This is a genomic window from Jeotgalicoccus meleagridis (genome assembly GCF_903994045.1).
GTDB classification, from domain to species: domain Bacteria; phylum Bacillota; class Bacilli; order Staphylococcales; family Salinicoccaceae; genus Jeotgalicoccus; species Jeotgalicoccus meleagridis.
Window position 1 is genome coordinate 57084 of record NZ_CAJEWD010000006.1, and the last position, 115343, is coordinate 172426.

Genomic DNA, 115343 nt, shown 5'->3' on the forward strand with positions numbered 1-115343 from the left:
TTGAGAAATTTGATAAGCTTTAGGGTTATCTGGATAGTAATAGTTTTTTCTATCAAATTTAGTGTCTGTTGCAATGTCCATGTTTAAAGCCATAGCAGCTTTCATACCATGTTCGACTGCCTGTTTGTTTAAGACAGGAAGTGTTCCTGGATAACCTAACTCAACTACTGATAAGTTAGTGTTGGGTTCATGTCCATAATGCAGCGGAGCATTAGAGAAAATTTTAGAATTCGTTTTAAGTTCAATGTGAACTTCTAGTCCAATTACTGTTTCAAAGTGCATCTTACTCCGCTCCCATCGTTAATTTTTTTAATTCGTCATGTAAGTTGTAAGTTTTTTCAAATTGATAAGCAACATTATAAATCTTCTTTTCTTCAAAGTGATTACCAATTAATTGTAAACCGATTGGAAGATTATCTCCTGTTAGACCACATGGAATACTTAAAGAAGGTACACCTGTTAAGTTAGCTGGAATAGTTAAAATATCATTTTTATATTCCTTAGTGCCTTCAATTTTTACTTCATCATACTTGTGAGCAGGTGTTGTTGATGTTGGCCCAATAATTAAATCGTAGTCTGATAAAATTCTTTGAACATCTTCAGCTACTAAACGACGAAGTTTTTGAGCTTTTAAGTAAAATGCATCGTAATGACCTGAACTTAAAACGTAAGTTCCAAGTAAGATACGTCTTTTAACTTCGTCACCAAAACCTTCTCCACGAGATTTTTTGTAAAGTTCATCTAAGTTATTAGCATTCTCTGAACGATAACCGAAACGGATACCATCAAAACGAGCTAAGTTTGCACTTGCTTCACTTGATGCGATTAAGTAATAAGAGCTAACTACGTATTTAAGGTTTGGCATGTCAACTTCGTCAACTTTTGCCCCAAGAGACTCTAAACGTTCTTTAGCTTTTAATACAGCATCTGTTACACTTTGATCAACGTCATCACCTAAAAACTCTTTAGGTAAAGCAAATTTCATGCCACTAATATCTTTATCGATACCAGATAGGAAATCAGTATTTTGATCTTTAGCACTTGTCATATCATGTTCTGAATCCTCACCAGAAATTAACTCAAGTACCTTAGCATTATCACGGACAGTACGTGTAATTGGACCTACTTGATCAAGTGATGATGCAAAAGCAATTAAGCCGTAACGTGACACTCTACCATAAGTTGGTTTCATACCAACGACACCACAAAATGAAGCTGGTTGTCTAACAGAACCACCAGTATCTGTTCCAAGAGCAAATGGCACAAATCCTGCTGCTACTGCTGCAGCTGAACCGCCTGAAGAACCACCTGGTGAGCATGCTAAGTTCCAAGGGTTTCTACTCGTTTGATAGTAAGACGTTTCAGATGTTGAACCCATAGCGAACTCATCCATGTTCACTTTACCAAGCATGACAGAATTTTCTTCTTTTAATTTAGTCATAACGGTCGCATCATAGACTGGTTTGAAATTGTGAAGCATTTTACTCGCACAAGTTGTAAGAACATCTTTGGTCACAATATTATCTTTAATTCCTACTGGAATACCAAAAAGTTCGCCATCCATTTTATCTTCAGCTTGTAATTGATCAAGCTCTTTTGCTCTTTCAATTGCCTCATCTTTAGTCAAGGTAATGAAAGCTTTAATATCTCCATCATACTTTTCAATTCTTTCAAACAAAGCCTCTGTAACTTCAGAAGGTTTGATTTCTTTAGCGTGAATTTTTGAGTATAATTCTTCAACAGTTAGTTCATTTATATTCACTATATTTACCCTCCGTTTAGATCATTCTAGGAACTTTGAATTGTCCCGCTTCTTTACTTACAGTATTCTTTAACGCTTCGTCTTGACTTAACGGTTGTCCCGCTACATCTTCACGTAATTTATTTTCTACATCGATTACATGGGTCATTGGTTCAACACCATCTAAATCAAGTTCTTCCAATTGAGCCGCATGCTTAACGATACTCTGTATTTTAGTTGATAAATTTTTTAATTCTTCATCATCTTTAATTTCAATTTTAGATAGATTCGCCACATGTCTAAGTCTATCAAAGTCTAATTCTTCCATTGATGACCCTCCTTATTTTAAATACAACATTTAAAGTTTACCAAAATTAACACTAATTTTCCATGTAGCCTTACTATTCAAAGATATATAAGTTCGCTTTTTCATCACCTTGTCTTGTTATGACACTGTAGACTTGTGATTTATCTTTGATTTCCACTTCAATATTCGTACCGATAAAGTGCTCGTCTACTAAGTCTCTTACAAATTGACTCATACCAATCATTTCGCCTCGACTGTTATACTCCAGTGGAATTTCTATGGTCAATGTCTCTAAGTTATTGTCAACAAACTTACCGCGACCGACAGAAGTTGTAAAGCTATCGAAGTAAGAAGACAACTCCCTGTTAAAGGTTTCATATTCATTATTCACTTCATCGGAAATTTCTGCAGCTTCATTTGAAGGTAAGAGCAGATTTTGTACATTGATATCCGAGAACTCAGTTATAGTATTCTCCCCAGGTTCAACAGTGGTTTGTGAGACAAAGTTACCCGGCACAATATCAGTGTCTGATGACTGGATAAAAATCGCAAAGACAATCTTTTTATCGACATAGTCATCGTTGGCACGAATTCTCGTTAAAATCTCCGCTGCCATTTCCTCACCTTTTTCCTGAACGACTTCAGGATCTAGTTCTTTTTCTTTAGTCTGTCCATATTCCTCAGTTTGATAGTAATGCACACTGTTCATAGCAAGACCAATCGTGATGCCATCAAAGTTCAAAGAGCCATCTTCACTTTCAGACAGGTAATTTTGCTCTAAGATATGAGATAGATATAAGGGCGCTTCTTCTGCAATTTTCTCAGGATCTGTCTCCCCATTAGTAGATGGATTCAAACCAAGATTACTAAAGGCATTGGAAGATAACAGTTCCTCTTCATCCATCTCTTCTAGTTCTTCACTTGTGTATTGTCTAGATAAGTAGCCTCTAATCATTTCTTCAGAGATAATTTGACCTTCTCTAAAAACATACTCATCTGTACTGAAGATATCCTTACTAATATCAGACAATCCTTTTTCAAATTCTTCTACATTATAAGATGACACCATATTAGCACTTGACAATCCTCTAGCAGGAGACAATACATAAGGTACTACAGACCGATAAAATTCACTACCACTAGAGGTGAGTTTGTCTTCTTGTTCTTCAACTGGAACATTTGACACTTCATTTTCTAAGCCTGCATTCTCAGCTTGTTCACTAATTTCTGCTTCATTAGCTCCACAAGCACTCAATAATAAGGCAGTAGTTGCTCCGAGTATTAGAGTTTTAAACTTCATTATCATTGCCCCAATTTCTCAATAAATTCTTCTTCGTTCCACACTTCAATTCCAAGTGATTTTGCTTTTTCAAGCTTAGATCCTGCATCAGCTCCAGCCAACACTACATCTGTATTTTTAGATACACTACCTGTCACTTTACCGCCTTCAGCTTCTATTTTATCTTTTGCCTCAGTACGTGTTAACTCTTCGAGCTTACCTGTTAGCACAAAGGTCATGTCAGAAAACAAACTACCTGCTGCTTCATGCACTTCTTCTGTAAAGTTGACTCCGACCTCCTGTAATTCTTTAATTAAGTCTAGGAAGTCTTGATTCGAAGTATAAGTAACGATTGAGTCCGCAATTTTTTCACCAATCTCTGGAATACTCATAAAATCTTCTTTGTCAGCTGCAATAATTTTTTCTATAGTTAAGAAGTGTTCGGCAAGTGTTCGAGATGCTTTAGCACCTAAAAACCGTATTCCTAAACCAAACAGCACCTTGCTCAAGTCCTTACTTTTAGAATCTTCAATTGCTTGTAGAAGGTTTGTTACTTTTTTATCACCCATACGTTCAAGTCCGATTAGCTGATCATATTCTAAGTGATAAAGATCCGCAACATTTTTAATTAGCTCTGCTTCGAATAACTGTCTAACGACTTTCTCACCCAGTCCATCAATATTCATTGCACCACGAGATACAAAATGGATAATACCTTCTTGTAATTGAGCTGGACAACTCGGATTGATACAACGAATGGCAACTTCTTCTTCTAAATGAACAGTATCATGTCCACAAGATGGGCAAGTTGTTGGTGCTTGATACACTACCTGGTTTGTTCTTTCTTCTTTAAGTGACTTAACTACTTCAGGTATTATATCTCCTGCTTTTCTGATGACTACCTTGTCTCCAATGCGAATGTCTCTTTCTTCTATAAGATCGTGGTTATGTAATGACGCACGAGCGACTGTTGTACCCGCAACCTTAACAGGTTCAAGTATGGCTGTTGGAGTGATGACACCTGTTCGACCGACGGTTAATTCAATGTCTAATATTTCTGTAATGACCTCTTCAGCGGGAAACTTATAAGCGATTGCCCAGCGTGGTGATCTGACAGTATAGCCTAATTCCTCTTGTTCATTTAAATCATTAACCTTAATGACTATGCCATCAATTTCATAAGATAGTTCTGAGCGGTGTGTAGTCCAGTAATCAATATAGTCAATCACTTCTTCTATATTATTCATCAGCCGTCTTTCATGATTGGTTTTAAAACCAAGTTCATCCAAGATATCCAAGGCACCATTTTGTGTACTCGCATTCAGTGCTTCTGGTGAAGTCACACTATATATAAACACAGATAGATTACGTTTAGCAGCAAGTTTAGGGTCTAATTGACGGAGTGAACCTGCTGCAGCATTTCTTGGATTTTGAAATTCTGCATCTCCATTTTCTAGTCTTTGTGCATTCAATTTTTGAAATGAAGGTTTTGGCATATAAGCCTCTCCTCTTACTTCAAAAGATAAATTTGAATTTACAGTTAAAGGAATCGCGTGGATTGTTTTTAAATTCTCGGTAATGTTCTCACCCACACTACCATCTCCACGAGTTGCGCCTTGGACAAAGACACCTTCTTCATAAGTTAATGACACCGCTAGTCCATCAATTTTTAATTCACACATATAAGTAGGTTGATCAACCACTTGTTGGACGCGTTTATCGAAGGCTCTTAGTTCCTCAGCATTAAAAGCGTTGGATAAACTGAGCATCGGTGTGCCATGAGTTACTTTTTCAAAACCACTTAAAATGTCTCCGCCTACTCTAACAGTTGGAGACGTACTCGTCTTGTACTCAGGAAACTCATTTTCTAAGTCAATTAATTCTCTTAACATATGATCGTAGTCCACATCAGCAATTGATGGTTTATCAAGTACATGATATTCATAGTTATAACGATTTAATTTATCTTGTAAGTCCTTAATTTTTTCTTTCATCTAACTCAGTCCTTTTTTCAAGAGGTGCATAATTGGCTAAGAGACGTTTGGGTCCAGCTGTCTTAAAGACGATATCCAGTTCTGTATTGTCTCCTTCACCTTTAATTTGAGACACAATACCATCTCCAAATACTTTATGTGACACCTTATCTCCAATGCTAAAGTCAACATCATTATTGGTCTGTATGATACGCGCTTTTTTCTTTGGTCCTGTTTTAAAACTTGGCGATGAATTGTTGTTACTAAAGATGGACTGATTGGCTGGTTTTTCTAATAATTCTTCAGGAATTTCTGATAAAAAGCGGCTCATCATATTGTTTTCTAATCGCCCGTAAAGCATTCTAGACTCTGCTCTAGATAACATCAAATAATCCATAGCACGCGTCAGTGCTACATACATTAAGCGTCTTTCTTCTTCTAGTTCTTTATCATCAAACATTACTCTTTTAGAAGGGAAGATACCTTCTTCTAGGCCTACAATAAAGATGACTTTGAATTCTAAGCCTTTAGAAGCATGCATAGTCATCATAGTCACACCAGATGAATCATCTACTCCATCTTGATCAGATACTAGGGCCATCTCACTTAAGAATTCAAATAAGTTATCATCTGCTATCGGACGTTCCTGGTCAAATTCCTTCGTGACTGTTTTAAATTCTTCTAAGTTTTCTAAGCGACTTCTTGCTTCAAGTGTTTTATCACTCTGAAGCATATCAAGGTAACCGGTATCGGCTAGCACTTCATCCACCAAGTCTGTCATGGACATATATTTAGATTTTTCTTTTAGATTATCTAACACGTCTAAGAGTGACATAAGCTTAACAACAGTTTTTTGTGGAATTCCTAAAAAGTCAGCGTCTCTAATCGCATCGTAGATACTGGAATTGAGTTGTTCTGCGTGAGCTTGTAATTTCTCAACGGTTTTTGTACCAATTCCTCTTTTAGGTGTATTGATGATCCGTTCGAAACTAATATCATCAAAAGGATTTTGAATCACTTTCAAGTAGCTCATCAAGTCCTTGATTTCCATACGACTGTAGAACTTTGTACCTCCGACCATTTTATAGGGAATGCTCGACTTAACAAAGGCATCCTCAATCGCACGGGACTGTGCGTTTGCTCTATATAAGATTGCCATATCACCGTATTTATAGTCTTCACTGAGCGCTTTAACCTTAGCAACAATCGCGTGTCCTTCTTCCCTTTCGGATTGTGAGACATTGACTTCGATTTTGGCACCTTCACCTTTGTTACTGCGGAGGTTTTTAGGTTTTCTTTCGGTATTGTTATCTATGACCGCATTCGCTGCATCCAAAATCATTTTAGTCGAACGGTAGTTCTCTTCTAATTTAATGATAGTCGCTTCTGGATAATCTCTTTCAAAGTTTAAGATATTTTGAATATCTGCCCCTCTAAACTTATAAATAGACTGGTCTGAATCACCAACTACACAAATATTTCTATATTTCTCAGCTAGCATTTTTACTAGTCGATACTGAGCATGGTTGGTATCTTGATATTCATCAACATGAATATATTGAAAACGCGTCTGATAGTAACTTAATACCGCTTCTTCTTTCTCAAAGAGCTCAATCGTTAACATAATTAAGTCATCGAAATCTAAAGCGCTGTTCCGATATAATATTTCTTGATAATCCTTATAGATTTCACTGTAAAGTTCATCTAAAAAACCAGCCGCTTCAGCTATCGCTTGGTCTGGTTTAATCAACTGGTTTTTGTAAGAGGAGATGACAGATAAGATACTTCTTGGATTATGTTGTTTAGTATCTAAATTTCTCTTCTTTAAAATATCCTTCACTACAGATTGTTGATCGAGCGGGTCTAGAATAGAAAAACTTGTGTCATAGCCTAAGTAAGCAATGTCACGTCTTAGAATACGAACGCACATGGAGTGGAAGGTTGAAATCCACATTTTTCTGGCGTCCTCGTTAATAAGCTTATCGACTCTTTCTTGCATTTCACGTGCTGCTTTATTAGTGAATGTTATGGCTAAAATATTATAACTTGGCACTTGTTTTTCATCTAGTAAATACGCTACTCGGTGTGTCAAGACCCGCGTCTTCCCACTCCCCGCACCTGCCATGACTAAGAGCGGTCCTTCGGTTGTTTTTACTGCCTGTAGTTGTTCTTTGTTCATTCCACTTAAATCCATTTTAAAAACTCCATTTATTAAATGATTGTCGTGAGTGCACTTTCTACATCATCATAAATGATGTTACCTACCACAATGGTATCACTGGCAGATGACATCAATTTTGCCTGATCATAATTCTGTATACCCCCACCGTAAATGACATGGGCGTGTTCACATGCATCATATGCTTCTTTAACTAAACTTCGATCACCTAACATGCCACTGTATTCTATGTAGATATAATCCATCTTGTATAATTTATCGAGCATATGCACCATAGCAAGCAATTCTTCATCATTGATTTGTTTACACTCTGCACGAGTAAAGGCTTTGCAATTCTCATTTAAGATAATATAAGGTAAGAGACTGATATTATCGTATTCAATAAAATCATGATATTCCATTAAAGCTTCCACCAACATACCATGTGAATACTTCACATTTACAGTGTTGATAACAGTTGGAATGTAGTAATGGTCAAAACCAGGCACAACTGCATCAGGATGAGATATTTCAAGTGCGATAGTGATGCCACGGTCCCTAATTTTTTCTAGAACTGTCGTGATATTTTCACTTGTCACACCATCTGTACCTGAGACCATTATTAAATCCGTCTTTGAATTGATAATTTTGTCTAGGTCTTGATCCTTAATAATCTTTGCTGGATCTAGTTTAAATATATGCTTTGTGTCATCATTCATAAGAACATATCCTTTATAAAAATCATACGATAATTATAGCATTATTGAGTCTTAAAAAACATAAAAGCCCGTGAGTGAAACACTCAACGAGCCTTATAATAAATCGAAGTATTCTTCTAATGTAAGTCCACTTTCTTTTATATCAGTTGCCTTGTCTCCAACATATCTCAAATGCCACGGTTCATACATATAGCCGGTAATATCTTCCTTACCTTTGAGGTAACGAATGATAAAACCATACTCATGGGCATGCTCAGATAACCACTCAAATTCCGGTGTATATTCAAATGATGTTTGTAAGAGTACAGCACTATCATAAGAACCAACGTCGATTGCTAGTCCTGTTTGGTGTTCAGAATGACCTGGCTCTGCACTGTATTTATCAGCAGCTTCTTTACCATCACGTGCTACATAATTATTGTATAGCTCAGCTTGATAATTGTAAGATCTAAAACCACTGACGAGTTCAAAAGATAAACCCTCGGCCGCTGCATCTTCAAACATTTGTAAATATGCTTCTTCTGTCTCAGCTTGTAAACCAGGATTGTAATCATTAGGTAGAGGTATCTCTTTATTCACAATTAACACACCATCTGCATAAGTGATACCATCAATCTCTTCAACGTGAACAGGAATATCTAAATTAGAAAATGATAACGACTCATATTGTTTATTATATTCAATTGCTTCAAGGGCAGTTGCATCTTCACTACCACAGGCACCCAATGTTACAAGTAACATGAGTGCCATAACCACTTTGATAAACTTCATTATTCTAGACCTGCACGCTTAAAGATTGTATCCACTCGGCGTAAGTGATGAGATTCATCGAAACATGCTTCTAATTCTTCTTCGTTTAACACTTCAGTAATCGCCTTATCTTCACTCGCTAAAGTTTGAAGTGGCACCTTAGTCTCCCAAGATTCCATAGCTTTAGGTTGAACGATATCATATGCTTTTTCACGTGACATCCCTTTATCGATTAGAGCTAACATGATTTGCTGAGAATAGACAAGACCGAAGGTCTTATCAATATTTGCCTTCATATTGTCTTCAAAGACAGTTAAGTTCTTCATAATGTTTCCAAAGCGATTCAACATGTAATCTAAAGCAATCGTCACATCTGGTAACATGATACGTTCAGCTGAAGAGTGAGAAATATCTCTCTCATGCCAAAGCGGCACATTTTCATATGCAGTCGTAACGTAACCACGGATCACACGGGCAAGCCCTGAGACATTTTCACTACCGATCGGATTTCTCTTATGTGGCATAGCACTTGAACCTTTTTGTCCTTTTCTAAAGGCTTCTTCAACTTCTCTTGTTTCTGTTTTTTGAAGGTGTCTAACTTCAACTGCAAATTTTTCAATAGATGTTGCAATCAGGGCAAGGACAGCAATATAGTGTGCGTGTCTATCTCTTTGCAAAGTTTGAGTAGACACTTCTGCCACATTTAAACCAAGATGCTGACAGACATAAGCTTCTACTTCAGGTGGAATGTTGGCAAAAGTTCCTACAGCGCCACTCATCTTACCAACTTCGATCTCTTCTCTCACATCTTCAAAACGCTTCAGATTACGTTTCATCTCCTGATGCCAGAGCGCCATCTTGATACCGAATGACGTCGGTTCTGCATGGACACCGTGAGTACGACCCATCATGATTGTATGTTTATGAGCGCGTGCTTTATCAGCTAATATGTCGATAAAATTCTCAAGGTCTTTTTGAATGATTTCATTCGCTTGTTTTAAAACAAAACTTTGTGCTGTATCAACGACGTCTGTCGAAGTTAAACCATAGTGAACCCATTTTTTCTCTTCACCTAAAGTTTCAGATACTTGTCTTGTAAAAGCGACGACATCATGACGGGTTTCCTGTTCAATTTCTTGTATTCTTTTGGCATCAACACGTGCATTTGGACGAATATTTTTCACTTCATCTTTTGGAATAATTCCAAGTTCTGCCCATGCCTCACTTGCAAGTATTTCTACTTCTAACCAAGCCTGGTATTTATTATCTTCTGTCCATACTTTAGCCATTTCCGGTCTGGTATACCTACTGATCATATATATTCATCCTTACTCTTTAATTAATTTTCCTTCAAAGATAATCTCTTGATGAGAGACGACAATTTGTCCATCTTCTTCTTTAAAGACCGGCGCTTCAAGTCTTCTTGTCACCTGATAACCTTCGTCTTTCATCTGTTTTAATACTTCTGTTATGTCTTGTCCAGGTTCAACTTTAAATTTCTTTTTTCGTTTTTGTGACATTATTATCTTCCTGTTCTTGAGCATCATAAAATTCTTCTAACACTTCTTCTACATTTTCAGGTTGATAGTTCTTCATACGACGTTTGCTGAGTCCTTTAGTCCAGAAACCACCATGAATGTTTTTAGGTTCATAAGAAATAATAAAGGCTTTATCATCAAGCTCTCTGATGGTCTCCATTAATTTTCTTTCATATTTTCTTGGTGTTAGAATTTGCATAACTGTTCGCTGTCCATCGCGTCCATATTGATGTCCGTGCGTTACACCATAGCCTAAATTTCTCAAGTCATTTGGTAAATCTATATCTTTTTTACCGGTTGTCACATTAACAACTGTATAACCTAGGGCAAGTTGTTCCTCAATCTTAGTTCCTACTAAAATCCCAACCCCAAAACCAAGCGCATAAGCGACAATATTTTGTGGTCTGTCTAAATTATCAAGTACTAAACCTAGTCCGATTACATAGACAAAAGTTTCCATGATACTAAAAGCTGCGGCGACAAAACGGTAACCCTTTAAAGTCATTATTGTCCGCATTGTTAAAAATGTCACGTATATAATATTAATAATAAAGATGATTAATATCATTAACATCGGACTTTCATTTATGATGTCTAACATTATTCTCCCCGATTCTCTATATTTTTAGGCAAATGATAGCGATGATATGGTAAGACTCTTTTGTGCTCTGAGCGTTTATACAAACGAATGATTGTCTCATAGTCAGAGTCACTAACAGGCTGACCTTCTAGAAAATCATCGATGACAGCATAAGTTACACCAAGCGCTTCTTCATCACTTAAGAGGGGCTTATCACTTTCAAGATCTGCAGTTGGCACTTTTTCATAAAGGTGAGCTGGGCAGTCCAAATATTTCAACAGCTCACGGCCCTGTCTTTTATTTAATCCAGTGAGTGGAGTTAGGTCACAAGCACCATCTCCAAATTTCGTATAAAAGCCTGTCAAGGCCTCAGCCGCGTGATCAGTCCCTAAGACAACACCCGACGTATGTGCAGCAATTGCATACTGTACCTTCATCCGTTCACGTGCTTTTTCGTTACCTTTATGAAAATCACTTAAGTTAAAACCACTATCAGCTAAGGCACTCACACTTGCATCAACTGCTGGTGCAATATTAACTACTTCATTGTGGTCTGGATCGATAAACTTCACCGCATCTATTGCATCTTGTTCGTCTGCTTGTCTACCATATGGTAATCTCACGCTGTAAAAATAAACATCCAGACCTTCACTTCTTAATTCTTCAGCTGCCATCTGTGATAGTTTTCCAAGTAAAGTAGAGTCCTGACCACCAGAAATACCAAGCACCAAACTTTTAAGAAAATTATTTGCCTTGACGTAATCTTTGATGAAATCAATAATTCCCCTTACTTCTGTCGCCGGATCAATTGTTTTTTTAACATGGAGTTTTTTAATTATCTCTTCTTGTAAATCCGTCATTCAAATCACTCCAATACTTGATTTGATAAAGTTTCAACCAAATCATTTTTAATATTCCATAATTTACTTGAGAGATCGACTGGATACTCTTGTGGATTTAAGAAGCGCTTCGTTTCTTCCCACATATGATTCAGATTTTCCTCACAATTTTTTTGCATTTCTAAGACAGATGGTGACTCATAGACCAATTCACCATCTACAAAAATATCATGTAAGAGTTCAACTGCCTCAAAATTTTTAACTAGTTTTTTCTTCATAGTATGAACAGGGTGGAACATTAAAAGTGGTTCACTAGTATCGATTTTCTCATCGTAAACCGTAATGTAATCCCCCTCTGACATTCCTGTATCTTTATTGATAATACGGTAGAGGTTTTTCTTACCAGGCGTAGTTACCTTTTCAATATTTCCTGAAATTTTAATGCGGTTTAACCATTCACCATTGTCACCTTCAATGGCAGCTAACTTATATACTGCACCTAGTGCTGGATGATCGAAGGCTGTGATTAATTTAGTGCCAATCCCCCAGCCGTCTACCTTAGCCCCTTGTGACAGTAGTGATAGTATCGTCACTTCATCTAGATCATTAGAAACGATAATCTGTGCGTCATGAAAACCAGCTTCATCTAACATTTTACGTGCTTGTTTTGTTAAGTAAGCAATGTCACCAGAGTCAATTCTAATACCAACGAAGTTAATCTTATCCTTATATTCTTTAGCCACTTTAATAGCTGTTGGAATACCAGATTTTATAGTGTCAAAAGTATCTACTAAAAAGACACAATCTGAGTGCGTATCAGCGTATGCTTTAAAGGCATCATAATCATTTCCGAAAGCTTGGATCATAGCGTGTGCATGTGTGCCACTCGGCTTGATGCCAAAAAGCTTGGCCGCGCGCACATTACTCGTACCATTAAAACCACCTATTATCGATGCGCGCGCCCCCCATAAGGCTGCATCAAACTCATGTGCTCGTCTTGTACCGAATTCCATAAGATTATCATTTGGTACTAATTGTCTAATGCGACTTGCTTTAGTTGCGATTAAAGTTTGGAAGTTAACGATATTTAAAAGTGCTGTCTCAATTAACTGCGCTTCTGCTAGGCCTGCTTCAATTTGTACAAGAGGTTCATTGTTGAAGACAGTATCTCCTTCTAGAACTGAACGCATGGTGCCTGTAAAGCGAATTGTTTTTAAATAAGCTAAGAATTCTTCTTCATAACCTAAGGTCTCTAAATATGCGATATCACTATTTGAAAAATGTAAGTTCTGTAAGTAATCAATCATCCGCTCTAAACCAGCAAAAACTGCGTAGCCATTATCAAATGGCATCTGTCTAAAATATAGATCAAAGATTGTCTTTTTATTATGTATACCTTTCTCAAAGTAGGTTTTTGTCATATTAATCTGATATAAATCCGTGTGCAACATGAAACTGTCATCTTCAAATTTATACATTAATCTCTCTCCTGTACTATTGTCATATTTATTTTAATTTTATCACATAAAAATATCCTATTATACTCTAACCTTAATGGTTTGAACGTAACTTATAGAATGACAAGTAGAGAAATGTTAAAATATAAGAGAAATGAAATTTACAGGATTAAAAAGGAGAATCATTTATAATGACACTTAAAATATTTGGTCACCAAAATCCGGACACGGATACAATATCATCTGCACTTGTTGCGAGTGACATCGAAAGACAACTTGGTCATGATGCAACTGCTTACCGCTTAGGTGAAATTAACGCTGAAACGCGCTATGCATTAGACCACTTCAAAGTTACAGAACCAGAATTACTAACATCACTTAACAGTGGTGATCAAGTCATTTTAGTCGATCATAATGAGAAACAACAATCAGCTGAAGATATTGATCAAGCAGTTGTGACAAAAGTTTATGATCATCACAGAATTGCTAACTTTGAAACAGAAGGTCCACTATATTACCGTGCAGAGCCAGTGGGATGTACTGCAACAATTTTAAATAAAGTATACAAAGAAAACAACTTAACGATATCAAAAGAAATGGCAGGTTTGATGCTGTCTGCAATCATTTCTGATACTCTACTCTTTAAATCACCAACGACGACAGAAGAAGATATCGATGCAGCAAGTGACTTAAAAACAATCGCTGAAGTTGACTTAGAACAGTATGGCCTAGAAATGCTCAAAGCTGGAGCTTCAACAAGAGATAAAACTGCTGAACAATTAATTTCAGGAGATGCTAAGACATTTGATATGGGCGAGAAGAGTGTCCGTATCGCTCAAATTAATGTGGTTGATGTTGACGAAGTATTTAATCGTAGAGAAGAATTAGAAGCTGCAATCAATGCGGAAATTGAAGCAGAAGACTACGATCTATTTACACTTATCGTGACGGATATCTTGAACTCTAACTCTAAAGTCCTTGCACTTGGCCGTGAATTCTCATCAGTAGAACGTGCCTTTGGAGTTGCTTTAGATCAAAATACAGCGATTTTAGAAGGCGTTGTATCTCGTAAAAAACAAGTCGTTCCAAATATTACAAAAGCATTATCTTAAAATATTAAAGGGCTTAGAAATCTTAAGATTTCTAAGCCTTTTTTTGATCTATTTAGACGAGACGATATATTTCATCATTCAATTATTCTGGTGAAAATATTAGTCTTACCAGTTTCTAATAATTTTTGTGTGCAACTATCTCTCACTTCAAATTCTAAATCGTTCACTGCTCTTCCAAATGACACCTCATCAATCCAATTTGTCAGAGATGCTTGGTCATAACAGTTTGGGTGAACAATTTCTTTGTTTGTATAATCAACAATCACCCTAGTGGTCGTAGGTGTTTTATCGACTAAAGGTAAAAATAACACTCCTAAGACTATGACAATCAGTATACCCCACACGATATTTTTTCTCATAATGCGTCCTCACTTAATGTATTCTTCTATAAATTTAACATAAATCCTAAGCTTGAAAAATCGAACATACGTTCGTATAATGAGTTTAAGCTTAGGAAAGAAGGAAATAGTATGGATTATTGTAATCTTTCGTCTCAACAAGCAAATTTAAATATTCCTTTGAGTAAGCGTAAAGGAAAAATAGAGCGACCAATCCTTTCTGACAATCGTTTAAAATTAATAGAAACGATCTTAGAAGAAGCGATGCAGCTCAACAAAGCTATTCGCATCGACTATCTTTATGATGGTAGCTGCTTTTATATTGAACTTGACGCCATAAAAATAGACCAATGGAGCATGCTGCTCATTGGTCAAAAGTACAAAAGTGAAGATTTTGTTTTTGTGCCTTTTTTAGACATTTTAAATATTGAATATATATAATTAGTCTTCTTGTTTCTCCAAAAATAATACTGGCTCTTTTTGATACTCTGTCGCTTTAACTAGATGGTAAGCAAGTACTGTTGTTGTAATTGCACCAATACCGCCTGGTACCGGGGTAATATATGAAGCTTTGTCTTTAACCGCTTCATAATTCACATCTCCGACCATCTTGCCTGCTTCATTAAAATTAATACCAACATCAATAACGACAGCACCTTCTTTAACATGAGGTTCATCGATTAAATTAATTGCACCTGCTGCTGAAACAATCACATCAGCATCTTTACATTTATCAACTAAATCATCTGTATATAAGTTACAAGTTGTCACAGTCGCCTCTCTGTTCATCATCAAGAGAGATAATGGTTTACCAACTACTGCACTCGCACCAACTACTGTAACGTTTTTACCTTTAAGATCGATGTCATAAAAATCAAGCATATTCATGACTGCTGCAGGTGTACAAGGTTCAAGTCTATCACTATCGTTCGTTAAGACTTTTCCTAGGTTTGATGCTTTCATGCCATCAATATCTTTGAAAGAGTTCATGACCTCAGCCACTCTCTTCATTGGTATATGTTTTGGTAAAGGTTGTAGCAGTAAAATTCCGTGTATAGAATAATCTTCATTAATTTCTCGGAATTTAGTTAGAAATACTTTGGTAGATACATCATCTGGGAAATGGTATTGTACAGTGTCCATACCTAATTTTTCAAAGCGTTTAACAGCAGCATTTTCATAAGAAATTGAGTCTGATAAATCGCCTACTCTAACAAAAGCAACTTTAGGTTTAATACCATGTGATTCTGAAACCTCTAGGGCTTTTCGAATCTCATCAGATAGATGTGCGGCAACTTTCTTGCCATCCATAACGATTGTCATAAAGACACTCCCCCTATTTACTAGTCATTGACCCAAAGTCATTATAGCATAAACAAGTTGGTATATTAAAAAAAGCTATCATCAAATGATGATAGCTATAAGTTATTATTTAGTTTCACGGTGTAACGTGTACTTGTTCAATCTAGGGCAGAATTTCATCATCTCGATACGCTCTGGATTGTTTCTTTTGTTTTTCTTAGTGCTGTAGTTGCGGTCTCCGCATTCTGTGCAAGCTAATGTAACGATTACTCTCATTTCTGTCGCCTCCTTTAACTAAGTATAATCAAACTTTAATGATAATATACTCGAATCAACTGGCCAGTTGATCATCCATCACAGATGATTGGTATATGCCTATTAAATCACCTTTACTATTTTACTAGGATTTACGATAAATTTCAAGTCTTTATTAAGTAACTTTGTATTGCAATATGAAGATTAGTCCTATATAATTTTAAATCGTAACCATTACGATATTAGGAGTGCTTTCTATGAAACTAAAATTTGCTGTTTTTATATCTTTCGTTTTATTTTTAGCTGCCTGTGGCAATAATACGAGTGTTAAAGAGGATCAACCTTTAAAAATTTATACCACTGTCTTTCCATTAACTAGCTTTGTTGAAGAAATTGGTGGAGAGACGGTAGATGTTGAATCAGTTTACCCTGCAGGTGCTGACATGCACTCTTACGAACCGACACAAAAAGACATGATAGACTACTCAGATGGTGACTTGTTCATGACAACAACAGATGAACTTGATCCAATTGCAGCGACAATCACTAAGACGATCGAAGACGATACAACAGTGATTTCTACAGCGAGTGGAATTACTGAAGATGATCTAATATCTTCTAGTCATGAAGGTCATGACCACGAACATGATGAAGATAGCGATCATGATCATGAACACGGTGAAAACGATCCACATATTTGGTTAGATCCTAACTTAGCACTCAAGATGGCGGAATCAATTAGAGATTCACTCATTGAAGCCAGACCAGAACATAAGGATTTATATGATAGTAATTTCAATAGTTTAAAAGAGGATTTAACAAATATCGATCAAAAACTAACAGAAATTACTGAACAACCAGTATATGATCACGTTTATATCTCACATGAATCTATCGGCTATCTTGCCAATCGATACGGCTTTCATCAAGTGGCAATCAATGGACTTAGTAATCAAGAACCCTCACAAAAAGAATTGACTGAGATCATCGATAATATCAAACAAGAAAATATTCCTTATATCTTGTATGAACCCAATGTAACTTCAACAGTTACTGATGTGATTAAAGATGAAACTAAGACTGAGCCAATTTACTTCAATAATTTAGAAACTCTCAGTCCAAAAGACCCTCGTGATGCGACTTACCAATCAATGATGGATAAAAATATTGAAACCTTAGATCAAGCTTTAAACGACAAATAAAAACACAAAAATAGCCGTGAACATCTTAAAATTAAGATGTTCACGGCTATTTTTTTCTTTAGGATGTATTTCCTATTCAATTGATATTATGCTTTTTCTGGATAAAGGTCATCTTTAATACTTTGTGTAAATTCACGGATTTCATCTACATCTTTTTTCAATAAGAAAGCAAGCACAACTACGGCAACCGCAGTAATCGCGAATAAAACTACAAATGTTTTAAAGATAAAACCAAGTAAACCTTTAATTAAGTCCATTTTTGTCTCTCCTCCTTGATAGCTTCTATTTCTTATTCCCTTTTTTCTCTTTTATAATCTTAATTGCAGGAATATCTGCCGGAGCCCAGTCTAATTGGTCAATATCATCAGCTTTCATCCATTTCATTTCTTCATGTTCTAAAAGTTGGATATTGCCAGCCTTAATTTTTGAGAAATAAGTTGTTAATTCCACAATACCAAAGTCATATTCATAAGTCGTTGTAGTAATTTCATCTAGAATCTCAATATCTAAGGCCATTTCTTCCTGTAACTCTCTTTTTAAGGCAGCAGTCGGACTTTCTCCTACTTCAATTTTGCCTCCAGGGAATTCCCATTTTAAAGCTAAATTTTTACCTTCTGGTCTTTGGGCACAGAGGATTTCTCCTTCTTCATTTTCAATCACTGCGCCAACTACTTTAATTTCTTTCTTAGTCACAAGCTCACCTACTTATTTTCTCTCTAACATTTCAATAATTTCATCCTCACTCAACTGAGCAAGATTATTTTGATAGTTACCCGCAGCCATGGTCTGGCGAGCAATTTCTGGAATATGTTTTTTATCAATACCGAGTTCTTCAAATGTCGAACGTAAACCTAATCTCTTTTTGAGTTCATTGATTTCATCTGACATTGCTCTAGTGTTTTTAAAGCCGAGTTGAGCACTAATATCATCCATGCGATTATCTACTTCTGCATTATATAAAATCCACTGATCGAGACTAAATGCACAAGCTTCAGCATGCGGTATGCCAAACTCAGATGTTAAATAATAACTCATTGCATGTGACCCACTTGTTGCAGTCTGTGAAAATCCAAGTCCAGCAATAGTACTAGCTAAAGCCATATTACTTCTAGCTGTCACATCTTTACCATCGTTATAAGCCGTTTCTAGGTTGGCAAATGCTAATTTCAAAGCTTTCAGATGTAAAGCATCAGAAATTGGGTTATTGTTTACAGAACCGATTGAATCTAAGGCGTGGCAAATAACATCGATGCCTGAGATTGCTGTTACTGATGGTGGACATGAATAGGTCATTTCAGGATCAACTAGTGCATACTTTGGATATAGCAATTTAGAATTCAAGGACACCTTTAAACCTCTTTCCTTATCACTGATTACCGCAAAAGGTGTGACTTCTGAAGCTGACCCACTAGTAGATGGAATAGCTACTAAAGGAAGTGCAGATGTGACAAGCTTATCATCGATTAACTGACGTGCCTCAACCCCTCTAGCGTAAGCTGCCGAAGCTGCTTTTGCTGCATCCATAGCTGAACCTCCACCTGCTGCAATAATTAAATCTGCCTGGTGAGTATCACAAGATAAAACGATATGATCTACGTTATCTACAGTAGGGTTGGCCTCGATATTAGACACGACTGCCTTAACTCTATTACCTAAAAGAGATTCTAGTAAATCGGTGACGCCATTCTCTACTTGAGAGTTTGAAGCGACAACAACAATTGATTGATAATTAGTATCCTTTAATACTTCATCAATAGTTTGAAGCACACCTGCTCCAAAATGCACCTCTGTGTGGTTAGCAAATAAAAACATGTAAATCCCCTTCCTATCCTAGTCTTTTTTTATCTTATAGTCATAGATTTTAAAACGCACAGTGAGTGGTTGGAAAAGAAAAACATATAATAAGAATAAGATAAAACTAATCACTAAAGATGGCCACATCGGCCAGTCCATAATCGGAATCAATATAAATATAAATAATGCAACTAAAAAAATAGCCAAATAATCATAAACAATCGACAATGTAGAAGGTTCTAAATACATCTTACAATTCGGACATTTAATCCTTGTCCTAGGTTTTAAAGCATAACCTTTAATTTTCTCCCCATAAGTCCATTCATGATGACAGTGTGGACATTCCCCCATAAAATCACCTTACTTCATAGTTTAGACACTTTTATTATAACAAAAAGAAGAGCGTGAAAGCTCTTCTATTCATCATCTTCAAATTCGTAATAATCTGCTAAAATATCTTTAATTCTATTTTCTTCTTTAGATTGAACCAGCTTGATATTACTAGTTACATGTTCACAGCCTTGTTCAGCTAAATATAAATTAAGTTTTTTAACGAGACTAAACAGTTCATCTAGGTTACCTTCTACTGTCGTTTCTTGTGGTCCTACAAAATGTGTAAGTCCACTGTTTTCAATTAAATCAATCGCACCACTTGTATGAGAGTATAGCTCCTTATCTCCAGGATGGTAGGGTAAAACTTGTATACTCATTAAATAGTTCATGTCTGTTCCTCTCCTCAATTCAATTCTTCTTATATTATGATACTATTGCTAGTAGAAAACAAACATTTAAGGATGAATAAATATGATACAAATCAGCAAAGGATTAAACATTCTCTTGATTCTAATCGCACTTGTTATGATCTACTTTTTCTCTCAAGATTTCTTACCAGCTTCCTTGAATATGCCTTTGATTATCACTCTAATCATTCTTGGGGTCTTTTCTATTATTTCCATAATTAAAAAGGAGCACCCTGAGGACTAGTTGAGATAGTCCACTATCTCGACTTTGTCACTATAAGAAGTCATTTTTTCAGAAACATCCTGATAGACATCATCCATGTTCATATCAGCTAGAGGATGTAAATAAAAATCTTCATACTCATTGCTATCTACGTAAGTAGGCATAAATCTCACTTTGCTGACATCTATGTCCTCCCCCTTTTCTTCAACTGTAACTTCTAAAATACCTCCAAGACGTGTATTTAAAGTTTGTTGAGCACTTAAAAAGTTAGACATAGAATAGGCAATTACCGCTTCACTACCATCCTCTCTTTCATAATGTTCAATTGGTTGTAAGGTATGTGGATGTGAACCAACAATGATATCTGCTCCAGCTTCAGCAATCGTCTGATATTCTGGTATGTGTTCCTCTCTCGGATAATCATCGTATTCAATACCCTGGTGATAGCTGACAATCAAGACATCTACTTTGTCTCTTAAGTCTTCTATATCCGATAAAATTCTCGGCATATCAATGATATTAACTAAATACTCTTCCCCCTCCGGTACTGGAATGCCATTTGTACCGTATGTATATGCTAGAAACCCAACATCTATACCATTGACCGTAAAGATTCGATCTCTGTTCATGTCTTCTTCACTCACATTTGCTCCAACATAATCAATGTCACGGTCTTTTAAGTTTTCAGTCGTACGTTCAATACCTTCAGCACCTCTATCAAGTGTGTGGTTGTTAGCTAAATTTACGATATCTGCATCAAAATAAGCTAGTAAATCTGCGACTTCAACTGGGGCGTTAAAAGTTGGATAACCTGATAAAGTCAGTTCCTCTCCACCAATTGGTGTTTCTTGATTTAAAAAGACTAAATCTTGCTGCTGTAAATACGGCGCGACTGTTTCAACTCTTGACGTAAAGTCATAACCATCTTCTGTCATAACATCTTCATACAGATAATCGTGTACTAAGATGTCCCCTGTTGCTGCAAAAGTAAAGGAACTATCAAGATACTGACTTATATTTTGATACAAGGCTCCTTCATCAATCATCTGAAAATCTCTTTCCAATGATGCTACTTCATCTGTCGTATTCGAAGTAAAGAAACTAAAAAACATAATGACAATTGGTAAAAACTTCATTTTAATCCCCCTTACTATCGTTAAGTTGATCTACTATGAATTCTGATTGTTGCCGGATAGAAATTAAATCATTTGTTATAAAATCGTCTTTATTCACTAATATGACATGTGATTCAGGGATGTCTAGAGCTTTGGAAAACTCAAGTTTAATACTATCGTCTGATGTATTATCTGTATTAACAAATATATAATCTGTTTCAAAATCAGAGAATTCAGCTGGGGTCTTCACTTCAAAGAGATTATCTTCTACATCCTTTTTAGCTTCTTCATCCATCTGAAAGCCGAGTACGTCGTAAACCGCTTCAGTACCGTAACCCATATATTCATTGTATAGCATAAACCCGTCATCATGAGAACTTACAACTAAAGCATGTTGATCATCCACTTGCTCCTTGAGTTCTCTTTTAATTACCGTTGTCTCTGCTTCCCACTCATCACCTATTCTATTCGCTTCATCTTCTTTATTTAAGATGACGCCTAAATAATAAAGCTGGGTTAGATAAGTTCTCGGACTAAAGGGACTAAGTATACCGGCTGAATAAGTCAGGCGAATTGTTGGTGCAATTTCACTATAGTCGTCAAAATGTTCATCAGGTGAATATGTAACGATTAAATCAGGTTGAATCTCTTTTAGACTCTCAATATCTCCTGCTTGTAAATAAATAACTTCTTGACCAAGTTCATTTTCAATTGTGTTATTGTTTTCTAATTCACTATTCACAGCAGCTGCTTCATAACCAAGCAATTTTGCATTACCTGGATCTATAGACCGAAACAGGACAATCCTTTTTGGTTCAGCAGGAATATCAATTTCACTTGTATCTTCTGTCGTGATTCTTCTTAATTCACCATCTTCGCTCACGTCGATTTCACGGAAACTAGAACAACCAGCCAATATCAAAATTGTCATCATAAATACAATCACTTTATATTTTTTCATTTTTTTCAACCTCTATTATTAATAGTGCCATTATACACATAATAGTGTTATCAAAGAAGAGCGAGAGAAAATAAAAACCCCGAACCTAATGGTCCGGGGTTGTTCTTAAATTTAAGTTAATGCTTCTTTTTCAACAGTGTAGCGTCCTTTATACTTATAGACAAATTCTAAGAACTTATCTAGCTTACCTTCAGAAATATTTTTAATACTTACTATTAATTGGTCATCATGCCATAAGTGAACAATGTGGCCGACCATAAGTAAATCTTCGACAGTGATACGCGTGATTCTATCATAATCAAAATCTTCGATACAAATCACACCACGGTCTTCTAAGTTTAAAAATAATCGTTTTGTTGTTGCAACTAAAGAGCCATGATAAATACTTTTTTCACCCTCAAAATACTCAATTGAACCAACAAGTGCAGGTCCAACAACTTCTTTAGATTGTAGAGGGACACCCTCAATATTTTTCAATTTGTTGTACATAGACAACATCCCCTTTTTTACTGTTATTTATTCACTTACCACGAAACATAAGGTAATAAACATTTTTGCTTTTTAAAATTAAGTAACCAAAAAAGACTCCAATAATACCCCCAATTGAATTCAACATGACATCATCAACGCTTGTCACTCTTCCTATTGGCAACAAATACTGGGTTGTCTCAATAAAAATTGATAAGACTAAGCACAGTAATACTGTTAAAATACCTCTTTTGATAAGGCAATATAGGAAGAAGGAAATGGGTATAAATAGTACAATGTTCATGACAATACTGTTGAAGATTGCTTCGGTTGTCGCATAGTACCACATATCCTTTATGCTCTCTAAAGGTGTTAATACGACAATATCACTTTCATTAGATGTCGGCATCAGTGTTACGAGAAAAATACCCACTAAACTCATAATCAAACCCATTATTGAAAAGTACCTTAATTTTTTAGATACCGTATCCAGTTGATAACCACTTTTTATATTAATAAAGAGTGTAACCACTACAATAATCATAAAAATAATGATAAATATCGGAATCACTGGACTGAATGCTTCGACTAAAATACCCATTTATTATGCCTCTAATCTTCTCCAAATTGCTGCTTAGTAAATTCTCTATACCTATCATGAGTCTCCATTAAACTTTCATGGTTGCCTTGTCCGGTCAATTTACCACTATCAATGAAGTATATCTTATCTGAATTGACAATTGTTGATAAACGGTGCGCAATAACTAAGACTGTACGTCCTGACATCAGTTCGTTTAAAGCTTCACCGATATATTTTTCTGATTCTGAATCAAGACTTGCTGTAGCTTCATCTAACATCAATATTTTAGGATTTCTTAAAAACGCTCTGGCAATACCGATTCTCTGACGCTGACCACCAGATAGTTTAACACCACGTTCACCGACTTCGGTATCGAGTCCTTCTTCTAGATCATCAATGAACTCTTTTGTATAAGATTGTCTAACAGCTCGCTCTATATCTTCTTCACTATAAGCCGATTCATCTAAGCCATAAGTAATATTTTCTCTAATTGTCCCTGAGACAATAGCACTTTCTTGTGCGACGTAACCAATACCAGAACGATAATGTTTTAAATCTAATTTTTCTATATTAATACCGTCGACCCTAATTTGTCCAGTCCAAACATTGTAGTATCGTTCAATTAAAGAAAAAATCGTGGATTTACCACTACCACTTGGTCCAACGAAAGCAACTTTTTGATTATTATTTGCTTGGAAGGATATGTTTTCTAAAACTGCTGTATCTCCGTAACCAAAAGAGACATTATCAAATTCCAAAGTATTATAAGCGAGCTCTAGACGTTCTTCTCCAGACTTCTCATCCGTCATATCTAAAATGCCCATGATTCGACCTGTTGCTCCAAGTGCTTTGTTATATTCTGTAAAGAACATCGCAAACATCGTCATTGGCATCATTATTTGGAATAAATAAAGTAAAAATGCAACTAGTGTTCCAATTGACATGGAACCGTCAGCTACTCTAATACCACCATAACCAATGACTAAAATAATCACGAACATCATCACCGTGTACATAATCGGTGATAATAAAGCATTGATAATTGCTTCTTTCATCCCGTATTTATATAGCTCTTTAATTCCACGGCGTCCTTTTTCTTGTTCATATCGTTCAGCATTGAATGACTTCATCAGTCTGATTTCACTCAAAGTCTCTTGTATCGACCCTGTGAAAGTGGCAGTTTCATCCTGTAATTTCTTAGAGACCTTTTGCATACGTCTACCAAGTGGTAAAATTACAACGATTGATATCGGTAGTGCGATAAACATAATGAGTGTTAATTTCCAGTCCATTAAGAAGAGGATAATCACTGCTCCGACTATACTGACTAAGCCACTGATTAACTGTGGGAAATGACTTGTAATTAAATTTTGAATGATACTTGTATCGTTGACAACTCTAGAGACTGACTCTCCACTTTTCGTTTTATCGAAATAAGAAACAGGTAAATTGAGAAATTTATCCCATACCATTTCTCTTAATCGCTGAACAACAGTCTGACCAATTTTTGCCAACATATAATATGACACACCATCGATTACTGCACTGAATAAGAAAACACCTATAATGAGAACCACTAAGGGTGTGCTTATTAATGATGTATCAAATCCATCTATAAACATTTGTGTTAAGAGCGGTACCATTAAAGAACCTAAGGTACCTATCAAAGTTAAAAATATCCCTCCAAAAAACAAGGGTTTCTTAATCTTTGTCTGTTTGATTAATCCCATAAATTTTTTAAATGAAGCTTTTTCTTCAACACTTTCCAACTTGTCACCTCTTCGTATTTTATGATTTACATTTTACATTGTAACTGTTTTTTTGAACAATATCAGTATGGTATGATAATACTATCAAAACATGGGAGGACGGGACTATGGCTCTTGAAATTAGTGATGTTACGAAAGTGTTTGGTAACAACAAAGCGGTAGACTCTATCAACATTAATGTACCATCCGGTAGCATGTATGGATTTCTCGGTGGTAATGGTGCAGGTAAGACAACGACTTTTAGAATGATTTTACAACTTCTCACGCCGACTTCAGGTTCCATACTTTATAAGGGGAAAAAGATTGGCTATGACATGACCAACAGCATTGGATATCTACCAGAAGAAAGAGGACTCCACCCAAAACTCACTGTTAAAGAACAAGTCTTATATTTAGCAGAGCTTAAAGGTATGTCACGAAAAGAAGCTGACCAAGCTTTAGATTACTGGTTAGAAAGATTCAAAGTGACAGAAAATAAAACTAAAAAAATTGAAAAATTATCAAAAGGAAATCAACAAAAAATCCAATTAATTGCTTCGATTATTCACAATCCTGAACTCATCATCTTAGATGAGCCATTCAGTGGTCTAGATCCCATTAACGTTGAATTACTAAAAGATGCTGTAAAAGATTTGAATAAGAATGGTTCTACTATAATCTTCTCTACCCATCGCATGGAACACGTTGAAGAACTGTGTGAAGAATTATGTATTTTGGATAGAGGTAAGCAGATTATTAGTGGTAATATTGACCAAATTAAAAGTGACTTTGGTCAGAAAGAAATCATTATTGAAGGGGATCACGATATATCTTTCTTAAAAGATCAAGAAGGTGTGCTTGATATCAAACAGATTCGCAAACAAACGACCTTAAAAATTGCTGATGAAAAGTATGCAGAAGATATTTACTCAGCCATTACTAAACTTGGTTACTTCAAGAGATTCCAAGTCAATGAACCTTCCTTAAACGATATCTTTATAGCGAAAGTAGGTCGTGATTATGAATAAATTTTTAGCTACCTTTAAACTTACCTTCTTCTCTAAAGTTAAAGCAAAATCATTTATATTTACAACACTCCTTATTATTGCCGGTATGTTCTTAGCCTTTAATTTCGATAAAATTATCGATCTCTTCGACTCTGAAGAAAATAAAGAAGTTGAAATTATTGCTGATGAAGAGTTCAAGGCAACTTTTACATCGATTCTACAAACTTATGATGAAGAACTTGAAGTTGTAGATGCTGATGGTGGAACGACAATAGAAATTACGAATACTGATCCTATTGAAGCGGAAGTAAAAAGTGAAGATGAACTATCAAGTACAGATGAGCAAAATATACAGCTCGCATTAAACGATACGCATCAGTCATACGTGCTTCAAAACTTAAATTTATCAGAAGAAGAAGTGAATGAAATATATCAAGAAGTCCCTGTACAATTCCTAGTCTCTAAAGAAGATAGCTCTGGCTATGAGGAAGGGGCTGATGACGAGTTCAACATTCTCAACATGGTCATTTTCTACTTCTCAGTCATCTTGATGTTTATCATTATCTTAAGCTATGCTAACCAGATTGCTATGGAAATCGCCAATGAGAAATCTTCAAGAGTTATTGAAATGATTGTCTCAAGTATACGTCCTGTCCAACACTTAATGGCAAAAATTTCAGCTATTATTTGTGTCAGTGTGATTCAAGTACTACTTATTTCACTTGGCGGACTACTCGCCTTTTATTTATCAGACTCACAAGCTTTACTCGACCAGTTTGGTCTAGAAACAAATGAGCAAACAGTTAAGCTAATCGTTTACTGTATCATATTTGTTATCTTAGGCTTGGCACTTTACCTTTCCATCGCTGCTATGCTCGGTTCATTTATTAGCCGTATGGAAGATATTCAACAAGGTATGATGCCCCTCACTTTTATCTCTATGATCGGTTATATGGTGGCTTTAATGGGGATAAATTTTGCAGACCACATACTTGTCACTGTATCAAGCTATGTTCCATTCTTCACACCATTTGTCATGCCGCTCAGACTACTTGTATCAAGTACAGGTCATGGTCCTATGCTAATCGGTATTGCCATAATGGTTGTCTCAATTATCTTAGTACTACTACTCGCCGCTTATGTTTACAAACGCAGCGTACTTTCAACTGAATCAGGCATCATGAAAAATATTAAGAGAATAAGAAAATAAAATTCTTATGGGGCTGGGATATAAATCCTAAACCTATCAGTAATGACCTGGAATACTAAAATATAGTTTTCAAGGTTTTTTCATTCAAGATTATTTTTGATAAACTTAATGGAATTTTTTGCTCATATTTTCCATTCGACATCTCTTTTAACAGACCTAATGGAATTTTTTGCTCGTATTTTCCTTTCGACATCTCTTTTAACAGACCTTATGGAATTTTTTGCTCATATTTTCCATTCGACATCTCTTTTAACAAACCTAATGGAACTTTTTGCTCATATTTTCCATTCGTCATCTCTTTTGATAGACCTAATGGAATTTTCATCGATTTTAGACCTAGAGACTGAGCTTTTTCCCTAGTCCCACCCTTATAAATATATACATATAAATGTATGGATTATACAGATTATCAGCGACTTCAATGCATTTTATAGAGCATGACTGATTGAAAATTCATTACTATAAATTTCTAAAAATTCTTAAGTCAAAGTTTTAAAATTTATCTTGTGTAGACTTGTTGACATTGCTTTTAAATGGTGTATTATGATGGAGAATAAATCAAAGGAGTCCTGAATTATGCAAGTAGAGTTAACGAGATTTAGGGTGAAAAAAGGTAAGGAAGAGCTAGTCGATGAATGGATGGCATTTTTAAATGATCATTTAAATGATGCCCTGCTTACTTTAGACGGTGAGAAGATGTTTGTTGAGACAATTATGCGTGATACAATGGGCGATTTCGATTATCTTTACTGGTATTCTATTCAGGCAGATGATGGAGATTCTAGCAGTGAAAGTGAACAATGTATAGATAAGAAACACCTTGAATATTTTAATAAATGTATCGATATTACCTATCGTCCTAAAAATTTAAAAACAGAAGTTGTTATGATACCAAAACGTATTAAAGAAAAAATTGAAGTTGCTGCAGAAGAACAGTTTTCTAAAATCTAATATTATTAGACTAATCCATGGCATAATTGTCATGGATTTTTTTATAAAAAAAGAGAAATCTTTAGATTTCTCTATCTTTCTCTTCTTTTTTAATTTCTCTATAAGCCATAAGCACATAGTATCCCGCAAAGATTATAGCAAATACTTGCAGTGACCAGTTTACTTCAATCATTGTATTAGCCAAGACTAAAAAGATCAAAAGCATGGCAAGTGTATAGATAATTTTTTGTTTGTTTTCGCTCATAAAAATACTCCTAACACCGAGGTATTAGAAGTATTATCTCATATCTTTCTACTATTCACCAATTGCAGCACTATCCGCAATAATAGTCACATCAGGGTGATTGTTTAAGATAGATGCAGGATTTTCTTCTGTCACTACCCCATTTAACAATTCACTTAGTGCTTCTTTTTTATTCTCACCATTGATTAAGATAAGAATTTTTTTTGCTTTCATAATAGATTTAAGTCCCATTGATAAGGCTCTACTTGGTACGCTTTCTTTATCATCAAAGAATCTTGAGTTATCTTCAATTGTTTCTTCTGTCAATTCTACTGCATGAGTTAAAGAATCAAATGAAGTACCTGGCTCATTAAAGGCAATATGTCCATTACGACCAATACCTAGGAGTTGGATATCTAAACCTTGTTCATCAATTTTTTCTTCATAACTTTTTACTTCTTCTTCCTCATCAGCTGCTTTACCATTTAATAAGTTAATGTTTTCTTCTGGAATAGAAACATGATTGAAGAAGTTTTCATTCATATAATAAGCATAGCTTTGATTGTGATTACGATCTAAACCAACATATTCATCTAAATTAAATGTTGTAATTTTAGATTGATCGACAGTACTTGAATTTAATTTATCACTAAGGGCCTTGTAAGTACCTTCTGGTGTAGATCCTGTTGCTAAACCGATCACTGGTCTTTCTTTACTTGTGATTACATCAAATAAAATATCAGCTGCTTTGTCGCTCATTTCTTGGTATGAATTTACTTTAATTAAGTACATTATATCCTCCTAGTTTTCCTGCAAGTTCTCGATCAAGATGTGTATTGCTTTTGTAATTTCTTCTTGTGGCCAGCTCGCTACTTTTTCTTTAATACCAATTTCATGATTGGCTGGTACGTGAATAAATCCTGCAGGAATATCTAATTGTTTTTTGTTTAAGATGTATAGCTCACTATACATTAAGTTATTACACAGATAAGTGCCTGCAGAGTTTGATATAGCCACAGGAATTCCTTCATCTAAAAGAGCCTGTTCTAAGTGCTTCAAAGGCAATTTAGAAAATAGTCCATCTGCACCATCTTCATAAATTTTTTCTCCATTAGGTTTAAATCCTGTGTTATCTTCACGTCCATCAATTGTATTTATAGCGATACGTTCAAGATGAATGCTTTTAATGCCATTTGCTAAGCCTAAAGACAAGATTGCATCTGGTTCAATTTTGTCAATATCCGCTTCAATGATGCTATTAATTTCTCCAAATTCAACAGGGTATACTTTACCAATAATTTCGTAGCCACCAATGGATTTCCCATCTAGGCTCTCTACTACAGATGCAGTAGGATTGGTTTTAAATCTCAAAAATGGTTCGTAACCTGTTAATAGTAATTTTTTCATTAATATCATTCCTTTAAACTACTATTTTGTATAAGTAGTAAGTAAATAATATCACAAATAGCCTAAAAAGTGTCAAACTTCTATCCTGAGACGTCCTAGCTAGACTTCACCCATTTTTTCTTACTTATGCGTAAATAAGTAATGATACGTAGTAGATACTCTAATGGACCATAAGAGAAATGCTTCAAATACCAAATGGCTAAGTACATTTGTAAAATGTAGAAGGCGATAAAAACAAATACTGACACCATAAATATATCTTTACCAAATAAACCAAGACCATATCCGTAAAACACTAATGTTCCAAAGATACTTTGTAAAATATACATAGATAAGGATAGTTTTCCAATGCTCTTCATACCAGTTAAGAAGAGACTATTTTCATATTTTTGATATAAATATTTAATTAGACACATAAATGAAAATGCTAGTAAGAGACCAAAGGTCAAATTAAGATTTGATGCTAAATCACTATCATTTAACCAGTAAATAGAAGACTTGATAATGATACAAACTGGTATTAAATAGATAAAAATTTTATTGGACCAAAACTTAAAAGCATCTTTTTGAAACCAATTCACCCTAGATAAATATATACCAAACATAAAACCTAAAGCTGGGAAAAATACAGCAACCAGAAGGACAAACGGTCCGATTTCATCCATCTCTTTAAATTCCTCTTCCATAATTGGATCTTCTAAGTCCTGTCTTAAATCAAAAATTTCACTATAAGTACCATTTTGATAACTATCAACCATTTCAGTCATGTATGATTTAATCTCTTCCTCATTACCACTAGCTACACTTTCTTCACTCGGCACAAAAAAGCTCGCTGTAGTCAATAGAAGTAAGGTACCGATGATTAGATAGGAAATGATTCTGTAAAACCAAGTCGGTAGACTAATAAAAGGAATTACAATTATCATTGCAACACCGTAGGCTAAGAGAATATCCCCTTCCCAAATAAAATAGGAATGTAAGAGACCGAGTATAATCAAACCTATTGCTCTAAATAGTAGTTTTAGTCGCTTCCACTTCATTTCCTTTTTCTTCATAGATTGAAATAGTTTATCCATTGAAAAGCCAAATAAAATTGCAAAAATTGGCATAAAGCTGCCTTCAAACACAACTTTTACAAACTGATAAAAACCATAATTAACTGGAGACATTTGATAATATTCTATGTGCTCCTTACCTGATAGACCAAATTGAAAGATTAATAAATTAGCCATCAAAATACCAAAGAGGCTAAAACCTCTAATAGCATCTGCGCTCTTTATTCTCATATATATTCACCTCAGAATTTAGTTTAATCTTCGCTTCTTAATTTAATTTTAAAGCTACCTTAAATCCACCTTAATTATTTATGTCTTTGTGGCTAAGAATTTTTTCACCCTCTACAATAAGAGTTGAGGTGCATATAATGAACAAAATATTAATTGTCGAAGATGATAAGGATATTAGAGAGTTGATTCATTTAAGCTTATCTTCACAAAATATTTCAAATATATACTCAGCTCGTAATTTGCCTGAGGCTAAATCGTTATTATTAAGTGACAACTTTCAAATACTACTCTTAGATTTAAATCTCGAAAATGAAAATGGCTACCAACTGCTAAAATACATCGATCATAATGAGATAAATCCTGACATCCACATTGAACTTAATGATGTACACGATGGAATCAGTTTAAGTTATGAAGATAATGGTGTAGGGATTGATAGAAATGAATTAGACTATCTGATGACTAGTGGTGGAACAACAAAAGAAAGGGACGAGCATCACGGTATTGGCTTTTCTGTTATTCAAGACGCAATAATTTTTCATAGTGGAAACTTGACTATCCTACCGACAAATCAAGGCGTTAAATTTTTAATTACTTTAAGATAAAAAAAGTAGATCTGACTTTATTAGTCAGACCTACTTTTTTAATTTTGATACTTTATTTACTTAGGTTCAAGATCTTTTAGGTAAGGGAAACTACTTGGATATTGGTAGTAACCATCTAAATTCGAATTGATACCGGTGAGTAATTTCGTATGGAAGATTGGAATTAATGGTTCTTCATCTATAATGATTTGTTGTGCATCTTCATACATTTGAAGTCTGGTCTCCTCATCAAGCTCTACTCGAGCTTTGTCTAATAGTTCATCAACTTCTGGATTAGAATATCTAGTTCTATTACCTGGTGCTCCGATATTGTCTGAATGGAACATTGGGTAAAGTCCGTAGTCTGCATCTAGAGTCACAGTACCCCATCCACCGATGAACATTTCATGATCACCATTAGCAGTATACTCTTGGTAAGCACCTGCTTCCATTAAGGATATTTCAAGGTCTATGTTTAACTCTTTAAGCACTTCTTGAATATAAGTCGCAACATCTTGGTGTGTTCTAGAGTTTAATACAACTTCAGCAGTGAAACCATCTGGGTAATCACTTTCTGCTAAGTAATTTTTTGCTTCTTCTAAATCGTATTCTATAGGCTCAAGATCATCGCTATGACCGAAAACAGTCGGGTTTAATGGTGTTTCTGCAACTTCGTGTATACCGACCAATATATTTTCTATGATTGCATTTTTATCGATTGCAGAAGCAATAGCTAACCTAACATTTTCATCATTAAATGGCTCTTTTTCTGTATTAAATCCTAAGTATGTCATGTTGGCACTTGGACGTTGCTGAACTTCTGCTTCTTGGCTAGAATCAACTTGTTCTACATCATTCGGATCCATCGGATAGATAATGTCTGCGGTTCCTGCGGTTAATTCAGCGATACGGGACTGATCTTCTGGTACTGCTCTAAATGTAATCGATTCAGGTTTTGCAGGATCTCCCCAATAGTCCTCATTACGAACTAAAGTAATTTGTTCTCCTTCAGTAATATCTTCAAATTTAAAGAAACCTGTACCCACCGGTGTTTTATTTACTTCAGTTAAAGGATTGCCGCCTTCTTCCATCTCAGCATAGTCCTTATCGATGACTTCCTTACTAATCATATGCCCACCTGGATGTGCTAAATGAGCTGGTAAGGCAGCGAATGGTTGTTTTGTATGTATATTAACCGTATAGTCATCTACAATTTCAACCTCTGATATTTCAGTAAATAAAAATGCAAGTGGAGATGCAACTTCTTCATCACGTACACGGTCTAAGTTAGCTTTAACAACCTCTGCATTGAAGTCACTACCATCATGGAATTTAATTCCTTCTCTCAATTTAAATTCCCAAGTCGTGTCTGAAGTTTGTTCATAACTTTCAGCCAAACCTGGCTCTAACTCCAAGTCCTGATTTAGTTTGACTAAAGTTTCATATATGTTAGTCATCACATATAAAGAATAACCATCGTTTGCTGCATGTGGATCTAGTGAATTTGGTAAGGACATGATACTGAAATCAATTGCCTCACCAGAGGATGACCCACCTTCCTCTGACTCAGATACCTCTTCTTCAACCTCACTGTCAGATGTACAAGCAGCGAGGACAAGAACGATCAAAGTCAGTAATGGTAACAAGTACTTTTTCATTCATGACGCCTCCTAATCTTAATCCCTATTATTGTACTATGATTTGCAATTTTACGCTAGTGTAATTTAATGGTAAAAAACCTTTCACTTCTTTTTTAGAAATGAAAGGTTGTATTTAGAGTCCTTTGGCACCAATATCTGTTCGATAAAACAGATCGCCATCATGAAACTCGACTTGTTTAAGATTGTTATAAGCTGCAAGTTTTGCTGCTTCTAGATTTTCTCCTCTAGCAGTCACTAAAAGAGTTCGGCCACCAACAGTTTCGAAGTTTTCACCATCTACTTGTTTTAAGCCACTATTAAATACTTGATCATTGAGTATGGTTGGAATTTTTACTCCTAGACCTTTAGTTGCTGTCTCCGGATAACCTTTGGAAGCTAAAATAATGCCAAGCATAGAGTCAGCAGAGAATTGTAATTGATAGTCTTTTTTATCATTTACCGCTTCTAAAACTTCAATTAAATCAGATTCTAAAAGTGACAAGAGAATTTGAGCTTCAGGATCACCAAATCTCGCATTAAATTCAATCACTTTAATGCCGTCTTTAGTAATAATCGCTCCAAGGTACATGACACCGAAGTAATTCAATCCTTCTTCAACCATTGCATCTGCCATAGGCTGAACGATTTTTTCTATTGCCTCTTCAATGACTTTATCACCTAGATGAGTCACTGGCGCATATGCACCCATACCTCCTGTGTTTGGTCCTTGATCATGATCATAGGCTCTCTTATGGTCTTGGGCAATAATATCAAATGGTAATATATAAGACCCATTTACTAAGACCATCAAGCTGAATTCCTCTCCTTCGAGAAATTCTTCAATGACTAGTCCTTCTTCTGTTGATTCATCTAACATATCATCCAGTGCTTTAAGTGCATCTTCTATAGTCATAGCAACAGCAACACCTTTACCTGCAGCTAAGCCATCTTTTTTTAGAACAATCGGTGCACCCTTTTCTTCAATATATTTTCGTGCTTCAACTTTACTATAAAATACTCGGTAATCAGCAGTTGGAATATCATATTGCTGCATTATCTTTTTAGCAAATTCCTTAGACGATTCTAATTGAGCTTCCAATTTCCTCGGTCCAAATACTTTTACACCAATCTCTTCCAAAGAATCGGTTAAGCCAATATTTAAAGGTGCCTCTGGACCAATAATCGCCCAAGTAATTTTAAGACTTTCACACTTTCCTTTGATTTTTTCAATATCAACATCGGAAATTTCTGGGTAGGTATTCGCATATTGCTTCATACTATCATTGCCGGGTATCGCATGAATTTCACTCACATAATTTGATTCACTTAGCTTTTTCACAAGTGCATGTTCTCTTCCACCACTACCTACTACTAAGACCTTCATATTATATCCCCTTAATGTTTGAAATGACGCATGCCTGTAAATACCATTGCCATGCCATGTTCATTACAGAAATCTATAGATTCCTGATCACGTTTAGAGCCACCAGGTTGAATAATTGCTTTAATACCATTGTCATGAGCAAGTTGAACTGTGTCTGGCATTGGGAAGAAGCCATCGCTTGCTAAAACAACTTCTCCTTTTGTCTTACTTGAGCGTTCAGCTGCGATTTTAAGTGCCCCTACTCTGTTCATTTGTCCAGCACCAATACCTGTTGTATGCTTAGAATTTCCTAAGACAATCGCGTTGGATTTTACATGTTTTGCTACTTCCCAAGTGAGTGCAAGTGCTTTTAATTCATCATCACTTGGTTTTTTATCTGTGACAAACTCTAAGTGATTCATATCAAGCTTTCCAAGGTCTTTAGACTGAACTAAATAACCCCCGGATACACTAACCATTTCTTCACTTTTAGCTTCATCAGAAAAATCCATTTTTAATAAGCGAATATTCTTTTTAATTGTCAGTATTTCTAGAGCTTCCTCAGTATAATTAGGGGCAATAATGACTTCTAAAAAGATTTTGCTGAGCTTTTCAGCGGTTTCTTGGTCAACTGTTTTGTTGAGGGCAACAATGCCACCAAAGATAGATTGACTGTCAGCCTCATAAGCATTTTGAAAAGCTTCTGATAAACTGTCACCAGTTCCTACACCACAAGGGTTCATATGTTTTACAGCAACTGCTACAGGTGCATCAAACTTTCTCGCAAGAGCTAAGGCACTATCTGCATCTCTTAAATTGTTGTAACTCAAAGCTTTACCATGTAGTATTTCAGCATTTAATAGTGTATTTTTATCATCACTTGTTTTGACAGAACGTGCAGTTTGATGTGGGTTTTCGCCGTATCTTAAAATCTCTTCGCTTTGTGAAAAGTGATTAACGATGGCTTGGTCGTAATCGTTAGTATGACGAAAGACTTTAATCATTAGTGATTTTCTAAACTTTTCATCTAAAGTATTGGACTTGATGCGTGTAATGACCTCATCATAATCAAATGGATCGACAACAGTAGTCACATGCTTAAAGTTTTTAGCGGCCGCTCTAAGCATAGTCGGTCCACCAATATCAATATTTTCAATTGCTTCACTTTCAGTCACGTTTGCTTTTCTCACTGTTTCTTTAAACGGATAAAGGTTAACGACAACAAGGTCAATTGTCTCTATATTATTTTTCTTAAGCTCTTCTAAGTGTTTAGGATTATCACGGTCTGCCAAGATCCCACCGTGGATTGCAGGGTGTAAAGTTTTTACTCGACCGTCCATTATTTCACTAAAATTTGTCAACTCACTTACCGATTTAACGGTAATATTAGCATCGACCAATGCTTTATAAGTTCCACCTGTAGAATAAAGCTCATACCCCTCTTCAACAAGTGCTGCTGCAAAACTTTCTATGCCTGTCTTATTTGAAACACTAAGTAAAGCCTTCATTCTCTGACGTCTCCTTTAAATAATTTTTTTAAAGTAGCCGGATATAAGTCATATTCGAGCTGATGAATTTTTTCTTCAAATGAATCAAGACTTTCTCCGTCTTCTATATATAAGGATTTTTGTGCAATAATTTCTCCTGTATCTACTCCACTATCTACATAGTGTATAGTGACACCGCTGACTTTTACCCCGTACATATAAGCATCATAAATTGCTGTTGCTCCTCTAAAAGCAGGGAGTAATGATGGATGTATATTTATGATTTTCCTATCGTATTTATCAACAAATTCAGTCGATAAAATTCTCATAAAACCTGCAAGAATAAGATAATCCACATCCATTTCTGACAATTTTTCTAAGATGTCACTTTCAAAATCTTGTCTTGATTTGTATTCTTTTCTATCAAAAATTGAATAAGGTATCTTAAGCTGTTCAGCTCGATTTATGGCAAAGGCATTTGGTTTATCAACAATTAAACCGATGACTTCCATTCCAATATCATTGGAATTTCTAACCAAATTTTCAAAGTTTGAACCACCGCCAGAAGCAAATATTACCACTCTTTTAGTCATTTATTACAAGTCCTTCTTGTGAAGTGATTGTGCCAATCAAACTTGCTTCATAACTTACTTCTCTTAATAAAGAAAGTGTCTCTTCAACATCCGCTTCATCTACAATCATAATAAAGCCAATGCCCATGTTGAATACGTTGTAAGCTTCATTAATATCTAAATTCGCTGTTTCAATTAACCAGGAGAGTATTTTAGGAATCTGAATAGTTTCTGTCTTGATTTCAGCACCTAAATTTTCTGGTAGCGCACGAGGTATGTTTTCGTAGAAACCACCACCTGTAATGTGACTCATCGCCTTAATATTCACTTTATCCTTAACGTTTTGTACTGCTTTCGTGTATATTCTTGTTGGCTCTAATAAAAGATCAAGTAAGTTTTCTCCATCAAGCTCTGAATTCACATCGATTTGATTATCAGCTAAAATTTTTCTGACTAAACTGTAACCGTTTGAATGAATACCACTGGAGTTAAGTCCAATTATTTTGTCACCACTTTTAACTGATGAGCCATCTATATATTGGTCTTTTTCAACTGCACCAACAGCAAATCCTGCTAAATCATACTCACCTTCAGCATACATTTCTCCCATTTCTGCAGTTTCTCCACCAATTAGAGCACAATCTGACTGTATACAACCTTCTGAAATTCCCTTAACCACATCAGCAATGTGTTCAGGTACGACCTTATTTACAGCAATATAATCTAGGAAATATAAAGGTTCAGCGCCTGTTGTAATAATGTCATTCACACACATAGCTACCGCATCAATACCAATCGTGTCATGACGGTCATAATCAATAGCAAGCTTCAACTTAGTACCCACACCGTCTGTACCTGACACAAGTACCGGCTTTGTCATGTTTAATTGAGATAGATCAAAGGCAGCACCGAAACCTCCGAGACTTCCAAGCACTTCTTTACGCATCGTTTTTTTAACGTGCCCCTTCATCTGTTCGACAGCCTCATAACCAGCATTAATATCAACACCAGCTTGTTTATATTGTTCAGACATAATTATACTCCCTTCGTTTTAGCATCTTTTTCTTGGGGTAATAAACCATCTATATTTTCTATTGGATAATTACCAGTAAAACATGCATCACATTGACCTCTTGAACCAAACTTTCTATAGACATCGTGCATTCTATCTACAGATAAATAAGTTAATGAGTCAGCACCGATTTCTTCACACACTTCTTCAGTAGACTTATTTGAAGCAATAATTTCAGCATGGGTAGAGACGTCAATTCCGTAAAAACATGGATGTTTTAAAGGAGGCGATGATACACCCATATGCACTTCTCTAGCACCCGCTTCTTTCAGTGCTCTTACAATGTACTTACTCGTCGTGCCACGTACTATAGAATCGTCAATGACGATGACACTTTTACCTTCAACAATATCTCTCACTGGTGAAAGCTTCATTCTAACGGCGCGTTCTCTAGCTTCTTGACCTGATGCGATAAAAGTCCGTCCGACATATCGGTTTTTTAAGAGTCCTTGTTCACTCGGGATACCAGACTCATCTGAAAACCCCTTAGCTGCAGCCAAACTTGAGTCAGGAACGCCGATAACGATATCTGCTGTGACTGGCATTTCTTTAGCTAATTCTTCTCCCAAAGCTTTTCTAATCCTATAAGTAGAATTTCCTCTAAATTCAGAATCTGCTCTTGCAAAATAAATATATTCCATAGAGCAAAGATTAGGGTTTTCATAGTCGGTATATTTATCAAAATCAATACCATCATCTGTAATCGTAATGAGTTCTCCTGGTTCTATATCTCTTATATAGTCCGCTCCAATGGCTTGGAATGCACAAGTTTCACTCGCTACACAATAAGCATCATCTTTTTTTCCTAGCATCAATGGCCTAACACCATGATCGTCTAAGGCAATCGTTAAAGAGTTTTCGCTCATAATCATGAACGCAAAGGCACCTTTAAGTTGTTGTAACACTTTTTTAATACGGGCTTTTCTATCTTTTCCTTTTGCTCTTCTTAAGAGATGTGCAAATACTTCAGAATCTGACGTCGTTTGAAAAATGGCACCTTCATCTTCTAGTGCACGTCTTATGTGTAGGGCATTAACGATATTTCCGTTATGTGCTAATCCTAAATCCCCGATATGACTTTTAAAGAGAAATGGTTGCACATTTGATAAAGCACTTGAGTCTCTCGTTGCATAGCGCACATGTCCAATAGATTTCGGAAATTCTTTTAGAGATTCTAGCTGTTCTTTTGACAAAGCTTCATTTAACAAGCCCATGCCACGTGCACCAAATAGGTACTCCCCATTTGATGCGACAATGCCTGCACCTTCTTGTCCACGATGTTGTAAACTGTGTAAGGCAAGATAGGTTAATTCCGTTGCTTCCTTATGTCCCCATATTCCAAATAAGCCGCATTCTTCATTTAGCCCTCTGAGTTCATGCATGCAGGAATAGCCCCCTCATAAGCACTTTTCAAGTCTTCTAAAGTTCTTTCTAATTTAAAGTTTTCTGCTTGGACCGTAAATCCAGACTTCGTAAGTTGACCAATTTCCTTAGCCCCATCAATTTCTAAACCACTTTTTGCAATCACTAAATAATTTGAAGCACTCTCTGAGAACAGGAGATCTCTTCTTTCTGAAACATTGACTTGTACACCTAAGTCATAGAAAGCAGCAAGCTGAGCTAGTTTAATAATTAGTCCACCTCGACCTAGTGGTGCAATTTTATTAATTTCACCTTTTACAAGTTTCTCTCTCAGCATGTCCCCTCTTCTGAACTCTTTTTCTAGATTGATTGTTCTATCAGTCTTTCTAATTTTATCTTCTAATATTTTTTCTAACTGACTTCCAGCAAAAGATGCTTCTAGTTGACCAACTAAGTAAATTGCATCTCCTTCATTTACGCCTTCATGATTTAATTTAGATACATCTTCAATTAAGCCAACCATTCCAATAATTGGTGTTGGTAAAATTCCACCTGAACTATGTTCGTTATAGAGACTAACATTTCCTGATACAACAGGTGTTTGAAGTGTTTCACATGCTTCAGCCATTCCCTTAGTCGAGAGCTCTAGTTGTTTGTAGATTTCAGGTTTTTCAGGCGAGCCATAGTTTAAACAGTTGGTCATACCAAGTGGTTTAGCACCTGTAGCAATAATGCTTCTATACGCCATAGCAACCACTTCTTTACCTCCATTGTATGGATCTGCATAGACGTAACGACTCTTACCGTCTAAGACCATACTGATGGCTTTGTCAGTACCTTCAATATTTACAATTCCAGCACCAAAACCTGGACCCTGAACAGTGTTTCCACCGAAAGTAGAATTAAAGTTCTCATAAATAGAAGACTTGTCAGCCATTGTCGGATGACTGATCAATTTATCAAACGCCTCATTTAAATCTTCATTAGAATAATCTTCACGTGCTGTATCTGTACCTGCTTCTTTACCTTCTAATACGTAAACTGGCGCATCATCAGATAGCGGTGCTACAGGTAGGTCTGCAAATAGTTCATCATTGTAGAATAATTTTAAATGATGATCATCTGTCACTTCACCAATGACTGCTGTTTTTAAACCCATCTCTTCAAACATTGATAAAAACTTATCTTCTGAGCCATTTTCAACAACAAGTAACATTCTTTCTTGTGTCTCGGATAACATCATTTCATAAGGTGAAATATCATCATGTGTCACTGGAACTTTATCCAAGTATAAGACCATACCAGAATTACCCTTATCCGCCATTTCTGCACTAGATGATGTTAAACCAGCAGCTCCCATATCTTGTATTCCTACAAGTTCTTCCATATCTATTGCTTTTAGTGTCGCTTCCATTAAAAGTTTTCCAGCTTGTGGGTTCCCTTTTTGAATTTCAGGTCTATTGTCATCTGTTAGTTCACCAGAAGCAAAACTCGCTCCATTAATTCCATCTCTACCTGTAGGTAAACCGACGTAGACAACTTTATTACCTAGACCTTTAGCAGTTCCTTTTTGGATTTGGTCGTGATTTATGAGACCTACTCCCATTGCATTAACTAAAGGATTTTCATGGTAAGAAGGGTCAAATTCAATTTCTCCAGATACCGCAGGTAGTTCCATCGTATTACCGTAGTCAGACATTCCTTTTGTTACACCTGACAATAACCATTGGTTTTGTGATTCTGATAATTCACCAAAACGAAGAGAATTCAAGAGACCGATTGGACGTGCACCAATAGAGACAATGTCACGAACAATCCCACCGATTCCAGTCGCAGCCCCTTCATATGGATCCACAGCTGAAGGGTGGTTATGAGATTCAACTTTAAATACAACCGCTTGATTATCGCCAATATCTACTGCTCCGGCACCTTCACCAGGCCCCATTAAAACATGTTCGGCTTTTGTAGGAAATTGTTTCAAGAATGGTTTTGAATGTTTATATGAACAGTGTTCACTCCACATAGCAGAAAAAATCCCAGTTTCTGTATAGTTAGGATCTCTTTTTAAAATGTCCAAAATCAAATCAAATTCAGAGTCCGTTAAGCCCATTTCTCTATATAATTTCTGTGCTTTAATCTCACTAGTATTAGGTTCGTTGAATTTCATTAATTTATCCTCCAAAAATTTAGTTTGTTAAATTTAAAATTTACGCTCTAATGTTTTTAATTCAGCTTCGAGGTCATCTGTTAACACGGTGACATGTCCCATCTTTCTGTTCGGCTGACGACTTGTTTTTCCGTAGATGTGTACATTCCATTCTGCTTGATCGTACAAATCGTTTTCTAAACGATCTAAGTCTTGTCCTAAAAGGTTCATCATGACAGCGTTTTGATGCTGATAAACTTCTGGCATCCTTGCAGCGGTAATCGCTAAAATATGTGCATCAAACTGTGAAATATTACAAGATTCTATAGAATGATGCCCTGAATTATGAGGTCTTGGGGCGATTTCATTTACATAGAGTACACCATCTTTTGACAAGAAGTATTCGATAGTAAAGACACCAATGAAATGTAGGTGAGTCATAATTTTTTCTGCTTCTTTTTTTGCTTCTTCAAAGTAATCAAAGCGCGAAGGTGCAATCGTTCTATAGAGAATCTGATCTCTATGTAAGTTCTCTTGAAGTGGGAAATGTATTACTTGGCCACTTGTACTTCTCGCAATCGTTAAGGAAACTTCAGCTTCTAAATCAATATATTTTTCTGCAATAAAATCAGCTTGTTCAAAAGGAATATTTTCTTCTTCTAAAACTGCTTGATTCTCTATATAGTATTGACCTTTACCATCATAGCCGCCTGTTTTTGTTTTCACGATTACTGGAAAATCGTAAGTTTTTGCGAAGTTTTCAATGTCTGACTTACTGTGGACATTTTCAAAAGGCACAACTTTTGCCCCCGATGCTTTAATAGCATCTTTTTCAGAACTCCTATTTTGAAGGGTCAGTACTGTTTCAGCACCTTGAGGTACATAGAAATTGTCAGTCAATGCATGTAGGATATGTGCATCAATATTTTCAAATTCATAAGTCACTACATCAGATAGGCTTGCTAATTTTTCCATCGCTTCTTGATCACTAAAATCTGCTTGAATAAAAGTGTGACAAGTTGATTTAGCAGGGGCATCTTCAGAAGGATCTAAAATAATTACTTTATAGCCCATTCTTAAAGCACTTTGTGCTAGCATCTTCCCGAGTTGTCCGCCACCTATAATACCGATGGCACTCCCAGGATATAGACGTTTACTTAAGGTCATTTTGCATATCCTCAACTTTCTTTTCTAGAGATCTTTGATATTGGCTTAACTTTTCTTCAACTTCTGAAAAGGAAACAGCTAAGATTCTAGCTGCTAAAATCCCTGCGTTTGTTGCCCCAGCCTTACCGATTGCTTGGGTGGCCACTGGTATTCCACCAGGCATTTGTGCAATAGATAAAAGAGAATCCATACCTTTTAAAGCTTTTGATTCAATTGGTACACCGATAACAGGTAAAGTAGTCAGTGAAGCAACCATACCTGGTAAATGTGCAGCACCACCAGCACCAGCAATGATGACTTCGAGGCCATTGGCACGCGCATTTTTTGCATAATCAACCATCATTTCAGGTGTTCTATGGGCACTGACCACCTTAGTTTCAAATTCAATTCCAAAATCCTTTAAAATAGTGGCACTGTGCTTCATGGTGTCCCAATCTGAGGAGCTCCCCATAATGATTCCAACTGCCATTTGAACCCTCCTCCAATTTAACGAACATTATTTACACTTATAATTATAATGTACGCATTTTAAATGTCAACATCCTTTATTATTTAATTAAAGTACGTATTTAAGGCGAATATTAAAAAAGTGTACAAAAAAACTGGATTTTCACCCAGCTACTTTTTATATTCTTCATTATTAATGTCAGTAATAAACATATGTCCTGGTGCATGAGAAATTAAAATTTCCGGCTTAGCATTCAAAACAACGTTTTGTGGAGTCACACCACAAGCCCAAAATACTGGGACTTCTCCTTCCCCAATTTCTATTGCATCACCATAATCCGGTTGGTCTATATTGTTAATTCCAATTGCTGAAGGATCACCGACGTGAACTGGACCTCCATGCATATTTGGAAAATCATTCGTAATATCGATCACCTGATCTACCAATTCCTTTTTAAAGGGACGCATAGACACAACAGTATTGCCGTGGAAAATACCCGCACTTTCCGTTTCAATATTGGTTTTGTACATCGCAACGTTTCTACCTTGATCAATATGTTTAATATTTATTCCTGCATCAAGTATTGCTTGTTCAAAAGTAAAGCTACAGCCAATCAGGAAAGTAACAAAATCATCTTGCCAATAAGATGTAATATCATCAACGGTCTCTACTAATTCTCCGTCCTTATAAATATTATAAAGAGGGACATCTGTTCTAATATCTGAATCTTTAGCATAACGACTGACATATTCCCCTGCTTCTAATACTTCTATTATTGGCACTGGTTTATTATTTCTCATGGCAAAAAGTAAGAAATCAAAGGCATATTTCTTAGGTAAAATTGCCAAGTTTGCTTGAACTTTATCGCCTGAAATTCCTGAAGTTGGTCCAGTATGTTCACCCGTTCTGATTCTTCTTCTAATCTCTATAGTGTCCATTTAATCACCTATCCATTCCAAAGATCTGCAAGACCTTGTAGAGACATTAGTCCTGCGATTAATGTAACGATTACCGCAATCACACCAAAGACAATCATCCATGTTGGGTGATGATAATTTCCAACAATACTCTTCTTACGAGATGCTAATAAAATTGCGCCAAGTGTAATTGGTAGAATAATACCGTTGAATGAGCCCGCTAAGATTAACAATGTGACTGGTCGTCCTACAAAGAGGAAGATCAAAGTCGATGTTAGGATAAAGGCAACAATAACTAAGTTGTTATACTGATCGAACACTTTGTGGAAAGAACGCATGAAACTCGCACTTGTATAAGCTGCACCAATGACTGATGATAAGGCTGCAGCTAAGAGTACTACACCAAAAACTTTCATACCAATATCACCTAGGGCAAATTGGAAGACAGAAGCTGGTGGGTTCTCTTCACTTAAAATTGCACCTTGTGTTAAAACACCAAGTACTGCTAAGAATAAAAGTACTCTCATCACACCTGTTGTAATAATACCCCAGTTTGCTGCATGACTTACAAATCTAATATTTCTCTCACCTGTCATACCCGCTTCAATTAAACGGTGGGCACCAGCAAAAGTAATATAGCCACCGACTGAGCCACCGACTAAAGTAATAATTGGTAATACCATACTAAGAGGCTCTTCTGGTAAGACTGTTGCTTTTGCTGCTTCTGCATACGGAGGATCTGAGATAATCATGACATAGGCAACTATTCCAATCATGACAATTCCGAGCACTTGCGTCACGACGTCCATCACTGCACGTCCATTTTTCACTATGAAGATAATGATTGCGACTATTCCTGTAATGGCTGCTCCGATTCTAACATCCCATCCAAAAATCGCATTAAAACCAAGCCCTGCTCCAGCAACGTTACCAATGTTAAAGGCAAGTCCGCCAATAACAATTAAGATAGCTACAAAGTGTCCGAGTCCAGGGAATACTTCGTTGGCAACATCTTGACCACGTTTACCAGAGACTGAAAGGACACGCCAAATGTTTAACTGTGCACCGATATCAATGACGATTGATGCAAGAATTGCAAAGGCAAAACTCGCCATGAATTGCTGGGTAAAGACTGTTGTTTGCGTTAAAAACGCTGGTCCAATTGAGGACGTTGCCATTAAGAAGACTGCTCCGAATAAGAGCCGCCTTTGTGACACTGTCATTTTTGGTTTATTTTCCATGTTGTCACCTCTTGTTTACATCGTTTTGATAGAAACACCTTTCTCTTCCAATTGCTTTTTAATTTCTTTAACAAACTCAAGTGCTTTCGCACCATCACCATGAACACAAATACTATCGGCTTGTATATCTACATCTTGGCCATTAATACTTTCAACTTTTCCTTCATTAATCATGCGTAATACTCTTTCTGCTGCTATATGACTATCTGTAATCATTGCGCCTTCTTTTGATCTTGACACTAGTGTGCCATCATCTTCATAAGCACGATCTGCAAAGACTTCATGAACAACCTGTAAGCCAATTGATTCACCAGCTTTAACTAGATTGTTATTTGCGAGTCCCATCAGCTTTAAATTAGGATTATAGTCTTTGACTGCCTCTGCAATCACTTTGGCAAGTTGTTTATCTGAGAAGGTTGCATTGTACAAGGCACCATGTGGTTTAACATGATTTAAGCTTAAGCCATATGTTTTTGCAATACCATCAAGTGCAGATAATTGATAAAGTATAATCGCATGAACTTCATCATCTGATAACTTCATATAGCGTCGGCCAAAGCCCATTAAATCTAAATAGCCTGGATGTGCGCCCAGTCCTGTTGTACCTGATTCTTTGATGCGTTTAACAGTTTCAATCATCACGCTTGGATCACCAGCATGAAAACCACAGGCAACATTGGCAGATGAAATCAATGGAATGATTTCTTGATCATTACCAATCTTATAGTTTCCATAACTTTCTCCTAAATCAGCATTTAAATCTATTGTTAAATTAGCCATAGTAATCCTCCTAATCGATAATATGTTCTGTATGAATAAACTTAATATCGTAATCATTGCTGTGCACTTTTGGATGTCTCACTAAAAAATACTGCAAGTCTAAATTGGTTTTAATCGGTTCAATTACAGTTTCACCAAGCACCAATTCCAGTTTATTTAATGCCTCTGTTCTGTCTTCTCCAGTGACAATAATTTTAGCGATCATGGAGTCGTAAAATGGTGGAATTACATAACCATTATAGATATGCGTATCCACTCTGACATTCCTTCCAAGTCCAAAGTGTAAACGTTCAATTTTCCCAGGTGCTGGTAAAAAATTGTTTTCTGGATCTTCAGCATTAATTCTCGCCTCTATGGCATGTCCTTTAAGTTGTACATCATCTTGGCTAAAACCAATTTCTCCATCGAAAGCCACTCTAAGTTGCGCTTTAATGATATCAATGCCTGTTACTTCCTCACTTACAGTATGTTCAACCTGTACACGAGTATTCATTTCTATAAAGTAAAATCTTTTTTCATGTGGCACATAGAGATATTCTATAGTTCCCGCTCCACGGTAATTTAATTTACCAATGGCTACACGGGTCGTTTCTGTAATATTCAGGCGTTCTTGCTCTGACAAAATGGTTGCTGGTGCTTCTTCTAGTAACTTTTGATTGTTTCTTTGAATTGAACAGTCTCTTTCAAAGAGATGTACTGCACCGCCCTTACCATCACCGATCACTTGAATTTCAATGTGACGCGCTTTAGGAATGTATTTCTCTACATATAAGCGTTCATCGTTAAATGAACTTTTAGCTTCTTTTTTAGCTTCTTTGTAAAGTTTATCTACATCGTCATCATTAAAGGCAAAACGCATGCCTTTACCGCCACCACCTGAAACGGCCTTAATCACGATTGGATAGGATACTTCTTGTGCCACTTTTTTCACATCTTCAATCGACTCTACTACACCGTCACTACCAGGTATCACTGGTACTCCAGCTTCATCCATTGTCGCTCTGGCCATTGCCTTATCACCCATTTTTGAAATGGTATCAGCGTCAGGACCAATAAATATCAAGCCCGCTTCTTCAACTCGTCGTGCAAATTCAGGAGTTTCAGATAAAAAACCATAACCGGGATGTACTGCATCTGCTTTAGAGACAATTGCTGCTTGTAAAATACGATCAATGTTCAAATAAGAATCTGCACTCTTAGGGCCACCAATACAATAGGCTTCGTCTGCAAGTGCAACATGCATACTATCTTTATCTCCAGCAGAATAGATTGCGACACTTTGTATGTTTAGTTCTTTTAAACTTCTAATAATACGTACGGCGATTTCGCCTCGGTTAGCAATTAGTACCTTTCTCATACTTATGCCTCCTCAAGCGAGATTAGCATAAGTGTCTCTCCGTACTCGACAGTATCTCCATTGTTTACAACGATTTCTTCAACGGTGCCACTGACATCACTAGTCACATCGTTAAAGACTTTCATTGCTTCGATAAAACCAATTTGGTCACCTTTTGAAATTTCATCACCAACTTTGACAAAGGTTTCATCACTATTTTCTTCTTTATTTGAATAGAATGTGCCTAATTGACTTGCTGTTATTTCAACAAGGTTAGATTTTTCACCTTGCTCTTCCTTACTAGTGCTAATGACTTGTGTATCACCATGATTGTTAGCTTGTAGTCTGTCTCTTTCAATATGAATATGTGTATCCTTATCGGAAATGCTTAACACAGACAAATCCTCTTCTTTTAATAACTTCACAAGTTTTTTTATATCTTTATAGTTCATTTCTCTATCCTCCGATTAATGTTGATACACTCATAGCATCTATTCTTCTCACAGTTTTAAAGTCATTAGATGCTATCAAATCTTTTTCTTCATCCAATTCCTGTAAACTCTCTTTATACAAGTTTTCAGCTTCTTCAATTGAAACTGCTCTAAAGATAATCTTTTCACCTGGTTTCTTTTGAGCAATTACTGGTAAATCCACTTTAATTACTGTTCCAATCTTAGTATAGCCTCCTGCAGTCTGACGATCTGCTAGTAAGATAATTGGTTGTCCATTTTTAGGAATTTGAATACTGCCAAATTGAGTAGGTTCACTTAAAATATCGTGTCCCTCTTGTGCCACAATCGGCTCACCTTCTAACCTTGCTCCCATGCGGTCACTGTCCTTAGTAAAGGTATACTCTTCTGAGATAAATTTCTCAATATTTTCCTTATCAAAGCGATTTTTTTGCTGGCCAAAAATAAAGCGTATTTCTGTCGGTTCACTATCTTCTTTAACGACTTCTTTTAAAAGTCCATCAGCTGGTCCACCAACTATCTTAAGAACATCCTTAGCTTTCAAAGCACGTCCTTTGTAACCGCCGATTCCACTTCTAGTATGAGTCGCATACGAATCCAACTCACGCTCCAAATCTATTCCACCATTAAAGGCAAGATAAGTTCTAGCGCCATTTTTCACGCCACCAAAGACAACCTTATCACCTTCATTTAAATCGATTGCTTTACCAATCGGGTAAGGCACATCGTTAATAGTCAGTTCCATATCTGCCCCAGCAGTCGCCATCGTTGTTTTGGATGTGACTAAAAATTCGATACCTCTAAGTGTCATTTCAAGCGTTGCTTCTTTACTATCATTTCCAACTAAACTGTTCGCTAATGTATGTGCTTTATAATCCATAGCACCAGCTGGAGAAAAACCATAAGATTCATAACCCTTACGCCCAAGGTCTTGAACAGTTGTGAAGAGTCCAGCTTGAATAATTTTAATTGCCATCTGAATCACCTCTAAGCTCGACTGTCACTTGATAATCTCCATTTTTATAAGCTTCTTCTATGTCGTAATACTCTTTTTCATCAATTGCTCTATAGATAATTCGATCTCCAGCTTCATAAAGAATGGCTTGATCGCGATTTTTATCGTAGAGAGGAATAGGCGTACGTCCTAACAAGTTCCAACCACCAGGTGATTGAAATGGATACATACCAGTTTGTTGACCACCAATTCCAACAGAACCCGCTGGAATAGACTTTCTCGGTGAGTCTAGACGAGCCATGTACAGTTTCTCATCCAAGCCGCCTAAATAAGGAAAGCCCGGCATAAAACCGAGCATATAAACTAGATACTCCTTGTTACTATGCATTTCAATAACTTCTTCTTCAGATAAACCTTTTTCCTTAAAACGACTTATATCTGGTCCAAACTTCCCACCATAATAAACTGGTATTTCAACCACTTTATAAGAGGGTTCAAAAGATGATAAGTCAGACAAATCAATATTCTCTAAAACATCAATGATTTTATTCTTATCCGCTGTTAAAATATCAAAATAGATGATCAGACTTGTATAGGATAAGACAATATCTGTAACACCTTTAAAATCTTGATTTAAAATTATTTCTTTGATTTGAACAAGAGATGCGTTAACAGCCTCATCGACTTCATTAGCCAACGTAACTGTCAACGCATCCTCGGCATATTGCTTCACTTCCATAAGGTCATCTGGCCTCCGTTCCCAAGCTCTTCACCGCATCGTTAAATTCTTTTTTCACCCTTGGAATCTTCAAGACATAGAGTGCAAAACTCACTGGAGATTCGGTGTTAAATTTAGTAGAGATTGTCAGTTCTGATCTGTCTTCAACAGGTACAATATTAATGACTGTCGTCAAGACACCTGAAGGTAAGTCTGTTTTAAACTCCAATCGTCTCTCATCGCTATAGTGAGTAATCTTTGTTTTATATGCAGAATTATCATACTGCAAACTGCCTTCAGTACCTTCTTCTCTGTGATTTTCACCACCATTTTTATATGTAAAGCCAGACAATTTAGTCACTCGATTTAATATTTCTTTGTCATCATTAATCACTTCGAAAATCACATCCGGAGTAGCATTTATTTCATGATGATAAAAATAAAGCGGTAATTGCAGATCCATAGCCCTCACCTTTTTCTGAATAATAAAAAATTGTCTTTATTTTGTAACCGTATACAGTTATGATTATAAACAAATAGCGTAAATATTTCAATAATTTCAGAGCTTTATCGTATACTAGAAATAAGTCGAGGTGACACATGTTAGAAATTTCAACAGAGAAGTTGCTTACTTTAGAAGATATTGAAACACTGTATGCTTCCGGCGATGAAAAACTTTATCACGATTATGATTTATTACTTGAAAATATCTTAGCTTCGGACTACCTAATTACCCTACGTCAAGACGACGAAATTTGCGGCCTTATTCGCTCTAATGGTGATGGTTGTAACACGCAGTACATATCAGAAATTGTGATGAAAGCGAATATGCCTCACCAAGGTTTTGGTTCCAAACTATTAGATGCCTATCTAGATGCTACTAGTAATGTGAATAAGATTTATGTTGTCTCTCATGATTACTACCGTACAAATTTTTCTAAAACTTGGTTACAATATAAAGGTTTTAAAATTCTTGCAGACAACGATGGTGTCATTGTTTACTTATTGGACCGAAAATTTACCTATTAAAAAACGCGCACCTCTTATTAAGAAGTGCGCGCTTTTTGTCTTATATTAAGTAATTACCGAGTACACTGTTCACGTCGTGAACTACAACGAATGCCTGATCATCATTCGCCTTGATCAAGCGTTTCAATCTATTGAGTTGTGATTTATTTATCACTACAAATAAGACATCTTTGTCTTCTTTAGAATAGTATCCTCGACCATCTAACATGGTCACCCCTCGATTTATTTTAGTATTGATTAAGTTCGCTAATAAATCGGGCTCTTGAGAAATAATTGTAACTGCCTTTTTGGGATTCATACCTTCTATAATAAAATCCATTACTTTGGTTGCGATATATAAAGCAATTACTGTTAGTAGTACTTGTTCTAAGCTCATTACAGATAAACCTATGGTAATAACAATTAAGTCAAAGAACAAGAGTGCGTAAGAAACATTGACGTCCAAAAACTTGTTAGCCATCTTTGCAAGAATGGTCGTTCCTGCTGTTGTTGAACCTACCCTAATAATCAAACCGATTCCCGTACCTATAAATAGTCCACCAAAGACCGTATTAATCAGTATTTCATCAGTTTGTATTTGCCAAGTTTCTGTCACCCAAAGTGCAAGTGAAGTCATTGGAATAGTAAAGATAGTATAGTACATTGCCCGTTTACCTAAAAACTTAAAACCGACAATGAGAATAATAAAGTTTAAAATTAAGTTGGTGAGTGCAGTTGGAAGTCCAAATGCATAAAATAGAATAATTGAAATACCAATAAAGCCACCTTCACCTAGATTACCGGCAATCATAAAACTGTTTACACCAATCGCAAACAAAAATGAACCGACGATAATCGTCAAGACGTTGATTAAAGTTTGAACTGTAAACTGAGAATTTAAGGATAGCTTAATCTTTTCAAATTGAGTATTTTTCAAAATTCTTCTGACTTTCATGCATTCTCCCCCTTTTGACTACTGTACTTTATCTATGTTATAGCAAGTTTAAAGACTTTTCAATGCAAGTAAAAAGCCACCATAATGGTGGCTTGAATGTTTATTCAATACTTTTAAGTACTTTACCGTCTTTAGCAACTACTTTAATACGGTCATTATCTTTTAAAAGCCCGATATCATCGAGTGGATTACCATCTACTAAAATAAAGTCTGCAAGATATCCTTCTTTAACAAGACCAAGATTTTCAATTTCCATACACTCTGCTGCATTTTTTGTCGAAATAACAATTGCATCCATTGGTGTCGCTCCTGCATCAACCATCAGTTCAAGCTCTCTTAAGTTAGTTCCATGCTTGAAGACACCAGCATCGGTACCCATTGCAATTTTAACACCTGCATCGTATGCTTTTTTGAAACTTTCTTTGTGAGCGTCCATGACCTCTTTAGATTTTTTAAGGCCAACTTCAGAAATACCAAGTTCATCTGCAAACTCAATTACTGATACAGGCGCGAGTAAAGTCGGTACTAAATATGTCCCTTTTTCCTTCATCTTTTCAATGACTTCATCGTCTAAATAGATACCGTGTTCAATGGAATGAATTCCCGCTTCAACACAATTTTTTATACCCTCTAAACCTTGAGCATGGGCCATGACCTTAACACCATTTCTAAACTGTGCTTCTTCAACGATGACCTTTAATTCTTCTAATGAATATTGAGTGAATTTCGGATGATCTGTTGGGCTAGAAACACCGCCTGTTGCCATTACTTTAATCACATCAGCACCTGCACGTAACATTTCACGTGTTTTCTTACGCACTTCTTCAACACCGTCAGCAATAGCATCTGGCATACCTTCATAAGGGTGAACAATGCCTAAATCAATCCCTGAGTAATTCAGTCCATCTCCATGACCACCAGTGATTGATAATCCGTTTATAGATACTTGCATTCTAGGTCCACGAACAAGGCCATCATTGATTGCTTGTTTAAAGCCTAAAGAGCTTCCTAGTGCATCTCTAACTGTTGTGACACCTGCATCTATTGTGCGTTCTGCATAGCGAATTGCTTCGTAAAAGTTATACGAAAATGGTGTTGCTACACGTTCTGCAAGAGGTTTAAACTCAGTAGATAAATGCACATGCGTATCAATCATTCCTGGTAACATGTATTTGCCTTGACCATCGATAACTTCTCCGCTTGATACATCCGCATCACTTGCAATTTTAGTAAACTTACCATCTTCTATAACGACACTCACATTTTTTTGAACATCTTCACCTGAACCATCAATTAGATTAACATTTTTAATAACAATTTTACTCATATAAAATTCTCCTTTTTATAACATTCCCATAACGACCGAAGCAATAACTACTGAAGCAACAGTAACAGTAACAAAACCACCGATTAACATCGGCGTTACCAACTCAGAAAATACTCTCGATTGGTCGACTGGATTGTCTGTTGTACTTCTAGATACTTCCTCACAAATTAAGTAATCTCCTGGAAAACCAACTAAGGCAGTAAGCGCTACTGGCATACCTTTAAATGGATGCCAACCGACTGCTTTTGATGCGATAAAGCCACCCAAGGCAAGACCGCCAACGCCAGTAACTAAGATCAATAAAACTGCTGGTATATTGTTTAAGACATCTCCTGGCGTAATGCCTCCCATAGTTCCAATGATAACAAAGATTAAAGCGACCATCATAAAGCTAAATGAATTCGACTTTTCAAGTACACCTTGTGGGAACAGTCTGCTATTAAGCATTAAGATACCAAATAAGAGACAGTATAGAGTGTAGTGTACTCCAGTCCATTCACTAAGTACTGTTGCAATGGCAGCAAGAACAAAGACTGTAAATAATAGAATAATGTTGTTCTTCAATAAAGAAAATCGAACTGGTTTTTCATCTGCTTCAAAAGCCTCTTTATCTTCAACACTTGCAGTAGTGTTTTTAACGAAATATTGTGCATATCGTTTTAAGAAGAAAGAAATTAACGGCATTCCAATAGGTGTTTGGAAAGCAGCAATTAATACAGGTACGACAATAATTGCTGTTAAACCGAGCTCTGTTAATTTCTCAGTCGTAATTAAAAGTGCAACGACTCCACCTGAGATTGGCCCAACTCCTGAAGCTGCTGTTTCAAAATCAAAAACCAGAGGGACTATTGTTAAGACAAGTATTAAAGCACCTAGCAAACCACTTATAGAGATTACCACAGCTCGCCACTGTTTTTTTAAGGTGCTTAAGGGCATCAAAGTCCCCATATGTATAATAAGTGGTCCAATTAAGATTGCACCTAAAGCAGGTAAAGTTGAAAGTTCCAAAATGTTTTCTGGAAACACACCTGTCCAAGTTAAAACTAAAAATCCTATCATAGCGGTCATCAACATTGGAATACGGGCTCTAGAATAAATCGAAATGACTTCCCCGAGCGCAATCAATGCAAATAAGAAGACCGTTGCAATAATCGGTTGTTCAATCATATTGTAACCTCCCAAAAATGTATCGTATTGTTTGAATTATACGATAATTCAAACTACATGCAATATGAACACGTTTCCAATGTGTGGATTTACTCTTTTAAGTATAAAAAAACACCTGACAAGGGAGGTTGTCAGGTGTCACAATCATTCTCCAGGCTCAAAAGCCGGAGTGAACTGGTCATGCTCACTTTCTTCCATCAACACATCATATACTTCTTGTGATGTTAGGGCTTTTTTAGCTGCCTGCATTTTTTTGCTATTTGCCTTCCCTTCTCTGGTGACCAACTGGAAGGCAAATCGTTTCTCGTCTTTATCTTCTAATAAGACTGCGTCTTTAGGATAAAGACCAACTTTTTCGATAAAATTCGGATGCTCAAATACTAACTCCACACCGTCTTCATAGGCTGCTGTTAAGTTGAAAAGATCAACATGTGTAAAGCTTAAATTATGAGGGTTTTCTACAATATCATCCACACTTGCTTCAATACCAATACCATCCTCTAAAGTAATTAGTCCGGCTCCATTTAATATGTGTAAAGCACGCGCTTCATTAGGTGGATCACTCGGAATAGCAACTTCGGCACCGTCTTCAACTTCATCGATAGAGTCATAGACTGGTGAATAGAAGCCTACATTGGAAATATAAGCAGGTTGTATAGCGACGAGATCCGCACCCGCTTCTTCATTAAAGCCTTCCATATATAATTCATGCTGAGCTAAACTCCCATCAACTTCATCATTAAAAGTCGCTTCATTATATTGAATATTATCGTTCACTTCTAAAAGTTCCATTGTGTACGGTTCTTCAATGACTTCAGCAGCAGCTTCTACCATATCTGTTAAAGGTTCTGACTGAGAAGCGATAATGATATGCGTATCTTCTTCATTAGTAGAAGTTTTTTCATCATTACATGCACTTAAGAAAAGTACAGCTGATAGTGCGACAAATATTATTTTCTTCACTCTGTATCACCTACCTCAAAAGCAGGTTCTAAGTGTGCTTTATCTTTTAAATCACTTAAATATTCATAGACTTCTTCTGAAGTAAACGCCTTATTTAAAGCTTTCATTTTCTCTGTGTCGACATTTTCAGAACGCGTAACAAGTCGAAGTGCAAAAGTACTGTCATCCTCATCCTCTAAAAGCACTGCATCTTTCGGCGTTAAACCGAGCGGTTCAATGTAAGTAGGATAGTTAAAGACTAAGGGAATCTCATCTTCATATGACGCACTTAAGTTCAGTAAATCAACATGAGTAAACTCTAAATTCTTAGGATTATCTACGATATCATCAACTGTTGCTTCAAAGGTCACACCTTCTTTTAAACTGATTAAATCATGATCGTCTAGTATCATCAGCGCTCTCGCTTCGTTCGTTGGATCACTTGGAATCGCCACTTCATCACCATCTTGTACTTGATCAATATCATCATAAATTGGTGAGTAGAAACCTACGATTGCATTATAAATTTCAGACATCGCGACTAAATCGGCATCATTTTCCTTATTAAACTGTTCCATAAATGGTTCATGCTGAGCAAAGTTAGCATCAGCTTCATCATTAAAGACCGCTTCATTATATTGAATGTTATCAGTAACCTCCATCAGTTCTACTGTGTAAGGTTCTTCAATTACTTCATCAGCCAACTCAACAATATCAGTCATAGGCGGTGTCTGTGCAGCGACCACTATATGTGTATCTTCAGTTGAACTTTCTCCAGAATTGCTACATGCACTAAGTAAAAATAAGCTAGCTAAAACAAACCACTTTTTCATGTTATCCCCTATCTTTTATCTAATTTTTTAGCAAGTTTAAAACCAAACCACTGAGCAACTTGTACAAAAATAATAATAATGACTATAGCTGTGTACATAATGTCAGTTTCATAGCGTTGATAGCCATAGCGGATGGCGAAATCCCCAATACCGCCTCCACCGACAACTCCCATAATTGTCGAGTAGGAAATGAAACTGACAAAAGCTGTAGTAAAACCAATAATTAAAGAACTTCTCGCTTCAACAAATAAGAATTTAAATACTAACTGTGGGATAGATGCTCCCATCGCTTTAGCAGTCTCTATTACACCTTTTGGAACATCGAGTAGAGATTGCTGGACGAATCTGGAGTACAAGGCGATAGCAATGACCATTAGTGGAAATGAGGCGGCTATCGGATCCCCCGTTGCTCTTCCATATATTTCTCTGATCAATGGTTGCATAGCAATAACGAGTAATAAAAATGGAAACGAACGGATAATATTAACCAGTGCATTCGTTATAAAATATAAGTATTTATTTTCTAATTCTTGTCCTTTATCTGTCAAAAACAGAAGCGTCCCAACAGGTAAGCCAAGTATGATTGCTGCCACCATGGCAAAAGCCATCATTATACCTGTTTCATTTATGCTATCTATGAATTTAGGTAAGTAAGAAACAACATTGTCTATGTATACGATAAAACCATCAATCATGTTTCAAACACCTCTTTAATTCGATCATAGTAGGATAATTTTGAAACGACAGACTCTTGCTTTTTCACTTTTATAGTATTCATTACTTTTCCAGCTTCTAAAACCAAAGTTCTGTCAGCTAATTTTTTAATGACTTCTAACTCATGAGTCACAATTACTATCGTCATGCCGTACACTTCGTGCGCATTCTTTAACACTTCTACAATCTCGTCCGTTGTTCGTTCATCTAAAGCACTCGTTGGTTCATCGCAGAGTAAAATATCAGGATTGGTGATTAATGCTCTTGCAATACCCACTCTTTGTTTTTGACCACCTGATAATTCTCTTGGATAAGACTGTCTTTTTTGACTTAAACCGGTAAAGCTTAGCACTTCCTCAATATCGAGTGGTGATTCATAGCGATGTAATTTCAAAGGCAATAGTATGTTCTCTTCGACAGTAATATTATTTAACAAATTGAACTGTTGAAAAATCATGCTAATATTTTTTCTGAACTCTCTCATAGCTTTTCCTTTAAGTGCTGTTACATCTTTGTTCGCTACTGTTACAGTGCCTGTATCCACTGTTTCTAAACCATTAATTAACCGTAATAAGGTGGATTTCCCAGAGCCACTTTCGCCAATAATGCCAAACTTCTCATTTCTTTTTATTTCTAATGAAACATCGTCTAAAGCCAATACTTTCCCATGCTCACTAGAAAATTCCTTAGTCACCCCACTCAGCTGAATCATAATTCTCCCCCGTAAAATTAAACTATTAACTGCTATAATTAAAAGGTAAACAGAAACAACCTGTTATAGTCTGTTTAAACAAAATTGTAAACAATACTATATCAGATGTAAAGGAGAATTTTTTTGAAAGCAGCTATGCCCTATTTAATATTTAATGGTGATGCCTTTGACGCTCTAGAATACTACAAGGAAATATTTCTAGATTTCGATATTTTACAGATGACGAACTACGACTCATCAAACAAGATTCAACAAGCTGTCATTCGTATGAGTAACTTACACTTAATTATTGGGGATTCAGAATTACCTGAACCGTCTCAAAACAGTCCAGAAACATCCATCTATATTGAATGCGATGATTTAAATGAGATTGAAATGCTCTATAGAAAGTTGAAGAGAAAGGGAGTCATTCATGTTCCTTTAGATGATTATGAAATAAGTAAGAGATATGCGTGGATCCAAGATAAGTTCGGGGTGTACTGGCAGTTGAATTTAAGTTAAAAATAAAAAAAGCCATTCCTCTCTCTTCAGGAATGGCATAATTTATATATTTATAATTTTTTAGAAAGTAAGTGCACTAATCAATTTGTTTAAGAATGGACGTTTATGTTTCTTCTCTGATTTATTGATTGCTAAAATTGAATTATTATACGCAACTTCTTTGTACTCTTGTAGGCGAACTTCAGCTGAAAATCTGTCAGTAGTAATCACTATTTGTTTCCTCCTTTTCATTATAAATTTCATTAGAGTATTTTTCTGTACCTCTTTGTGTAACTAAATAATACCATGTATACCAAGGTTTTTCAAAGATTATGTGACGTATTGCTCAAAGTAAATATATTAACAATTGTTAGTTAATTCAATTTCACGAACAATAAAGTAAATTATTATTTCACTACCTTGCTACCTACTTGCTAAGTATGCTCATTTTTGAATATTAATACTGGATGTTATCGTTTTCATACATTTTCATTTTTGTGTAGCGCTTTCATATTAGTGTAAATAAAAAAAGAAGAAGTGAAATAATTCACTCCTTCTCTTATTTCTTTACACTTTTCATGATAGCTACATTAAGCACATGAGGTACTTTATGTTTTTTAGTTTCATCTATTTCACCTAGAAGTTCAGCCACTTCTTCTAATGCTTTATCTTTTCTTTTCTTTTTAAATCTGACTAGCCAAGATGAGGTACCTAAACGAGCAATCCATTCTTGATCTGTAAATTTCACCTTATATTCTTTGTTAAAGAATTCTTTTAAGATAAGCTTTTCATGTCTCCAATCACTGAACCATTCAACTGGAAAACCATTAATCAACTGAACAGAATCGTCTTTTGAACCTGCTGGATGAAGTTCCTCGTGTTTAGAATGCTTTTGAATAATTTTCATTGAGTCTTTCATCATCTTACTTGCGACTCTAAATCCAATATCTGCAACGATGAGAAGTCCACCTGGTTTTAATATTCTACTAAGTTCTTTAGTCGCCTCATCACTATCAAACCAATGCCAAGATCTCATTACAAATACAATATCGTAAGTATCAGATGCTAGCCCTGTTTTTTCTGCAGAGCCCTGACTATAACTGATTCGGTCATTACTACCTATCACTTCCTGAGCTAATTTTACAAACTCTTCTTCAGGTTCTACTGCATCTACAATAGCGCCTTGGTCACTTAAGACTTTGGATAAAAACCCTGGTCCAGCTCCAATATCTGCCACTTTAGCTCCTGTTAATTCTACGCCTCGACTCTTTAATTCCTCTATGAACAAATCAGGAATGTCATTTCTATGCTCAGTATATTCTTTAGCATAATCATGAAAACTAGTCTTCATAACAAGCATTCTCCTCCTAAATAATTGACTACTATATATTATCAAGGTATTTCACTCACATGTCCACTACCAGATTTGTTAAAATTCATAGATGAGACCATTTAAGGAGGTATTTTATGACACGTTTATTAATGTCTTTATTGTTTATGACAATCGCCGTTTTTGGATTACATTGGATAATTGAAACTTTCTTACCCTCTATCCCTTCAACTTACGCTCTACCTATTAGTGTTTTATTAGGTATAGTTCTCGGTTATTTTATTTATGTACAAATAGATAATAGAATCGGTTAATTTTTAGTGAAATTTTATTTAAATTAGAGTATAATGTAGAGATTGATTTTTAAGTTAATGGAGGAAAATCTATGCCTGAAACAAATCAGCAGAAGCCAGATTATCGTTTGATATTTATCTTACTATCTGGTGCATTCATCTCTTTTCTATCCAACACATTTTTAAATGTTGCACTACCTGCAATTAAAAATGATTTTGGTGTCTCTACGTCCGCCGTGCAATGGGTTTCCACTGCTTATATGCTCGTCTCTGGTATTATCATACCGACCACCGCTTATTTAATGCAGAAGTTTAGTGCACGTGCACTATTTTTAGCCGCCATGTTCCTCTTCTTAATCGGAACGACAGTCTCTGGTTTTTCACCAATGTTTGGAGTGCTTATTGTCGGCCGCATGATCCAAGCTTCTGGTTCTGCTATGCTCATGCCACTGTTAATGAACATTATGATCTCTAGCTTCCCACCTAAACAACGCGGTACAGCCATGGGTCTTTTCAGTTTAGTAATGTTCTTCGCCCCAGCTATTGGTCCAACCTTATCTGGTATTATCGTTCAAAATTTTTCTTGGCACGTTCTATTCTTTATGATGATTCCATTCCTTATCCTTGTTTTAGCAGTTGGTTTTTGGAAACTTCCTGAGATCAAACAAACGAAAGAAGCACATATTGATTTAATTTCAATAATCCTATCTACTATCGGTTTTGGTGGTGTCCTGTTTGGTCTATCATCATCTGGAGAAAAAGGATTAGCTGATTCCACTGTCTTAATACCATTATTAGTAGGAATTGCCTCTATTACTTTATATGTAATGAGACAAATGAAGTTAGAACATCCTATGCTTGATTTTAGAGTCTATAAGTATCCGATGTACACAATTGCTTCTATCATTATTGGTGCTGCTAATATGGCACTATTTGCTGGAATGATTTTAATTCCTATCTTCATGCAAGACATCCAAGGCTTAGATCCTTTAGATACAGGTTTACTCATGTTACCCGGTGCTTTAATCATGGGCTTCATGAGTCCAGTTTCAGGTAAATTGTTTGATATTTATGGTCCTAAAATAATGGCTGTTCTCGGTCTGACGATTGCAGTTGTAACGACCTTTTTCTTAAGTAGACTAACAATTGACACACCATTTACTTACCTACTCACCGTTTACATGGTCCGTTCTTTAGGTATGACTTTAGTTAATACTCCAGTCATGACAAATGGTATGAACGCTTTACCAGCTCACTTAACACCTCATGGTTCTTCCTTAAACAGTATGTTAAACCAAGTGAGTGGTTCAATCGGTATTGCTCTATTAATCACCGTCATGCAGACTTATACAAATATTCAAGTCAGTCAGATGGATAATCCAACTGAAGCAATGATTAATGATGCAACACTTGGGGGCATCAACCTCGCCTTCCTAGTGGGTACTGGCTTTTTAGGTGTCGCTCTGATTTCATCACTCTTTTTAAAACAAGTAGCAAGCGACGATGTCATTGGCCAATCAATTGATAAGGCAAGACCGATTGATGATAACGTTAAAAGACTTGATCCTGAAGAAAAATAAAAGCATTGAAGTCCTAAAATGGACTTCAATGCTTTTTAGTTTGCACTTAATTCAATAATTTTAATAATCGTTCTTGTTGATTTTTCCATATCATCTATAGAAGCAAATTCAAATTTACCATGGAAGTTTTCCCCGCCTGTAAAGAGGTTAGGAGTTGGCAGCCCTTTGTAGGATAGTTGAGAGCCATCTGTTCCACCACGAATTGGTTCAATCACAGGTTCTATATTTAAGGCTTTCATCGCTTTTTCTGCAAGTTCTACTGGAGTCATATCTTTTTCAATTATTTCTTTCATATTGTAATACTGATCATTGAGTTCTAATTCGATTTTTGCTTCTGGATATTGATCTACAAAATTCTCCACGACTTTGGTAACTTGTTCTTTTCTTATCTTGAAGTTATCTTTATCGAAGTCTCTAATAATCATATTGAACTGCGCGAACTCTACGTCCCCTTCTAAATTCAGGACATGATTAAAGCCTTCATAGTTCTCTGTATGCTCAGGTGTATCTTGTTTGTCAAAGCTAGCGACTATTTCTGCAGCAATTCGAACTGCGTTCACCATCTTATTTTTAGCAGTTCCAGGATGCACACTATTACCTGTAACTTTTACTCTAACACCTGCTGCATTAAAACTTTCATACTGTAACTCTCCAAGTGGTCCTCCGTCAACCGTGTAAGCAAAATCTGCCTTAAATTTCTCCACATCAAAATGATGCGGTCCACGACCAATTTCTTCATCTGGTGTAAAAGCCACTCTAATATCCCCATGCTGAATTTCAGGATGTTTGATTAGGTATTCCATAGCCGTCATTATTTCTGCGACCCCTGCTTTGTTGTCCGCTCCTAAAAGTGTCGTACCATCTGCCGTCATCAACGTATGTCCCTGATAATTTTTTAAATTTGGAAATTGCTTATCTGATAAAACAATATTTAAACTTTCGTTTAAAACTAAGTCTTCACCTTGATATTCAAATAATTGTGGAGAAACATTTGTCCCTGTAAAATCCGTTGCAGTGTCGACGTGAGCAAGAAATCCAATTGTTTTAAGACCTTCAGTATTTTTAGCTAAACTCGCAAATAAATATCCTTTTTCATCTAGCTCAACATCAGTCATACCAATTGCTTTTAATTCTGCTTCTAACTCTTTTAGTAAATCCCATTGCTTATCAGTAGATGGTACGCTAGTACTATCTACATCCGATTGGGTATCGATTTTAACGTATCTTGATAATCTTTCTATTAATGATTCTTTCATGTTCAATCCTCCACTTTAAATTTTCTAATATTATCATAACCATAAAATGACTCTGGAAGTTCAACACCGTCTATGGAAATCGTTTCCTTACCGACAAGGTGCCCCCCTAGATGTTTATAAAAACCAACAGTTGGATTATCCGTTAAAACTGCAACAATCATTTTTTCATAGCCTCTATCTACAAGGTTTGTCACTACAGCTTCAAAAAGTAATCTCCCTACCCCTTGCCCATGGACGTGTTGATATGAATAAATAGCATATAGTTCTCCGTCATAGTCAGGATAAGTATCCTTATCTCTGTTTTCGCCACCTATAGCAAAGCCAACAATCTGATTATCAATTTCAGCGACATACATCGGTTGATTGGAAGCTGCTTGTTGCCATATTTTTTGACGTTTTTTTACATCAAGGCTTTCTAAATAAGATGTTGGCACAATACCTTGATAGGTTGTTTTCCAACTTTCGACTTGTACTTTTGCGATTCCTAAAGCATCTTCTGGACGAGCTAAACGAATTTCCATGCACAACACCTCTTATAATAGATCAGTCTTCAAGCGGTTCTCTCTTTCTTTTCGCTTTAAGGCTAAAGTAACGAGTTGATCCAATAAATCTGCATAAGGAATTCCGGATACTTCTAATAATTTAGGATACATTGATATACTAGTGAATCCTGGTAGAGTATTGACTTCGTTAACGATAATTTTACCTGACTGCTCTAAAAATACATCTACTCTCGCCATACCTTCACAATCTAATGTTCTAAATGTTTTTTTTGCAATATCTTGAATCCTTTTTTGTACCTCATCATCTAGGTTTGCTGGAATATTCAAAACAGCACCGTCATCGTCTAAATACTTGGAGTCATAAGAATAAAATTCTGTATTAGAAACAATCTCTCCAGGCACTGAGACAAATAACTCTTCATCTCCTAAGACTGATACTTCGATTTCTCTGCCGTCTATTCCTTTTTCAATCATCACTTTAGAATCAAAATTAAAGGCAAGTTCTAAGGCTTGATAAAATTCACTTTCGTTGGTGACTTTAGAAACCCCTACAGATGAGCCTTGATTGACCGGTTTGATGAACATTGGTAAACCTAATTTAGTCTCTACATCTTTATAATTCACTTGATCTTGTTCAAAGTAATTAACCATTATCCCTGCAGCTGTTTCTATACCATTCTCTTGTAATAGACGTTTAGTCATGTCTTTATCCATGCAGACTGCAGAACTCCTAACACTACAACCCGCAAACGGAATATTAGCTAATTCTAAGAGTCCTTGGATAGTGCCGTCTTCTCCTGCAGTACCATGCAAAATAGGTAGTACAGCGTCGATTTCTAAGACTTTGTTATCTACTGTCAAACCACTTGCTGGTGAGACTAATATTTCTCGTCCTTTAGTTTGGTCTATAATTTTTACTTCTTTCTTATCATTAGCTAATAGCCATTGACCGTCTTTTGTAATGTAGATCAGTTCCAGTTCATACTTATCTTTTCTAAGGGCATCAAACACACTACTAGCTGAACGTATAGACACCTCATGTTCAGTCGATTTGCCCCCATAAATAATTCCTAATTTAATTTTTGACATAACAGTTCCCCAAATCTTTCAGACTTTTAAAAATAAATGTATTTCAATTTTACACCAATAATATGTATAAGTTAATGATTTGGTCGGATTATTAATTGAATAATTAGTGATATAATCAGACATGTTAACTAAATTAGAAAGGGTTGAACTTAATTGAAGACTTTCTTTTCTTACTACGCACCTTATAAAGTGCTATTTACTGTTGATTTTTTATCTGCAGTAATCGTCGGTCTTCTAGAACTCGCATTCCCCATTATTGTGAGTCTTTTCATAGATGAGCTTCTACCTACAGGTAATTGGAAGTGGATTATACTTGCTTCAATCGGCCTAGTACTGGTCTATCTATTTAATACATTGATGCAGTTTATCGTTACATACTGGGGTCATATGCTCGGAACTAACATAGAGCGTGATATCAGAAATGATTTATATAGTCACATTCAAAGACTTTCTTTCCGCTTCTTTGACAATACTAAAACTGGTAAACTACTGACTCGTTTAACTAACGATTTAATGAATATTGGGGAAATGGCTCACCACGGTCCTGAAGATTTATTTATAGCTGTCATGACCTTACTTGGGGCTTTTGGAATTATGTACTACATACATCCAGAACTCGCTATTATTTCCTTTATCATCGTTCCATTGATCCTAGTTATTGCAATTTACTTCAACAAGAAGATGACAGTTGCTTTTAGGGAACTTTTTGGACGAGTATCTGATTTTAACCATATGATTGGAGATAAAATTGGTGGTATTCGCTTAGTACAAGCTTTCGCTAATGAAGATGCAGAGTTTAAAGAGTTTAAAAGACTGAATGATCGTTTTAGACAAACTAAGTTAAAAGCTTATAAAATTATGTCTTTTAACAATTCATCTACTTACATGTTGATGCGTTTAGTCACTGTCTTTATCCTCATTGCTGGTGCCTACTATGTGACTATTGGCGAATTAAGCTACGGTGATTTTGCAGCGTTCATTTTAATTTCAAACGTTCTCTTTAAACCGTTAGAAAAGATTAATGCAGTCATTGAACTTTATCCTAATGGGATTGCAGGATTTAAACATTTCTTAGATACCATGTCAGAAAAAGCTGACATTACAGAAAAGGAAAATGCAATTGAACTAAAAAATGTAAAAGGTAATATTACTTACGATAAAGTGAGCTTTGCTTATGATGAGAAGGATGTTTTAACTGACATTTCTTTTAACATAAAAGCTGGTGAAACAATTGCCTTTGTCGGTCCATCAGGTGCTGGTAAAACAACACTGAGCGCACTCTTACCGAGATTCTACGATGTAACCAAAGGTAAGATAGAAATTGATGGTAAAGATATTAGAGATCTAACACTATCATCCTTAAGAGAAAATATAGGAACAGTTCAACAAGATGTTTTCTTATTCGCTGGTACTTTAAGAGAAAATGTTGCTTATGGTAAACCTGATGCAAGTGATGAAGAAGTGTATGATGCGCTAGCTAAAGCTCAACTAAAGGAACTCGTCGATTCTTATCCACGTGGTTTAGATACCATCGTTGGCGAGCGTGGTGTTAAGTTATCAGGTGGACAAAAACAAAGAATTGCTATTGCACGTATGTTCTTAAAAAACCCACCTATTCTTGTCTTAGACGAAGCAACAAGCGCCCTCGATACAGCGACTGAACTTTATATTCAAGAAGCGCTTAATAGACTTGCAGTTGGACGAACAAGCTTGGTTATCGCTCACAGACTTGCTACTATCAAAAATGCGGACCGCATTATGGTTGTCACTAAAGATGGTATTGTAGAAAGTGGTAGTCATGAAGAACTTTTAAGAAAAGACAACGGTGTATATAAAGAACTTCACAATGCACAATTCTCCACAATTTAAATTGACAAAATAATTCGTAATTGTTAGAATAATTAACATACAAATTGAGAAGAGTGATATTATGCTAGAACCATTAAATATAACTCAACTAAACATGTATTTTTTCAGCCGTTTTAGATAGGCCTGTATCCTTTACCATTACGGATATAGGCACATCCTAATCTGTAATGGCTGATGCTTTTAATGCAAAAAAACAGCCATTAGTGAATCTAATCGGCTGGATATAATATATTTATCGTTCTCCCAGCCGGTTGGATTCTCTAGGAATTCAACCGGCTTTAATTATTTAAGGAGTGTTAAAAATGAAAATTGGTTATCAAGGTGTTGAAGGAAGTTATAGTACGTTAGCTTGTCAAAAATTCGCTAAGGAGAAGACGTATAGCACAAAGGGTTACATGACATTTAAGCTTTTAGTCGAAGCTCTCTTAGATAATGAAGTAGATTACATCGCTTTACCTGTTGAGAATTCTACTAGTGGTCCAATTACCCGCACTATAGATTTAATGAAATACTTAGATGTTAAAGCGGTAGAAGAAATATACATAAAAATTGATCATTCTTTAATTTCTAAAGAGCCAATTGAACTAAATGACCTCACAGAAGTATATTCACATCCTGAGGCGCTTGAACAATGCTATACCTACTTGAGCCAGTATCCACATATTGAGGTCAAGGAATTTAGTGATACAGCAGGTGCAGTTCATATGGTGAAAGAATCAGACGATAAGACAATTGCAAGCATTGCAGGTAGTCATGCAGCACAGATGTATGACATGAATATCATTAGGGAAAACATTAGTGATAATCCGCTGAACACAACACGTTTTTTAATTTTTACAAAAAAATCAGCTGAAAAAACATTACGTGAAAAAACATCGCTCTATGTTGAATCTACTCATAGTAGCGGGTCCTTGAGTCATATCTTAGATATTTTCACAGCTTATAATATCAACCTAGTCTACTTAATGAGTCGACCGATACAAAATAAACCTTTCTCTTATGGATTTTTTATCGACATAGAAAATGGACTAGACCGTTCGAACTTTGAAGCTGCTCTAAAAGCTCTAGAAGATAAAACGTCTTATATTAACATCTTAGGCTCCTATGATAAGGGGTTGATACCTGAATACGAAGGAGTCATCCAAAATGAAACAAATTCTAACAAGTAGTAAACATCTATTTACCCGGATTGCGATTGGTTTCGTTATCGGAATTCTTTTAGGTATATTTTTACCAGAGTTCTCACTAAACATTAAATTTATTGGTGATATTTATTTAAATATCATTAAAGTGATGATTATACCGATTATCTTTGTCGCAGTTTCTACGGGAATTATTAACATTGGTAGTGGTAAAGACTTAGGTCGAATTGGTTTTAAGAGCGTCCTTGTCTTTGTTGTAATGTTTGTACTTACAGCGGGCATTGGTCTGTTCATCTCATACTTAGTCAGACCAGGTAAAGTCATTGATATTGAAGCCACTGGTTATGACGGAGAAGTAACATCTCCAAACGCTGAAGATTTTTTCATGAATATTATTCCTGATAACCTCTTTATGGCTCTAACTGAAGGCGATATTTTAGCAACCATTATTTTTACAGTTATTTTCTCTATTGCAATTGTCGCTGTTGGTAAGGAAGCTGAGCCCGTTAAGTCATTTATTAATTCCTTATCGAAAATAATTTTTAAAGTTTTAAATTACATTATGGAACTTACACCAATTGGGATTATTTCACTTATGGCATACGCAGTTGCTGAATACGGAGCAGGCATCTTCTCTGCCCTAGGACTTTACATTGTTACTGCTTATGTTGCTTGTATTATTGCTTTTATCATTGTTATGTTAATTCCAGTTTGGCTGTACACAGGATTAAAGCCAGTAGATTTCTTAAAAGGAATTTACAAAGTATGGTTGGTATCATTTGCCACAACAAGTTCTGCTGTGACAATGCCGACGACAATTAAAGTGACAAACCAAGATTTTAAAGTCAGCGATGCGATTACCAACTTTGTAGTTCCACTTGGTACGACAATTAATATGGCTGGTGGCGCAATATCATTTAGTCTACTTGCTGTTTTTGTCTCAGACTTTTATGATATTTCACTTGGTTTCGGTCAAATTGTTTACTTAATTTTTATTGCCACCTTAATAAATATGGCAGCCCCTGGAATACCAGGTGGTGGCATTGTACTCGGCGCTTCATTCTTAACTTTACTCGGCTTACCTATTGAGTTGATGGGACCCATAGCAGCGATCTACCGTATATTAGATATGGCTTACACAACTATGAACATTACTGGTGACTCAGCAGCCGCGATTCTTATCGATGAATCAGAAAAAAGAAGAAGACAGAAAAAAGGCTTATCACCACTTGAACAATAAAAAAAGCATCCAGACGGATGCTTTTTTCTTATTTTTTAACTAATATATCTCTTTGGTCAATATCATTTACTTCAGCATTTAAGTAATTTTTACCTTTAGTAATGTAAGCAATGATGATTGTTAGAACTGCTGCAAGTGCTGCTGCGAAGAAGGCTGCTGTACTTGCTAAAAAGTCACCCATATAACCAAGTGCTGCGATTGTTCCAAGTAAGCTTGAAATCAAGAGTGCACCAACGCCAACTGGATTCCATTTATAGAGGTATTCTTGACGTTCTTCATAGTAACCAGGACCGATCTTCATCAACAATTTTACAGCGATAAAGTCCGTCACTAAAATTGCTGCCCAAGCCATTAAAAATACGCCTTGGAAAGTTAATGCAGTATCTAAATGATCGACAATACCACCGAGCATTAGAACCATTGCAGTTACTCCAGCAACAACCACCCAGAAACGACGTCCAGGTGTAAATTTAAATACGTTCTCAAAGAAGTTCGATAGTGATAATGAACTACTATAAATATTCGTAACGTTGATACGAACTTGAGTCAGCATAGTAAATAAAGCACCACCAATACCTAAGAGGTGTACAATATAAACCCCTGGATTTGGTTCATTTAATCTCACACCAAACCATATTCCAAGTCCACCCATTACACCGTAACAAAAGATTTGTGGAATAAAGCCGATTGCTAGTGAACCGCCTTTGATATGGCCAGGTTTCAAGAAACGTGCATAGTCTGAAGCAATTAGAGCTGTTAAGCCAATAATCCCATGCTGCATTCCAATACATAATAAGAGAGCTGTGCCCCCAACTTGAACACCTTCAGGCATATAAGTCCAAAAAGCACCATCGTATTTAGATGTTGTGAAGAATGATACAACTATGGCTGTAATTAAGAATATGAAAAATATAGGCAATGACCATTTTTGTAATTTATCAAGTTGTTTAATACCGAACCAATTAAGTGGTATAACAAGTGTGCCAAAAACGACAATTAAAAGCCAAATTGGGATAACTGGAAAGAATTCGTGTACTGCATAAACTAAAATCATTCCCTCTAGGGCACAGTACATAATAAAGTTAGAAGCATATATTAAAGATGTGAGTGAAGCGCCTATGTAACCAAAACCGCCTCCACGTGACATCAAATTGACGTTCATACCAGAACGTGCAGATAGGTAAACAATTACTGTTCCCATGATACCCGCAACAATAATTGCATATACAGCTGATATCATAGCGTTAATAGCACCAAATTGTAGTGCCATTACACTACCAATTTGAAAGTAAAATATTGCTGTGGCTATACCAAATGTAATATTCGTTATACTAAGCCAGCCCATTTTTCTTTCGTCATATGGGACTTTAGATAAGGAATGGTCACTTTCTTGTGATTGAGTATTTCTCTCAGAAGAATTCACAGATTCCAAACTTATCATCTCCATTCTGTCGAAATTTTGTCTGGTTGAATTTTGACAACTATTTTACTATACACTAAAATGTCAATTAATTCATCTTCTAAAGTGAAAAATGTAACCAGTTTATTGATTTCACTATATTTTACTTAAAAAAGAATGAAATTTATATCTATAAAATAATGAAACTAATTTTTAAAAGTTTGTGAAATATAAATAAAAACCCGCGTTTACCCTAGTGATAAACGCGGTTTTCAAGGTTTTTAATAATTCACACCTTCAGAATAAGTGTTTCCAGAATCCCAGAGTAAGTATTCCTCTACTCCATTATCTTTTAAAGCTTGAATCTGTGCTTCAACTTCACTCGCTCCATAATCGAGGTAATTACCGGGCCCAAGATAACTTGCAGTAAAATCTTGTAACCAAGGTCTTGACTGAGGTGGATCTTCAAGTGCGCCTAATACTTCATTTTCCACTGCCATATAATCATTAATAACATTGTATGGTTCTAAATCTGGTGCATCATAGCCAAAAGCACCAGCACCCCAATGTGAAGGATAAATCATAGAAGATATCACATCCACATTAGAAGATATTTGAGAGAAGTTTTGTCCAATACCTGGTGCCTCTCTTTGAGTTGCTGCATAGCCAAATACATCAACTGACACTTCGACCCCATATGGCTCTAATTTTTGTTTTGCATATGATACAAAATCTGTCACTGCATTAACTCTATTTTGTACTTCATCAGCACCTTCTGCATCATACTCACCAAGATCATACTCTAATTCTCCTGACATAGTTTCAAATGCTTCTGGGAATCTAACATAGTCAAACTGAATTTCCTTAAAGCCAAGCTTAGCCGCTTCTATAGCAATGTCGATATTATAATCCCAAACTTCTTTTAAGAATGGGTTTACAAAGCTCTCACCATTGCCATTTTGCCAAACAGTACCATCACTATTTAAAAATGATAAATCTGGTCGATCATTTGCTAGTCTCGTATCTTTAAACACTACAATTCTACCGATTGGATATATTTCATTTTCTTCCATTTGATTTAAGAGATTCTCACCATCGATATAGTCTTGCATGTGGCTTTTCGCTGTGTCATTTTCACTATCAAGTGGCATCATGATATCACCAACATCTTCTTTTACATCAATAACCATAGAATTTAAAGCTGTATTATTTACAAGATCAATAAGTGATTGCATACGGTCACCACCTGCTGAAAACGCGGTAACATAAATACCTTTCACCCCATCATCAGGATAAGGAATGTCTACACCAGATTGATATTCAAACACTGAATTATTTTCTGCATTATAGAGATTACCTTCTCTTAGTTTAAGTTCAGGTCGATTAATAGTTGCGACATTTTCTTTAGCTTTCTCTTCTTGTTTTTCAGTATTTTTTTCTTGTTCTTCAGTTTCTTCTTTTTCTTCTGTTTTTTGTTCTTGTGCTTGTTCTTCACTTACTTCCGCCACTTCATCATCACTACCAAACTCTGCCTTAACAGCAAAACCAAGTAAGATGAAGAGAACGACGAGGATGCTACCGACTAAAATTAGAAAATTTTTAGTTGTCATTGACTCACCCCAGCATTCTCTTCGATTGTTGCAGGATCAACTAAACCGTATCCTTGATCCTTAAGACCAGTAACAATGTCACTCAAAGCCTCACTTGACCACATGCGATCGTGCATTAATAAGTTCGCTCCATTTTGAAGCATCTCTGTTTCTGTCATAATTTGACTGAGTGAAGCTGCATCTTGATACTCTTCTTCCCAGTCATAACCATATGTCCAGTTCATCACTGTCATACCAAGTTCTTCAGCGACAGCAAATGAAGTCTCGTTATTAACTCCAAATGGCGCACGGAAAAATTTTGGTTTTTCTCCTATCACTTCTTCAATCAAACTAGAAGTATCAACAATTTCTAATTTCACGTCCTCTGGAGTCAGTTCATCAAGATTAAAATGATTATAAGTATGATTACCGATTGCAAAACCTAAGTCGTGAATCTCTTTTAAGGCAGCTTTACCTTCTTCTGACTCTAAAAACATACCATTAACAAAAAATATTGCAGGAGCATCCAAATCTTTTAAAGTATGTGCCATCTCTAGAGCGTACCCATCTGGTGCGTCATCAATCGTTAAAAGCACCACTTTTTCTTCGGTCTCTTGATCTAGTGGAATAATGGCTGATGTTTCTGGATCAACTTGATAAAGACTATCTTCTTTAGAAGCCGCCTCAGCCTTATCATTTTCTGTCTCTTTGTTGGCACTCATACTTCCCAGTTGTTTATTAAGATCTTGATAGTTACTTTGCACTTTACTATAAGCATCATTTATCTTTGTCATGCCCTCAGTCATGAGAGTGTAATCGGCATCTTCTTCACCGAGAGACTTAAAGTAAGACCGTTCATTTTCTAAAAGATTATTGTAATTGTCTTCTAATCCTTTAGTCTGCTCTGATAAAGTGCTAAGTGAATCTGTGAGCCCTTTTACATCACTTTCACTTATACTTTCTGCTTCATTGATATCTATATTCGATATGTTCTCTTTGTGCTTATCAATACGTTCTCTCACATCACTAAGCTGATCAACTTCTTCCTGACGTTTATCTAACAGCTTGTAAAGTTCTGAACCTTCCTCTTTAAAAGCCACTAAATCCTCATCTGTCAGAGCATCACTTACTAACTTAGAGGACTCTTCTTCATAGGTATTGAGCTGATTTATAATTTCCGATAAGTCTACTAAAGTACTGTCATTAAAATCAGTCACTTCTGATGTGAACTTATCTTCTGGGCTACTGCAGGCAGTCAGTATAACAACTATAAACATTGTCAACACCAGTATGTATTTCCTCATATTTCCACCTCAATTATAAAAAAAGTAATCTCTATGTAGAGATTACCCTTTTTATACTTTTATACGCATATTAAATTTGAGAAAATTCACTCAGTATCGTCATCTATACTCACTGTACAGTATATTCCTGCAATAAAAAGTAGGAAAATTATCAAATAGACTAGTAAATTATAATCTTTTGGAATGATTGGTCCTAAACTAAAAAATAAGATCGTGCCTAATAAAAAAAATAAAATCGATAATTTCTTCATCTAGGCTTCATCCTCAGTAAACCAGACTGTTTTATCTTCAAAACCAGTCCTTCTAGAAGGTATTTCCTTTTTCATATCAGACTCACCAATGAAGACCACTCCAAGGACTTCTTCATTGTCACCAAGTTTAAATAATTTTTTAACAGGTGTTGAATTATAGACTGCCCCACTCTTCCAAATTGCACCGAGGCCTTTACTATGTGCACTTAAAAGAATATTTTGAACTGCAGCTGACACCGCCGACACATCCTCTGTGTAGATACCTTTACCATTCGGATCATGACTAAGCGCAACAACAATTACAGTTGGAGCAATCAGGGGTTTTTGCTTCATTTTTTCCATGCGTTTTTGAGCTTTGTCACTATTTGGATCTTCTTCAATTTCCTTAATCCAATCTCCCATTGCTCGAGAGAGCGGAAGCCTTCCATCACCTTGTAAAACAAAGAATCTCCAAGGTTCCGTCAAACGGTGATTGGGTGCCATAGTTGCCGCTTCTAGTAATTCTTCCACCACTTCTTTTTTCACCGGTTCTATATCTTTAAAAATCTTCACGCTTCTCCTTGTTAATATCGCATCAGTTACTTCCATGTCAACTTTCCTCCACTTATCGATGTGCTTCTATCCAAGAAATCACTTTATCAAATATTTCATCTTTCTTAGAGAACTCATTTAAAATTTCATGCATTAAATCTGGATATATAATTAATTCTTTATCATTTGAAGATATTTCTTCATAAAATTGCTCAGAGTCTTTAACCGACACTAAGCCGTCTTCTTCTCCATGTAAAATGAGGACAGGGTCTCTAAAGTCTTTCGCTTCTAATTTTAAATAATCCACACCATTTTCAATTGTTCTAATCAAGCCAATTGAAATACGTTTTTTATTTAAAGCATCTTCAACATAGTGTTTACGTACAATTTCTGTCGAGCAAACACCATCTCCTAACTCATTTTTCACATAGTCACTAATATCAAGGCCAAGTGGCACTTCGCTAAAGAGTTCATGATTATAACGTGTTAAACCACCTGAAGTGATATAGCCATCAATTTTACCTGGGTATTTTGTGCCGTAGAGTGCGACTATATGCCCACCCATACTATGGCCGAGTAAGAACAATTTTTGTCCTTGAAAATGATTTCTAACATATAAAATAATTGCTCCTAAATCATCTGTCATTTCATCATGATTTAGATAAAAGGTCTCCTCACCTGATGAGTGTCCGTGACCACGTTGATCATAACGAATGACGTTAAAACCTGAACGAATTAATGTACCTGCAAAGTCATCATAACGTCCTAAGTGTTCTGCTAAACCATGAACAATAACAATCGTTCCTTTAGCAAGTTCCGGTTCTTCTTGTGTTTGAACCTTGGTGTATAAGAGGGTACCATCTTTGGATTCGATATATTTTACATATGACATATCCTTCACTCCCATCTCTATATTACATGAAATTATAACCTTATTCCGTCAAAATTGCATATCGAAAACGCTTAAGCTATCATAAAGTAAAATACTTAAGAAGGTCGTTGTTATGTCTACTCAAACTAAATACATAATATCTGTAGTCAGTGGCTTGCTGCTCTATTTAATTATGTTCATTGCCCTTATTTACTTTAATTTCATTTATTATACGACTGGATTCTTTGCTTTTATCATTTTTGTTTTTATCGCTTCTATTATTTTTAGATCACTTGCTTACAAAAATGCTAAAGAAAATGAGCGTCCAGATTTATTTTACATGACATTCATTGGAAGCTTTGTCGTACCTACTCTGATTCATGTGATATTTTTCTTATAAGATTTAAACATAAAAAAAGATGTGCTTAATCCTCACGGAGTTAAGCGCATCTTTTTTATAATATTATGCTGATACTTTCAAGCGGTTTGCAAGGAGTTCTAAAATAATTGCAACAACTAGAATAATCAAGGTAATGGCTCCCACTTCCTGCATATCGTAGTAGAATCCTGAAGCCATGAATAATTCATAACCTATACCACCTGCTCCAGCTGCTGCTCCCATAGCAACAGCAACACCAAAGTTAATTTCAAATCGGAGGAAAGTCCAAGATATCAAATAACTTTTAGTTTGTGGCACTATGACTTGGAATAAGATATGTCCATAACTCGCACCTGAAGCTCTCAGTGCTTCAATCTTACCTTCGTCTACTTCTTCAAAAGCTTCACTATACGCTTTTACTAAATAAGCAATTGAGTGGAACATCATTCCTATTACTGCTGCGACTGCACCTAAACCTGCAGCAATAGCAAAAATCAGAACCCATAGTACAGTCGGAACGGCACGAACGATTGTTATAAAGCCTTTTATCGTATTACTTAACCAAGGTTTAGATAAGTTCACTGCTGTTCCAAATGCTAAGAATAAAGAAACAACTGCACCTAAAATTGTCGCTAAGAAACCTAAGGATAAAGTGACACCAACTTGCCATAGAGCATTGGTCCATGTCGTATTATTCAAGCTTGGTGATAAGAACATCTGACCCAAGTTATCTATGGTCATCGGAATGGCACGTGTTAAATCCAAACCTGTGTAATCCATTAAGAAAAAGCCGACAATTGTAAAAATAAATGAGCCTATGAGTAACCATCTTAAGACCGTTTGTCCTCTATTGGGCTTAGAAACTTTAATGGTTCCATTTGACTTGTATTCGACTGTTGAACTCATTATAAAATCTCCCTTCTAATTAGATTAGAAAATGCCTCAATAATTAGGACTGCCACAACAATTGCTAAGGTAATTAAAGTGACCATCTCGTAGTTTAACTGTTTGTAGTAGAGGTCAAATAGATAACCGATACCAGTTCCTGTAAGTAAACCAACTAAGGTTGCACTACGAATATTTGTCTCAATCATAAAGAGAATCCAAGAAAACATCTGTGGCATAGAACCAGGCAACACCGCCTTAAAGATTGTGTGCCAGTAAGTTGCTCCAGTTGCATTAAGTGCTTCGACTGAATCACGACTACCTTCGTCAATGGTTTCTATAAAAGCTCTCACCAAGAAACCAAATGAACCAAAGAACAGTGCTAAAAATCCTGTCATAGAGTTTGTACCAAAACTAATGACTAATATTAAAGCCCAGGCAACAACAGGAATGTTACGTGACATTGAAGCAATAATTTTAGCTAGATACATAAAAGGCTTATTTATATAAGTTAGGCTAGAACCTAACAAGGCAAACAGAATTGCAAACACTGAAGCAGTCGTTGTTGCGACAATTGAAATTAAGATAGTTTCCCATAGAAGTCTTAAAACATTGCTAAGATTAGCGAGTGTTGATTGAGAAAAAATCATGTTGCTCGCCATCCAAGATATTGCCGCAGGTATTGAAGTTAAACCATCGATGTGATTATAGTCTGTAATGTAGCTCGCAAGCATGGTAAGCGCAACAATGATGACCACTGTTAAGAGCAACATCAAGTTTTTCTTTTGAATTATATTGATGTCACTTGCTTTTAAAGTACTTGTTTTACTCATATTTACACCTACTCCATAATGAGGTCATCAAAATCAGTACCGTAAATATTTTGAATGACTTCCTTATTTATTTCGCTCGGATGACCATTAAAAACGACTTCCCCTGTGTTTAATCCGACAATTCTATCTGAATAATTTTTAGCAACGTCTACCTGGTGAAGGTTCACGATGACTGTAATACCTTTTTCATTACATATCTTTCTTAAATGTTCCATAATCACTCTTGAAGATGAAGGATCTAGGGAAGCGATCGGTTCATCACAAAGTATAATTTTTGGCTTTTGGATGAGAGCTCTTGCAATACCGACTCTTTGCTTTTGACCACCAGATAATTCGTCACAGCGTTTATAGATATGGTCTTCTATACCTAATTCAGTAATAATATCCAAAGCTTCTTCTTTTTCGGACTCTGTATACATTGAGAAAATGCCCTGTAAACTGTTTTTATATCCTAAAGTACCGTGCAGTACATTTTCAAACACCGATAAACGATCAACAAGGTTATAGTGCTGGAAGATCATTCCAATGTTTGTTCTCATCTGACGTAATGCTTTACCTTTAACATTAGTAATGTCCTTATCATTAAAGGTAATTGTTCCAGAGGTTGGCTCAATCATGCGGTTGATAGATCTAAGAAGTGTAGATTTCCCAGCTCCGGATGGTCCGATAATCGACAGTAATTCACCTTTTTTAATATCAAAACTAATATCCTTTAGGACATTTTTCCCTTTTGAGTACTCTTTATATAAATTGTCGATAGACATGATGACAGGCATTTGTTTAACTTCTTTTTTAGATAAAGTTTCTACCTCTTGCCCTGTCACTTCAATATCTTCATCGAATGAAATAAGTACATTGTCCGTTGCTTTTTTGTTAAAGTCCGTTCTTTCTTCGACTTTATTTACTTCTTTTACTTTCTTATCCACCGCCATGGATGATTGCCTCCTAATTAAAAAGAGGGGCTATCCCCTCTTATGTTAAATATTTTTTATCGCTTAGTTGCCTTGACTTAATTCTCTAATTGGGTTGAACCACTCGTCTTCAACGACTACAAAACGCTCATCGGCTGTTTTCTCAAACAGTCCACCTTCTTCTGCATCTTCTGGTACAAATATTTTTTCATTATTTGCAACTCCATCAGATGAGAATAAATCTTGAAGTTCTTTGACTGTATCTTCACCTAAGGTACTTTCGTTAGCAATGAACGGTGCATTTAAGACTGGTGTTGCTGAGATAATACCGAACTGTTCACCAGCTAAGTTAGCGAATGGATCTGCAGCACCTTCTGATACTTCGTAAATCGCACCAGGTGTGTTTTCTTCACCTTCAGCAAGTTCCACATAGTTTTCAACACAAGTATCACAGAAGGCTGCGATATCTGCTGTATCGTTAAGTAGGTTAACTGCTGAACCTTGGTGAGTGTTACCGAAGCTCACTTGTTCAAAGAATTTTCCGCTTTCTGCTAAATCTTCTGCAGTTAAGTCAGCGTACTCTTCTTGTTCAGAGAAGTGATTAACGATTGTTGAAGTTGGTACTCTAAATCCAGAAGTTGATGATGTTGAGACAAATGAAAAGTTTTTACCAGGGAACTCATCGATCGAGTACTCCCCATCGCCAGTTTCATACTGTTCCATGTTTTCTACTTTTGTCGCAAACCAACTGTAGTATAGCGCGTCTTCTTCAGTTCCTGACGGGCCAGATGGTACAACGACTGGGACAATATTATCGTTACGTTCTTTGGCTTGTATGTATCCTTCAGCACCTGTAAATGCTAGATCTGCATTATCGTTAACAATACTTTCAATTGCAATGGCATAGTCAGTTGTCAACTCATGTTCTACTTCTCTTCCAGTTGCTTCTTCTATGATTGCACCGATTTCATCACGTGCATCTGCTAACTCATTTCCAGACTCGTTAGGGTACCAAACTAAATTGATTGGGTCATCTGAGTCTTCACTTGCTGCTGATGCCTCATCTGTTGAATCTTCTTCACTTCCGCATGCTGCTAAAGATAAAACAACAGATAGACCTAGCACTGTATTGAGGAACTTTTTCATTTTGAAACTCCTTTTATGATATTTTTTTTACATGCTTAATTAAATGATATTTCTCAACTTAAGTAAATGCGATTTACAGCTATTTAACAGAGGTTTATCTTATCTAAATAATGCTCCGTTTCTCTTAACAATTCACTATCTATACCAATCTCGACTGTTGCTCCAAAATCACCGTGATAGTCTGAGCCACCTGTGATAAAGAAATCATATTTATCCACTAAAGCATCTACTTTGTCATAATCTTCTTGGTTATGATCTGGATGATATTTTTCTACTCCATCGATATACTCATGATATTCTTCTATCAACTCATAACTGTTTAATTGACCAGGGTGTGCAATAACAGCTAATCCTTTGTCCAATCTAATGGCTTTTAAAGCATCCAGACAATCGATGTAAGCTATATCACCACTGGCAGGTCCTTGATTTTTAAATAAGGTACGATATTTAGTTGTATAACGCGGATCAGTGTAATGCTCATCACAGATTGCATGCATGATGTGTTGTTTGTAAACAACACCAAGTGGACCAACGGTTTCCATCACTTTATCCATATCCACATCGATGCCATATTCTCTAATCTTGTCAATTTGTGATAAAGAGTGTTGATGTCGTCTATTGAGTAAAGGTTCTGTTAATTTTTTAATATTAGTCGCCTCAAGATCGTACTGATAAGCTAAAATATGAACTTTTCTCTTTCTTTTATAGTCATATGCTGAGATTTCTATTCCTGGAATTAAGTCAATTCCTAAGCTTTTCGCATATGGTAACGCTTCATTATATGTCAAATTTGTGTCATGATCGACGAAGCTTAACATAGTCACGTCACGGGATTTAGCGAGATCTAACACTTTATTTACACTATCATTACCATCGGAAAAGTCACTATGTACATGCAAATCTATTTTAGTCATTACAATGCACGCTCCTCGATTGTTTTTGTATTCATGTCGTAAACTTTCGTACAAAGCCCATCCATAAACTCTAAGTCGTGGAAGATTCCAATTAGTGTCGTGCCACCCTCAATTAGTTTAGAGATAGTCTCACGAACTTTCAGTTTAGATTTTTCATCTAAAGATGCAGTCGGTTCGTCTAAGAGAAGTAATCGCGGTTTTTTTACAATGGCACATGCGATATTGAGTCTTAATTTTTCACCTCCCGAAAAAGTATTGGGATAGTTATGCCACAATGCTTCTGGAATATCGAAGTGCGTAAGTGCTTCTTCAGCTTCTTTTTCAGCTGTTTCTTTATCCACACCCATTTCGAGCATAGAGTTGATCACTAACTCTAGAGTTGTTGTTCTTGGCATCACTTTTAAAAATTGTGATACGTAGCCGATCTCTTGTGTGCGTAAGCGAATCAGGGCACGGTCCGATATACCATGAAGATTTACTTTACCGTATGCTTCTGAATCGTATTCAACTGTTCCTGTGGTCGGTTTGTAAGTACCATAAATACTTTTTAAAATGGTCGATTTACCTGAACCACTTTCACCGACAATACCTAAAAATTCACCTTTTTTTACATCAAATGACACACCTGATATTGCCTGTCTCGTTTGATTTAAATGATGAATGGTAAAAGATTTACTAAAATCTTCAATTTTAATCATAGATAAGCTCCTAATCTATTCTGTAATTGTATTGACTGACAATCTTACCGTTAACCACACATTCAGTTATAGTAGGATAATCATCATAGAGTCTAATGACGTTTAAATCTGCTTTTTTATCAACTTCTATCGAGCCAATTTCCTGATCCATTTTGACTGCCTTAGCAGGATTTAAAGTAATCAACTTAAATCCTTCTACTAATGGATAATCCGTTTCTCTATGAAGTTTAAATACAGAATGTAGCATTGCTGGTGGATAGTAATCACTACAAAGAATAGAAATACAATCTTCTAAAATTGCATCCTTAGCATTTAAGTTTCCTGAGTGAGAACCACCAAGCATGATGTTTGGTGCTCCGGCTAAGGTATACTGTCCTTTTTTATCCGCATATTTTGCAACATCCATCTTAATTGGAAATTCTGAAATCGTTGTTCCTAGTGTTTCATTGAAATCAATTTTTTCTGTTGTATCATCATCATGCGATGCTACACCAATGTTGAATTGATGTGCGAGGTTTGCTAAGTCCTTCATTTCATCGATTGATAAACGTTCCATTTGTTTTTTATCATCGATTTGTTTATCAATTTCATCATCAGAAATATCCTGATAGCCTTTCATCGTATGACGGTAATTTTCAATATCTCTGTACTGTCCTTGACCAGGTGTATGATCCATAAAGCTTAATAGATGGATTCGACCTTCTTTAATGTGGTCAATTATATTGTCCTTCATCTCTATTGCATCGAGCTCAAAGCGCGCATGCATACGATGTCTGATTAGATGCTCTTCATTGTGAGTGCGATGAATCGCATGGATGAGTTTGTTAACATTGTCAGGTTGTCTTACTGGCTTATGCCCAAATAAATCTTCTTTGTATATAGATAGTGAATGGAACATGGTCGTAATTCCGTGTGAACTTAATATGCGTTCCGACTCTTTAATTCCAATATTAAAGTCCATTACAGTCGTTGGTCTTGGAGCGATGATGCCTTCTATATAGTCAGAGTGAATGTCGATAAAGCCCGGTACAACATAGCCATCCTCTGCATCTATTACTCTTTTATGTCCTTCTGTAGAAGCTTCTTCCATTGGAATAATTTCTTTAATAATGTCATCTTCAATGACTACCGCATGATTCGTTAGAATATCCGTTTCTGTAATGACTCTGCCGTTTATAATAATCAAAATGTCACCTCTTATAAGATTGAGTAAACGAGTTGTTGTGTATATTCGTGTTGTGGATCCTCTAGGATTTGGTCCGTAATACCGTGCTCAATAACTTTTCCGTCTAACATCACCATTGTGCGGTCACAAAGCATACGGATGATTGCTAAGTCATGAGACACAACGATCATGCTGACACCCATATCTCTTTGAATTTCTTTAATCAGTTCTAAGACGTCTGCTTGAACAGATAGATCAAGTCCTGTTGTCACTTCATCTAAGAGCAAAATTGGTGGATAGTTCGACAATGCTTTGGCGATTTGAACACGTTGTTGCATTCCCCCTGAAAAGTTTTTTGGGGCTTCATACTTTCTTCTTAAAGGAATATTTACTTTTTCTAAGAAATGATCAGCACGATCTGTCATCTCTTTAACATTTCTGTTACCACTCGCAATTAATTTCTCAGCAATATTTGTCACTGATGAAAAGTCCATCTTTAAACCGAGCATTGGGTTTTGGTAGACCATTCCAAGCTGTTCGTTTCTAATTTGTCTCTTTCTTTGACTCGACACTTCAAACACATTGTGCTCATTTTTAGGATCTTTTGGAAGAACATACTGGCCTGTCGTTTTATCTTCGTCAAAGTACAACATCTTCATCAAAGTACTTTTACCACTACCACTCTCACCTACAACACCTAAGATTTCACCTTTATATAAGTCAAAAGTTACATCTTTTGTGGCATAGACTGTGTGGCACTTCGGGCACATGTTTTTTTGCAGTTCTCCATTTTCATCTAAACAGTAACTACAACCTTCTCCAAACTGCTTGGACAATTCTCTGACTGATAAAACCACATCATCGGTGATTTGCATGTAGGTCTTCCTCCTCGTTCATTTTTTCAAGCATGTAACTTGTATCGTTAGTCATGTAATATGTTTCACCAGTTTCTTCATCTACCAGTTCATCCATGTACACACCACTTAAGCCAGATTCCCTACAAACCTTGTCAGAGAAATCTTCAACTTCAAACGGATAATCTTCAAAAGCAAGTGAGGCAACATCTGTATACGGTGGTACTGCATGAATTTTCTTCTCACGCCCAGCCCCAAGTAAGATTAGACCATCGTTGTGGTTCATCTTAGGGTTGTCAAAGCGTGGAATTGGACTCGGAGCCATCACATATCTGCCATTTACCAAAACTGGATAATCAGCATCGTCAGTAATATGACCATGTCTCATAATTTGTTCAAAAAGTTTAATGTAAGCACCACTGTATTCTTTATCTCCATGAAGGATTTTTGTTTTTCTTTCACTCGGTTCAACTGATCTTAAAGGTTCTGGAGTTGGTACTTGTAAGACCAAGATCTGGAAAGGTTTTAGTGGCACTTCCGGAATTCTATGTCTCGACTGAATAATGGTCGCTTCACTAGTATGAATCGTATCTTCTACTCCAGTAGTACTCTGGATGAGATTTCTAATATTTACGGCATTCACTGATTCGTCTGAACCCTGATCAATTACTTTAACGATATCTTCTTGACCGACTAAAGATAGAGTCAGCTGTAAACCACCTGTTCCCCATCCTCGTGCAATCGGAAGTTCACGTGAAGCAAATGGTACCTGGTAACCAGGAATGGCAATTGCTTTTAAGGTTTGTCTTCTAATTTCTTTTTTAGAATGTTCATCTAAAAATGCAAAGTTTTGACTCATTATTTACTCTCCCTTCCTTGACGCATACGATCTAATTTAGACTGGAAGGTTACATAGTGTGGAAGTTTCAAGTGTGATATAAAGCCAGTCGATTCTACTGAATCGATGTGATATAAGACAAACTCATCATCAGAAGTTGCTACACCATTTTTAGGATGTTCCAGGCTGTAGTCTAAAACGCTCATAGCAATAGCTTTCGTTTCATTCTGTCCAAAGACAAGGCCATATCCTATTTTGATGTGCATATCTTCATCTTGGTCTTCATCTAAGTCAGGCATGAAACCATCAATTTCAGTCATTTCATAATCACCGATGAAATATTCTCCGTAACCATCTTCAAAATCAACACAAACCGGTTGCTGACCAACACGACATTCCCCAATATTTGGGTGAGATGCGATTCCATATCCACGAATTTCTGCATAACCTAGTGAAGTCACAGCCCCTGTTTGTCCACGTGTTAAACCTTGTAGTCTTTGGCTACGAGTACTCGGGAATTCTATCGTTTTCTTAGTAATGTCATCAGGCTCATCATTATTTTCTGGTTCTCTAATAAAGAGACCTTCTTTTTCTAGGTAGTCAATCACCTTAGGTAATTTATTTAAGTCGTAGTTAAACGGTATTTCTTTATAATCGATTTCTTGACTCGGTCCGTCTGCTACTTCTTTTAAAGCATCGTCCAATAATCTGTGCGTAAAATCTGGTGATGCGCCAAGAATTTGTCCACCTGGAATATCTTTAAAACTTGCTGATACTCTTCTTTCTACAAACATTTCTCTTGTATCTGTAATAGTAGAGTAATACAGTCTTGGTAAAGTTGAGCGATGCGCTCTCATTAGAAACACTGCTTCTTCCATATTGCCTTCAGCTTGTTTAATTGCGAAGGCTGCTGTGTCTCTGTCGTAGAAACTCGCTTCACTCATGACCTGATTAATGAGAGGACGCATATTCGTCTTAATTTTTTCAACTTCAATATCTTCTCCATCAACAAGTCTCCTATTTTTGTACATGAGTACTGAGTTATTTATGGCATTAGCGCCACCTTTGACTGCAACGTAACCCATCTACTTCACCTCCACTTTAGTCGTTCTAGGAATCATCATCAGTTGGTTGTGTTTATCGGTTAAAATAAGATCTAAACCTAGAGGAAACTCCTGACAAGCTTGATTTCTAAGTTCTATCCAACTTGGGTCAAGGTCTATGTTAATTGTCTGAGTATCTTTAATCCCCGGACCTGTTAACTGATAAGTTTGACCTTCATTTAGAGAGTCTAAGTCGATTAATATAGTCACTGATTTTTCTGGTGAAGCTAAAACACCATGCTTTGTTTGTGTGAAGAATTCTTCTTTTAAGTCGCTTCTTTTAGAAATAATATAATCGGTCGTACTAAGATCATGAGCTTTCCTTGCACCTGTTAAAACTTTAACTTCTTTTTCCATCACTTCATTTGTTGTCATATAAGTAATTTCATTATCAAAAAGTGTCACACACGTCAGTAAATTTGCCTTTGAAAAATCTGTATAGTTACTCAATTCTTCTTCCACTGTTTCGATATGTCCAGGACGGCTGGACACATTGATTAGTTGACGATAGACAGTTTGAGTTTTATGTACAATTGTATTCAAGCTAATCCTCCTAATCATTCATCATGTCAAAGCTAACTTTTGTCTGTAAGATTTTATTAGTGTGTGCTTTGACACTCTCTTTTTCAGTTTCTTTTAATTTATTTAATAAAACGTTTAAATCGTTTTGAAATTCATTCAGTTTAAAACATAGATCAATGAAAGCCATACTCAATGAAAATTCATAGTCTTCACCTTTGATTAAGCCGACACCAACGTCTTCTTGATTCCTAATTTTGGTCTCTGTGATTAATACTTCACCGATATAAAATAATGAATTTTGAGCGTGCTCTCTCATCTTGACCATCGTTAATCCAAGCTCTGGACCGCTGATTACATCAAAATCTAATGTCTCTTTATTTTTTTCATAAAATTCTAAAGCTTCTTGTCTTCCATACCTTGCTATAAGTGCTGACCATTCTTTTCTGTCCATGTCACACCCTCCTATGAACTAACCATAACTTGTTGCCAAGTGTGGAAAGTTTAAACTTAGTAAAGTAATGTAAAGCTTATGTTTATAATTATTAAAAAAAGAGCCAGGATATTATCCTGACTCTTTTATCTATCTCTCATCTGACAACTGATGTTTAAACAGATCGCTTCTATATAAAATTTTAACTTTTTCCAAGACTTGATTCTCTTTCTTATCATAAGTTCCTGTTTCAAACACTAAAAGCGGCACTAATTCGCTACAATCCAACTGCTCCATTTCTTCTAAAGTCGCAAATTGAGCTGATAAAGTTCTCTCTTTACTAACTAGGTGATTAAAACCTTTTGCTTCAAAATAAGAATACACCGAGGTCAATTGATCCTTTTCTTCATTTATTTTTGGGAAAATACTCTCTTTAATGTAGGAAATATGAATCGCACAAGGTAAACCATCAACAATTCTAAGTCTTGAAACTTTAAAAATTTTATCTTCATCTTGTAGGTTTAAATATGCTCTATAATCTTCATGTTCCTTAGTATTAGCATAATCCGCAAAGATAATTTTGCTTTCATATGGAATGTTTTGTTCTTCCATCTTATGAGAAAAGCTTGTCGCTCCAGTAACAGTAAAATCAATCGTTGGTAATGGCTCGTTAACGAATCGTCCAACCCCTTGCATGCTGTGCACTATGCCCATTTTCTCTAACTGTACTAAGGCATTTCTAGCATCGATTCTTTTAGCTTGGTACTTGTCTGCTAATTGATTTTCACTTGGTAGTCGGTCCCCATACTGCAGTTCACCAGTCAGTATCATTTCATGTACAGAGGTACGAATCAACGTTTCTTTAGAAATCTCCACCTCGTCTACCTCATTTCCATAAGTAATATAATACATTATACAATTTTGCTCGAAATCTTTCTATTATCGTCAATATACGAATATTTTTTTGTGATATTTCATATTAAACTATAAAATATGAACTTTTTTTATAAAAACCGTTGATAAGTTCGTTATTTCTGTTAATATTAATACATTCACATAGACTTATTTCAAAGGAGAATCTAGCATGGACGCTTTAAAACAAAAAATCTTAAATGAAGGTACTGCCTTATCAGATAAAGTATTAAAGGTAGATAAGTTTCTAAATCATCAAATCGATCCAGAACTTATGGTCGAGATTGGGCGAGAATTTTATCGTTTGTTTAAGGATCAAAATATAACGAAAATATTGACTCTTGAATCTTCTGGCATCGCGCCTTCTGTTATGACAGCTTTAAATTTTAAGATACCAGTGGTCTTTGCTAGAAAAAGAAAGTCTTTAACTCATACAGATAGACTGTACACTGCACCAGTTTATTCTTATACAAAGCAAGAAACAAATATAATCAGTGTGTCTGACCAATTTATTTCACAAGACGACAAGGTATTAATCATCGATGATTTTTTAGCAAATGGGGAAGCTGCCAATGCTTTAATCAGCCTAGTTGATCAAGCGGAAGCTGAAGTTATCGGCATCGGTATTGTGATTGAGAAGTCTTTCCAGCCTGGAAGAGACATGCTGGAAGAAAAAAATTACCGTGTCGAATCACTCGCACGTATTGAGTCACTTGCAGCTGGTGAAATTGTCTTTAAAGAGGATCAAAACTAATGACTGAAAAGACTTCAAACGTAAAAGACCTCTCTTTAGGACTTCAACACGTTCTCGCTATGTATGCTGGAGCTGTTATTGTCCCTTTAATCGTCGGTAATGCGATTGGCTTAACACCGACACAACTAACCTATCTTATCGCCATTGATATTATGATGTGTGGTGTCGCGACAATATTACAAGTATGGAAAAATAAATTTTCTGGTATCGGACTACCTGTTGTACTCGGTTGTACATTTACAGCAGTCGGTCCAATTATTAATATTGCCAATTCTTACAGCATTCAATCTGTCTACGGTTCAATCTTAATTTCTGGTCTTATTGTAGTGTTGATTGCGCCGATTTTTAGTAAGTTAATCCGGTTTTTCCCGCCAGTTGTGACTGGTACAGTTGTCACTATCATTGGTATCACCTTAATGCCAGTCGCTTTTAATGATTTAGCCGGTGGCCAAGGTGCTGAAGATTTCGGAGCACCAGTTAACTTATTACTTGGCTTTTCTACCTTGATTATCATTCTTTTAATACTAAAATTTGCTAAAGGATTTTTAAATGCAATTGCAATCTTATGTGGAATTGTCGGTGGGACAATTCTCGCCTCTTTCTTTGGTATGGTAGATTTTGCTCCTATTAAAGAAGCGAGCTGGCTTCATTTACCACAAGTTTTTTACTTTGGTAAACCTGAATTTCATATCCTGCCTATTTTAACGATGACACTGGTCGCTGTTGTGAGCTTAGTCGAATCAACAGGTGTATATTTTGCACTCGGTGAAATTACTAAGAAAAAAATTGATGGTCATGATTTAAAAAGAGGTTACCGTGCAGAAGGACTTGCAATAATTCTTGGTGGTTTAGTTAATGCCTTTCCTTATACTACTTTTTCTCAAAACGTCGGACTCATTCAAATCTCAGGCGTTAGAAAACTAAAGATTATCTACATTGCAGGAATCATGTTAGTCATCCTTGGTCTAGTACCTAAAATTGGTGCAGCAACACTCGCAATCCCAGGACCAGTTATAGGTGGTGCAATGATCGCAATGTTCGGTATGGTCATCAGTGCAGGCATCAAAATGCTGTCACATATTAACCTTCAAAGACAAGAAAATATGTTAATTGTAGCGATTTCCGTTGGTATGGGACTTGGTGTTACTGTCGTTCCAGATATATTCTCATCTCTACCAGCTAGCCTATCTGTCATTACCTCTTCAGGTATCGTAATGGGAAGTTTAACGGCGATTGTCATGAATGCTATTTTTAATTTCAAATCCATAATTAAACCAGAATAAAAAAAGCGGCTTAAAAATCTTAAATACAAGATTTTTAAGCCGCTTTTTTACACTATATCAGGGTTAAATACTAACTGTTAATCCATCTTGATCAAAAAAATGAAGGGAATCATCTTTAAAACTAATGCCGATAACATCACCTATTTTTATCTCGTGTTGTCCTGGCCATTTAGCATACCAGACCTTATCTGCAAGCATAAATGAAAACATAGTATCCATGCCCAGCTGCTCAACACTGTCTACTTGCACTTCGTAATCATGACCTTCTATGACATGTTCTGGCCGAATTCCTACATAAGTCGCTTGTTTAACATTTAAATCAAGCTCAGAAACTTCTACCATATTCATCTTAGGGATACCGATAAACTCCGCCGTAAATTGATTGCTTGGATGATTATAGATATTTATTGGACGATCTACTTGTTGAATCTTACCTTCATTTATGACACAAATCCTATCTCCCATAGTCATCGCTTCGGTCTGATCATGAGTGACGTAAATCATAGTAAGTTTTAAATCCTGCTGTAATTTCTTAATTTCACGTCTCATATGGGTTCTTAGCTGCATATCTAAGTTTGATAATGGCTCATCCATCAAGCAAACAGGCATCCGACTGACAGCAGCTCTAGCGAGTGCAACTCTTTGTTGTTGTCCACCAGATAATTGTTTCGGTTTTCTTTTTAACACCTTTTCTATCCCTAGCATTTGGCTTACTTCTCTAAGTCTTTTATCTTGATGTTCTTTATCAGTTTTCCTTGATTCTAAACCAAATAATATATTGTCTTTGACCGTCATATGCGGATACAGTGCATAATTTTGAAAGACCATAGATAAATTCCGATCCTGGACCTTAAGATCATTAATCCTTTGGTCATCTATGTAAATACTACCCATTGAAATATCTTCAAGTCCTGCAATCATTCTAAGTAAAGTAGTTTTGCCAGACCCTGATGGACCCACTAGGACAAAGAATTCTCCTCTCTTGATTTCAAGATTGATATTTTCCAGTATGGCATCTTCTTTATTAGAATAACGCTTAGTAATATTTTCTAGTCTAATTTTAGCAACCATTCTATACAGCCCCTCTTATCTTAATTAAAGTATACAATTTAAGAACTACAGTTGCCAATTGTCACCAGACTATAATATGATGAATTTAAGTATTAATAAGGAGTGAAACCATGAAAAAGATGAATGTTGAAAGTTTCAATCTTGATCATACTAAAGTTGCTGCACCATACATTAGACTTGCCAGCACAAGTGAAGGTGAGCATGGTGATGTAATTTACAAATATGATATTCGTTTTTGCCAACCGAACAAAGAACATATGGATATGCCAGCTCTGCACTCTATCGAGCATTTAATGGCCGAAAATATTCGCAATCATCACGACCGTGTGGTTGATTTAAGTCCAATGGGCTGTCAAACAGGTTTTTATCTATCAGTTTTAAATGATAATGACCAAGATGGCATAGAAAATGTCATGGAGAAAACTTTAAATGACGTCTTAGAAGCGACAGAAGTCCCAGCTTGTAATGAAGTACAATGTGGATGGGCAGCTAGCCATAGCTTAGAAGGTGCTAAAGAAATCGCACGTAAAATGCTTGAAGGTAGAAATGAATGGTCAGTTGTCTTCAGATAATAGACATATTTTTAGATACTCTTTAACAGAGTATCTCTTTTTATTTTACAAGATGAATTTCAATCGTTAATATTAATAGGATAAAATTTTTAGAAAGAGGTCCTAATACATGATTACACCAATATGGTTGATGTGGTTGATTACACCCATCGCTTTTATTTTTATACCTTTAAAATTACTAATTGACTGGTTCGTAATCTATCTGCCTTTAGACAAGAAGTATCAACGTAAAGAAATCACTGTTAAAGCATCTTGGAAAATTTGGTTAACAGATATTGGCGCACATTTACTTGCAGCTGGTCTACTCTATTTATCACTCTACATCGATCCATTATTTAGAGCATCACCTTCATCATTTGATGAAGTGAAGGAAATTAGTAACCAGACACCAGACTGGATTGTAGCCTACTATGAAGGCGTCATCGCTAATCCTTTTAATAGCATCTTTAGCGCAGCTGTTGTTCTGATTTTATTTATTATTTTGATCTTTGCTCAATATAAATTAACTCAAAAAATTTATGGTAAATATATCGATGAAGATAAACAGATTACCAAGTCTGCCATCATATCAACCTTAGTTATGGCACCTTGGATTATTCTAATACCAACGGCATTGTTTACTCCAATTGTATAGAAATATTGATCATAAAAAAGCACTTCACTCTTTAAGTTTTCCCTAGAGTGAAGTGCTTTTTTATTTTTTAGAAGATGATAATTTCTCCATGACCTCATCCATTGTTGGCATGGCGGCTTGAGCACCGAATTTTTCCACGCTGAGTGATGCTGCAACGTTAGCAAAGTTACAACTATCTTCTAAAGATTGACCTCTAGCAATATGGCTTACAAAAGCACCGTTAAAGCAATCTCCAGCTCCTGTAGTATCGACTACATCTGCTTTTCTTGTTGGTACTGTCACCTTATAAGCATCGACTGTGTAGTAACACCCCTTACTACCAGAAGTCACAACAAATTTATGAGCATAGTTGTTTAATACACCTGGATGAAAATCAGCAAGTTGTGTTAACTCAATCTGATTCGGCGTAATATATGTACTATTTTCTATGATGTTGTCTGTTAATCTTTGTGCGGGTGCAGGATTAACTACTAAATCTATCTTGTTTTCTCCACAAATTGTTGCGAGATAATCCACTGTTTCCATTGGTATTTCTAGCTGAGTCACAACAATATCACTATTTAATATGGCATCCTTGTGCGCATCTAAGACATCCTTTGTCATCAAAGCATTCGCCCCTGGAACAATAATTACAGTATTATCCATTGGATTGACCGTTATCATCGCAATGCCACTTTCCGTATCATCTACTTTTTCTATGTGATCAACGTTGATGCCTTCATTTCTTAAGTTTTCGATCATTTCTTCACCAAAGGCATCATTTCCTACTTTACCGATAAAAGTCACATCACAACCGAGACGTGCCGCTGCCACAGCCTGGTTAGCACCTTTACCTCCACACAATGTAGAAAATGTTTGACCCGTTAAGGTTTCCCCTATTTCTGGATGTCTTTTTGCAGTAACTACCAAGTCCATGTTCAGACTGCCGACTATCGTTATTTTTGGCTTAGTCATTGTCATCCTCCATCATTTAAAGATTGTTCAATTTAGCGAGCAAGATATCCTGAAACTTATCGACTTCAATATCATTTAAGAGCAGAACATCACGTTTAATATCAGGTGCAGTATGTCTTAAATCACATACTGTCATTCCTCTATTAATATCATCTGTACAGTCAACATCTACATTGACCTTAATTCCTGTAAATATTTCTGGGTTTGTTACGTATAATACTGCGACTGCATCGTGGATGTGAACTAATTCTGAATTAATATAGGCAGGTGAATCGAAATAGAAGTTCAACATATCTCCGAATTTGTGTTGAATGTCTTGATCACTCTTATATATATCTTCAACTTGTTGACGCGTTAAGCCACATTTATGTGTCACGTCTAAGCCACACATTACTTTTGGAACAGCTGAATCAAAGACGATTTTAGCAGCCTCAGGGTCTCCCCAAATATTGAATTCTGCTGTAGGTGTTCGATTACCAAAGGTACCGCCACCCATTAAGACAATTTCATCAATTTTTTCAGTAACTTCGGGGAACACTTTTAAGAGTAAAGCAATATTTGTAAGTGGACCAACAGGAACAAGCGTCATGCTCTCACCTTCAGGTAAGTCCATAATACTATCTCTAACAAATTGAAGCGTGTTACCTTCAACGATTGTCTTGTCTGTATCCGGTAAGACCGTATTTCCTAAACCAGTTGTTCCATGAACGTGCCCAGCATCTTCTTTAGCTCTAATTAAGGGTCCTTCTGCCCCTTTGACTACAGGTACGTTTAGCTTTAAGAAACTCGCTAATTTTAGAGCGTTAGTCGTCACTCTTTCAATTGTTTGATTACCTGCTACTGTAGAAATACCATGAATATTTACAAGATCTTGACTAGCTGCAAGTGCTGCTAAAGCAATAGCATCGTCGATGCCAGGGTCACAATCAATCCACACATTTTTCTTAGTCATCATTTTACTCCTCACCAAAAGATTCTAAGACATCTTCAAAAACTTGCCAAAACGCTTCTTGATCCACATTCCAAGCAAAATTCGTATTGGCTTTTAGACCAGTCGTATTCAGTTTATCTACAACAGTCATACCATAAGAAAATTCACCCTTTGTTTCTATACTCACATTTAAGTGCTGGAATTCAAAGAGTTCTGGCTTCATTAAATACATAGTGGTACAAGCATCGTGAATCGGGCCACCATTGAAACCGAAGTGATCTTTATAGGCTTGCCCAAAGAAGATGAGTAGTTCTTTAACGAACTGTGCGATATCATTATCAATTTTTCCTACACGTTCAACAATATCCGGTGTAGCAATCACTTGGTGAGTAACGTCTAAACCAAACATTGTAAGCGGAATGCCACTTTCAAAAACGACTCTTGCCGCTTCAGCATCAACATAAATATTAAACTCTGCTGCTGGTGTCCAGTTACCAAAAGTTCCACCGCCCATTAAGACAATCTCATCGATGTTCTCTTTAATTTCAGGTGCTTTAATTAAGGCTAGAGCGACGTTAGTTAAAGGGCCTGTTGGTACTAAGGTTACTTTTTCTTTAGATTTTTTAACTTGTTCTATAATAAAGTCCACCGCGTGACCTTCTTCTACCACTTTTGTCGGTTCCGGTAATTCAGGACCATCCATACCAGTATCCCCATGAATTTCAGGTGCAATCTCAGACTGCTTAACTAAAGGTCTACTTGAACCTTCGACAACAGGCACTTGGAGTTTCAATAATTCTGCAACCTTTAAAGCGTTGATTGTATTTTTATCGACGCTAACATTACCAGCTACTGTCGTAATGCCTAAAATATTTAAGTCGCTCTTTTTTGAGGCTGCAATAATAATAGAAACCGCATCATCATGCCCCGGATCACAATCTAGTATAACGTTTCGCATTCTTTTCTCTCCATTCATCTAACTTATATACAACAATAATTATACATATCTATAACTGATAATAACATTCAAATTGTCATGAAAACTGCACTGATTAATGTTTATAGTAATACACTGCTAACTGGGTGCGGTCTCTTAAATCTAATTTGGTCAGCATTTGAGAAATATAATTCCTCACTGTGCCTTCACTTAAGTATAACTGATTCGCAATTTCTTTATTGTTCAATCCTTCTGCCACAAGCTCTATAATATCTCTTTCACGTTCAGACAAATCATCCATCTTATTTACTTGAGAGGATGTCGACATACTTTTTACAATTTTACTATCAAACACCATACTTCCGGATAGCACAGCTTCTATAGCTGGAATTATGCCAGAGAGGTTATCTTTTAATAAGTAGCCTTTACACCCTAAACTAAGGGCTTGATGAATATAATCATCATCTTCAAAAGTCGTAATAAGAAGTATCCTTGCATCTGTATGACTCTTAAGAATTGTTTCAGCCGCTTCAATTCCTGACATTCCAGACATTCTTATATCTGTCATGAGTAAATCTGGTTGATATTTTGTATAGAGCTCTACTGCCTCTTTGCCGTCATATCCTCTAGCAACAACTTGATAATTAGAGTTTTCAACTATAGTCGACAAAGCTGATACTACAATTGGATCATCATCCACTATGACTATCTTCATCTTTTAGACCCTCCTTATAAAAGATTGCATGTACAGTAAAACCTTTATCATAAAAAGTATTCATAATACCCCCGTATTTCTGAACAATCTCTGTCATAGATTGAATACCCATTCCTTTTTTTACTTCTTGATTTAAGGTGCCATTATCTTTAATAGTTAAGGTTAAATACTTTGGATGTTCTTTTATAACTACAGTAATTTCACTGGCATTTGAATGTTTTCTTATATTGGTTAGTGCTTCTCTGACAATAGATAAAAGATCAATCTTTTCCTCATGCTTTAGTTCTAAATTTACATCGTAAAAAAACTCGTAACGGTAGTCTGTCATATCGCTAAGGAAGCTGTCGATTCTCGCCTCTATATCAATCGACGTATCATAGAGATGGTGGATGCTGTGCCTAATATCGTCCATGCCTTCCTTTAATCTGTTTTGTAAGCTTGATAGAGACTCCCTAAGTTTACTTTCGTCCTTAACGTATTGTAAGGATTCTATCAGTAAGATACTAGAGGAGAGGGAATGCCCTAAGGCATCATGCATGTCTCTCGCTATTCTATTTCTTTCGTTTAAGCCTGCTAGATATACGTCTTTCTCATGTGTCTTCATAAGGACATTTCTCTGAGCTCTTAATCTCATATTATCTTCGGTTAGTTTATCCCGCATGTTTTTATTTAACTCTTTCTCTTTAGATAATTTTAAAGATAAGTTCAACAGATAAAATATTAAAATACTCAAGAGGACTAAGATCCATTTTTGACTAATGATGATTGGTAAAAGTAATAAAAGACTAGGAAAGCCTACTATAATAAATAAGCTATAGACAGTAGCAGGTAAAAAGTAAATAAAGTTAAAATCTATCATCAAAAAGAATAAGAGCAAGACGTTTGATAGGACTGTCACGTATTTATTCTTTAAAACATCTGGGATGAATGTCAAAATAAAGGCGGATAAAGTTAGTAGTACAGACGGCTCACTGACAGACAATAAATAATTTACAGTAAGAATAAAAAAGATGATTAACTTCTCAGTCGCTCTTTGCATGATTTCACCTCACAATATGACATTTGTCACTATAGTTAATGACGACAGACACTAACGGATTCTTTAGTCATATTATAAACTTAATTTAACGAATATAGTACTGGAGGCGTAAATATGATTTCAGTTGAGAAGTTAGTGAAGCGGTATGGTGATGTGATTGCACTTGATCACTTCTCTTTTCACGCCAAAAAAAATGAAATTGTCGGTTTGCTCGGACCAAATGGTTGCGGTAAAACGACAGCGATTAACTGCATGTTATCCCTCTTGAAGTTTGATCAGGGAGATATTGAGCTTTTTGGTGAGCCAGTCAATCCAAATAACAATGATATTAAACGTCGAATTGGTATTGTTCCCCAAGAAATTGCCATCTTTGAAAAACTCACTGTCATTGAAAATGTTGATTTTTTCTGTGGACTTTACGTTAAAGATAAAAAAGAAAGAGAAGAACTAGTCGCTGAAGCCATTAGTTTTGTTGGTTTAGACAAATACAAAAAGTATGTTCCTAAACAACTGTCAGGTGGGCTAAAAAGAAGATTAAACATCGCATGTGGCATTGCGCATAAACCAGATATTCTCTTTCTAGATGAACCAACAGTTGCTGTCGATGCCCAGAGTCGTAACTTCATCTTAGATGGGGTTAAGAAAATGAAAGAAAGTGGCACGACAGTTGTCTACACGACACACTACTTAGAAGAGGCAGAAGATTTATGTGATACTTTCGTCATTATGGATAATGGTCGAAATATTGCCAGTGGGACACTTGATGACTTACAAAAATCAATTTCTACCACTGAAAGTATTACCATAAAATTCATTACAGATTACGACACACTCTCACAAGATTTATATACTATTCCAAACGTCAATCAAGTCATCAGAAATAAAGATAGCTATAATATTCAATTTGATAAACACAGTAATAATATGACTAAGCTCATTGAATTTGTTGAAAAAAATGCCTTGTCATATTCAGAAATTCGTTCTGAACAACCATCTTTAAGTAACATCTTCCTGGAGCTAACAGGTAAGGAGCTGAGAGACTAATGAACTTACTTCGTCTCACCAAATATTTACTGATGATTAACTTTAAAGATTTTGGATTTTTATTTTGGACCGTATTTTATCCGATTGCTTTAATCGCAATCTTTATGGCAACGACTTCTAACATTGGTCATGAGTCACTATCTGATATAGAAGTGGCAGTGGATAAAAATTATGAATACGGTATGATTCTCGACCAAATTGATTTTATTAAATCAGAAGAAATGACAGAAGACGCTGCAAAAAACGCTTTGGCCAATGAAGAAATAGTAGGTTTTGTGACTTCCGATGGAAATTTGATCGTTGAAAATAGTGGTTTTGATTCCTCTATACTTGAGTCTGTCATCAATCAAATTCACCAGACGAGTTTACTCGGAATTTCACCAGAAAGTTTTAATTATGACGCAAATTTCATTAAATCTACTGATATGGATATCGCACCACAAGTCGTGATGTATTACTCTACGCTTGCGATGATTTCTTTTTACACTATCTTTACTAGCATGGAACTCATTACCTCAATGCGCCCTAACTTGTCTCTCATGGGTTCTAGATTTTCAGCGAGTCCTTTTAAGAAATCAAGTTATATTATCGCAAGTAGTATAGCATCTCTCTTCCTTGGTCTTTTAACTTGTGGACTAGTCATCGGATTTTTAATGATTTTTTATCAAGATGATTTATTCTCTAACTTCCCGGCAACTTTCCTCATCATCTTAGCTGGAAATATTGCGGGACTTGGACTCGGATTTATCATCGGCTTAATTCCTAACATAAATATCAATGTTAAATCTGTCGTTCCTGTTGTCTTTATTGTCGGTTTAGCTTTCTTAAGTGGACTGATGGGGCCAGGTTTAAGAACTGTTTTAAACCAAAAACTACCGATCATCAATGAACTTAACCCCCTTGCGCATGTAACGGATGTTATTTACCGGGTAAATCTTATGGATAGTTTTGAAGGTTATTGGACGGCAGTTTTTTACCTCATAGGTATTACACTAGTCAGTTGTATTATCACGCTAGTTGCTTTAAGGAGGAAACAATATGATAGTCTTTAAAATTATTCTCCTACACTTTTGGAAATTTAAATGGTTTATAATCCCACTTGCCTTGACCTTTTTCTTTATCGCAGCAATGTTTAGTAGTTTTTCTGATACAGATTCATTTGCTACACAGGAATTAAACGTTACAGTTGTCGATCAGTCACAGTCAGAGGCAAGTAATGCTCTAATCGACTACTTGGCGAAGACACATAACGTTGAGACAACTGATGAGTTCAACAGAAAAGAACTTGAAGAAGCGGTGTTTTTAGCTGAAATTCATGGTGCTATTATATTAGACCAAAATTTTGAAGAAAATTTAGCCACGGGAGAGCCTGCTGTAGAAGTAATTGGTGATCAAAGAGCTGCAGCTAATACTCAACTGGAAACAGAGCTCTCTAAATTTCTTATGTTTGCTAACGCTCAGATTAATGATTCAGGCAGCCTTGATATTAGTAAACTTGACTCTGCCTTAACTGACACAATTGAAGTTGATATTAATAGTGATGAAACAAGCGGTAATGAAGCGGACTACAACAATGTTGCTGCTTATTCTAACTTCGCAGCCTACTGGCTCATGTTGTTCTTAATGCTTAGCGTTGGAAACCTAATGAGTGAATATAACCAATCAGAAATTCAAAAACGCATTACTGTGTCACCCTTATCATCAACGTCAAATGCAATCCAAGTATTTACAAGTCAGTTTATCGTTAGCTTCCTTGCTGTTTTGATCATGTTCTCAGGTATTCTTGTGCTCTACCATGGTCATTTAGAAAACGTACCACTTACGAGAATTTTTCTAGCCATGATTCTTATCACAGTATTTACCTTAGCGATGCAATTTGCTATTAACGCCTTAACCACCAATCGCTTTATGGTGAATGGACTAGCTAATTTAATTACACTTGGCATGGCATTTTTATCAGGGATATTCATTCCCTTAGAGTTATTCGGGGACACAGCTCAAAAAATTGCAGAGTTCCTTCCACTCTATCACTACACTGAACTGTACCGAGTACCAAATACTAGCTGGTCTGAAGTCATACCATCTATCATTATTTTACTTCTCTATACTGTTGCATTTATGATTATCGGCATCATTTTTAACAATCAAAGAAAGAGTAAACAATCTTAAAATAGATGTGGGATTGATTCATATTGAAGAATCAATCCCACACTTATTTATATTAAGATTATTACTAAATTATTTGAAGAGCGTATCTATAAACTCTACATCTTCTGGATCTAGTTCTATTTCTGTTGCTCTTAAGTTTTCTTTAATTTGATCACCTTTTTTGGCACCAGGGATGATGACATCAAGAGAAGGTCTGGTCAAATAAAAAGCAAGCACAATTTGAGCAACATCTTCGTCGTATTTGTCAGCTAAAGATTTTAACTTATCTACCTTAGCTAAGTTTTCTTTAAAAGTATCTTCTTGATAGAATGGCAAGTTTTGTCTTAAATCATCAAATTTCGTATTTTCATCATACTTACCAGCAAGAATTCCTGCTGCTAGTGGGAAAAATGGAATAAAGGTAATATTATGTTCCTGACAATATTGGAAGAGCTCATCTTCTGCTTCTCTGTTCAGTAAATTATATTCATTTTGAATCACATCGACATAACCATCTTTATTTGCTTCTTTTAACTGTTCTAAGGAAACGTTAGATACTCCTATTGCCTTAATCTTTCCACTTTCTTTTAAATCCTGTAGTGCTTGAACCGCTTGATCTTTTGGAGTACTCTCATCTGGTTTGTGAATATAAAACAAATCGATGTAAGTCGTGTCTAAGCGTACTAGTGCTTCATCCACTGCTTGTTTTAAAAACTCTGGAGAATTGTCTAAAAACATATCGCCATTGCTATCATAGTTTTGGGCCGCTTTTGTAGCGATTACTACACTTTCTCTTTGATACTCTTTAATTACTTCACCGATTAATTCTTCTGATCGTTTCGGACCATAGCTATAGGCTGTGTCTAACATTGTGACTCCAGCATCAAGTGCTTCTCTTACAGTGCCCTTACCTTTTTCTTCATCAACATCTTGATACATATTATGTCCACCAACAAAATTTGTGCCGAGCGCAATTGGATGAACCTTAACAGAAGATTGTCCTAAAGTTACAAATTCCACCATAAATAGTACCTCCTAATAATGAAATAATTAACAACAATCTCAGACTAACGCAAAATCTCCATTTAGTTAAAGATTTCGCCTTGCAGTTAAGCGCTTTTTTTAGGATACTATAAAAGAGTGTAAAACTTTTAAAGGAGTGTTTATTAATGAATCAAGAACAACTTGATAAAGTAAAACAAGGGCACGGCTTTATTGCGGCGTTAGACCAATCTGGTGGTAGTACACCAAAAGCGCTTAAAGCGTACGGCGTGGATGAAAGTCAGTACTCTAATGAAGATGAAATGTTCGACTTAGTACACGATATGCGTACTCGCATCGTGACTTCACCTTCATTTACTTCTGATAAAGTTCTCGGTGCCATTCTGTTCGAACAGACCATGGACCGTAGAGTTGATGGTGAGTACACAGGAAACTACTTGGCAAACAAAGGCATCGTGCCATTCTTAAAAGTAGACAAAGGTCTCGCTGATGAAGAAAATGGTGTTCAATTAATGAAGCCAATTCCAGACCTTGATGATTTGCTTGCACGTGCAAACAATCGTCATATCTTTGGTACTAAAATGCGTTCAAATATTCTTTCAGCAAATGAAGAAGGCATTAAGGCAGTTATTGAACAACAGTTTGAAATTGGAAAACAAATTATTGCAGCAGGTTTAGTACCTATTATTGAGCCTGAAGTTAATATTCATGCTGAAGATAAAAAAGAAATTGAAGAGATCATGACTAGAGAAATCTTAAAGCAGTTAAATACACTAGCTGAAGATGAGCTTGTTATGCTTAAACTTACAATTCCTACTGTAGCTAACCAGTTCAAAGAGCTTGTTGAGCACCCTAATGTCATTCGTGTTGTTGCTCTATCTGGTGGTTACACAAGAGACGAAGCAAATGCACTATTAAAAGAAAATGAAGGCATTATTGCTAGCTTCTCAAGAGCGTTGTCATCAGACTTAAGAGCGGATCAATCAGACGAAGAGTTTGATAATAAACTTGCTGAAGCAATCGATTCAATCTTCGATGCATCTGTTAATAAAAAATAAGATTTAAAAAGACAATGGGCTAACCATTGTCTTTTTTATAAAGGGGATTATGATAATGAAAGCTTTACTCAATATTGATTATACCTATGACTTTGTTGCAGAAGATGGCAAATTAACAGCTGGAAAGCCTGCTCAAGATATACATGATTCTATTGTAAAGATCACTAAGGACTTTATCGATAATGGTGACTATACAATTTTTGCTATCGATATTCATGAAGAAAATGATCCTTATCATCCAGAAACTAAGCTTTTCCCACCCCACAATATTATAGGTACAAGCGGTCGTGATTTATATGGGCAGCTAGAAGATCTTTATCAAGAAAATAAAGATAATCCAAATGTTTACTATACCGATAAAACCCGCTACTCTGCTTTTCAAGGTACAGATGTTGAATTAAGACTAAGAACAAGAGGTATTAAAGAAGTACACTTAGTTGGTGTGTGTACAGATATTTGTATCTTGCACACAGCGATTGATGCTTACAACAAAGGCTTTGATATCGTCATCCACGAAGATGCTGTACAAAGCTTTAACCCAGAAGGACATAAGGCAGCTCTAGACCATTTCAAGAATTCATTAGGAGCTAAGATTGTTTAAGATATTTGGAAGCTAAATATATCGGTGATAAGTCATTACAAATCTTGTGACTTATCACCTTTTTTTACTCTAATTATTATCAAAACGTCGATAATCCCAGAGACTCTTGTATTCTATATAGAACTGTCTTAGCTAAAGATTCCTCAGATTCTTCTTCATAATCTAAAGTGTATTCTGCTCCTTCATTAGTCCACAGCACTTCATAATATCGTGTCACCTGTCTTGAAAAATCACTATCTTTTGGTGCGGTCACCATCATATTAGTCTCAAGGTTATAATCATCCAAATTGCGTCTTGTAAAGTTTGCAGAACCACCGTTAAAGATGATCTCATCCTCTGTTTCTAACATAAGAAATTTCGAATGATACTGTTCCCCACTTGATTTATACCAACGAATTTCAGGTGGTGTTTCATAAGAAATCAATTCATTAGCTACCGGCTTATTGGGTACTCCATTTTTTTCATTACCAAAAGCATCTTTGTTTATATCTAAAATCAGCCTCATCTCAACGCCACGATCTAAAGCTTCTTTTAAGGCAGCTATCACATCACGGTCTGAAAGATAAAATAAGCCGAGACTTAAACGTTGGTCATTCTCTGCATTATTTATCATATTTAAAATATTTTCTTTTATTTTACCTTCTGTCATGAACTTCACTTTGTACTGACCTGTTGTTTCTTCACTTTGTATTTGGTCTTTAAATTCACTAAACAGCTGTGTATTACCACCACTGAAGTTGACTACAGCTCGTTCTGCATCGAGAAATTCTTCTACAATGGGACCACTGGTTTTTAGGGCAATATTCGAGTGATAGGCACTTGCATCATGCGGATTCAACGATGTAACTAATACATCCTGCTCGTTGATAACTACCTTTCTATGATTTGCTTTAAAATTCAACATATGGAGGTAGGAACGGATATTCACTTCAGGCCCTTGTGGTCTAAGAGCATTAGTCAGCCAACCATCTGTTGAATGACCAAGGTGTTGAAAGTAGGAACGATAAAACCCTGAATAAAGTGGATTAGAATCCCTCAATTTATTTAAATCCGTGTAGATAAGTTGTACACCAGCATTCTCTAATTTCTCTAAGTGCTCAGGTGTATAGGTGTTGTAAAACGTGTTGATCGGATCTGTGATAAAGACAATATCTAAGTCTGGATTCTCTTCTTTCTTAGCGAGAATTTTATCAGTTAAATTTTGAGATAAGGGTGGGAAATCCAAGGAATCATGATCGTAGTCATCGTTAAATAAAATCATATCGATGACTAAAAAGTCCTCTGACTCATCTATCATCTTATACACTTGATCCATAATTGCTTGTTTGGACTTACTTTCACCATTCTCGTCAGACAAAGTAATATCGTATAAGAAATTTACATCATCTGTTTGATATTCTTCTGATTGGTAAGAAATATCATTTGGCACTGGCATGAAATAACGCACAGAAGCTACAACTAAGGGAATCAGTATAAGTAAGCTAAGAACAATGTATACAACATAAGACTTTTTCATAAATCACCTCAACTGAGTAATCTACTCTTTAATCAGGTCACAACGTGATATAATATAAGATACAAATTTTAAGGAGCGTAAATTTATGACTATCAAGGTTCTATATGAAGATAATCACTTGTTGATTGTCGACAAACCGGTTAATATTCCTGTTCAAGCTGATGCTTCTGAAGATGAAGATCTCTTAACTCTATTAAAAGCATATATAAAAGAAAAATACAATAAGCCAGGTGATGTTTTTTTAGGACTCGTCCATCGTCTCGACCGTCCAGTAGGTGGCGCTATTGTGTTTGCACGTACGTCTAAAGCTGCATCTAGACTATCAAACGAAGTTCGCTTACAGAAACTAGAACGCGAATATCATGCGGTTGTAGAAGGTGAATTCCAACAAAAAAAAGGAACACTGACCAACCATTTATTCAAAAATCAAGCTAAAAATATCTCTAAAGTCGTGCATAAAAACCATAAGAATTCTAAAATGGCTAAGTTAGATTATGAAGTAGTAGGAAAACAAGATAATTTATCATTGGTTAAAGTCAAGCTACACACTGGTCGCTCTCATCAAATTAGGGTTCAACTTGCTCACGCAGGACATCCTTTAATCGGCGACCAAAAGTATAATGAAAATGCTGAAGCTGGAAGACAGATCGCACTATATTCAACCTATTTAAAAGTTAAGCACCCAACAAAAGATGAATTTGTCGAAGTCACTTGTCAACCACCTTCAAGCTATCCTTGGAGTGAGTTTAATGTGTTTAATTAATTTAAATATTGGTACACACCCTAAATACAAAATGATTATCGCAGCTAATCGCGATGAATCTTATGAGCGTCCAACTGAGACAATACACTGGTGGGAAGATGATCCAAATATTTTTGGGGGTCGTGATTTAAAGGCAAAAGGTACCTGGCTAGCAGTTTCGAAATCTGGTAAAATAGGCGCATTGACTAATATTCGTAACTCTAGTGAAATGACTAAAGTAGCTGAAAAATCACGTGGTGAACTCATCGTCAACTATCTTCAAGATAATAAAACACCTAGAGAATACTTAGAGTCCTTAAAAGCATCAACTGATGATTATGCTGGTTATAATCTATTGGTTGGTGACACAGATGATCTTTATTATATGAACAATTATCAAGCTGAAATTGAAAAGTTAGATCATACAACACATGGGCTTTCCAACGCTTTTTTAAATTCAGCTTGGCCAAAAGTGACCGTTGGAAAAGAGACACTTGATAGTATCATCAAGAATGATGATGTTGATATTGAAGCCTTATTTTCATTACTGAGAATGGCAGATCCTGCACCGGATGAGCTCGTACAAGAAACTGGTGTTGATTTTACTTTAGAAAAGCAATTGTCATCACTTTTCATCAATATTCCAGATATGGAATACGGTACACGTTGTTCTTCAGTCGTTCTTGTTGGCCGTGATAATAAGATTACTTTTATCGAAAGAACTTTCTACAAAGGTCAAAAAACTGGTGAAAACAAAGAAGAAATAATAGTCAAAAATTAAAATACAGGTTCGCAAAATCCCTGTCAAAAAAACTAAGGAGAATACTTTAATGAACGTTAGAGACTTGGCTTTAAATGCCGTCTTAGCAGCGCTGTACGTTGCTTTAACTGTGATTAATCCCATTGGAACAGGCGCGATTCAACTGAGAGTTAGTGAAATACTTTGTGTGATTCCATTTTTCAATCGTAAATACATTCCAGGTATCCTACTTGGTTTAGCGATTGCTAATGCGTTTTCTAGCCTCGGTTTGATTGATGTAGCTGTTGGATTAATCATTGGAATTATCGCTTATTCAATTTCTTATTTCGTTAAAAATGTCTGGATTAATGCAGTCCAATATTCCCTGTTATCTGGAATATTTGTTGGTCTTGCCTTAAATTATGTCTTGGGAATTCCTTTCTGGTTTTCTCTTTTCACTGTTGGAGTATCAACACTTGTCATGACATTAATAGGCACTTTTATCTTTAAGAAATTTGGACATAGGATCTTACCTTAAAAAGCCTCAAAATTAGAGGCTTTTTTTCTTTGTGTCATATTTTAAAAATTAAAAAATCCAAGAAACTATAAATAGCTTCTTGGATTCAAAAATTACATCATACCTGGCATTCCGCCGCCCATTCCACTCATGTCTCCACCAGCGTTTTCTTCAGGAATGTCTGCAACAACTGCTTCAGTTGTTAAGAACATTGCAGCGACTGAACCTGCATTTTGTAAAGCTGAACGTGTCACCTTAGTTGGGTCTACAATACCTGCTTCAATCATATTAACCCATTTATCGTTCTTAGCATCATAACCGATGCCATTTTCTTCGGCTTTAAGTGCTTGTACAATCACTGAGCCTTCTAGACCAGCGTTTTCAACAATTTGACGAAGTGGTGCTTCAAGTGCTTTAAGAACGATGTTGATTCCTGTTTGCTCATCGCCTTCTGCTTCTAATTCTTTTACTTTATCGTAAACTTCAATTAGAGCAGTTCCACCACCAGAAACAATTCCTTCTTCTACTGCAGCTCTTGTTGAGTTAAGCGCATCTTCGATACGAAGTTTTCTTTCTTTCATTTCTGTTTCAGTTGCCGCACCAACTTTGATTACTGCAACTCCACCTGAAAGTTTAGCCAAACGCTCTTGAAGTTTTTCTTTGTCAAAGCTTGAAGTAGTTTCTTCAATTTGGGCTTTGATTTGACCGACACGGCCTGAAATAACTTCCTTGTCACCAGAACCTTCAACGATTGTAGTGTCGTCTTTTGTTACATGAACTTTACTTGCACTACCAAGTTGGTCTAGTGTTGCATCTTTAAGATCTAAACCTAATTCGTCAGTAATAACTTGACCACCTGTTAAGATTGCAATATCTTCAAGCATTGCTTTTCTGCGATCTCCAAATCCTGGTGCTTTAACAGCAATTACATTAAATGTTCCACGGATTTTGTTTAGTACTAGGTTAGTCATTGCATCTCCATCAACGTCATCAGCAATGATTAGGATTGGACGTGAAGATTGAACAACCTGTTCTAATAGAGGTACTAAATCTTGAATGTTTGAAAGTTTTTTATCAGTGATTAAGATATATGGATTGTCTAATTCAGCAATCATTTTTTCTGAATCAGTGACCATGTAAGGTGACAAATAACCACGGTCAAACTGCATACCTTCAACGACTTCTAGTTCAGTTTTGAAGCCTCTTGACTCCTCAATAGTAATGACACCATCATTACCTACTTTTTCCATTGCTTCTGAAATATAATCACCAATTTCAGGATCATCTGCTGAAATCGCACCAACTTGTGCAATAGCTTCCTTATCTTGAACTGGTTTTGATACTTCTTGTAAAGCTTCTACAGCACGTTCTACAGCCTTACCAATTCCTGTACGAATACCTACTGGGTTTGCCCCACTAGTTACGTTTTTTAGACCTTCTTGGATCATTGCATGAGCGAGTACTGTCGCCGTTGTTGTTCCGTCACCAGCAATTTCATTTGTTTGGTTAGCTACTTCAGCAACAAGCTTCGCACCCATGTTTTCAAATCTATCTTCTAATTCAATTTCTTTTGCAATTGTTACTCCGTCATTTGTAATTAATGGTGAAGTATATGGTTTATCTAAGACGACGTTACGTCCTTTAGGACCCATTGTTACTTTAACAGCATTTGCTAGTTTATCTACACCAGCAAGCATGGATTGACGTGCATCTTCAGAAAATTTAAGTTCTTTAGCCATTTCTTATCCTCCTAATGAATAACTTACTTTTACTATTCAATAACTGCTAATATTTCAGTTTCAGATAAAACTAAGTACTCTTTGTCATCAATTTCTACTTCAGTTCCTGCGAACTTAGCATAGACAACTCTGTCGCCTTCTTTTACTTCTAGATCAACTTTTTGACCATTTTCAAGAATGCGTCCACTTCCTACTGCAACAACCACACCTTGTTGTGGTTTTTCTTTAGCAGAGTCCGTTAATATAATACCACTTTGAGTTGTTTCTTCTTTTTGATTTAAGTCTACAACCACACGATTTCCAATTGGTTTTAGCATGGAAAAGCCTCCTCTAAGTCCATTTCAAGATATTATTTTTTAAGTAAAATTGGCACTCAAAAGCTATGAGTGCTAACACCATTTATAATAATCAAAGTTGGTCAAAAAAGCAAGAGATAAGTATATATTCCTTTTGCCTTTAAGAAATTTAATGTAAGATAAAATTATTCAACATTGGAGGTTTAAATGTGAGACGTGTATATAGTCTACTTATTATTTTAACATTCTTAGCAGTTCAATTTGCTATACTACCAATCAGCTTAATTTATACAGCTATAAATCCTGATTTGAATCCGGAAGAACTCATCACCAACATGATTCCCTTTCAAGTTCTTGCTTTTGGACTAGGTGCAATTATTGTCGTTGTCATCGGTAATATTCACAAGAATAAAAATACGATTGAGTTATCCAAGAAATCAGATCCTTTATTAACAGTCGTCTGGATTATTGGTGGGGTCTTCTTAGCTTACTTATCGCAGATTGTTGCGAGTTTAATCAATATTTATATACTTGATAATCCAATTGAAAGTGCAAATACAACGAACATTGTAGATATGATTTTTTCTTCACCAATGATGGTGCTTGTAGTTGTATTATTTGGTCCAATTATTGAAGAGTATGTATTTAGAAGAGCGATTTTCGCTGAGATATTTGAGCTATTCCCTAACAAAAGTCAGGGGCAGAAAGTTCTAGCCTTTCTCATTGCAGGTTTAGTCGCTGGTTTAATCTTTGCGCTGGCACACGGAGATTTTACACACATCTTAGTGTATCTAGCAATGTCTTATGTGTTCTCCTTCTTGTATGTCATCACAGGACGTCTCTTAGTACCAATTATGGTTCACATTACCATGAATGGTTTAGTCGTCCTCTTACAAACAGTCTTTAAAGATTACTTAGAACAAGCAGACCAACTTCAAGAACAATTGAATATCATCATCCATATGATGATGTAAAACAAAACGAGCCTGTAATATCACAAGCTCGTTTTTCATTACTATTTAATTAGAAACCTCTACCAGCACCGCCTCCGCCGCCGGAGCCGCCACCAAAGCCACCAAAACCACCGGAACCAAATCCTCCAGAATTACCACCGGAGCCAAAACCACCGGTCGGTGGGAAGAAAATAGGTCCTCGTCTACTTGATCCTCGGCGTCTACCGCCAGAACCACCGGAACCGCCTCCGCCACCAGAGACGATACTATAGATGATATATAAAACGACCATAAAAATAATCAGTCTAATCAAAGTACCAAATAAAGATTGTCCACCAGATGATTCATCCTCAGCGGGTTCTTCTCTAGTAAACTCTCCATCTTCATATCCATATGCAGTTAAGGATTCATCGTAAATCGCTTGATATAAATTTTTTAGTGCTGTTTCATAATCTCCAGCGACTAAATCATCATAAGCTACATTATCGATAATTCGGCCGATTTTAGCATCATTTAAGTATCCCTCTACACCGTAACCTACTTGGACTTCAATACCTCGGTTGTTAAATTCGTTGTCGTTGTCTAAATTAAGAAAGATGACAATACCATTGTCTTTCTCAGCCTTACCGACTCCGTATTCTCTTAAGGCGCGTAAAGCAAAATCCTGACGGTGTTCCTGACCTGTAGAGTCCATAGTCAGTAGCAATAATTCGGCACCAGTTCCTTCTTCCAGATGAGTTCCTAGGTCATTCAACTCTTGTATAGTTGAATCACTGAGCACACCTGCATTATCCTGCACAAAATAATGGTTTTCATTTAGCGCCGGTAAATCAACTCTCGCCTCTACTGGTGTACTGACAACAAACAAGGCCAGTAGTACCAGTAAAGAACGAAAGAACATTTTCATTACTCGCCACCGTCTTCATCATCTTGATTCGTATTAAAATCAACTTCAGGTGCATCTTGTGCAGAGTCATCCGCTTCGAAATAAGGTTTTTCATCGAAATTAAAAATTCCTGCAATAATATTACCAGGGAAAGTTCTTGTGTTTCTGTTATATTCTTGGACTGCAGTATTATAATCTTGACGCGCAACTGCAATTCTATTCTCAGCACCTGCTAATTCATCTCTTAAGCCTGTGAATTGTTCACTTGCTTGAAGTTCTGGATAATTCTCAGAAATTGCTAGTAAACGAGATAAAGCACTTGTCATTTCATTGTTTGCCTCAGCCATGTCTTCGACATTACCTTCTGAGCTTGCAATTTTAGATCTTGCATCTGCAATGTCAGTAAATACTTCTTCCTCGTGAGATGCATAACCCTGTACTGTGTTGACTAAGTTTGGAATTAAATCCCCACGTCTTTGTAGTTGAGTTTCAATTTGAGATTGTTTACCGTTAACCTCTTCATCGAGATTAACTAAGCTATTGTATCTTGGCACAATCATAATTAAGACAATAACAATTACTGCCACTAATACACCAATAGGTATTAGATACTTTTTCATCTTTTGACCTCTTTTCGTTAATAATAATTGTATTACGATAAACACCACTCTTTTATAATACCCATATTCACCCTAATTATTGCAAGATATGACCGCTTATTTTTAGTAGATTTATTTTTACTTATGCTAAAATGTGTTTAAGACTAAAAGGGGGAAATCAAAAATGGTAACAAAGTTTAAAGACTTTAAATATGAAAGACCTGATTTAGATGCATTTGAATCGACAGTTGACGAATTATTAGGGGAGTTCGATCGAAGCGAAAATGTGGAAGATCAAGTCGCAGTCATCAATAAATTAAATGTAGAATTTAATCATTTAGATACTATGGCTACTTTGGTATCGATTCGTTCTTCTATCAACACTAAAGATAAGTTCTACGATGAAGAACGTGAATTCTTTGATGAACATGAGCCTTCATTTACTGAAATACAAAACCGATACCGTAAAGCGATTACTGAAAGTAAATTTAGAAATGAACTTGAAGAGCGATTTGGTAATCAACTCTTTGCTCTATCAGAAAATGCTTTAAAATCATTTGATCCATCAGTAAAAGAACTATTACAAAAAGAAAATAAACTGACTTCACAATATGACAAATTACTAGCATCTGCAGAAATTGAATTTGATGGTAAAAAACTTAATCTATCTGAATTTGCGCCTTATACTCAAAATCCAGATCGCCAAGTTAGAAAAGATGCTACCTTAGCAGTCAACGGTTTTATGGGTGATCACATGAGTGAAATCGATGATATTTATGACCAGCTTGTTAAAGTGCGCCATGAAATAGCGACGACACTAGGTTATAAAGACTTTGTTGAACTTGGTTATATCCGCATGAACCGAATTGATTATGATCGTAAAATGGTAGAGAAATTTAGAAAACAAGTTGAAGAATATGTTGTACCAATAGTGACAGAGCTAAAAGAACGTCAACGCCAAAGAATTGGTTTAGATAGCTTGAAGAGCTATGATAATAACTTTGAGTTCCTAACAGGCAATGCGATGCCTAAAGGTAAAACTAAGGATATTATGAACAATGGTGCAAAAATGTATAAAGAACTGTCACCTGAAACAGATGAATTTTATACATTTATGACAGAACGTGATCTCTTTGATGTTGAAGCGAAGAAAGGAAAAGAAGGCGGCGGCTATTGTACACTAATCGCTGACTATAAGGCGCCTTTTATCTTCTCAAACTTTAATGGAACACAAGCTGATGTAGAAGTTCTAACTCATGAAGCAGGTCATGCTTTCCAAACGTATATGTCGCGTAATATTACAGTGCCAGAATATTCCTTCCCGACTTTAGAATCTGCAGAGATTCATTCAATGTCTATGGAATTCTTCACTTACCCTTGGATGGAACTCTTCTTTAAAGAAGACACTGATAAATTTAAGTTTTCACATATGGCTGATTCAGTTTCATTCCTACCATATGGTGTTGCAGTTGATGAATTCCAACATGTGGTTTATGAAAATCCGGAACTTACGCCGGAAGAAAGACGTCAAGAATGGAAGAAAATTGAGGCTAAATATCTGCCATCAACAGACTATGATGGTATTGAACCATTAGAATCCGGAGCATTTTGGCATAAGCAAGGTCATATCTTTGCAGTACCTTTCTACTATATTGACTATACACTTGCTCAAGTATGTGCCCTACAGTTCTGGAAACGTGCTAAAGATGACTTTACAGGCGCTTGGGAAGATTACCTTGCCCTATGTAAAGTCGGAGGATCATTACCGTTCAATTCACTCGTTGAGTTGGCAAACTTAAAATCACCATTTGAAGAAGGTTCTCTAGAGTCAGTGATTGATGAAGTTCATGACTATCTGAACTCTATTGATGATAAGAAATTGTAATAGATTATGCGATGTCTATTCGCCAGGTTAAAATCAGAGGCGAATAGACAAATTAGCTTAAAAAGTCTATAAGTCTCATAAATAACTAAGGCGAATAGACAAATTAGCTCGAAAAGTCTATAAGTCTCATAAATAGCTAAGGCGAATAGACAAATCAGCTTAAAAAGTCTATAAGTCTCATAAATAGCTAAGACGAATAGACAAATCAGTTAAAAAAGTCTATAAGTCTCATAAATAGCTAAGACGAATAGACAAATCAGTTAAAAAAGTCTATAAGTCTCATAAATTGCTAAGGCGAATAGACAAATACAATCAAAAAAATCAGGTGTGGGGTTTCATTCCCACACCTGATTTAAATTTATTTACCTAATCGTTTAATAATTTCATCTGTAACTTCAGTCATCTTGTATTTTCCACCAAGGTCACCTGTTTGATAACCATCAGCTGTAACATCTTCAATGACTTTCAATAGATGTTCTGCAATTTCTTCCTCACCGTTAAATTCTAGTAGCATTTTAGCTGTCCAAATTTGACCGATAGGATTAGCAATACCTTGACCCGCAATATCTGGTGCAGATCCGTGAACAGGTTCAAACATGGAAGGATACTTCCCGTTTAAATTTAAGTTAGCAGATGGTGCGATACCAATACTACCCATAATTGCAGCTCCAAGGTCTGAAAGAATATCACCAAATAGATTACTTGCAACAACAACATCTAAATCTTGCGGATGAGTCACAAAGTATGCAGCTAGTGCATCGATGTGTTTAGATTCTGTTTTGATATCAGGATATTGACCTGACACCTCTTTGAAAATTTCATCCCAAAATGGCATGGCGTGGAAAATCCCGTTAGACTTAGTCGCACTGGTGACTAGTCCTTTGCGCTTACTTGCCAAATCAAAAGCAATGTTCATTGCCTGTTTTGTTGCACGTTTAGAAAACACGTTATTTTGAATGGCAATCTCATTATCGTCGTGAAAAATACGTCCACCAATAGAACTGTATTCACCTTCACTGTTCTCTCTCACAATTACCATATCAAATGGATTACGATTCGATAGTTTAGGTTCAATCCCCTTAAACAATTTAGCTGGACGAATGTTAATCTCTTGTTGGAACTCTTTTCTAATTTTTAAAAGCAGTCCCCATAAAGAAATGTGATCAGGCACCTTAGAAGCATCTCCAACAGCACCTAAAAAGATACTATCAAATTGACTTAATCTATCTAAACCATCATCCGGCATCATAACACCGTGTTCCAAATAATAATCACAGCTGTATGGAAACTCTGTAAATTCAAATTTCAAACCACCATGTACTTCAGCAACCTTCTCAAGCACACGAACCGCTTCCGGCATAATCTCCTTACCTACCCCATCACCTGGAATTGTTGCAATCTTTAATGTCTTCATTACCTTCACCCCGATGTTTATTTAACAATTGAAAACTGAAAATTCAGTTGTACTTTAAGTAGTATATCAATAAAACTATCACAAGGTATATTTTTAGAAATTATTCTCCAGTTGGTCCAGACGATAGTTCCCAATTTAAAGTTGTACTATAATTAGCAGCTGTTGCCTCTAATGGATTAACCCTTAATACAATTCCAGTACCTTTTTCCCAGACCGTACTCTGAATATAGTCGTTAGAAGCTGATGGTTCATCAAATCCCTTTACCTCAACTGCTTCATTCTCTATTGGTGTAAAGTCTGAACCATCACGATATACTAAGCTGTTTTCTAAAATACTATTATCCGAACTAAGAGGCCCATCAGCACTTACTGTTAGTACAAAATCTCGGTTAGCAGTGTTCTTAACTTCTAAAGTAACAGGCTCTGTTTTTGAAATGATACGTTCACCTTCATTATCTATTTCTGTTGTTTCAAAAATAATGTCTTTAGGTTGAATTAACTCAAGTATGTTACCTTCAACCTCAACTATCGCTGGCTCAGACTCTCTATTGTTATTATATATAGTTGTAAAATGTAGTTTGTCACCAATATTGAACTCAATATTGGTTAAATCTATTTCAAAATTACCTTCACTATTAACACTAACTATTATTTCTTCGAACTCAGTGTCACTACTATTAGTCATTCTTACCTTAGCATCAGGTGTGGATTTCCCAGTTACTTTCTTCGTACCTTTATCATAAATAGGCCCATCTACCACAGGAGTTTCTACAATATAATTTTCAAATAACATTCTAGATACATTTTGGAAGTCAATATTATATTTTTCTTTGGATACAGACTGGTTGTTAATAGTAAAGTTTGTTACTCCATTCTTATAAGTTAATTGACCATTAGATATAGGAATCTGAGCTTCCGCTGGATCACCATTATTGTTATTCCAGTGTTGTAATGATGTATTCCCTAAATTAAAAGTTACGTCACTAGACGCTGTGGAAAGTAATTTTCCGCTATCATTTTTCAGATCAACACTTTTAGGATTATCTATATTAAAATGACTAGTGCCATTTAATGTTAATAAATCGTAACCTGCCCCAGTTCCTTTACTTAAATTTAAAGTTCCATCACTAGCCACATCAACATTTGTCACTCTGGATTCTATTGCTGAGTAAGTTGGTGAAGATATATCTAAATAGCCACCATCTGTCACTGTTATATTTGTTGGTTTTTCACCATTATCCCTTATCACTAGATTACTATTTGCAATGACACTAGAATTTACTCCTACGTGTAAGTCGAAATTAATTCTATGTGTTCCAGATGATTCTGGGTTATTTGCCTCATATAAAAATGCACTTCTTAAGGCCGTCTTTACATTGACTTTGGCATTAGACCCTGTCCATAGACCAACTGGTAAGTTACTTGGAAAACTGCTATTGGAAATAAAATTCATTCCACCATTCCCAGCGTTTAAGTTCAATGTAGAGTTACTATGCACTTTCACATATGGATAATTTATAGCATACCCATTAGTAGAAGTTCTGAATGAATTAATATTGTTTGTACCATGAAAGTTTAAAGTTGCTTGGTAACCTGAGCCAAACATACCTGCATTCTGATCATTCTCAACGTTGAAATTCACATCAACAAAATGCATATCAACCACTTGCTCTGCAATAAACATACCAGAATGTCTATTTGTATTCTGGGTCTTTAAATTCCTAGCATTTTTCACTACAAAATTCTTGACGTTTGAATCTCTAACTTCAAATATACCCACGTTTGAAGTGCTTGTTAAACTATTTACATTTAAACTGTAACCATTGACATCAAGCACTACTTGCCCATTATCAGAGGTAGAACGAATATTATTGTTAGCACTTGTTCCTGACAAATCATTCATCATAATGACAACTTCTACATTACGATCGTCAAGAGCCTCTACTAAATCTGTATCAGACAAATTCAGTTCAGAAAGCTTCGTTACACAAACTATGTCTCCTGTTATATATTTTTTAAATGGTCCATTTTCTGCATCTATATTTATAGATGCATTATATTCTTCTTTAGTTGGACATGATTTCCACTGTGTTTGAGGGGTTGCGTTTGTCGCAAATTTCTTTACTGAATTTTCTTTAGCATCTTTTTTAATTTCTTTGTCATCTTCTTTATTTTCAATATCTGTCTCTTCTTCTTCTCCTTCAGAATTTTCTGGTTCTGAGGAAGCATCTTCTGCTGTCTCTTCAGCTTCATCTGCTTCTCCTTCTGACGAATCTTCTGTATCTGATGTAGACTCTTCTTCTATTGATTCAGCGTTTTCTGTTTCTAAGGAAGGTTCTTCCTCTGTTTTTTCATCAGGAACATTATTTAACTCTTCTTGTTCTTTCTCAACTTCTGTTGTATCTGATTCTAACGTCTCTTCTTCAACAAGTTCGGGAGAGTCTGTATCCGCTGATGATTCTTCTGTTTCTTCTACATCATCATCTAACTTTTCTGGTTCTTCTTCACCCTCATCTCTTGTTGAATCTTCTGCTACTTCAGAAGTCTCAGGTTCTGAAGTAGCATTCTCCTCAACTTCTTTTTCAGATTCAGAATCTAATTCTTCTTGTTCTTTCTCAACTTCTGTTGCTTCCGAAGTTGATTCTGATTCCTCTTCTGCTTCGATTGAATCTACTTCTGTACTTGATTCATCTTCAACTAATTCTTCTTGTTCTTGTTTTTCTTCAATAATTTCCACTAAACCTTCACAGTTAAATACATCCTCATATTCAACTATTTCTTTTACTTGTTCTTCTTTTTTTACAATTGTATATTCGAACTTGTTTTTGCCTTGTTCTATTTTAATCTTTTGATTTTCAAGAAGTGATTTTTCTAAAGTAATTTCAAATTTTCCATCTTTCTTACTTTCTTTTTGGTACTCTCTCTCATCAATTTTTATTGTTACATCTTTCATTGGGAAAGCTGTTCCTTTAATGACCTTATCTTCTATATTTGGAGTCTTAATATTAAATTCTATATTTTCACAAGACTGTTCACTTTCATTGTTTGTTTCATTAGCTTCTGTTTGTCCTACTAAAGGTAATAAAACTATAAGGGTTACAATTAAAGCTATCAGTTTTTTATACAATTTGTAGCCCCCTTTATTTTCTCTTTCTAACCATTAACAATAAAATTACTATAAGAATTATTAATATTGCAGCACCAATAATAATTAGGATTATTTGTAAGCTATTATCCGCTTCTTCAATTAATTCAACCGCTTCTTCATTGGCCTCATCAGCAACTTCTTCTGTAATTTCAAACTCTTCTTCAAAGTTCCATTCGTCATCTTCTGATTTCACATTTGCTTTAAACACATAGTTTCCTGATTCTAATGCATGATTATCATACATAACATTAAAGTTAAACTGAGCATTAGGTGCAATAATAAACTCTTCAATCATATTTTGATATAAAGGCTCATCCTCACCTTCTCTATACACACTACCTTCAAATGAAGTATTGATAATCTTAGGACTTAAATTTCCAAATGTCGTAGACAAACCAGTGCGATAATTTATAGCACCTGCCTCCACATCGATAAGTTCTAAATCAGGTTCTACAACATTTTCATTACCTTCTTCTCTAATTTGAACAGCTAAGGCATATGCATATCTATTTTGGATTGCTACACCTTCAGATTCTTCAGATTCTCCAGGTTCCATAGTAAAATAGAGACCACCTAAAATAACACCATCGAATGATTCATCAGGAGCATTTACCTCTAAACTTACTACTTTTTGCTCTCCTGCTGGAATTTTCACAGTCGATTCATCTAA

At 36.0% G+C, this 115343-nt stretch carries 122 protein-coding genes and 1 riboswitch (2 of these 123 cut by a window edge); of the genes, 30 read left to right on the plus strand and 92 right to left on the minus strand.

What is annotated here, in order from left to right; genetic code table 11:
- The 13 genes from gatB to JEOSCH030_RS04190 form a co-directional block, all read right to left on the minus strand.
- Positions 1–282: the beginning of an Asp-tRNA(Asn)/Glu-tRNA(Gln) amidotransferase subunit GatB gene (gatB, locus tag JEOSCH030_RS04130; protein ID WP_185125359.1), read on the minus strand. The gene continues 1149 nt to the left of window position 1, outside the view; 282 of the gene's 1431 nt are visible here — the first part of the coding sequence; it begins with the start codon at positions 280–282; the stop codon falls past the left edge of the window.
- Position 283: 1 nt separating this feature from the next.
- Positions 284–1762 (minus strand): Asp-tRNA(Asn)/Glu-tRNA(Gln) amidotransferase subunit GatA, encoded by a 1479-nt coding sequence (gene gatA / locus JEOSCH030_RS04135; RefSeq protein ID WP_185125360.1) that lies wholly within the window; start codon positions 1760–1762, stop codon positions 284–286.
- 16 nt (positions 1763–1778) lie between these two features.
- A complete protein-coding gene (gatC, locus tag JEOSCH030_RS04140) occupies positions 1779–2069 on the minus strand; it encodes an Asp-tRNA(Asn)/Glu-tRNA(Gln) amidotransferase subunit GatC (RefSeq protein ID WP_185125361.1) in 291 nt (96 codons plus the stop codon).
- 73 nt (positions 2070–2142) lie between these two features.
- Positions 2143–3348 (minus strand): CamS family sex pheromone protein, encoded by a 1206-nt coding sequence (locus tag JEOSCH030_RS04145; RefSeq protein ID WP_185125362.1) that lies wholly within the window; start codon positions 3346–3348, stop codon positions 2143–2145.
- Between the two features lie 2 nt (positions 3349–3350).
- Positions 3351–5321, minus strand: a complete 1971-nt coding sequence (gene ligA / locus JEOSCH030_RS04150) for an NAD-dependent DNA ligase LigA (protein ID WP_185125363.1) — start codon at positions 5319–5321, stop codon at positions 3351–3353.
- Entirely contained in the window at positions 5305–7494 is a 2190-nt protein-coding gene (gene pcrA / locus JEOSCH030_RS04155; protein WP_235962217.1) for a DNA helicase PcrA, read from the minus strand. Before pcrA ends, ligA begins: the two co-directional genes overlap by 17 nt.
- 17 nt (positions 7495–7511) lie before the next feature.
- Positions 7512–8177 (minus strand): geranylgeranylglyceryl/heptaprenylglyceryl phosphate synthase, encoded by a 666-nt coding sequence (locus JEOSCH030_RS04160; protein ID WP_185125364.1) that lies wholly within the window; start codon positions 8175–8177, stop codon positions 7512–7514.
- A 93-nt stretch (positions 8178–8270) separates the two neighbouring features.
- Positions 8271–8948, minus strand: coding sequence for a M15 family metallopeptidase (locus tag JEOSCH030_RS04165; protein WP_185125365.1), 678 nt, complete (start codon positions 8946–8948; stop codon positions 8271–8273).
- Positions 8948–10243: an adenylosuccinate lyase gene (purB, locus tag JEOSCH030_RS04170; RefSeq protein WP_185125366.1), complete on the minus strand. Its 1296-nt coding sequence runs from the start codon at positions 10241–10243 to the stop codon at positions 8948–8950. The genes JEOSCH030_RS04165 and purB overlap by 1 nt, the downstream gene beginning before the upstream one ends.
- Positions 10244–10255: 12 nt before the next feature.
- On the minus strand, positions 10256–10447 hold the full coding sequence (locus tag JEOSCH030_RS04175) for an NETI motif-containing protein (protein WP_185125367.1): 192 nt from the start codon (positions 10445–10447) through the stop codon (positions 10256–10258).
- A complete protein-coding gene (locus tag JEOSCH030_RS04180) occupies positions 10419–11066 on the minus strand; it encodes a DUF2179 domain-containing protein (RefSeq protein WP_185125368.1) in 648 nt (215 codons plus the stop codon). The genes JEOSCH030_RS04175 and JEOSCH030_RS04180 overlap by 29 nt, the downstream gene beginning before the upstream one ends.
- Entirely contained in the window at positions 11066–11905 is an 840-nt protein-coding gene (nadE, locus tag JEOSCH030_RS04185) for an ammonia-dependent NAD(+) synthetase (protein ID WP_185125369.1), read from the minus strand. Before nadE ends, JEOSCH030_RS04180 begins: the two co-directional genes overlap by 1 nt.
- 5 nt (positions 11906–11910) lie before the next feature.
- Entirely contained in the window at positions 11911–13362 is a 1452-nt protein-coding gene (locus JEOSCH030_RS04190) for a nicotinate phosphoribosyltransferase (RefSeq protein ID WP_185125370.1), read from the minus strand.
- A gap of 170 nt (positions 13363–13532) precedes the next feature.
- Between JEOSCH030_RS04190 and JEOSCH030_RS04195 the strand changes: the two genes are divergently transcribed.
- Positions 13533–14453 carry a manganese-dependent inorganic pyrophosphatase gene (locus tag JEOSCH030_RS04195; RefSeq protein ID WP_328794783.1) on the plus strand — a complete coding sequence of 307 codons (921 nt, stop codon included), beginning with the start codon at positions 13533–13535 and terminating at the stop codon, positions 14451–14453.
- Between the two features lie 74 nt (positions 14454–14527).
- Here JEOSCH030_RS04195 and JEOSCH030_RS04200 read toward each other — a convergent pair whose 3' ends face one another.
- A complete protein-coding gene (locus tag JEOSCH030_RS04200; RefSeq protein WP_185125371.1) occupies positions 14528–14812 on the minus strand; it encodes an alpha-amylase in 285 nt (94 codons plus the stop codon).
- Positions 14813–14923: 111 nt separating this feature from the next.
- Between JEOSCH030_RS04200 and JEOSCH030_RS04205 the strand changes: the two genes are divergently transcribed.
- Positions 14924–15232: a YolD-like family protein gene (locus JEOSCH030_RS04205; protein WP_185125372.1), complete on the plus strand. Its 309-nt coding sequence runs from the start codon at positions 14924–14926 to the stop codon at positions 15230–15232.
- Here the strand turns inward: JEOSCH030_RS04205 and JEOSCH030_RS04210 are convergent, their stop codons facing one another.
- Together JEOSCH030_RS04210 and rpmG are read right to left on the minus strand one after the other, a co-directional pair.
- On the minus strand, positions 15233–16114 hold the full coding sequence (locus tag JEOSCH030_RS04210; RefSeq protein ID WP_185125373.1) for a bifunctional 5,10-methylenetetrahydrofolate dehydrogenase/5,10-methenyltetrahydrofolate cyclohydrolase: 882 nt from the start codon (positions 16112–16114) through the stop codon (positions 15233–15235).
- Positions 16115–16219: 105 nt separating this feature from the next.
- Complete coding sequence (gene rpmG / locus JEOSCH030_RS04215; protein WP_035811226.1) at positions 16220–16369, minus strand: 50S ribosomal protein L33; 150 nt, start codon at positions 16367–16369, stop codon at positions 16220–16222.
- Between the two features lie 236 nt (positions 16370–16605).
- Between rpmG and JEOSCH030_RS04220 the strand changes: the two genes are divergently transcribed.
- On the plus strand, positions 16606–17550 hold the full coding sequence (locus tag JEOSCH030_RS04220; RefSeq protein WP_185125374.1) for a metal ABC transporter solute-binding protein, Zn/Mn family: 945 nt from the start codon (positions 16606–16608) through the stop codon (positions 17548–17550).
- Positions 17551–17636: 86 nt separating this feature from the next.
- On the opposite strand, the gene JEOSCH030_RS04225 is transcribed toward JEOSCH030_RS04220, so the two are convergent.
- From JEOSCH030_RS04225 to JEOSCH030_RS04245, 5 genes are all read right to left on the minus strand, one after another.
- Positions 17637–17807 (minus strand): hypothetical protein, encoded by a 171-nt coding sequence (locus JEOSCH030_RS04225; RefSeq protein ID WP_185125375.1) that lies wholly within the window; start codon positions 17805–17807, stop codon positions 17637–17639.
- A 25-nt stretch (positions 17808–17832) separates the two neighbouring features.
- On the minus strand, positions 17833–18243 hold the full coding sequence (locus JEOSCH030_RS04230) for a (deoxy)nucleoside triphosphate pyrophosphohydrolase (protein WP_185125376.1): 411 nt from the start codon (positions 18241–18243) through the stop codon (positions 17833–17835).
- Positions 18244–18255: 12 nt separating this feature from the next.
- Entirely contained in the window at positions 18256–19362 is a 1107-nt protein-coding gene (locus JEOSCH030_RS04235) for an iron-containing alcohol dehydrogenase (protein ID WP_185125377.1), read from the minus strand.
- Between the two features lie 18 nt (positions 19363–19380).
- A complete protein-coding gene (locus JEOSCH030_RS04240; protein WP_185125378.1) occupies positions 19381–19695 on the minus strand; it encodes a TIGR04104 family putative zinc finger protein in 315 nt (104 codons plus the stop codon).
- A 65-nt stretch (positions 19696–19760) separates the two neighbouring features.
- Positions 19761–20066 carry a thiamine-binding protein gene (locus JEOSCH030_RS04245; protein WP_185125379.1) on the minus strand — a complete coding sequence of 102 codons (306 nt, stop codon included), beginning with the start codon at positions 20064–20066 and terminating at the stop codon, positions 19761–19763.
- Between the two features lie 82 nt (positions 20067–20148).
- Here JEOSCH030_RS04245 and JEOSCH030_RS04250 point away from each other — a divergent pair, with 82 nt between their 5' ends.
- Entirely contained in the window at positions 20149–20328 is a 180-nt protein-coding gene (locus JEOSCH030_RS04250) for a hypothetical protein (RefSeq protein WP_185125380.1), read from the plus strand.
- Here the strand turns inward: JEOSCH030_RS04250 and JEOSCH030_RS04255 are convergent.
- The 5 genes from JEOSCH030_RS04255 to JEOSCH030_RS04275 all read right to left on the minus strand — a co-directional run bounded on the left by JEOSCH030_RS04255 (position 20325) and on the right by JEOSCH030_RS04275 (position 25161).
- Complete coding sequence (locus tag JEOSCH030_RS04255; RefSeq protein WP_185125381.1) at positions 20325–21443, minus strand: CapA family protein; 1119 nt, start codon at positions 21441–21443, stop codon at positions 20325–20327. The two genes, JEOSCH030_RS04250 and JEOSCH030_RS04255, sit on opposite strands and share 4 nt — an antisense overlap.
- Before the next feature lies 1 nt (position 21444).
- Entirely contained in the window at positions 21445–22383 is a 939-nt protein-coding gene (locus JEOSCH030_RS04260) for an ABC transporter substrate-binding protein (protein ID WP_185125382.1), read from the minus strand.
- 111 nt (positions 22384–22494) lie between these two features.
- Positions 22495–22872: a PH domain-containing protein gene (locus tag JEOSCH030_RS04265; RefSeq protein WP_185125383.1), complete on the minus strand. Its 378-nt coding sequence runs from the start codon at positions 22870–22872 to the stop codon at positions 22495–22497.
- A gap of 31 nt (positions 22873–22903) precedes the next feature.
- A complete protein-coding gene (locus JEOSCH030_RS04270; protein ID WP_185125384.1) occupies positions 22904–23452 on the minus strand; it encodes a VanZ family protein in 549 nt (182 codons plus the stop codon).
- Positions 23453–23463: 11 nt separating this feature from the next.
- Entirely contained in the window at positions 23464–25161 is a 1698-nt protein-coding gene (locus JEOSCH030_RS04275; RefSeq protein WP_185125491.1) for an ABC transporter ATP-binding protein, read from the minus strand.
- 146 nt (positions 25162–25307) lie between these two features.
- Here JEOSCH030_RS04275 and JEOSCH030_RS04280 point away from each other — a divergent pair, with 146 nt between their 5' ends.
- The 3 genes from JEOSCH030_RS04280 to JEOSCH030_RS04290 all read left to right on the plus strand — a co-directional run bounded on the left by JEOSCH030_RS04280 (position 25308) and on the right by JEOSCH030_RS04290 (position 28347).
- Complete coding sequence (locus JEOSCH030_RS04280) at positions 25308–26207, plus strand: ABC transporter ATP-binding protein (protein WP_185125385.1); 900 nt, start codon at positions 25308–25310, stop codon at positions 26205–26207.
- Positions 26200–27396: an ABC transporter permease gene (locus JEOSCH030_RS04285; protein WP_185125386.1), complete on the plus strand. Its 1197-nt coding sequence runs from the start codon at positions 26200–26202 to the stop codon at positions 27394–27396. Before JEOSCH030_RS04280 ends, JEOSCH030_RS04285 begins: the two co-directional genes overlap by 8 nt.
- Positions 27397–27972: 576 nt before the next feature.
- Positions 27973–28347: a DUF6176 family protein gene (locus tag JEOSCH030_RS04290; RefSeq protein ID WP_185125387.1), complete on the plus strand. Its 375-nt coding sequence runs from the start codon at positions 27973–27975 to the stop codon at positions 28345–28347.
- A gap of 61 nt (positions 28348–28408) precedes the next feature.
- Here JEOSCH030_RS04290 and JEOSCH030_RS04295 read toward each other — a convergent pair whose 3' ends face one another.
- The 4 genes from JEOSCH030_RS04295 to JEOSCH030_RS04310 all read right to left on the minus strand — a co-directional run bounded on the left by JEOSCH030_RS04295 (position 28409) and on the right by JEOSCH030_RS04310 (position 31263).
- Entirely contained in the window at positions 28409–28591 is a 183-nt protein-coding gene (locus tag JEOSCH030_RS04295; RefSeq protein WP_185125388.1) for a hypothetical protein, read from the minus strand.
- A gap of 51 nt (positions 28592–28642) precedes the next feature.
- Positions 28643–29362, minus strand: coding sequence for a glucosamine-6-phosphate deaminase (gene nagB, locus JEOSCH030_RS04300; RefSeq protein ID WP_185125389.1), 720 nt, complete (start codon positions 29360–29362; stop codon positions 28643–28645).
- 9 nt (positions 29363–29371) lie between these two features.
- A complete protein-coding gene (locus JEOSCH030_RS04305) occupies positions 29372–29977 on the minus strand; it encodes a pyroglutamyl-peptidase I (RefSeq protein WP_185125390.1) in 606 nt (201 codons plus the stop codon).
- A 95-nt stretch (positions 29978–30072) separates the two neighbouring features.
- Positions 30073–31263, minus strand: a complete 1191-nt coding sequence (locus JEOSCH030_RS04310) for a DUF418 domain-containing protein (protein WP_185125391.1) — start codon at positions 31261–31263, stop codon at positions 30073–30075.
- Between the two features lie 137 nt (positions 31264–31400).
- Here JEOSCH030_RS04310 and JEOSCH030_RS04315 point away from each other — a divergent pair, with 137 nt between their 5' ends.
- Positions 31401–31868 carry an ATP-binding response regulator gene (locus JEOSCH030_RS04315; protein WP_185125392.1) on the plus strand — a complete coding sequence of 156 codons (468 nt, stop codon included), beginning with the start codon at positions 31401–31403 and terminating at the stop codon, positions 31866–31868.
- A gap of 56 nt (positions 31869–31924) precedes the next feature.
- Here the strand turns inward: JEOSCH030_RS04315 and JEOSCH030_RS04320 are convergent, their stop codons facing one another.
- From JEOSCH030_RS04320 to JEOSCH030_RS04400, 17 genes are all read right to left on the minus strand, one after another.
- Positions 31925–33505, minus strand: coding sequence for a glutathione ABC transporter substrate-binding protein (locus JEOSCH030_RS04320; RefSeq protein WP_185125393.1), 1581 nt, complete (start codon positions 33503–33505; stop codon positions 31925–31927).
- A 115-nt stretch (positions 33506–33620) separates the two neighbouring features.
- Positions 33621–34871, minus strand: a complete 1251-nt coding sequence (gene purD, locus JEOSCH030_RS04325; RefSeq protein WP_185125394.1) for a phosphoribosylamine--glycine ligase — start codon at positions 34869–34871, stop codon at positions 33621–33623.
- Between the two features lie 11 nt (positions 34872–34882).
- Complete coding sequence (gene purH, locus JEOSCH030_RS04330) at positions 34883–36358, minus strand: bifunctional phosphoribosylaminoimidazolecarboxamide formyltransferase/IMP cyclohydrolase (RefSeq protein ID WP_185125395.1); 1476 nt, start codon at positions 36356–36358, stop codon at positions 34883–34885.
- Positions 36355–36930 (minus strand): phosphoribosylglycinamide formyltransferase, encoded by a 576-nt coding sequence (gene purN / locus JEOSCH030_RS04335; protein WP_185125396.1) that lies wholly within the window; start codon positions 36928–36930, stop codon positions 36355–36357. The genes purH and purN overlap by 4 nt, the downstream gene beginning before the upstream one ends.
- The gene (gene purM, locus JEOSCH030_RS04340; RefSeq protein ID WP_185125397.1) at positions 36923–37942 is read right to left on the minus strand and encodes a phosphoribosylformylglycinamidine cyclo-ligase; all 1020 of its coding nucleotides are present in this window, start codon (positions 37940–37942) and stop codon (positions 36923–36925) included. The genes purN and purM overlap by 8 nt, the downstream gene beginning before the upstream one ends.
- 2 nt (positions 37943–37944) lie before the next feature.
- Positions 37945–39363, minus strand: coding sequence for an amidophosphoribosyltransferase (gene purF, locus JEOSCH030_RS04345; protein WP_185125398.1), 1419 nt, complete (start codon positions 39361–39363; stop codon positions 37945–37947).
- On the minus strand, positions 39342–41510 hold the full coding sequence (purL, locus tag JEOSCH030_RS04350) for a phosphoribosylformylglycinamidine synthase subunit PurL (protein ID WP_185125399.1): 2169 nt from the start codon (positions 41508–41510) through the stop codon (positions 39342–39344). Before purL ends, purF begins: the two co-directional genes overlap by 22 nt.
- A 33-nt stretch (positions 41511–41543) precedes the next feature.
- Entirely contained in the window at positions 41544–42656 is a 1113-nt protein-coding gene (purK, locus tag JEOSCH030_RS04355; RefSeq protein WP_185125400.1) for a 5-(carboxyamino)imidazole ribonucleotide synthase, read from the minus strand.
- Positions 42643–43125, minus strand: a complete 483-nt coding sequence (gene purE, locus JEOSCH030_RS04360; RefSeq protein ID WP_185125401.1) for a 5-(carboxyamino)imidazole ribonucleotide mutase — start codon at positions 43123–43125, stop codon at positions 42643–42645. The genes purK and purE overlap by 14 nt, the downstream gene beginning before the upstream one ends.
- A 149-nt stretch (positions 43126–43274) precedes the next feature.
- The gene (locus JEOSCH030_RS04365) at positions 43275–44042 is read right to left on the minus strand and encodes a putative hydro-lyase (protein ID WP_185125402.1); all 768 of its coding nucleotides are present in this window, start codon (positions 44040–44042) and stop codon (positions 43275–43277) included.
- Positions 44043–44050: 8 nt separating this feature from the next.
- Entirely contained in the window at positions 44051–45262 is a 1212-nt protein-coding gene (locus JEOSCH030_RS04370) for an NRAMP family divalent metal transporter (RefSeq protein ID WP_185125403.1), read from the minus strand.
- Between the two features lie 15 nt (positions 45263–45277).
- The gene (locus tag JEOSCH030_RS04375; protein ID WP_185125404.1) at positions 45278–46042 is read right to left on the minus strand and encodes a LamB/YcsF family protein; all 765 of its coding nucleotides are present in this window, start codon (positions 46040–46042) and stop codon (positions 45278–45280) included.
- 10 nt (positions 46043–46052) lie between these two features.
- On the minus strand, positions 46053–47399 hold the full coding sequence (locus JEOSCH030_RS04380) for an acetyl-CoA carboxylase biotin carboxylase subunit (protein WP_185125405.1): 1347 nt from the start codon (positions 47397–47399) through the stop codon (positions 46053–46055).
- Between the two features lie 2 nt (positions 47400–47401).
- Positions 47402–47830, minus strand: coding sequence for an acetyl-CoA carboxylase biotin carboxyl carrier protein (locus JEOSCH030_RS04385; protein ID WP_185125406.1), 429 nt, complete (start codon positions 47828–47830; stop codon positions 47402–47404).
- A 4-nt stretch (positions 47831–47834) separates the two neighbouring features.
- Positions 47835–48824, minus strand: coding sequence for a 5-oxoprolinase subunit C family protein (locus tag JEOSCH030_RS04390; protein WP_185125407.1), 990 nt, complete (start codon positions 48822–48824; stop codon positions 47835–47837).
- The gene (gene pxpB / locus JEOSCH030_RS04395; protein ID WP_185125408.1) at positions 48814–49542 is read right to left on the minus strand and encodes a 5-oxoprolinase subunit PxpB; all 729 of its coding nucleotides are present in this window, start codon (positions 49540–49542) and stop codon (positions 48814–48816) included. Before pxpB ends, JEOSCH030_RS04390 begins: the two co-directional genes overlap by 11 nt.
- Positions 49543–49546: 4 nt before the next feature.
- Positions 49547–49984, minus strand: a complete 438-nt coding sequence (locus tag JEOSCH030_RS04400) for an SRPBCC family protein (RefSeq protein ID WP_185125409.1) — start codon at positions 49982–49984, stop codon at positions 49547–49549.
- 137 nt (positions 49985–50121) lie between these two features.
- Here JEOSCH030_RS04400 and JEOSCH030_RS04405 point away from each other — a divergent pair, with 137 nt between their 5' ends.
- On the plus strand, positions 50122–50550 hold the full coding sequence (locus tag JEOSCH030_RS04405; protein ID WP_185125410.1) for a GNAT family N-acetyltransferase: 429 nt from the start codon (positions 50122–50124) through the stop codon (positions 50548–50550).
- Positions 50551–50590: 40 nt separating this feature from the next.
- On the opposite strand, the gene JEOSCH030_RS04410 is transcribed toward JEOSCH030_RS04405, so the two are convergent.
- The 7 genes from JEOSCH030_RS04410 to JEOSCH030_RS04440 form a co-directional block, all read right to left on the minus strand.
- A complete protein-coding gene (locus tag JEOSCH030_RS04410) occupies positions 50591–51484 on the minus strand; it encodes a YitT family protein (RefSeq protein ID WP_185125411.1) in 894 nt (297 codons plus the stop codon).
- Positions 51485–51584: 100 nt separating this feature from the next.
- A complete protein-coding gene (locus tag JEOSCH030_RS04415) occupies positions 51585–52811 on the minus strand; it encodes a metal-dependent hydrolase family protein (RefSeq protein WP_185125412.1) in 1227 nt (408 codons plus the stop codon).
- A 15-nt stretch (positions 52812–52826) separates the two neighbouring features.
- On the minus strand, positions 52827–53978 hold the full coding sequence (locus JEOSCH030_RS04420) for a hypothetical protein (protein ID WP_185125413.1): 1152 nt from the start codon (positions 53976–53978) through the stop codon (positions 52827–52829).
- 144 nt (positions 53979–54122) lie between these two features.
- Positions 54123–54941, minus strand: a complete 819-nt coding sequence (locus tag JEOSCH030_RS04425) for a MetQ/NlpA family ABC transporter substrate-binding protein (RefSeq protein WP_185125414.1) — start codon at positions 54939–54941, stop codon at positions 54123–54125.
- The gene (locus JEOSCH030_RS04430) at positions 54938–55753 is read right to left on the minus strand and encodes a MetQ/NlpA family ABC transporter substrate-binding protein (RefSeq protein WP_185125415.1); all 816 of its coding nucleotides are present in this window, start codon (positions 55751–55753) and stop codon (positions 54938–54940) included. Before JEOSCH030_RS04430 ends, JEOSCH030_RS04425 begins: the two co-directional genes overlap by 4 nt.
- 8 nt (positions 55754–55761) lie before the next feature.
- Positions 55762–56448: a methionine ABC transporter permease gene (locus JEOSCH030_RS04435; protein ID WP_185125416.1), complete on the minus strand. Its 687-nt coding sequence runs from the start codon at positions 56446–56448 to the stop codon at positions 55762–55764.
- A complete protein-coding gene (locus JEOSCH030_RS04440) occupies positions 56445–57179 on the minus strand; it encodes a methionine ABC transporter ATP-binding protein (protein WP_185125417.1) in 735 nt (244 codons plus the stop codon). The genes JEOSCH030_RS04435 and JEOSCH030_RS04440 overlap by 4 nt, the downstream gene beginning before the upstream one ends.
- A 123-nt stretch (positions 57180–57302) precedes the next feature.
- Between JEOSCH030_RS04440 and JEOSCH030_RS04445 the strand changes: the two genes are divergently transcribed.
- The gene (locus JEOSCH030_RS04445) at positions 57303–57680 is read left to right on the plus strand and encodes a VOC family protein (protein ID WP_185125418.1); all 378 of its coding nucleotides are present in this window, start codon (positions 57303–57305) and stop codon (positions 57678–57680) included.
- A gap of 60 nt (positions 57681–57740) precedes the next feature.
- Here JEOSCH030_RS04445 and JEOSCH030_RS04450 read toward each other — a convergent pair whose 3' ends face one another.
- Together JEOSCH030_RS04450 and JEOSCH030_RS04455 are read right to left on the minus strand one after the other, a co-directional pair.
- Positions 57741–57890 carry a hypothetical protein gene (locus tag JEOSCH030_RS04450; protein ID WP_185125419.1) on the minus strand — a complete coding sequence of 50 codons (150 nt, stop codon included), beginning with the start codon at positions 57888–57890 and terminating at the stop codon, positions 57741–57743.
- A 328-nt stretch (positions 57891–58218) separates the two neighbouring features.
- Complete coding sequence (locus JEOSCH030_RS04455; RefSeq protein WP_185125420.1) at positions 58219–59010, minus strand: class I SAM-dependent methyltransferase; 792 nt, start codon at positions 59008–59010, stop codon at positions 58219–58221.
- Between the two features lie 116 nt (positions 59011–59126).
- Here JEOSCH030_RS04455 and JEOSCH030_RS04460 point away from each other — a divergent pair, with 116 nt between their 5' ends.
- Both JEOSCH030_RS04460 and JEOSCH030_RS04465 read left to right on the plus strand, forming a co-directional pair.
- Positions 59127–59303 (plus strand): hypothetical protein, encoded by a 177-nt coding sequence (locus JEOSCH030_RS04460; RefSeq protein ID WP_185125421.1) that lies wholly within the window; start codon positions 59127–59129, stop codon positions 59301–59303.
- 71 nt (positions 59304–59374) lie between these two features.
- Entirely contained in the window at positions 59375–60862 is a 1488-nt protein-coding gene (locus tag JEOSCH030_RS04465; protein WP_185125422.1) for a DHA2 family efflux MFS transporter permease subunit, read from the plus strand.
- 35 nt (positions 60863–60897) lie between these two features.
- On the opposite strand, the gene pepT is transcribed toward JEOSCH030_RS04465, so the two are convergent.
- From pepT to JEOSCH030_RS04480, 3 genes are read right to left on the minus strand one after another with little or no spacing between them, the layout of a single operon-like run.
- A complete protein-coding gene (gene pepT / locus JEOSCH030_RS04470) occupies positions 60898–62118 on the minus strand; it encodes a peptidase T (protein ID WP_185125423.1) in 1221 nt (406 codons plus the stop codon).
- 2 nt (positions 62119–62120) lie between these two features.
- Positions 62121–62639 (minus strand): GNAT family N-acetyltransferase, encoded by a 519-nt coding sequence (locus JEOSCH030_RS04475; protein ID WP_185125424.1) that lies wholly within the window; start codon positions 62637–62639, stop codon positions 62121–62123.
- Between the two features lie 12 nt (positions 62640–62651).
- The gene (locus JEOSCH030_RS04480; protein WP_185125425.1) at positions 62652–63710 is read right to left on the minus strand and encodes a D-alanine--D-alanine ligase family protein; all 1059 of its coding nucleotides are present in this window, start codon (positions 63708–63710) and stop codon (positions 62652–62654) included.
- Between the two features lie 153 nt (positions 63711–63863).
- Here JEOSCH030_RS04480 and JEOSCH030_RS04485 point away from each other — a divergent pair, with 153 nt between their 5' ends.
- The 3 genes from JEOSCH030_RS04485 to JEOSCH030_RS04495 all read left to right on the plus strand — a co-directional run bounded on the left by JEOSCH030_RS04485 (position 63864) and on the right by JEOSCH030_RS04495 (position 67961).
- Positions 63864–65579, plus strand: coding sequence for an ABC transporter ATP-binding protein (locus tag JEOSCH030_RS04485; protein ID WP_185125426.1), 1716 nt, complete (start codon positions 63864–63866; stop codon positions 65577–65579).
- 302 nt (positions 65580–65881) lie between these two features.
- A complete protein-coding gene (locus tag JEOSCH030_RS04490; RefSeq protein ID WP_185125427.1) occupies positions 65882–66748 on the plus strand; it encodes a prephenate dehydratase in 867 nt (288 codons plus the stop codon).
- Positions 66726–67961, plus strand: a complete 1236-nt coding sequence (locus JEOSCH030_RS04495; RefSeq protein ID WP_185125428.1) for a dicarboxylate/amino acid:cation symporter — start codon at positions 66726–66728, stop codon at positions 67959–67961. The genes JEOSCH030_RS04490 and JEOSCH030_RS04495 overlap by 23 nt, the downstream gene beginning before the upstream one ends.
- 28 nt (positions 67962–67989) lie before the next feature.
- Here the strand turns inward: JEOSCH030_RS04495 and JEOSCH030_RS04500 are convergent, their stop codons facing one another.
- The 5 genes from JEOSCH030_RS04500 to JEOSCH030_RS04520 all read right to left on the minus strand — a co-directional run bounded on the left by JEOSCH030_RS04500 (position 67990) and on the right by JEOSCH030_RS04520 (position 73927).
- Positions 67990–69402 carry a purine-cytosine permease family protein gene (locus tag JEOSCH030_RS04500; protein ID WP_185125492.1) on the minus strand — a complete coding sequence of 471 codons (1413 nt, stop codon included), beginning with the start codon at positions 69400–69402 and terminating at the stop codon, positions 67990–67992.
- A gap of 239 nt (positions 69403–69641) precedes the next feature.
- A complete protein-coding gene (locus tag JEOSCH030_RS04505) occupies positions 69642–70970 on the minus strand; it encodes a putative glycoside hydrolase (RefSeq protein WP_185125429.1) in 1329 nt (442 codons plus the stop codon).
- Positions 70967–72253, minus strand: coding sequence for a polysaccharide deacetylase family protein (locus JEOSCH030_RS10845; protein WP_235962218.1), 1287 nt, complete (start codon positions 72251–72253; stop codon positions 70967–70969). The genes JEOSCH030_RS04505 and JEOSCH030_RS10845 overlap by 4 nt, the downstream gene beginning before the upstream one ends.
- 251 nt (positions 72254–72504) lie before the next feature.
- Positions 72505–73092: a nitroreductase family protein gene (locus tag JEOSCH030_RS04515; protein ID WP_185125430.1), complete on the minus strand. Its 588-nt coding sequence runs from the start codon at positions 73090–73092 to the stop codon at positions 72505–72507.
- Between the two features lie 16 nt (positions 73093–73108).
- On the minus strand, positions 73109–73927 hold the full coding sequence (locus JEOSCH030_RS04520) for an alpha/beta hydrolase (protein WP_185125431.1): 819 nt from the start codon (positions 73925–73927) through the stop codon (positions 73109–73111).
- Positions 73928–74039: 112 nt separating this feature from the next.
- On the opposite strand from JEOSCH030_RS04520, the gene JEOSCH030_RS04525 reads away from it, so the two are divergent.
- Positions 74040–74306, plus strand: coding sequence for a hypothetical protein (locus JEOSCH030_RS04525; protein ID WP_185125432.1), 267 nt, complete (start codon positions 74040–74042; stop codon positions 74304–74306).
- Positions 74307–74369: 63 nt separating this feature from the next.
- Here JEOSCH030_RS04525 and JEOSCH030_RS04530 read toward each other — a convergent pair whose 3' ends face one another.
- The 13 genes from JEOSCH030_RS04530 to JEOSCH030_RS04590 form a co-directional block, all read right to left on the minus strand.
- Positions 74370–75191: an ABC transporter permease subunit gene (locus tag JEOSCH030_RS04530; protein ID WP_185125433.1), complete on the minus strand. Its 822-nt coding sequence runs from the start codon at positions 75189–75191 to the stop codon at positions 74370–74372.
- Positions 75191–76003: a PhnE/PtxC family ABC transporter permease gene (locus tag JEOSCH030_RS04535; protein ID WP_185125434.1), complete on the minus strand. Its 813-nt coding sequence runs from the start codon at positions 76001–76003 to the stop codon at positions 75191–75193. The genes JEOSCH030_RS04530 and JEOSCH030_RS04535 overlap by 1 nt, the downstream gene beginning before the upstream one ends.
- Before the next feature lie 8 nt (positions 76004–76011).
- Positions 76012–76779 (minus strand): phosphonate ABC transporter ATP-binding protein, encoded by a 768-nt coding sequence (gene phnC, locus JEOSCH030_RS04540; protein WP_185125494.1) that lies wholly within the window; start codon positions 76777–76779, stop codon positions 76012–76014.
- Positions 76780–76998: 219 nt separating this feature from the next.
- The gene (locus tag JEOSCH030_RS04545; protein WP_185125435.1) at positions 76999–78060 is read right to left on the minus strand and encodes a PhnD/SsuA/transferrin family substrate-binding protein; all 1062 of its coding nucleotides are present in this window, start codon (positions 78058–78060) and stop codon (positions 76999–77001) included.
- A gap of 83 nt (positions 78061–78143) precedes the next feature.
- Positions 78144–78974, minus strand: a complete 831-nt coding sequence (locus JEOSCH030_RS04550) for a PHP domain-containing protein (RefSeq protein ID WP_185125436.1) — start codon at positions 78972–78974, stop codon at positions 78144–78146.
- Positions 78974–79672 carry a phosphonate C-P lyase system protein PhnL gene (locus JEOSCH030_RS04555; protein ID WP_185125437.1) on the minus strand — a complete coding sequence of 233 codons (699 nt, stop codon included), beginning with the start codon at positions 79670–79672 and terminating at the stop codon, positions 78974–78976. The genes JEOSCH030_RS04550 and JEOSCH030_RS04555 overlap by 1 nt, the downstream gene beginning before the upstream one ends.
- A 10-nt stretch (positions 79673–79682) precedes the next feature.
- On the minus strand, positions 79683–80858 hold the full coding sequence (locus JEOSCH030_RS04560; RefSeq protein WP_328794785.1) for an alpha-D-ribose 1-methylphosphonate 5-triphosphate diphosphatase: 1176 nt from the start codon (positions 80856–80858) through the stop codon (positions 79683–79685).
- Between the two features lie 11 nt (positions 80859–80869).
- The gene (locus JEOSCH030_RS04565; protein ID WP_185125438.1) at positions 80870–81712 is read right to left on the minus strand and encodes an ATP-binding cassette domain-containing protein; all 843 of its coding nucleotides are present in this window, start codon (positions 81710–81712) and stop codon (positions 80870–80872) included.
- Positions 81696–82550 (minus strand): alpha-D-ribose 1-methylphosphonate 5-phosphate C-P-lyase PhnJ, encoded by an 855-nt coding sequence (locus JEOSCH030_RS04570; RefSeq protein ID WP_185125439.1) that lies wholly within the window; start codon positions 82548–82550, stop codon positions 81696–81698. The genes JEOSCH030_RS04565 and JEOSCH030_RS04570 overlap by 17 nt, the downstream gene beginning before the upstream one ends.
- Positions 82550–83614: a carbon-phosphorus lyase complex subunit PhnI gene (locus JEOSCH030_RS04575; protein WP_185125440.1), complete on the minus strand. Its 1065-nt coding sequence runs from the start codon at positions 83612–83614 to the stop codon at positions 82550–82552. The genes JEOSCH030_RS04570 and JEOSCH030_RS04575 overlap by 1 nt, the downstream gene beginning before the upstream one ends.
- Positions 83615–84175: a phosphonate C-P lyase system protein PhnH gene (gene phnH, locus JEOSCH030_RS04580; protein WP_185125441.1), complete on the minus strand. Its 561-nt coding sequence runs from the start codon at positions 84173–84175 to the stop codon at positions 83615–83617.
- A gap of 10 nt (positions 84176–84185) precedes the next feature.
- The gene (locus JEOSCH030_RS04585; RefSeq protein ID WP_185125442.1) at positions 84186–84605 is read right to left on the minus strand and encodes a phosphonate C-P lyase system protein PhnG; all 420 of its coding nucleotides are present in this window, start codon (positions 84603–84605) and stop codon (positions 84186–84188) included.
- Positions 84606–84734: 129 nt separating this feature from the next.
- Complete coding sequence (locus JEOSCH030_RS04590) at positions 84735–85496, minus strand: GntR family transcriptional regulator (RefSeq protein ID WP_185125443.1); 762 nt, start codon at positions 85494–85496, stop codon at positions 84735–84737.
- Between the two features lie 172 nt (positions 85497–85668).
- Between JEOSCH030_RS04590 and JEOSCH030_RS04595 the strand changes: the two genes are divergently transcribed.
- Positions 85669–86250 carry a xanthine phosphoribosyltransferase gene (locus JEOSCH030_RS04595; protein WP_185125444.1) on the plus strand — a complete coding sequence of 194 codons (582 nt, stop codon included), beginning with the start codon at positions 85669–85671 and terminating at the stop codon, positions 86248–86250.
- Positions 86250–87533, plus strand: coding sequence for a nucleobase:cation symporter-2 family protein (locus tag JEOSCH030_RS04600; RefSeq protein ID WP_185125445.1), 1284 nt, complete (start codon positions 86250–86252; stop codon positions 87531–87533). Before JEOSCH030_RS04595 ends, JEOSCH030_RS04600 begins: the two co-directional genes overlap by 1 nt.
- Positions 87534–87596: 63 nt before the next feature.
- Here JEOSCH030_RS04600 and JEOSCH030_RS04605 read toward each other — a convergent pair whose 3' ends face one another.
- Positions 87597–88604, minus strand: coding sequence for an ABC transporter ATP-binding protein (locus JEOSCH030_RS04605; RefSeq protein WP_185125446.1), 1008 nt, complete (start codon positions 88602–88604; stop codon positions 87597–87599).
- A 110-nt stretch (positions 88605–88714) separates the two neighbouring features.
- Here JEOSCH030_RS04605 and JEOSCH030_RS04610 point away from each other — a divergent pair, with 110 nt between their 5' ends.
- Positions 88715–89176 (plus strand): S-ribosylhomocysteine lyase, encoded by a 462-nt coding sequence (locus JEOSCH030_RS04610; RefSeq protein WP_185125447.1) that lies wholly within the window; start codon positions 88715–88717, stop codon positions 89174–89176.
- 109 nt (positions 89177–89285) lie between these two features.
- Complete coding sequence (locus JEOSCH030_RS04615; RefSeq protein WP_185125448.1) at positions 89286–89810, plus strand: hypothetical protein; 525 nt, start codon at positions 89286–89288, stop codon at positions 89808–89810.
- Between the two features lie 60 nt (positions 89811–89870).
- On the opposite strand, the gene rbsK is transcribed toward JEOSCH030_RS04615, so the two are convergent.
- The 5 genes from rbsK to JEOSCH030_RS04640 all read right to left on the minus strand — a co-directional run bounded on the left by rbsK (position 89871) and on the right by JEOSCH030_RS04640 (position 94386).
- Positions 89871–90764, minus strand: coding sequence for a ribokinase (gene rbsK / locus JEOSCH030_RS04620; RefSeq protein WP_185125449.1), 894 nt, complete (start codon positions 90762–90764; stop codon positions 89871–89873).
- A 16-nt stretch (positions 90765–90780) separates the two neighbouring features.
- A complete protein-coding gene (locus tag JEOSCH030_RS04625) occupies positions 90781–91716 on the minus strand; it encodes a nucleoside hydrolase (RefSeq protein ID WP_185125450.1) in 936 nt (311 codons plus the stop codon).
- A gap of 4 nt (positions 91717–91720) precedes the next feature.
- Complete coding sequence (locus tag JEOSCH030_RS04630; RefSeq protein ID WP_235962219.1) at positions 91721–92653, minus strand: nucleoside hydrolase; 933 nt, start codon at positions 92651–92653, stop codon at positions 91721–91723.
- 94 nt (positions 92654–92747) lie between these two features.
- Complete coding sequence (locus tag JEOSCH030_RS04635) at positions 92748–93347, minus strand: response regulator (RefSeq protein ID WP_185125452.1); 600 nt, start codon at positions 93345–93347, stop codon at positions 92748–92750.
- The gene (locus JEOSCH030_RS04640; RefSeq protein ID WP_185125453.1) at positions 93325–94386 is read right to left on the minus strand and encodes a sensor histidine kinase; all 1062 of its coding nucleotides are present in this window, start codon (positions 94384–94386) and stop codon (positions 93325–93327) included. Before JEOSCH030_RS04640 ends, JEOSCH030_RS04635 begins: the two co-directional genes overlap by 23 nt.
- 114 nt (positions 94387–94500) lie before the next feature.
- On the opposite strand from JEOSCH030_RS04640, the gene JEOSCH030_RS04645 reads away from it, so the two are divergent.
- From JEOSCH030_RS04645 to JEOSCH030_RS04655, 3 genes are read left to right on the plus strand one after another with little or no spacing between them, the layout of a single operon-like run.
- Complete coding sequence (locus JEOSCH030_RS04645) at positions 94501–95430, plus strand: ABC transporter ATP-binding protein (RefSeq protein ID WP_185125454.1); 930 nt, start codon at positions 94501–94503, stop codon at positions 95428–95430.
- Entirely contained in the window at positions 95430–96482 is a 1053-nt protein-coding gene (locus JEOSCH030_RS04650; protein WP_185125455.1) for an ABC transporter permease, read from the plus strand. The genes JEOSCH030_RS04645 and JEOSCH030_RS04650 overlap by 1 nt, the downstream gene beginning before the upstream one ends.
- The gene (locus JEOSCH030_RS04655; protein WP_185125456.1) at positions 96469–97599 is read left to right on the plus strand and encodes an ABC transporter permease; all 1131 of its coding nucleotides are present in this window, start codon (positions 96469–96471) and stop codon (positions 97597–97599) included. The genes JEOSCH030_RS04650 and JEOSCH030_RS04655 overlap by 14 nt, the downstream gene beginning before the upstream one ends.
- 69 nt (positions 97600–97668) lie before the next feature.
- On the opposite strand, the gene JEOSCH030_RS04660 is transcribed toward JEOSCH030_RS04655, so the two are convergent.
- On the minus strand, positions 97669–98601 hold the full coding sequence (locus tag JEOSCH030_RS04660; RefSeq protein ID WP_185125457.1) for an aldo/keto reductase: 933 nt from the start codon (positions 98599–98601) through the stop codon (positions 97669–97671).
- 146 nt (positions 98602–98747) lie between these two features.
- Here JEOSCH030_RS04660 and JEOSCH030_RS04665 point away from each other — a divergent pair, with 146 nt between their 5' ends.
- Positions 98748–99638 (plus strand): fructose bisphosphate aldolase, encoded by an 891-nt coding sequence (locus tag JEOSCH030_RS04665; protein ID WP_185125458.1) that lies wholly within the window; start codon positions 98748–98750, stop codon positions 99636–99638.
- A gap of 49 nt (positions 99639–99687) precedes the next feature.
- A complete protein-coding gene (locus tag JEOSCH030_RS04670; RefSeq protein WP_185125459.1) occupies positions 99688–100239 on the plus strand; it encodes a cysteine hydrolase family protein in 552 nt (183 codons plus the stop codon).
- 79 nt (positions 100240–100318) lie between these two features.
- Here the strand turns inward: JEOSCH030_RS04670 and JEOSCH030_RS04675 are convergent, their stop codons facing one another.
- Complete coding sequence (locus JEOSCH030_RS04675) at positions 100319–101755, minus strand: phospholipase D family protein (protein WP_185125460.1); 1437 nt, start codon at positions 101753–101755, stop codon at positions 100319–100321.
- 85 nt (positions 101756–101840) lie between these two features.
- On the opposite strand from JEOSCH030_RS04675, the gene JEOSCH030_RS04680 reads away from it, so the two are divergent.
- From JEOSCH030_RS04680 to JEOSCH030_RS04690, 3 genes are all read left to right on the plus strand, one after another.
- The gene (locus tag JEOSCH030_RS04680; RefSeq protein ID WP_185125461.1) at positions 101841–102518 is read left to right on the plus strand and encodes an RluA family pseudouridine synthase; all 678 of its coding nucleotides are present in this window, start codon (positions 101841–101843) and stop codon (positions 102516–102518) included.
- Complete coding sequence (locus tag JEOSCH030_RS04685) at positions 102505–103278, plus strand: NRDE family protein (RefSeq protein ID WP_185125462.1); 774 nt, start codon at positions 102505–102507, stop codon at positions 103276–103278. The genes JEOSCH030_RS04680 and JEOSCH030_RS04685 overlap by 14 nt, the downstream gene beginning before the upstream one ends.
- A riboswitch (PreQ1 riboswitch) is annotated at positions 103277–103320 on the plus strand. Its footprint overlaps the gene before it by 2 nt.
- 7 nt (positions 103321–103327) lie before the next feature.
- Entirely contained in the window at positions 103328–103774 is a 447-nt protein-coding gene (locus tag JEOSCH030_RS04690; RefSeq protein WP_235962220.1) for a QueT transporter family protein, read from the plus strand.
- Positions 103775–103866: 92 nt separating this feature from the next.
- On the opposite strand, the gene groL is transcribed toward JEOSCH030_RS04690, so the two are convergent.
- Positions 103867–105492, minus strand: a complete 1626-nt coding sequence (groL, locus tag JEOSCH030_RS04695; RefSeq protein WP_185125463.1) for a chaperonin GroEL — start codon at positions 105490–105492, stop codon at positions 103867–103869.
- Positions 105493–105524: 32 nt separating this feature from the next.
- Entirely contained in the window at positions 105525–105809 is a 285-nt protein-coding gene (gene groES, locus JEOSCH030_RS04700) for a co-chaperone GroES (RefSeq protein WP_185125464.1), read from the minus strand.
- A gap of 188 nt (positions 105810–105997) precedes the next feature.
- On the opposite strand from groES, the gene JEOSCH030_RS04705 reads away from it, so the two are divergent.
- Positions 105998–106762 (plus strand): CPBP family intramembrane glutamic endopeptidase, encoded by a 765-nt coding sequence (locus JEOSCH030_RS04705; protein ID WP_185125465.1) that lies wholly within the window; start codon positions 105998–106000, stop codon positions 106760–106762.
- A gap of 49 nt (positions 106763–106811) precedes the next feature.
- Here JEOSCH030_RS04705 and JEOSCH030_RS10875 read toward each other — a convergent pair whose 3' ends face one another.
- Together JEOSCH030_RS10875 and JEOSCH030_RS04715 are read right to left on the minus strand one after the other, a co-directional pair.
- Positions 106812–107648: a TPM domain-containing protein gene (locus JEOSCH030_RS10875; protein ID WP_185125466.1), complete on the minus strand. Its 837-nt coding sequence runs from the start codon at positions 107646–107648 to the stop codon at positions 106812–106814.
- Positions 107648–108247, minus strand: a complete 600-nt coding sequence (locus JEOSCH030_RS04715) for a LemA family protein (protein WP_185125467.1) — start codon at positions 108245–108247, stop codon at positions 107648–107650. The genes JEOSCH030_RS10875 and JEOSCH030_RS04715 overlap by 1 nt, the downstream gene beginning before the upstream one ends.
- Before the next feature lie 163 nt (positions 108248–108410).
- Here JEOSCH030_RS04715 and JEOSCH030_RS04720 point away from each other — a divergent pair, with 163 nt between their 5' ends.
- Entirely contained in the window at positions 108411–110111 is a 1701-nt protein-coding gene (locus tag JEOSCH030_RS04720; RefSeq protein WP_185125468.1) for a M3 family oligoendopeptidase, read from the plus strand.
- 358 nt (positions 110112–110469) lie between these two features.
- Here the strand turns inward: JEOSCH030_RS04720 and JEOSCH030_RS04725 are convergent, their stop codons facing one another.
- From JEOSCH030_RS04725 to JEOSCH030_RS04735, 3 genes are all read right to left on the minus strand, one after another.
- Complete coding sequence (locus tag JEOSCH030_RS04725; RefSeq protein WP_185125469.1) at positions 110470–111525, minus strand: tartrate dehydrogenase; 1056 nt, start codon at positions 111523–111525, stop codon at positions 110470–110472.
- Between the two features lie 100 nt (positions 111526–111625).
- On the minus strand, positions 111626–114652 hold the full coding sequence (locus tag JEOSCH030_RS04730; RefSeq protein ID WP_185125470.1) for an autotransporter outer membrane beta-barrel domain-containing protein: 3027 nt from the start codon (positions 114650–114652) through the stop codon (positions 111626–111628).
- Positions 114653–114665: 13 nt separating this feature from the next.
- Positions 114666–115343, minus strand: the 3' portion of a protein-coding gene (locus tag JEOSCH030_RS04735) for a DUF916 and DUF3324 domain-containing protein (protein WP_185125471.1). The gene runs 345 nt beyond the window's last position; only the last 678 of its 1023 coding nucleotides appear in the window; its start codon lies off the right edge, out of view; its stop codon occupies positions 114666–114668.

Bases quoted from the DNA above. Each gene is read 5' to 3' on its own strand.
- gatC (WP_185125361.1), bottom strand. From the start codon at position 2,069: ATGGAAGAATTAGACTTTGATAGACTTAGACATGTGGCGAATCTATCT.
- JEOSCH030_RS04145 (WP_185125362.1), bottom strand. From the start codon at position 3,348: ATGAAGTTTAAAACTCTAATACTCGGAGCAACTACTGCCTTATTATTG.
- ligA (WP_185125363.1), bottom strand. From the start codon at position 5,321: ATGAAAGAAAAAATTAAGGACTTACAAGATAAATTAAATCGTTATAAC.
- pcrA (WP_235962217.1), bottom strand. From the start codon at position 7,494: ATGGATTTAAGTGGAATGAACAAAGAACAACTACAGGCAGTAAAAACA.
- JEOSCH030_RS04160 (WP_185125364.1), bottom strand. From the start codon at position 8,177: ATGAATGATGACACAAAGCATATATTTAAACTAGATCCAGCAAAGATT.
- JEOSCH030_RS04165 (WP_185125365.1), bottom strand. From the start codon at position 8,948: ATGAAGTTTATCAAAGTGGTTATGGCACTCATGTTACTTGTAACATTG.
- purB (WP_185125366.1), bottom strand. From the start codon at position 10,243: ATGATCAGTAGGTATACCAGACCGGAAATGGCTAAAGTATGGACAGAA.
- JEOSCH030_RS04175 (WP_185125367.1), bottom strand. From the start codon at position 10,447: ATGTCACAAAAACGAAAAAAGAAATTTAAAGTTGAACCTGGACAAGAC.
- JEOSCH030_RS04180 (WP_185125368.1), bottom strand. From the start codon at position 11,066: ATGTTAGACATCATAAATGAAAGTCCGATGTTAATGATATTAATCATC.
- nadE (WP_185125369.1), bottom strand. From the start codon at position 11,905: ATGACGGATTTACAAGAAGAGATAATTAAAAAACTCCATGTTAAAAAA.
- JEOSCH030_RS04190 (WP_185125370.1), bottom strand. From the start codon at position 13,362: ATGTATAAATTTGAAGATGACAGTTTCATGTTGCACACGGATTTATAT.
- JEOSCH030_RS04195 (WP_328794783.1), top strand. From the start codon at position 13,533: ATGACACTTAAAATATTTGGTCACCAAAATCCGGACACGGATACAATA.
- JEOSCH030_RS04200 (WP_185125371.1), bottom strand. From the start codon at position 14,812: ATGAGAAAAAATATCGTGTGGGGTATACTGATTGTCATAGTCTTAGGA.
- JEOSCH030_RS04205 (WP_185125372.1), top strand. From the start codon at position 14,924: ATGGATTATTGTAATCTTTCGTCTCAACAAGCAAATTTAAATATTCCT.
- JEOSCH030_RS04210 (WP_185125373.1), bottom strand. From the start codon at position 16,114: ATGACAATCGTTATGGATGGCAAGAAAGTTGCCGCACATCTATCTGAT.
- rpmG (WP_035811226.1), bottom strand. From the start codon at position 16,369: ATGAGAGTAATCGTTACATTAGCTTGCACAGAATGCGGAGACCGCAAC.
- JEOSCH030_RS04220 (WP_185125374.1), top strand. From the start codon at position 16,606: ATGAAACTAAAATTTGCTGTTTTTATATCTTTCGTTTTATTTTTAGCT.
- JEOSCH030_RS04225 (WP_185125375.1), bottom strand. From the start codon at position 17,807: ATGGACTTAATTAAAGGTTTACTTGGTTTTATCTTTAAAACATTTGTA.
- JEOSCH030_RS04235 (WP_185125377.1), bottom strand. From the start codon at position 19,362: ATGTTTTTATTTGCTAACCACACAGAGGTGCATTTTGGAGCAGGTGTG.
- JEOSCH030_RS04240 (WP_185125378.1), bottom strand. From the start codon at position 19,695: ATGGGGGAATGTCCACACTGTCATCATGAATGGACTTATGGGGAGAAA.
- JEOSCH030_RS04245 (WP_185125379.1), bottom strand. From the start codon at position 20,066: ATGAACTATTTAATGAGTATACAAGTTTTACCCTACCATCCTGGAGAT.
- JEOSCH030_RS04250 (WP_185125380.1), top strand. From the start codon at position 20,149: ATGATACAAATCAGCAAAGGATTAAACATTCTCTTGATTCTAATCGCA.
- JEOSCH030_RS04255 (WP_185125381.1), bottom strand. From the start codon at position 21,443: ATGAAGTTTTTACCAATTGTCATTATGTTTTTTAGTTTCTTTACTTCG.
- JEOSCH030_RS04260 (WP_185125382.1), bottom strand. From the start codon at position 22,383: ATGAAAAAATATAAAGTGATTGTATTTATGATGACAATTTTGATATTG.
- JEOSCH030_RS04265 (WP_185125383.1), bottom strand. From the start codon at position 22,872: ATGTACAACAAATTGAAAAATATTGAGGGTGTCCCTCTACAATCTAAA.
- JEOSCH030_RS04270 (WP_185125384.1), bottom strand. From the start codon at position 23,452: ATGGGTATTTTAGTCGAAGCATTCAGTCCAGTGATTCCGATATTTATC.
- JEOSCH030_RS04275 (WP_185125491.1), bottom strand. From the start codon at position 25,161: ATGGGATTAATCAAACAGACAAAGATTAAGAAACCCTTGTTTTTTGGA.
- JEOSCH030_RS04280 (WP_185125385.1), top strand. From the start codon at position 25,308: ATGGCTCTTGAAATTAGTGATGTTACGAAAGTGTTTGGTAACAACAAA.
- JEOSCH030_RS04285 (WP_185125386.1), top strand. From the start codon at position 26,200: ATGAATAAATTTTTAGCTACCTTTAAACTTACCTTCTTCTCTAAAGTT.
- JEOSCH030_RS04290 (WP_185125387.1), top strand. From the start codon at position 27,973: ATGCAAGTAGAGTTAACGAGATTTAGGGTGAAAAAAGGTAAGGAAGAG.
- JEOSCH030_RS04295 (WP_185125388.1), bottom strand. From the start codon at position 28,591: ATGAGCGAAAACAAACAAAAAATTATCTATACACTTGCCATGCTTTTG.
- nagB (WP_185125389.1), bottom strand. From the start codon at position 29,362: ATGTACTTAATTAAAGTAAATTCATACCAAGAAATGAGCGACAAAGCA.
- JEOSCH030_RS04305 (WP_185125390.1), bottom strand. From the start codon at position 29,977: ATGAAAAAATTACTATTAACAGGTTACGAACCATTTTTGAGATTTAAA.
- JEOSCH030_RS04310 (WP_185125391.1), bottom strand. From the start codon at position 31,263: ATGAGAATAAAGAGCGCAGATGCTATTAGAGGTTTTAGCCTCTTTGGT.
- JEOSCH030_RS04315 (WP_185125392.1), top strand. From the start codon at position 31,401: ATGAACAAAATATTAATTGTCGAAGATGATAAGGATATTAGAGAGTTG.
- JEOSCH030_RS04320 (WP_185125393.1), bottom strand. From the start codon at position 33,505: ATGAAAAAGTACTTGTTACCATTACTGACTTTGATCGTTCTTGTCCTC.
- purD (WP_185125394.1), bottom strand. From the start codon at position 34,871: ATGAAGGTCTTAGTAGTAGGTAGTGGTGGAAGAGAACATGCACTTGTG.
- purH (WP_185125395.1), bottom strand. From the start codon at position 36,358: ATGAAGGCTTTACTTAGTGTTTCAAATAAGACAGGCATAGAAAGTTTT.
- purN (WP_185125396.1), bottom strand. From the start codon at position 36,930: ATGACTAAAAGAGTGGTAATATTTGCTTCTGGCGGTGGTTCAAACTTT.
- purM (WP_185125397.1), bottom strand. From the start codon at position 37,942: ATGTCTGAACAATATAAACAAGCTGGTGTTGATATTAATGCTGGTTAT.
- purF (WP_185125398.1), bottom strand. From the start codon at position 39,363: ATGCATGAACTCAGAGGGCTAAATGAAGAATGCGGCTTATTTGGAATA.
- purL (WP_185125399.1), bottom strand. From the start codon at position 41,510: ATGAAATTCAACGAACCTAATACTAGTGAGATTAAAGCACAGAAATTA.
- purK (WP_185125400.1), bottom strand. From the start codon at position 42,656: ATGACCTTAAGTAAACGTCTATATCCTGGGAGTGCCATCGGTATTATA.
- purE (WP_185125401.1), bottom strand. From the start codon at position 43,125: ATGGCAGTTGGAATCATTATGGGGAGCTCCTCAGATTGGGACACCATG.
- JEOSCH030_RS04365 (WP_185125402.1), bottom strand. From the start codon at position 44,042: ATGGACACTATAGAGATTAGAAGAAGAATCAGAACGGGTGAACATACT.
- JEOSCH030_RS04370 (WP_185125403.1), bottom strand. From the start codon at position 45,262: ATGGAAAATAAACCAAAAATGACAGTGTCACAAAGGCGGCTCTTATTC.
- JEOSCH030_RS04375 (WP_185125404.1), bottom strand. From the start codon at position 46,042: ATGGCTAATTTAACAATAGATTTAAATGCTGATTTAGGAGAAAGTTAT.
- JEOSCH030_RS04380 (WP_185125405.1), bottom strand. From the start codon at position 47,399: ATGAGAAAGGTACTAATTGCTAACCGAGGCGAAATCGCCGTACGTATT.
- JEOSCH030_RS04385 (WP_185125406.1), bottom strand. From the start codon at position 47,830: ATGAACTATAAAGATATAAAAAAACTTGTGAAGTTATTAAAAGAAGAG.
- JEOSCH030_RS04390 (WP_185125407.1), bottom strand. From the start codon at position 48,824: ATGGCAATTAAAATTATTCAAGCTGGACTCTTCACAACTGTTCAAGAC.
- pxpB (WP_185125408.1), bottom strand. From the start codon at position 49,542: ATGGAAGTGAAGCAATATGCCGAGGATGCGTTGACAGTTACGTTGGCT.
- JEOSCH030_RS04400 (WP_185125409.1), bottom strand. From the start codon at position 49,984: ATGGATCTGCAATTACCGCTTTATTTTTATCATCATGAAATAAATGCT.
- JEOSCH030_RS04405 (WP_185125410.1), top strand. From the start codon at position 50,122: ATGTTAGAAATTTCAACAGAGAAGTTGCTTACTTTAGAAGATATTGAA.
- JEOSCH030_RS04410 (WP_185125411.1), bottom strand. From the start codon at position 51,484: ATGAAAGTCAGAAGAATTTTGAAAAATACTCAATTTGAAAAGATTAAG.
- JEOSCH030_RS04415 (WP_185125412.1), bottom strand. From the start codon at position 52,811: ATGAGTAAAATTGTTATTAAAAATGTTAATCTAATTGATGGTTCAGGT.
- JEOSCH030_RS04420 (WP_185125413.1), bottom strand. From the start codon at position 53,978: ATGATTGAACAACCGATTATTGCAACGGTCTTCTTATTTGCATTGATT.
- JEOSCH030_RS04430 (WP_185125415.1), bottom strand. From the start codon at position 55,753: ATGAAAAAGTGGTTTGTTTTAGCTAGCTTATTTTTACTTAGTGCATGT.
- JEOSCH030_RS04435 (WP_185125416.1), bottom strand. From the start codon at position 56,448: ATGATTGATGGTTTTATCGTATACATAGACAATGTTGTTTCTTACTTA.
- JEOSCH030_RS04440 (WP_185125417.1), bottom strand. From the start codon at position 57,179: ATGATTCAGCTGAGTGGGGTGACTAAGGAATTTTCTAGTGAGCATGGG.
- JEOSCH030_RS04455 (WP_185125420.1), bottom strand. From the start codon at position 59,010: ATGAAGACTAGTTTTCATGATTATGCTAAAGAATATACTGAGCATAGA.
- JEOSCH030_RS04460 (WP_185125421.1), top strand. From the start codon at position 59,127: ATGACACGTTTATTAATGTCTTTATTGTTTATGACAATCGCCGTTTTT.
- JEOSCH030_RS04465 (WP_185125422.1), top strand. From the start codon at position 59,375: ATGCCTGAAACAAATCAGCAGAAGCCAGATTATCGTTTGATATTTATC.
- pepT (WP_185125423.1), bottom strand. From the start codon at position 62,118: ATGAAAGAATCATTAATAGAAAGATTATCAAGATACGTTAAAATCGAT.
- JEOSCH030_RS04475 (WP_185125424.1), bottom strand. From the start codon at position 62,639: ATGGAAATTCGTTTAGCTCGTCCAGAAGATGCTTTAGGAATCGCAAAA.
- JEOSCH030_RS04480 (WP_185125425.1), bottom strand. From the start codon at position 63,710: ATGTCAAAAATTAAATTAGGAATTATTTATGGGGGCAAATCGACTGAA.
- JEOSCH030_RS04490 (WP_185125427.1), top strand. From the start codon at position 65,882: ATGAAAATTGGTTATCAAGGTGTTGAAGGAAGTTATAGTACGTTAGCT.
- JEOSCH030_RS04495 (WP_185125428.1), top strand. From the start codon at position 66,726: ATGAAACAAATTCTAACAAGTAGTAAACATCTATTTACCCGGATTGCG.
- JEOSCH030_RS04500 (WP_185125492.1), bottom strand. From the start codon at position 69,402: ATGATAAGTTTGGAATCTGTGAATTCTTCTGAGAGAAATACTCAATCA.
- JEOSCH030_RS04505 (WP_185125429.1), bottom strand. From the start codon at position 70,970: ATGACAACTAAAAATTTTCTAATTTTAGTCGGTAGCATCCTCGTCGTT.
- JEOSCH030_RS10845 (WP_235962218.1), bottom strand. From the start codon at position 72,253: ATGAGGAAATACATACTGGTGTTGACAATGTTTATAGTTGTTATACTG.
- JEOSCH030_RS04515 (WP_185125430.1), bottom strand. From the start codon at position 73,092: ATGGAAGTAACTGATGCGATATTAACAAGGAGAAGCGTGAAGATTTTT.
- JEOSCH030_RS04520 (WP_185125431.1), bottom strand. From the start codon at position 73,927: ATGTCATATGTAAAATATATCGAATCCAAAGATGGTACCCTCTTATAC.
- JEOSCH030_RS04525 (WP_185125432.1), top strand. From the start codon at position 74,040: ATGTCTACTCAAACTAAATACATAATATCTGTAGTCAGTGGCTTGCTG.
- JEOSCH030_RS04530 (WP_185125433.1), bottom strand. From the start codon at position 75,191: ATGAGTTCAACAGTCGAATACAAGTCAAATGGAACCATTAAAGTTTCT.
- JEOSCH030_RS04535 (WP_185125434.1), bottom strand. From the start codon at position 76,003: ATGAGTAAAACAAGTACTTTAAAAGCAAGTGACATCAATATAATTCAA.
- phnC (WP_185125494.1), bottom strand. From the start codon at position 76,779: ATGCCTGTCATCATGTCTATCGACAATTTATATAAAGAGTACTCAAAA.
- JEOSCH030_RS04545 (WP_185125435.1), bottom strand. From the start codon at position 78,060: ATGAAAAAGTTCCTCAATACAGTGCTAGGTCTATCTGTTGTTTTATCT.
- JEOSCH030_RS04550 (WP_185125436.1), bottom strand. From the start codon at position 78,974: ATGACTAAAATAGATTTGCATGTACATAGTGACTTTTCCGATGGTAAT.
- JEOSCH030_RS04555 (WP_185125437.1), bottom strand. From the start codon at position 79,672: ATGATTAAAATTGAAGATTTTAGTAAATCTTTTACCATTCATCATTTA.
- JEOSCH030_RS04565 (WP_185125438.1), bottom strand. From the start codon at position 81,712: ATGCAAATCACCGATGATGTGGTTTTATCAGTCAGAGAATTGTCCAAG.
- JEOSCH030_RS04570 (WP_185125439.1), bottom strand. From the start codon at position 82,550: ATGAGTCAAAACTTTGCATTTTTAGATGAACATTCTAAAAAAGAAATT.
- JEOSCH030_RS04575 (WP_185125440.1), bottom strand. From the start codon at position 83,614: ATGGGTTACGTTGCAGTCAAAGGTGGCGCTAATGCCATAAATAACTCA.
- JEOSCH030_RS04585 (WP_185125442.1), bottom strand. From the start codon at position 84,605: ATGGACAGAAAAGAATGGTCAGCACTTATAGCAAGGTATGGAAGACAA.
- JEOSCH030_RS04590 (WP_185125443.1), bottom strand. From the start codon at position 85,496: ATGTATTATATTACTTATGGAAATGAGGTAGACGAGGTGGAGATTTCT.
- JEOSCH030_RS04595 (WP_185125444.1), top strand. From the start codon at position 85,669: ATGGACGCTTTAAAACAAAAAATCTTAAATGAAGGTACTGCCTTATCA.
- JEOSCH030_RS04600 (WP_185125445.1), top strand. From the start codon at position 86,250: ATGACTGAAAAGACTTCAAACGTAAAAGACCTCTCTTTAGGACTTCAA.
- JEOSCH030_RS04605 (WP_185125446.1), bottom strand. From the start codon at position 88,604: ATGGTTGCTAAAATTAGACTAGAAAATATTACTAAGCGTTATTCTAAT.
- JEOSCH030_RS04610 (WP_185125447.1), top strand. From the start codon at position 88,715: ATGAAAAAGATGAATGTTGAAAGTTTCAATCTTGATCATACTAAAGTT.
- JEOSCH030_RS04615 (WP_185125448.1), top strand. From the start codon at position 89,286: ATGATTACACCAATATGGTTGATGTGGTTGATTACACCCATCGCTTTT.
- rbsK (WP_185125449.1), bottom strand. From the start codon at position 90,764: ATGACTAAGCCAAAAATAACGATAGTCGGCAGTCTGAACATGGACTTG.
- JEOSCH030_RS04625 (WP_185125450.1), bottom strand. From the start codon at position 91,716: ATGACTAAGAAAAATGTGTGGATTGATTGTGACCCTGGCATCGACGAT.
- JEOSCH030_RS04630 (WP_235962219.1), bottom strand. From the start codon at position 92,653: ATGCGAAACGTTATACTAGATTGTGATCCGGGGCATGATGATGCGGTT.
- JEOSCH030_RS04635 (WP_185125452.1), bottom strand. From the start codon at position 93,347: ATGAAGATAGTCATAGTGGATGATGATCCAATTGTAGTATCAGCTTTG.
- JEOSCH030_RS04640 (WP_185125453.1), bottom strand. From the start codon at position 94,386: ATGCAAAGAGCGACTGAGAAGTTAATCATCTTTTTTATTCTTACTGTA.
- JEOSCH030_RS04645 (WP_185125454.1), top strand. From the start codon at position 94,501: ATGATTTCAGTTGAGAAGTTAGTGAAGCGGTATGGTGATGTGATTGCA.
- JEOSCH030_RS04650 (WP_185125455.1), top strand. From the start codon at position 95,430: ATGAACTTACTTCGTCTCACCAAATATTTACTGATGATTAACTTTAAA.
- JEOSCH030_RS04655 (WP_185125456.1), top strand. From the start codon at position 96,469: ATGATAGTCTTTAAAATTATTCTCCTACACTTTTGGAAATTTAAATGG.
- JEOSCH030_RS04660 (WP_185125457.1), bottom strand. From the start codon at position 98,601: ATGGTGGAATTTGTAACTTTAGGACAATCTTCTGTTAAGGTTCATCCA.
- JEOSCH030_RS04665 (WP_185125458.1), top strand. From the start codon at position 98,748: ATGAATCAAGAACAACTTGATAAAGTAAAACAAGGGCACGGCTTTATT.
- JEOSCH030_RS04670 (WP_185125459.1), top strand. From the start codon at position 99,688: ATGATAATGAAAGCTTTACTCAATATTGATTATACCTATGACTTTGTT.
- JEOSCH030_RS04675 (WP_185125460.1), bottom strand. From the start codon at position 101,755: ATGAAAAAGTCTTATGTTGTATACATTGTTCTTAGCTTACTTATACTG.
- JEOSCH030_RS04680 (WP_185125461.1), top strand. From the start codon at position 101,841: ATGACTATCAAGGTTCTATATGAAGATAATCACTTGTTGATTGTCGAC.
- JEOSCH030_RS04685 (WP_185125462.1), top strand. From the start codon at position 102,505: ATGTGTTTAATTAATTTAAATATTGGTACACACCCTAAATACAAAATG.
- JEOSCH030_RS04690 (WP_235962220.1), top strand. From the start codon at position 103,328: ATGAACGTTAGAGACTTGGCTTTAAATGCCGTCTTAGCAGCGCTGTAC.
- groL (WP_185125463.1), bottom strand. From the start codon at position 105,492: ATGGCTAAAGAACTTAAATTTTCTGAAGATGCACGTCAATCCATGCTT.
- groES (WP_185125464.1), bottom strand. From the start codon at position 105,809: ATGCTAAAACCAATTGGAAATCGTGTGGTTGTAGACTTAAATCAAAAA.
- JEOSCH030_RS10875 (WP_185125466.1), bottom strand. From the start codon at position 107,648: ATGAAAATGTTCTTTCGTTCTTTACTGGTACTACTGGCCTTGTTTGTT.
- JEOSCH030_RS04715 (WP_185125467.1), bottom strand. From the start codon at position 108,247: ATGAAAAAGTATCTAATACCTATTGGTGTATTAGTGGCAGTAATTGTT.
- JEOSCH030_RS04720 (WP_185125468.1), top strand. From the start codon at position 108,411: ATGGTAACAAAGTTTAAAGACTTTAAATATGAAAGACCTGATTTAGAT.
- JEOSCH030_RS04725 (WP_185125469.1), bottom strand. From the start codon at position 111,525: ATGAAGACATTAAAGATTGCAACAATTCCAGGTGATGGGGTAGGTAAG.